115 protein-coding genes and 4 pseudogenes (2 of these 119 running past the window's edge) are annotated in these 115343 nt (G+C 40.0%); 31 read left to right on the forward strand and 88 right to left on the reverse strand.

Annotated features, from left to right (window positions below; translation table 11 throughout):
• Nucleotides 1-553, reverse strand: partial view of a trimeric intracellular cation channel family protein gene (locus tag I6N90_RS08030; protein ID WP_197935015.1) — the 5' portion only. It extends 116 nt beyond the left edge of the window; 553 of the gene's 669 nt are visible here — the first part of the coding sequence; it begins with the start codon at nt 551-553; the stop codon falls past the left edge of the window.
• Nucleotides 554-751: 198 nt separating this feature from the next.
• On the opposite strand from I6N90_RS08030, the gene I6N90_RS08035 reads away from it, so the two are divergent.
• On the forward strand, nt 752-1390 hold the full coding sequence (locus I6N90_RS08035; RefSeq protein WP_197935016.1) for a thiamine diphosphokinase: 639 nt from the start codon (nt 752-754) through the stop codon (nt 1388-1390).
• On the opposite strand, the gene I6N90_RS08040 is transcribed toward I6N90_RS08035, so the two are convergent.
• The 16 genes from I6N90_RS08040 to metH all read right to left on the reverse strand — a co-directional run bounded on the left by I6N90_RS08040 (nt 1387) and on the right by metH (nt 23040).
• A complete protein-coding gene (locus tag I6N90_RS08040) occupies nt 1387-3399 on the reverse strand; it encodes an endonuclease MutS2 (protein ID WP_197935017.1) in 2013 nt (670 codons plus the stop codon). The two genes, I6N90_RS08035 and I6N90_RS08040, sit on opposite strands and share 4 nt — an antisense overlap.
• 419 nt (nt 3400-3818) lie before the next feature.
• Nucleotides 3819-5351: a glycine betaine uptake BCCT transporter gene (locus I6N90_RS08045; protein ID WP_197935018.1), complete on the reverse strand. Its 1533-nt coding sequence runs from the start codon at nt 5349-5351 to the stop codon at nt 3819-3821.
• Between the two features lie 132 nt (nt 5352-5483).
• Nucleotides 5484-6158: a GNAT family N-acetyltransferase gene (locus I6N90_RS08050; protein ID WP_197935019.1), complete on the reverse strand. Its 675-nt coding sequence runs from the start codon at nt 6156-6158 to the stop codon at nt 5484-5486.
• 28 nt (nt 6159-6186) lie between these two features.
• Entirely contained in the window at nt 6187-6846 is a 660-nt protein-coding gene (locus I6N90_RS08055; RefSeq protein ID WP_197935020.1) for a GNAT family N-acetyltransferase, read from the reverse strand.
• Nucleotides 6839-7708: a carbon-nitrogen hydrolase family protein gene (locus tag I6N90_RS08060; protein WP_197935021.1), complete on the reverse strand. Its 870-nt coding sequence runs from the start codon at nt 7706-7708 to the stop codon at nt 6839-6841. Before I6N90_RS08060 ends, I6N90_RS08055 begins: the two co-directional genes overlap by 8 nt.
• 48 nt (nt 7709-7756) lie before the next feature.
• Complete coding sequence (locus I6N90_RS08065) at nt 7757-9112, reverse strand: sensor histidine kinase (protein ID WP_197935022.1); 1356 nt, start codon at nt 9110-9112, stop codon at nt 7757-7759.
• Complete coding sequence (locus I6N90_RS08070; RefSeq protein WP_197935023.1) at nt 9109-9807, reverse strand: response regulator transcription factor; 699 nt, start codon at nt 9805-9807, stop codon at nt 9109-9111. The genes I6N90_RS08065 and I6N90_RS08070 overlap by 4 nt, the downstream gene beginning before the upstream one ends.
• Before the next feature lie 141 nt (nt 9808-9948).
• Entirely contained in the window at nt 9949-11565 is a 1617-nt protein-coding gene (locus tag I6N90_RS08075) for a serine/threonine protein kinase (protein WP_197935024.1), read from the reverse strand.
• Between the two features lie 176 nt (nt 11566-11741).
• Nucleotides 11742-12761 (reverse strand): SAM-dependent methyltransferase, encoded by a 1020-nt coding sequence (locus I6N90_RS08080; protein WP_197935025.1) that lies wholly within the window; start codon nt 12759-12761, stop codon nt 11742-11744.
• A gap of 57 nt (nt 12762-12818) precedes the next feature.
• Nucleotides 12819-13151: a cyclic-phosphate processing receiver domain-containing protein gene (locus tag I6N90_RS08085; protein ID WP_197935026.1), complete on the reverse strand. Its 333-nt coding sequence runs from the start codon at nt 13149-13151 to the stop codon at nt 12819-12821.
• A gap of 36 nt (nt 13152-13187) precedes the next feature.
• Complete coding sequence (locus tag I6N90_RS08090) at nt 13188-14009, reverse strand: Fpg/Nei family DNA glycosylase (protein ID WP_232242911.1); 822 nt, start codon at nt 14007-14009, stop codon at nt 13188-13190.
• Between the two features lie 44 nt (nt 14010-14053).
• The gene (locus I6N90_RS08095) at nt 14054-14854 is read right to left on the reverse strand and encodes a TIGR01457 family HAD-type hydrolase (protein WP_197935788.1); all 801 of its coding nucleotides are present in this window, start codon (nt 14852-14854) and stop codon (nt 14054-14056) included.
• A gap of 18 nt (nt 14855-14872) precedes the next feature.
• Nucleotides 14873-16192, reverse strand: coding sequence for a ribonuclease H-like domain-containing protein (locus tag I6N90_RS08100; protein WP_197935028.1), 1320 nt, complete (start codon nt 16190-16192; stop codon nt 14873-14875).
• Nucleotides 16189-18474: a DEAD/DEAH box helicase gene (locus tag I6N90_RS08105; protein ID WP_197935029.1), complete on the reverse strand. Its 2286-nt coding sequence runs from the start codon at nt 18472-18474 to the stop codon at nt 16189-16191. Before I6N90_RS08105 ends, I6N90_RS08100 begins: the two co-directional genes overlap by 4 nt.
• A gap of 142 nt (nt 18475-18616) precedes the next feature.
• Nucleotides 18617-19543, reverse strand: coding sequence for a ribonuclease Z (rnz, locus tag I6N90_RS08110; RefSeq protein WP_197935030.1), 927 nt, complete (start codon nt 19541-19543; stop codon nt 18617-18619).
• A gap of 116 nt (nt 19544-19659) precedes the next feature.
• Nucleotides 19660-23040 (reverse strand): methionine synthase, encoded by a 3381-nt coding sequence (metH, locus tag I6N90_RS08115; protein WP_442950956.1) that lies wholly within the window; start codon nt 23038-23040, stop codon nt 19660-19662.
• A gap of 202 nt (nt 23041-23242) precedes the next feature.
• Here metH and I6N90_RS08120 point away from each other — a divergent pair, with 202 nt between their 5' ends.
• The gene (locus I6N90_RS08120) at nt 23243-23785 is read left to right on the forward strand and encodes a 1,2-dihydroxy-3-keto-5-methylthiopentene dioxygenase (protein ID WP_197935032.1); all 543 of its coding nucleotides are present in this window, start codon (nt 23243-23245) and stop codon (nt 23783-23785) included.
• A gap of 78 nt (nt 23786-23863) precedes the next feature.
• Here the strand turns inward: I6N90_RS08120 and I6N90_RS08125 are convergent, their stop codons facing one another.
• The 4 genes from I6N90_RS08125 to I6N90_RS08140 form a co-directional block, all read right to left on the reverse strand.
• The gene (locus I6N90_RS08125) at nt 23864-24652 is read right to left on the reverse strand and encodes an HAD-IA family hydrolase (protein ID WP_197935033.1); all 789 of its coding nucleotides are present in this window, start codon (nt 24650-24652) and stop codon (nt 23864-23866) included.
• A 24-nt stretch (nt 24653-24676) separates the two neighbouring features.
• On the reverse strand, nt 24677-25183 hold the full coding sequence (locus I6N90_RS08130) for a hypothetical protein (protein ID WP_197935034.1): 507 nt from the start codon (nt 25181-25183) through the stop codon (nt 24677-24679).
• 11 nt (nt 25184-25194) lie between these two features.
• Nucleotides 25195-25422 carry a DUF896 domain-containing protein gene (locus tag I6N90_RS08135; RefSeq protein ID WP_442950948.1) on the reverse strand — a complete coding sequence of 76 codons (228 nt, stop codon included), beginning with the start codon at nt 25420-25422 and terminating at the stop codon, nt 25195-25197.
• Between the two features lie 180 nt (nt 25423-25602).
• A complete protein-coding gene (locus I6N90_RS08140) occupies nt 25603-25980 on the reverse strand; it encodes a LysM peptidoglycan-binding domain-containing protein (RefSeq protein WP_197935035.1) in 378 nt (125 codons plus the stop codon).
• A gap of 191 nt (nt 25981-26171) precedes the next feature.
• Here I6N90_RS08140 and lexA point away from each other — a divergent pair, with 191 nt between their 5' ends.
• Nucleotides 26172-26792 carry a transcriptional repressor LexA gene (lexA, locus tag I6N90_RS08145; protein WP_197935036.1) on the forward strand — a complete coding sequence of 207 codons (621 nt, stop codon included), beginning with the start codon at nt 26172-26174 and terminating at the stop codon, nt 26790-26792.
• 143 nt (nt 26793-26935) lie between these two features.
• Here lexA and I6N90_RS08150 read toward each other — a convergent pair whose 3' ends face one another.
• Nucleotides 26936-27328, reverse strand: coding sequence for a DUF4259 domain-containing protein (locus tag I6N90_RS08150; protein ID WP_197935037.1), 393 nt, complete (start codon nt 27326-27328; stop codon nt 26936-26938).
• A 126-nt stretch (nt 27329-27454) separates the two neighbouring features.
• On the reverse strand, nt 27455-27739 hold the full coding sequence (locus tag I6N90_RS08155) for a hypothetical protein (protein ID WP_197935038.1): 285 nt from the start codon (nt 27737-27739) through the stop codon (nt 27455-27457).
• Nucleotides 27740-27865: 126 nt separating this feature from the next.
• On the opposite strand from I6N90_RS08155, the gene I6N90_RS08160 reads away from it, so the two are divergent.
• Together I6N90_RS08160 and I6N90_RS25050 are read left to right on the forward strand one after the other, a co-directional pair.
• Entirely contained in the window at nt 27866-29044 is a 1179-nt protein-coding gene (locus I6N90_RS08160; protein WP_197935039.1) for an FAD-dependent monooxygenase, read from the forward strand.
• Between the two features lie 235 nt (nt 29045-29279).
• On the forward strand, nt 29280-29414 hold the full coding sequence (locus I6N90_RS25050) for a hypothetical protein (RefSeq protein ID WP_269669465.1): 135 nt from the start codon (nt 29280-29282) through the stop codon (nt 29412-29414).
• 1324 nt (nt 29415-30738) lie between these two features.
• Here the strand turns inward: I6N90_RS25050 and I6N90_RS08165 are convergent.
• Nucleotides 30739-31500, reverse strand: coding sequence for a restriction endonuclease (locus I6N90_RS08165; protein ID WP_197935040.1), 762 nt, complete (start codon nt 31498-31500; stop codon nt 30739-30741).
• A gap of 285 nt (nt 31501-31785) precedes the next feature.
• Here I6N90_RS08165 and I6N90_RS24695 point away from each other — a divergent pair.
• Both I6N90_RS24695 and I6N90_RS24700 read left to right on the forward strand, forming a co-directional pair.
• A pseudogene (locus I6N90_RS24695) lies at nt 31786-32100 on the forward strand (NucA/NucB deoxyribonuclease domain-containing protein); the annotation flags it as partial.
• Between the two features lie 204 nt (nt 32101-32304).
• Nucleotides 32305-32373 carry an excalibur calcium-binding domain-containing protein gene (locus I6N90_RS24700; RefSeq protein WP_332262446.1) on the forward strand — a complete coding sequence of 23 codons (69 nt, stop codon included), beginning with the start codon at nt 32305-32307 and terminating at the stop codon, nt 32371-32373.
• Between the two features lie 80 nt (nt 32374-32453).
• Here the strand turns inward: I6N90_RS24700 and I6N90_RS08175 are convergent, their stop codons facing one another.
• Entirely contained in the window at nt 32454-33005 is a 552-nt protein-coding gene (locus I6N90_RS08175) for a hypothetical protein (protein WP_197935041.1), read from the reverse strand.
• A gap of 17 nt (nt 33006-33022) precedes the next feature.
• Nucleotides 33023-33664: a matrixin family metalloprotease gene (locus tag I6N90_RS08180; RefSeq protein ID WP_197935042.1), complete on the reverse strand. Its 642-nt coding sequence runs from the start codon at nt 33662-33664 to the stop codon at nt 33023-33025.
• Between the two features lie 185 nt (nt 33665-33849).
• Between I6N90_RS08180 and I6N90_RS25055 the strand changes: the two genes are divergently transcribed.
• The 4 genes from I6N90_RS25055 (at nt 33850) to I6N90_RS08200 (ending at nt 35291) form a co-directional block, all read left to right on the forward strand.
• Nucleotides 33850-33984 (forward strand): hypothetical protein, encoded by a 135-nt coding sequence (locus I6N90_RS25055; protein WP_269669466.1) that lies wholly within the window; start codon nt 33850-33852, stop codon nt 33982-33984.
• Between the two features lie 257 nt (nt 33985-34241).
• Complete coding sequence (locus I6N90_RS08190) at nt 34242-34751, forward strand: ATP-dependent DNA ligase (protein ID WP_197935044.1); 510 nt, start codon at nt 34242-34244, stop codon at nt 34749-34751.
• A gap of 160 nt (nt 34752-34911) precedes the next feature.
• Nucleotides 34912-35079, forward strand: coding sequence for a hypothetical protein (locus tag I6N90_RS08195; RefSeq protein ID WP_197935045.1), 168 nt, complete (start codon nt 34912-34914; stop codon nt 35077-35079).
• Between the two features lie 2 nt (nt 35080-35081).
• On the forward strand, nt 35082-35291 hold the full coding sequence (locus tag I6N90_RS08200; RefSeq protein ID WP_197935046.1) for a hypothetical protein: 210 nt from the start codon (nt 35082-35084) through the stop codon (nt 35289-35291).
• 393 nt (nt 35292-35684) lie between these two features.
• On the opposite strand, the gene I6N90_RS08205 is transcribed toward I6N90_RS08200, so the two are convergent.
• Complete coding sequence (locus tag I6N90_RS08205) at nt 35685-36134, reverse strand: hypothetical protein (protein WP_197935047.1); 450 nt, start codon at nt 36132-36134, stop codon at nt 35685-35687.
• 1021 nt (nt 36135-37155) lie between these two features.
• Between I6N90_RS08205 and I6N90_RS08210 the strand changes: the two genes are divergently transcribed.
• Nucleotides 37156-37638: a PLAT/LH2 domain-containing protein gene (locus tag I6N90_RS08210; protein WP_197935048.1), complete on the forward strand. Its 483-nt coding sequence runs from the start codon at nt 37156-37158 to the stop codon at nt 37636-37638.
• Nucleotides 37639-38469: 831 nt separating this feature from the next.
• Nucleotides 38470-38955: a hypothetical protein gene (locus I6N90_RS08215; RefSeq protein WP_197935049.1), complete on the forward strand. Its 486-nt coding sequence runs from the start codon at nt 38470-38472 to the stop codon at nt 38953-38955.
• Between the two features lie 741 nt (nt 38956-39696).
• On the opposite strand, the gene I6N90_RS25430 is transcribed toward I6N90_RS08215, so the two are convergent.
• Nucleotides 39697-39825 (reverse strand): stalk domain-containing protein, encoded by a 129-nt coding sequence (locus tag I6N90_RS25430; RefSeq protein ID WP_442950949.1) that lies wholly within the window; start codon nt 39823-39825, stop codon nt 39697-39699.
• 15 nt (nt 39826-39840) lie between these two features.
• On the opposite strand from I6N90_RS25430, the pseudogene I6N90_RS08225 reads away from it, so the two are divergent.
• Nucleotides 39841-40134, forward strand: a pseudogene (locus I6N90_RS08225) (tyrosine-type recombinase/integrase); the annotation flags it as partial.
• Nucleotides 40135-40207: 73 nt separating this feature from the next.
• Here the strand turns inward: I6N90_RS08225 and glnA are convergent.
• The 22 genes from glnA to I6N90_RS08335 form a co-directional block, all read right to left on the reverse strand.
• Nucleotides 40208-41536 carry a type I glutamate--ammonia ligase gene (glnA, locus tag I6N90_RS08230; RefSeq protein ID WP_197935051.1) on the reverse strand — a complete coding sequence of 443 codons (1329 nt, stop codon included), beginning with the start codon at nt 41534-41536 and terminating at the stop codon, nt 40208-40210.
• 32 nt (nt 41537-41568) lie between these two features.
• The gene (locus tag I6N90_RS08235) at nt 41569-41979 is read right to left on the reverse strand and encodes a MerR family transcriptional regulator (protein ID WP_197935052.1); all 411 of its coding nucleotides are present in this window, start codon (nt 41977-41979) and stop codon (nt 41569-41571) included.
• Nucleotides 41980-42041: 62 nt separating this feature from the next.
• Nucleotides 42042-43337 carry a methionine gamma-lyase family protein gene (locus I6N90_RS08240; RefSeq protein WP_197935053.1) on the reverse strand — a complete coding sequence of 432 codons (1296 nt, stop codon included), beginning with the start codon at nt 43335-43337 and terminating at the stop codon, nt 42042-42044.
• 246 nt (nt 43338-43583) lie between these two features.
• Nucleotides 43584-44558, reverse strand: coding sequence for an AAA family ATPase (locus tag I6N90_RS08245; RefSeq protein WP_197935054.1), 975 nt, complete (start codon nt 44556-44558; stop codon nt 43584-43586).
• A 97-nt stretch (nt 44559-44655) separates the two neighbouring features.
• On the reverse strand, nt 44656-45324 hold the full coding sequence (locus I6N90_RS08250; RefSeq protein ID WP_197935055.1) for a YdcF family protein: 669 nt from the start codon (nt 45322-45324) through the stop codon (nt 44656-44658).
• Nucleotides 45321-45878, reverse strand: a complete 558-nt coding sequence (locus tag I6N90_RS08255; RefSeq protein ID WP_197935056.1) for a DUF402 domain-containing protein — start codon at nt 45876-45878, stop codon at nt 45321-45323. Before I6N90_RS08255 ends, I6N90_RS08250 begins: the two co-directional genes overlap by 4 nt.
• A gap of 212 nt (nt 45879-46090) precedes the next feature.
• Nucleotides 46091-46738 carry a peptidylprolyl isomerase gene (locus tag I6N90_RS08260; RefSeq protein WP_232242782.1) on the reverse strand — a complete coding sequence of 216 codons (648 nt, stop codon included), beginning with the start codon at nt 46736-46738 and terminating at the stop codon, nt 46091-46093.
• Nucleotides 46739-46770: 32 nt separating this feature from the next.
• Nucleotides 46771-49221, reverse strand: coding sequence for a PBP1A family penicillin-binding protein (locus I6N90_RS08265; protein ID WP_197935057.1), 2451 nt, complete (start codon nt 49219-49221; stop codon nt 46771-46773).
• Nucleotides 49222-49369: 148 nt separating this feature from the next.
• Nucleotides 49370-49615 carry an RNA chaperone Hfq gene (gene hfq, locus I6N90_RS08270; RefSeq protein WP_197935058.1) on the reverse strand — a complete coding sequence of 82 codons (246 nt, stop codon included), beginning with the start codon at nt 49613-49615 and terminating at the stop codon, nt 49370-49372.
• 17 nt (nt 49616-49632) lie between these two features.
• A complete protein-coding gene (gene miaA / locus I6N90_RS08275; protein WP_197935059.1) occupies nt 49633-50649 on the reverse strand; it encodes a tRNA (adenosine(37)-N6)-dimethylallyltransferase MiaA in 1017 nt (338 codons plus the stop codon).
• Entirely contained in the window at nt 50639-51493 is an 855-nt protein-coding gene (locus I6N90_RS08280; RefSeq protein ID WP_332262427.1) for a class I SAM-dependent methyltransferase, read from the reverse strand. The genes miaA and I6N90_RS08280 overlap by 11 nt, the downstream gene beginning before the upstream one ends.
• Nucleotides 51415-53484: a DNA mismatch repair endonuclease MutL gene (gene mutL, locus I6N90_RS08285; protein ID WP_197935061.1), complete on the reverse strand. Its 2070-nt coding sequence runs from the start codon at nt 53482-53484 to the stop codon at nt 51415-51417. Before mutL ends, I6N90_RS08280 begins: the two co-directional genes overlap by 79 nt.
• 30 nt (nt 53485-53514) lie before the next feature.
• Nucleotides 53515-56229, reverse strand: a complete 2715-nt coding sequence (gene mutS / locus I6N90_RS08290) for a DNA mismatch repair protein MutS (protein WP_197935062.1) — start codon at nt 56227-56229, stop codon at nt 53515-53517.
• 135 nt (nt 56230-56364) lie between these two features.
• The gene (locus I6N90_RS08295) at nt 56365-57831 is read right to left on the reverse strand and encodes a putative amidoligase domain-containing protein (RefSeq protein ID WP_197935063.1); all 1467 of its coding nucleotides are present in this window, start codon (nt 57829-57831) and stop codon (nt 56365-56367) included.
• A 138-nt stretch (nt 57832-57969) separates the two neighbouring features.
• Complete coding sequence (locus tag I6N90_RS08300) at nt 57970-58539, reverse strand: outer spore coat protein CotE (RefSeq protein WP_197935064.1); 570 nt, start codon at nt 58537-58539, stop codon at nt 57970-57972.
• Nucleotides 58540-58752: 213 nt separating this feature from the next.
• Entirely contained in the window at nt 58753-59721 is a 969-nt protein-coding gene (locus tag I6N90_RS08305; protein WP_197935065.1) for an aromatic acid exporter family protein, read from the reverse strand.
• 40 nt (nt 59722-59761) lie between these two features.
• Entirely contained in the window at nt 59762-60619 is an 858-nt protein-coding gene (locus tag I6N90_RS08310) for an ABC transporter permease (RefSeq protein WP_197935066.1), read from the reverse strand.
• The gene (locus tag I6N90_RS08315) at nt 60612-61406 is read right to left on the reverse strand and encodes an ABC transporter ATP-binding protein (protein ID WP_197935067.1); all 795 of its coding nucleotides are present in this window, start codon (nt 61404-61406) and stop codon (nt 60612-60614) included. The genes I6N90_RS08310 and I6N90_RS08315 overlap by 8 nt, the downstream gene beginning before the upstream one ends.
• Before the next feature lie 27 nt (nt 61407-61433).
• A complete protein-coding gene (locus I6N90_RS08320; RefSeq protein WP_197935068.1) occupies nt 61434-62447 on the reverse strand; it encodes an ABC transporter substrate-binding protein in 1014 nt (337 codons plus the stop codon).
• Between the two features lie 150 nt (nt 62448-62597).
• Nucleotides 62598-62930, reverse strand: coding sequence for a hypothetical protein (locus I6N90_RS08325; protein WP_197935069.1), 333 nt, complete (start codon nt 62928-62930; stop codon nt 62598-62600).
• 118 nt (nt 62931-63048) lie between these two features.
• Nucleotides 63049-63222, reverse strand: coding sequence for a hypothetical protein (locus I6N90_RS08330; protein WP_197935070.1), 174 nt, complete (start codon nt 63220-63222; stop codon nt 63049-63051).
• 211 nt (nt 63223-63433) lie between these two features.
• Nucleotides 63434-64948, reverse strand: a complete 1515-nt coding sequence (locus I6N90_RS08335; protein WP_197935071.1) for a carboxypeptidase M32 — start codon at nt 64946-64948, stop codon at nt 63434-63436.
• 123 nt (nt 64949-65071) lie between these two features.
• Between I6N90_RS08335 and I6N90_RS08340 the strand changes: the two genes are divergently transcribed.
• Together I6N90_RS08340 and I6N90_RS08345 are read left to right on the forward strand one after the other, a co-directional pair.
• Nucleotides 65072-65395: an iron-sulfur cluster biosynthesis family protein gene (locus tag I6N90_RS08340; RefSeq protein ID WP_232242784.1), complete on the forward strand. Its 324-nt coding sequence runs from the start codon at nt 65072-65074 to the stop codon at nt 65393-65395.
• 27 nt (nt 65396-65422) lie between these two features.
• Nucleotides 65423-65977: a beta-class carbonic anhydrase gene (locus I6N90_RS08345; protein ID WP_197935073.1), complete on the forward strand. Its 555-nt coding sequence runs from the start codon at nt 65423-65425 to the stop codon at nt 65975-65977.
• Between the two features lie 18 nt (nt 65978-65995).
• On the opposite strand, the gene I6N90_RS08350 is transcribed toward I6N90_RS08345, so the two are convergent.
• A complete protein-coding gene (locus tag I6N90_RS08350) occupies nt 65996-66526 on the reverse strand; it encodes a DUF309 domain-containing protein (protein ID WP_197935074.1) in 531 nt (176 codons plus the stop codon).
• A gap of 128 nt (nt 66527-66654) precedes the next feature.
• Here I6N90_RS08350 and I6N90_RS08355 point away from each other — a divergent pair, with 128 nt between their 5' ends.
• The 3 genes from I6N90_RS08355 to I6N90_RS08365 all read left to right on the forward strand — a co-directional run bounded on the left by I6N90_RS08355 (nt 66655) and on the right by I6N90_RS08365 (nt 69457).
• On the forward strand, nt 66655-67065 hold the full coding sequence (locus I6N90_RS08355) for a hypothetical protein (protein ID WP_197935075.1): 411 nt from the start codon (nt 66655-66657) through the stop codon (nt 67063-67065).
• Nucleotides 67065-67355, forward strand: a complete 291-nt coding sequence (locus I6N90_RS08360; protein ID WP_442950957.1) for a YxcD family protein — start codon at nt 67065-67067, stop codon at nt 67353-67355. The genes I6N90_RS08355 and I6N90_RS08360 overlap by 1 nt, the downstream gene beginning before the upstream one ends.
• A gap of 167 nt (nt 67356-67522) precedes the next feature.
• Nucleotides 67523-69457: a glycosyl hydrolase family 18 protein gene (locus I6N90_RS08365; protein ID WP_332262428.1), complete on the forward strand. Its 1935-nt coding sequence runs from the start codon at nt 67523-67525 to the stop codon at nt 69455-69457.
• Between the two features lie 373 nt (nt 69458-69830).
• On the opposite strand, the gene I6N90_RS08370 is transcribed toward I6N90_RS08365, so the two are convergent.
• The gene (locus I6N90_RS08370) at nt 69831-70151 is read right to left on the reverse strand and encodes a hypothetical protein (protein ID WP_197935078.1); all 321 of its coding nucleotides are present in this window, start codon (nt 70149-70151) and stop codon (nt 69831-69833) included.
• Between the two features lie 417 nt (nt 70152-70568).
• Between I6N90_RS08370 and I6N90_RS08375 the strand changes: the two genes are divergently transcribed.
• Nucleotides 70569-71120, forward strand: a complete 552-nt coding sequence (locus tag I6N90_RS08375; RefSeq protein ID WP_197935079.1) for an RNA 2'-phosphotransferase — start codon at nt 70569-70571, stop codon at nt 71118-71120.
• Between the two features lie 112 nt (nt 71121-71232).
• On the opposite strand, the gene I6N90_RS08380 is transcribed toward I6N90_RS08375, so the two are convergent.
• The 4 genes from I6N90_RS08380 to I6N90_RS08395 form a co-directional block, all read right to left on the reverse strand.
• Nucleotides 71233-73257, reverse strand: coding sequence for a serine hydrolase domain-containing protein (locus tag I6N90_RS08380; protein ID WP_232242917.1), 2025 nt, complete (start codon nt 73255-73257; stop codon nt 71233-71235).
• 254 nt (nt 73258-73511) lie between these two features.
• Nucleotides 73512-74459 carry an alpha/beta hydrolase gene (locus I6N90_RS08385; protein WP_197935081.1) on the reverse strand — a complete coding sequence of 316 codons (948 nt, stop codon included), beginning with the start codon at nt 74457-74459 and terminating at the stop codon, nt 73512-73514.
• Nucleotides 74460-74763: 304 nt separating this feature from the next.
• Nucleotides 74764-76128, reverse strand: coding sequence for a sensor histidine kinase (locus I6N90_RS08390; protein WP_197935082.1), 1365 nt, complete (start codon nt 76126-76128; stop codon nt 74764-74766).
• The gene (locus I6N90_RS08395; RefSeq protein ID WP_197935083.1) at nt 76125-76799 is read right to left on the reverse strand and encodes a response regulator transcription factor; all 675 of its coding nucleotides are present in this window, start codon (nt 76797-76799) and stop codon (nt 76125-76127) included. Before I6N90_RS08395 ends, I6N90_RS08390 begins: the two co-directional genes overlap by 4 nt.
• 190 nt (nt 76800-76989) lie before the next feature.
• Here I6N90_RS08395 and I6N90_RS08400 point away from each other — a divergent pair, with 190 nt between their 5' ends.
• Nucleotides 76990-77709 (forward strand): 3-ketoacyl-ACP reductase, encoded by a 720-nt coding sequence (locus I6N90_RS08400; RefSeq protein ID WP_197935084.1) that lies wholly within the window; start codon nt 76990-76992, stop codon nt 77707-77709.
• 84 nt (nt 77710-77793) lie between these two features.
• Here I6N90_RS08400 and I6N90_RS08405 read toward each other — a convergent pair whose 3' ends face one another.
• Nucleotides 77794-78228: an Lrp/AsnC family transcriptional regulator gene (locus tag I6N90_RS08405; protein WP_197935085.1), complete on the reverse strand. Its 435-nt coding sequence runs from the start codon at nt 78226-78228 to the stop codon at nt 77794-77796.
• A 147-nt stretch (nt 78229-78375) separates the two neighbouring features.
• Here I6N90_RS08405 and I6N90_RS08410 point away from each other — a divergent pair, with 147 nt between their 5' ends.
• Together I6N90_RS08410 and I6N90_RS08415 are read left to right on the forward strand one after the other, a co-directional pair.
• A complete protein-coding gene (locus I6N90_RS08410; protein ID WP_197935086.1) occupies nt 78376-79353 on the forward strand; it encodes an oxidoreductase in 978 nt (325 codons plus the stop codon).
• Between the two features lie 460 nt (nt 79354-79813).
• Nucleotides 79814-80203, forward strand: coding sequence for a hypothetical protein (locus I6N90_RS08415; RefSeq protein WP_197935087.1), 390 nt, complete (start codon nt 79814-79816; stop codon nt 80201-80203).
• Here the strand turns inward: I6N90_RS08415 and I6N90_RS08420 are convergent.
• From I6N90_RS08420 to I6N90_RS08435, 4 genes and pseudogenes are all read right to left on the reverse strand, one after another.
• The gene (locus tag I6N90_RS08420) at nt 80189-81574 is read right to left on the reverse strand and encodes a sensor histidine kinase (protein ID WP_197935088.1); all 1386 of its coding nucleotides are present in this window, start codon (nt 81572-81574) and stop codon (nt 80189-80191) included. The genes I6N90_RS08415 and I6N90_RS08420 overlap by 15 nt on opposite strands.
• A complete protein-coding gene (locus I6N90_RS08425; protein ID WP_197935089.1) occupies nt 81567-82214 on the reverse strand; it encodes a response regulator transcription factor in 648 nt (215 codons plus the stop codon). Before I6N90_RS08425 ends, I6N90_RS08420 begins: the two co-directional genes overlap by 8 nt.
• 27 nt (nt 82215-82241) lie before the next feature.
• A complete protein-coding gene (locus tag I6N90_RS08430) occupies nt 82242-84566 on the reverse strand; it encodes a glycoside hydrolase (RefSeq protein WP_197935795.1) in 2325 nt (774 codons plus the stop codon).
• A gap of 146 nt (nt 84567-84712) precedes the next feature.
• A pseudogene (locus I6N90_RS08435) lies at nt 84713-84898 on the reverse strand (hypothetical protein); the annotation flags it as partial.
• Between the two features lie 193 nt (nt 84899-85091).
• On the opposite strand from I6N90_RS08435, the gene pdxR reads away from it, so the two are divergent.
• Entirely contained in the window at nt 85092-86531 is a 1440-nt protein-coding gene (gene pdxR, locus I6N90_RS08440; protein WP_197935090.1) for a MocR-like pyridoxine biosynthesis transcription factor PdxR, read from the forward strand.
• Between the two features lie 166 nt (nt 86532-86697).
• Entirely contained in the window at nt 86698-88653 is a 1956-nt protein-coding gene (locus I6N90_RS08445) for a hypothetical protein (protein WP_197935091.1), read from the forward strand.
• A 95-nt stretch (nt 88654-88748) separates the two neighbouring features.
• Here I6N90_RS08445 and I6N90_RS08450 read toward each other — a convergent pair whose 3' ends face one another.
• Genes I6N90_RS08450 through cyoA form a run of 6 tightly spaced genes read right to left on the reverse strand, consistent with a single transcriptional unit; the run spans nt 88749 to nt 93605 of the window.
• Nucleotides 88749-89327, reverse strand: a complete 579-nt coding sequence (locus I6N90_RS08450; RefSeq protein ID WP_442950958.1) for an SCO family protein — start codon at nt 89325-89327, stop codon at nt 88749-88751.
• A gap of 17 nt (nt 89328-89344) precedes the next feature.
• On the reverse strand, nt 89345-89680 hold the full coding sequence (locus I6N90_RS08455; protein WP_197935092.1) for a c-type cytochrome: 336 nt from the start codon (nt 89678-89680) through the stop codon (nt 89345-89347).
• 33 nt (nt 89681-89713) lie between these two features.
• Nucleotides 89714-90040 carry a cytochrome o ubiquinol oxidase subunit IV gene (gene cyoD, locus I6N90_RS08460; RefSeq protein ID WP_197935093.1) on the reverse strand — a complete coding sequence of 109 codons (327 nt, stop codon included), beginning with the start codon at nt 90038-90040 and terminating at the stop codon, nt 89714-89716.
• Entirely contained in the window at nt 90041-90667 is a 627-nt protein-coding gene (gene cyoC / locus I6N90_RS08465) for a cytochrome o ubiquinol oxidase subunit III (protein ID WP_197935094.1), read from the reverse strand.
• Entirely contained in the window at nt 90667-92664 is a 1998-nt protein-coding gene (locus tag I6N90_RS08470) for a cbb3-type cytochrome c oxidase subunit I (RefSeq protein ID WP_197935095.1), read from the reverse strand. Before I6N90_RS08470 ends, cyoC begins: the two co-directional genes overlap by 1 nt.
• 14 nt (nt 92665-92678) lie before the next feature.
• A complete protein-coding gene (gene cyoA, locus I6N90_RS08475) occupies nt 92679-93605 on the reverse strand; it encodes a ubiquinol oxidase subunit II (protein ID WP_442950950.1) in 927 nt (308 codons plus the stop codon).
• Between the two features lie 166 nt (nt 93606-93771).
• Here cyoA and I6N90_RS25060 point away from each other — a divergent pair, with 166 nt between their 5' ends.
• On the forward strand, nt 93772-93903 hold the full coding sequence (locus I6N90_RS25060; protein ID WP_269669467.1) for a hypothetical protein: 132 nt from the start codon (nt 93772-93774) through the stop codon (nt 93901-93903).
• Nucleotides 93904-93956: 53 nt separating this feature from the next.
• The gene (locus tag I6N90_RS08480; RefSeq protein WP_232242792.1) at nt 93957-94787 is read left to right on the forward strand and encodes a dihydrodipicolinate synthase family protein; all 831 of its coding nucleotides are present in this window, start codon (nt 93957-93959) and stop codon (nt 94785-94787) included.
• Between the two features lie 14 nt (nt 94788-94801).
• Here the strand turns inward: I6N90_RS08480 and I6N90_RS08485 are convergent, their stop codons facing one another.
• From I6N90_RS08485 to I6N90_RS08495, 3 genes are all read right to left on the reverse strand, one after another.
• Nucleotides 94802-96781: an ABC transporter substrate-binding protein gene (locus I6N90_RS08485; RefSeq protein WP_197935097.1), complete on the reverse strand. Its 1980-nt coding sequence runs from the start codon at nt 96779-96781 to the stop codon at nt 94802-94804.
• 241 nt (nt 96782-97022) lie between these two features.
• Nucleotides 97023-97466: a cyanase gene (gene cynS, locus I6N90_RS08490; RefSeq protein ID WP_197935098.1), complete on the reverse strand. Its 444-nt coding sequence runs from the start codon at nt 97464-97466 to the stop codon at nt 97023-97025.
• A gap of 40 nt (nt 97467-97506) precedes the next feature.
• Nucleotides 97507-98088 (reverse strand): beta-class carbonic anhydrase, encoded by a 582-nt coding sequence (locus tag I6N90_RS08495; RefSeq protein WP_197935099.1) that lies wholly within the window; start codon nt 98086-98088, stop codon nt 97507-97509.
• A 149-nt stretch (nt 98089-98237) separates the two neighbouring features.
• Here I6N90_RS08495 and I6N90_RS08500 point away from each other — a divergent pair, with 149 nt between their 5' ends.
• Nucleotides 98238-98672, forward strand: a complete 435-nt coding sequence (locus I6N90_RS08500; RefSeq protein WP_197935100.1) for an Lrp/AsnC family transcriptional regulator — start codon at nt 98238-98240, stop codon at nt 98670-98672.
• A gap of 69 nt (nt 98673-98741) precedes the next feature.
• On the opposite strand, the gene I6N90_RS08505 is transcribed toward I6N90_RS08500, so the two are convergent.
• The 9 genes from I6N90_RS08505 to I6N90_RS08545 all read right to left on the reverse strand — a co-directional run bounded on the left by I6N90_RS08505 (nt 98742) and on the right by I6N90_RS08545 (nt 108370).
• Entirely contained in the window at nt 98742-99734 is a 993-nt protein-coding gene (locus tag I6N90_RS08505) for an ABC transporter substrate-binding protein (protein WP_197935101.1), read from the reverse strand.
• Nucleotides 99735-99760: 26 nt separating this feature from the next.
• Nucleotides 99761-100375, reverse strand: coding sequence for a DJ-1/PfpI family protein (locus I6N90_RS08510; RefSeq protein ID WP_197935102.1), 615 nt, complete (start codon nt 100373-100375; stop codon nt 99761-99763).
• A gap of 55 nt (nt 100376-100430) precedes the next feature.
• Nucleotides 100431-101048 carry a DJ-1/PfpI family protein gene (locus tag I6N90_RS08515; RefSeq protein ID WP_197935103.1) on the reverse strand — a complete coding sequence of 206 codons (618 nt, stop codon included), beginning with the start codon at nt 101046-101048 and terminating at the stop codon, nt 100431-100433.
• A gap of 12 nt (nt 101049-101060) precedes the next feature.
• A complete protein-coding gene (locus I6N90_RS08520; protein WP_197935104.1) occupies nt 101061-101843 on the reverse strand; it encodes an ABC transporter ATP-binding protein in 783 nt (260 codons plus the stop codon).
• Nucleotides 101840-102838 carry a FecCD family ABC transporter permease gene (locus tag I6N90_RS08525; protein ID WP_197935105.1) on the reverse strand — a complete coding sequence of 333 codons (999 nt, stop codon included), beginning with the start codon at nt 102836-102838 and terminating at the stop codon, nt 101840-101842. The genes I6N90_RS08520 and I6N90_RS08525 overlap by 4 nt, the downstream gene beginning before the upstream one ends.
• Nucleotides 102839-103054: 216 nt before the next feature.
• Nucleotides 103055-104137 carry a hypothetical protein gene (locus tag I6N90_RS08530; RefSeq protein ID WP_197935106.1) on the reverse strand — a complete coding sequence of 361 codons (1083 nt, stop codon included), beginning with the start codon at nt 104135-104137 and terminating at the stop codon, nt 103055-103057.
• A gap of 174 nt (nt 104138-104311) precedes the next feature.
• Entirely contained in the window at nt 104312-105670 is a 1359-nt protein-coding gene (locus I6N90_RS08535) for a HAMP domain-containing sensor histidine kinase (RefSeq protein WP_197935107.1), read from the reverse strand.
• Nucleotides 105667-106341: a response regulator transcription factor gene (locus I6N90_RS08540; protein ID WP_197935108.1), complete on the reverse strand. Its 675-nt coding sequence runs from the start codon at nt 106339-106341 to the stop codon at nt 105667-105669. Before I6N90_RS08540 ends, I6N90_RS08535 begins: the two co-directional genes overlap by 4 nt.
• Nucleotides 106342-106399: 58 nt before the next feature.
• On the reverse strand, nt 106400-108370 hold the full coding sequence (locus tag I6N90_RS08545) for a serine hydrolase domain-containing protein (RefSeq protein WP_197935109.1): 1971 nt from the start codon (nt 108368-108370) through the stop codon (nt 106400-106402).
• Nucleotides 108371-108574: 204 nt separating this feature from the next.
• On the opposite strand from I6N90_RS08545, the gene I6N90_RS08550 reads away from it, so the two are divergent.
• Nucleotides 108575-108919 (forward strand): nuclear transport factor 2 family protein, encoded by a 345-nt coding sequence (locus I6N90_RS08550; RefSeq protein ID WP_332262429.1) that lies wholly within the window; start codon nt 108575-108577, stop codon nt 108917-108919.
• 9 nt (nt 108920-108928) lie between these two features.
• On the opposite strand, the gene I6N90_RS08555 is transcribed toward I6N90_RS08550, so the two are convergent.
• From I6N90_RS08555 to I6N90_RS08585, 7 genes and pseudogenes are all read right to left on the reverse strand, one after another.
• The gene (locus I6N90_RS08555) at nt 108929-109369 is read right to left on the reverse strand and encodes a GNAT family N-acetyltransferase (protein ID WP_197935110.1); all 441 of its coding nucleotides are present in this window, start codon (nt 109367-109369) and stop codon (nt 108929-108931) included.
• Between the two features lie 73 nt (nt 109370-109442).
• A complete protein-coding gene (locus tag I6N90_RS08560) occupies nt 109443-109883 on the reverse strand; it encodes a GNAT family N-acetyltransferase (RefSeq protein WP_197935800.1) in 441 nt (146 codons plus the stop codon).
• A complete protein-coding gene (locus I6N90_RS08565; protein WP_197935111.1) occupies nt 109884-110147 on the reverse strand; it encodes a glutaredoxin in 264 nt (87 codons plus the stop codon).
• A 4-nt stretch (nt 110148-110151) separates the two neighbouring features.
• Nucleotides 110152-110568 (reverse strand): MerR family transcriptional regulator, encoded by a 417-nt coding sequence (locus tag I6N90_RS08570; RefSeq protein ID WP_197935112.1) that lies wholly within the window; start codon nt 110566-110568, stop codon nt 110152-110154.
• A gap of 135 nt (nt 110569-110703) precedes the next feature.
• Nucleotides 110704-110913, reverse strand: a pseudogene (locus I6N90_RS08575) (NUDIX hydrolase); the annotation flags it as partial.
• Between the two features lie 46 nt (nt 110914-110959).
• Nucleotides 110960-111700 (reverse strand): hypothetical protein, encoded by a 741-nt coding sequence (locus I6N90_RS08580; RefSeq protein WP_232242793.1) that lies wholly within the window; start codon nt 111698-111700, stop codon nt 110960-110962.
• 51 nt (nt 111701-111751) lie between these two features.
• Nucleotides 111752-111949, reverse strand: a complete 198-nt coding sequence (locus I6N90_RS08585; RefSeq protein WP_332262448.1) for a DUF3977 family protein — start codon at nt 111947-111949, stop codon at nt 111752-111754.
• Between the two features lie 281 nt (nt 111950-112230).
• Here I6N90_RS08585 and I6N90_RS08590 point away from each other — a divergent pair, with 281 nt between their 5' ends.
• Together I6N90_RS08590 and I6N90_RS08595 are read left to right on the forward strand one after the other, a co-directional pair.
• On the forward strand, nt 112231-112602 hold the full coding sequence (locus I6N90_RS08590) for a DUF3992 domain-containing protein (protein ID WP_197935113.1): 372 nt from the start codon (nt 112231-112233) through the stop codon (nt 112600-112602).
• A gap of 36 nt (nt 112603-112638) precedes the next feature.
• Nucleotides 112639-112974 (forward strand): DUF3992 domain-containing protein, encoded by a 336-nt coding sequence (locus I6N90_RS08595; RefSeq protein WP_197935114.1) that lies wholly within the window; start codon nt 112639-112641, stop codon nt 112972-112974.
• 54 nt (nt 112975-113028) lie between these two features.
• Here I6N90_RS08595 and I6N90_RS25240 read toward each other — a convergent pair whose 3' ends face one another.
• Both I6N90_RS25240 and I6N90_RS25245 read right to left on the reverse strand, forming a co-directional pair.
• Complete coding sequence (locus I6N90_RS25240) at nt 113029-113634, reverse strand: S-Ena type endospore appendage (RefSeq protein ID WP_332262430.1); 606 nt, start codon at nt 113632-113634, stop codon at nt 113029-113031.
• Nucleotides 113635-113728: 94 nt separating this feature from the next.
• Nucleotides 113729-115343 carry the 3' portion of a beta strand repeat-containing protein gene (locus tag I6N90_RS25245; RefSeq protein WP_197935116.1) on the reverse strand. It continues 335 nt past the right edge of the window, so 1615 of the gene's 1950 nt are visible here — the last part of the coding sequence; its start codon lies beyond the right edge, outside the window; it ends in the stop codon at nt 113729-113731.

The following is a 115343-nucleotide window of genomic DNA, read 5'->3' on the forward strand; positions in this document are numbered from 1 at the left end:
TACGGAACGTAATTATAATAACAAACAGAATAAGCAACTCAGTAGTTGTAACAAACCAGCCGAGACCAATAGCTAGTCCTGCTAGCATTGCCCATACTGCGTAAATTTCATCCTTCAACACAAGCGGTTTACGTCCAGCCAGTACATCACGGATAATACCTCCGCCTATTCCAGTCATCATCGCTGCTACTAGAACGGCACTTATAGGATGTCCCATCTTCGTTGCATAGAGTGCGCCCTGAATTGCGAATGCAGATAATCCTATTGCGTCAAAAAAAGCTTCACTGCGACGCCAACGCAATATCCATCTGACAGGCAATAAAAAGGCAATTGTCATAGCGATGAGTGCAATTTTTAATAAATAACCTTGATTCCAGATCGAAGTTACAGGTAAGCCAATAAGCAAATTTCGAACGACTCCCCCACCGAATGCGGTCACAAGTCCAAGAACGTACACGCCTAAGATGTCATATTCTTCTTCCATCGCCACAACCGCGCCGCTTACTGCGAAGGCTATCGTTCCGATGATGCTGAATATGTTGAAAATATCCATACCCACAGCTTATGTCCCCGCTTCCCGATCTATATACAAAATGAAGTGGTCGTACCATCCCTTACCATTTTAGCGCCGCTCTAACTACTTGGCAACGACTAATTTCGACTAATTGTCGGATGATCATTTAAACGATATACTGAAACTCATGTACATTTTTGCACAATATCGAAGGCTTGAAAGGATGACCACATAAGTATGAAACAACGGATCGTTATTTGCACCGGAGGCAGTCTTGGCCCATGGGCACTTAATCATATTAATGAAGAAGATATTTTAATAGGTGCTGACAGCGGTGCCCGCTTCCTAATCGAACAAGGATATTGGCCAGAAATCGCAATTGGTGACTTTGATTCTGTCTCTCCAGAAGAAATGGAGCAAATTAGAGATCGAAGCCACCGTACAATCGAATGTGATCCCATAGACAAAAATTATACAGATACTGAAATGGCCTTTAGACTAGCATTAGATATGAAACCTGCTTGCATTTTACTTCTTGGAGCATTAGGCAGTCGCTTTGACCATTCACTTAGTAACATCCATTTACTCAATCTCGCACTTGAGAGCGGCATTGAAGCTATGGTCATCGACAGCAACAATTGTATTCGCCTCATCAATGACACTACAACAATTACACCTAGCCAATACAAGCAAGTATCGCTCCTTCCGCTTTCATTAGAAGTATCAGGAATCACGCTTACAGGATTTCAATACCCGTTGCGTAATGCTACGATCAAGATTGGTGAATCAATTGGCATAAGCAACGTTCTTTTAGAAGAACAAGGAACTATTGAACTTAAGCAAGGCCATCTGCTTGTTATCCAAAGCAGTGACTAACGCTGCTGATCTTGCGATATCGTTATTTCCAGACCTTCCACATGCTTTCGGCTCATCGAATGACGAATCTTTCTATTTTCTTTCGACTCGAATACGATATCCAGATCATATGTTTCATCAGGGTACAGCTTTTCTTTAGGAATATATATTTTTAACCTCTTATGATTGAAGCTTAGTTTCTCTTCTTTCACTTGAACGATAACGACACCTTTAACATCTGCGGGCTGGTATACAACACCAGCTCTTTTTAGCGGGTAAATCCACACAACATCGCCTTTTTCGAACTTCTTTTTTATCGGCGCATTATTGTCACTTTGAGATCGGCCTCCATTTGCAGAATCCTTAGCATTAAATTCGTTACTCACATCTAATTTCAGTTTGTTTTTATCAACGTTATGTTTGTTCCTTTTGGTACTCTCGCTCACTATTACTGATTCACTTTCATATCTAGTTGCTTCTGGTATTTCAATACGTGCAGCATTGTTTCTACCTAATAGTAACTTCTCTGCTCGGATCACAACTGTTTCGGGCAAACCATACCTCCTCGCTATCGCAAATGCTTGGCTATCTCCAGCTTCTCCGATCTCTAGACGGTAAAGAGGTTGTAACGTTTCTGGGTCAAAAGCCATTCTTCCGTTCTGACAACCTTTCGTTTTGGCCGCAAACGTTTTTATTTCATTAAAATGTGTAGTTGCTACCACTAATGCATCCCGTTCCAGAAACTGTTCTAATACTGCTATCGATAATGCTATCCCTTCCGTCGGATCAGTACCAGCTGCAAGTTCATCTAACAATAGTAATGATCTTGGGCCAGCATGTTTCAACATTTCACCTAACACGGTAATGTGGGAGGAAAACGTACTTAAGTTTTGTTCCAAGCTTTGACCGTCACCAACATCTGCGACAATGTGCTTAAATAGTCCTAGCTTACTACCCTGTTCAGCTGGTATGAGCAGACCTGATTGATTCATAATCGTGAACAATCCGATCGTCTTGAGTGTTACCGTTTTACCGCCCGTATTAGGTCCGGTAATCATTAACTGTTTCCAGCCTATCCCTAGTTCAACATCAAGTGGAATACTAGCTTGAGGTAAAAAGGGATGTTTCGCGCCAACTAACTTAATGATAGGCTCATCACAAATCTCGATCCGTTTGCCTCCGCAGCTTCTAGCGAACTTAGCTCTAGCCATTAAATAGTCTAACGAGGCCATCGCTTGCACATTCGTTTTTAACTCTGAACTGTAGTCATCAGCCAACTGTGACAATTTGGATAAGATAACCGTTCTCTCACGATCTTCTGATGTTTTCCACTGCTGTAACTCTCTTTGAAGTTCAGTTACTTCAGTAGGTTCAATGAACACAGTCTGCCCGCTTGATGATTCATCAAGTACAGATCCCGGAACATGTTTACGAAGCTCGCGTTTAACTGAAAGAACAAATCTTTCGCTTCGTTTACTTATAACGTTTTCTTGTAAGAAACTTCGATATTTACCCATTGCTTGTTCCATTCTGCGATGGATCTTATCTTCTGCAGAATAGATTTGTCTACGAATATAGGCTAGATCAGCACTTGCTTCATCCCGTAAAATGCCATAGCGAAGACATCGTTCTAGCTCTTCTCGAAGTAGAGGGCAATCATGCATGGAATCTGCGTAACCTGATATCGTCGGAGCAATATGGCGCTTACTATTCATATATCTTTTCATTTGCGCAACCGAAGTTAACCAAACGACAAGTTGTTCGAGCTCTTGTTCTGTATAGATTCGACCCTTCCCTAAAAGTGATAAAAATGGTTCAATCCCATCCATTGCTGACAATGGAATACTTGCTCCGCTTGCGAGTAACTCAGCTCCTTCGAATGTTTCTTGCTGCCAAGCAAGTACCCTCCCATAATCAGAGCTTGGTTTCATTCCTTCTGCAAGCTTCTTTCCAGCAGGTGATACAGCCATACTTACAACGATCTCTTTTACTTTTGAAAATTCTAATTTGACCAGTGTTGCTTCGTTCATTGCTAATTCCTCCTTTTTTTGGGCAAAAAAATAGACAGGAACAGAACGCGGGCGCGCTCCATTCCTGTCCTTAAACGATGATATACCTGAACGACTTAAATGTTATAAGCATAATTGCTCACAAAAAATAAGCATAAAAAAACCGCGCTGCTAGAGCACGGTGATCAGGCCATCATCCCGTAGGCGTCAGGCGGAAATCCACATGTTCTCAACTCTTGGCATCAGATCACGAAATTAAGCCTCTGAAAACACACAACTCATAATGAGCGTATGTCCAGTGCCATATCAATGGTCTGACTTTATCCAATTTATGAGTTAAGAACACCTGCAAACATTAAAATTTCCCCTTTCGCCATTCAAAAACTACTTTTATATTACTAAATCCAATTTGTCCAAGTCAAGTCACAATTATTAATTAATTACACATCATGCTGATCAATGAGCTCATCAAGTTTCCTTCTCCGTTTACGTTCACGAACTCGATGTAATTTATCCTCTTCCTTCAAACAACGAAGAAGAGCGAAACACATCCCAACAATAATTAAAGCAAATGGCAAAGATGTAATAATGGATGCAGTCTGAAGTCCCTTTAATCCACCGCTAAGAAGTAATACGACTGCAATCGTAGATTGAAGTACGCCCCACGTTAGCTTTATTGAAGCACTTGGATTCGGATTTCCGTTCTGTGACAACATGCCTAACACAAAAGTAGCCGAGTCTGCTGAGGTGACAAAAAAGATAATGATAAGAAGCGTTGCAAGTCCTGAAGCAATCATACCAAAGGGTAAGTGGCCTAACGTCACAAACAATGCAGAAGTCACATCCTTTTGAGCAAGCTCAGCAACTGGAATATGCTTCATTAACTCCATATGAAGTCCCGTTCCGCCAAATACCGAAAACCATACAAATCCGAGCAAACTAGGAACGATCAGAACACCTGAGACATATTCTTTAATCGTCCGACCTCTAGATACTCTTGCAATAAATGTACCTACAAACGGCGCCCATGCAATCCACCATGCCCAATAAAATAATGTCCAGTTGCCAATCCAGTTACTTTCCGAAAAAGGCATCAGACGTAAACTCATCTGTACAATGTTCTGAACATACGAACCGATCGTATTTGTTAACGTATCCATCAAAAAAGCAGTTGGACCGACTAGGAATACAAAAATCATGAGCAGAAACGCCATAAATAAATTAGTAGTACTTAATATTTTAATTCCTCGATCCAGTCCAGATAGCGTTGAAACCATAAATAAAACAGTTACGCAGGCAATAATCCACATTTGATTAAATGCTGAATTATCAAGTCCAAATATCGCATTCAAGCCGCCATTAATTTGCAAAGCACCTAATCCAAGCGATGTAGCAACCCCAAAAGCAGTCGCAATAATAGCAAGGATATCAATTCCTTTACCTAAAGGGCCGTTTACTCCTTTTTCACCAATCAATGGGTAAAAGGTCGAGCTGATGAGTCCCTTACGCCCTTTACGAAATTGATGATAGGCAAGTGCAAGACCTACAATCGTATAAATCGCCCAAGGATGCAATCCCCAATGAAAAAAGGAATAGCGCATCGCTACTCGCGCAGCTTCTGGTGTGCCGCCAGGTATCCCTTCAGGTGGAGTAAGATAATGGGAAAGCGGCTCTGCAACTCCCCAAAATACTAACCCAATTCCCATTCCTGTACTAAATAACATAGAAAACCACGCAGTTAATGAATATTCCGGCTCATCATCATCTGTCCCAAGCTTTATCCCGCCATACTTACCAAAGGCCAATATAAATGCAAAGATCAGAAAGAAAAACATCGCCATTAAATAAAACCATCCGAATTTTTCAATCGTATAGTCATAGACGATTGTCGATAAATCTGACATTCGCCCAGGCATTAGAGCTCCCCATGCAACAAATAACAAAATAAAGATCAAGGAAATCCAGAAGACCATTGCAGCCCCTCCTTTTTTCCCTTAGCATCTCCATTTTTAACAATAATATCATCGGTCACATTTTTGAATTATTTTTAAAAAAAGAACTGTCCCACATGTAGATATCTCTACAAATGTGACAGTCCTACTCGTTTATAATGGCAGAAGCTCGATTTGATCCTTTGTTTTCAATCTTTCAATCATTGCTAACCACTCTACTGGCTTGTTTGGCAGGGCAGAATAATACCCTTCTAGAAAAGTGACGATTAAAGCTGCATCGATGTGTGTAAGTTCCTCGTCTTGTGGTAAGAAACCTAGATCTAGCTCTGACACGGCTTGTCCTTCATGATCCCATGATGGATGAACATACTGTAAATCTACTTTTTTGTAACCAATATGAGACAATACTTCTCTTCTAACAAAAGGGTTCATAGGAGATACTCCTCCAAACTCATGCTCTGCAGTACGATATGGATCATAGATCTCGGCGAACATACCAATTGGAGTTGTACCTGACTCAATTGCTAACCGTTGCAAATCCTTCTCACGATTTCTCATTAGGAATCGACCTACTCCTAATGACGGTTTACCAATTATCGTAAAATCAGTCATCGCTACTTTTAGCTCAGGGTAATAACGATATTCGGTAGAACCAACTACTTCATCTCCAAGTATTGCAACATAAACATGAATACTAGCATCTAGAAGCGGCTCTCTCCACAACTCGTAAGCCAATACTTCTTCCGGTGGAAAAATAGTCCCAAGCAGTTCATGTAAAGGTTTAAAGTATGTATCTTCAATCGAAGTTATTCGATGGTACGTTAACATGATGTGCAACACTCCACTCCATTAAAGTTTAAACAAAAGGATTTCGCCATTCCATTGCGACTGCATAATTTAGCGATTGTTCGTCATCAAGGTAATCAGGTACGATAGCAACAGGTACACGTCCACAGCGTAGCATGAACGAAATTACCGGATCATTCCATTCCCCCGCCATTACTTTCTCCAAATACTTCTCAGGAGTTGCCTCAACTGCTTTCGCACTGTAGCCAGGCATTCGACCTCCACCTAAAAGACGTTGCAATCTTAAATGAACAACTGTCTCATACATCGATTGCATGAGCCATTTGCCTACTCCAGTTTTACGATAGTTGGGAGCGACACAGAGATCCACAACATAAAGGGTGTCTCCATTTATATTATGATTGCGAATATATCCTTCATCCGAAATAGCACTCCATTGATGCGAATAAACATAATCTTCCATCTTCACTATTAATCCAGTCATAGAGCCGACGACGGTACCATCAACCACAGCACAAAGCGCACCATCAGGAAATCTTGTAATATGCTCGTTAAGTTGTTCCCTATTCCAATGCAATTCTACTGGATAGGGTGGTGGAAAACTAACCCTCTGTACCTCAATTAATGCGTCTATATCATGAATCGAATAATTGCGAATAGTGGTATGAACTGGCACACCATCTTTTAACAAATATAGTTGTTTATTCACTTTCCACCCAGCTCGGATATAGATCAGTACGGCGATCTCGCCAAGTCATTACTGAACCATTCCGCCTTACTTCTTCTAATAAGCTAATATCCAAGTCTCCTACAACAAGCATATCGTCATTAATGACGCCTTCTGCAATGATTCCAGCTGGGGGAAATGGGATATCGTTTGGTGCAAGGATCGCTGCCTGTCCAAAGTTCGCTCTCATGAAATCTACTTTACGTAGTGCTCCAACAGTACCGGTAACGACTACGTATATTTGATTTTCAATCGTTCTTGCATGACAACAATAACGAACACGATAGAAGCCGTGCCTATCATCCGTACAGGATGGGCAGAAAATAACATCTGCCCCCTTCGCCCTTGCTATTCGTACGATTTCTGGAAACTCAATATCATAACAAGTAAGCATAGCGACTTTCCCATATTCAGTATCGAATACTTCGACACCATTTCCTGCAGACATATTCCACTCTGTAACTTCAGTTGGGGTAAGATGAATTTTATGCTGAACGTCAACATGTCCGTTTGGGTGGAACAAATGAGCCGCATTTCTTCTTTTCCCATCTTCCATTTCTACAACATGTGTACCACCCACGATATACATGTTATATGCTTTCGCTAGTGTGATGAATAGTTCTATATATGCCTCTGTAAAACTCGGTAATTTATCAATTGTAAGTGCTTCGCCGTTCTCATCGCCAATAGAAAGCAGCTGAGTGGTTAAGAACTCTGGAAACAATACGAATTGAACACCGTACTCTGAAGCGTTACGAACATAATGAGTTACTTGTGCTTCAAATTGTTGAAAGGACTCAATATCGGCCAGTTTGTACTGAACCGCAGCTGCACGAAATTTCATAAGAAGACATTCCCCCATGTCAAAATAAACATTCCATCGTATTGATCTTTATTTGCGTTGCTTGAATTGTAATGTAATCGTTGTTCCAAGATCAGGAAGACTAAATACATCAATTTTACCTTCATGCAAATCAACGATTCGTTTGGCGATAGAAAGACCAAGACCAACTCCACCAGTCGAACGGCTTCTGGCTCCATCTACACGATAGAAACGTTCGAACAGATGTGGAATCTCTTTTTCTGGGATACCCATACCTTTATCTTTAACTTCTATTTTAACAATGTTCTTCATCAGTGTAATTGATATATCAATTGGTTCTTTAGAATATTTGATCGCATTATCAAGTAAAATGACTAGCAACTGACGAACTTTGTCTTTGTCACCCATCATTCGAACAACTTTGGTAAGAGCTTTTACACGAATTGGGCGTTGGAAAGTTGTCTGCAACATCATAGCTAGTTCATCAACAACTTGTACAACATCAAACATCTCCAGTTTCAACCAATCTTCTTGCTCGGCCTCTGCTAGCATAAGCATCGATTTGGTTAAGTTCTGTAGTCGAATTGATTCCTTAGCAATTGCTTCTATCGCTTCGTCCCGCACACTTTCATCGTCTCTACCCCAACGTTTTAGCATCCCTGCATAACTGCTTATTACCGTTAACGGTGTTTTTAATTCATGTGATGCGTCTGCGACGAATTGCTTTTGCTTGGCAAATGTTCGATCTAGTCTCTCAATCATCTGGTTAAAAGCGCGCAGGAGTTGTTGCAATTCTGCCGACTCTTCACGATTAGTCATTTCGATCTGGCGCAGTTTACCACTCCGATCGATTTCTCTCATCGTATTAACCATCTGTTGAATTGGAGCCGTTAACCTCGAAGTGAACCAATAGGTTCCGAAAATCGCAAATAAGATCGCACCGCCGCTAGTTACACTAAGGGCAGCAACAAGCACCTGCAAATAATTGTCAAGTTCATCCAAAATCCGATGAATCTCAAGCATTGCAACCACTTTGCCATCTTCATAAAGTGGCACGCGCATAAATAAGATGCGCTCGCCACCTTTTGTAATCATATCGGTTTGGTGATAAGGTTCAAATTGTGCTGGTATTTCAAGCAGCACAGGATTAGATCCTGTTATAATCCAAACACGATTATTAGGCCCAATGATACGTATCATTTCATTTACATTCGAATATTCCGTCAACAATTCAGGATCATTAAGTCCTCTACCACTTTGTATTCGCGGATTTTCGAGCATGAGATTGACTTTGGTCGTAATAACCTCTTCTTCAGTCTCAGTCGTAATTTTGATGACATAGAAATAAACAAATATATTAAAAAAGATCAATATTAATATAAGCCAAAAAATAGTGAAAAGCGTAAATCGTTTACGCAGCGTCATGCATCTGGCTCCTTTATCATGTAGCCTACGCCGCGAACCGTATGAATCAATTTATGGCGATAGCCTTTGTCCAGCTTCTGGCGAAGATATCGAATATACACATCGACTAAATTTGTTTCGCCGATAAAGTCGTAACCCCATACTTCCGACAATATATCTTCACGTGACTTCTCTTCATTACGACTTTCAACTAAATAAACTAACAACTCAAATTCACGAGGAGTCAGCTCTATCAATACATCTTTTCGGTACACTTTACGTGAGCGAAGCTCAATCGTCAGGTCACCGAGCTTAATCATATCAGACCCTTCAGACTCTTTAGGATACTGTTGGAAAATGCGTAGTATATTCCGTACTCTTGCGAGTAATTCCTCCATTGCAAATGGCTTCGTAATATAATCATTAGCACCATGCTCAAAGCCGCTTACTTTATCAGGAACGGTGTCTCTCGCCGTCAACAGTATAATAGGAACTGGATTCCCTGCTTGTCTAATTAATCGAAGTACCTCAATACCACTCATCTCTGGAAGCATGACATCTAGTAATACTAACTGCCATTCTCCTGTTGATGCCATCTCATAGCCTTTGCGACCATCTGTAGCTATTCCTACAACATAGCCTTCATGCTCTAATTCGAGCTGCAAAATGCGGGCGATTCCCGCTTCATCCTCTACGACAAGAACTCGTTCGTTCATGACTTCGGTCACCTTCCTTCTTAGCCCAATAATACATTCATCATAATGAAGGTAGGGTCGAAATGCAAGCAAGCCGTCTCTCGAAAAGAGTGAAGTGGGCTATTTTAAACACTCATTTTTCTCATAGTAGCGAATTTTTTCTTATTGGTTTGAACAGATATTATGTGTAATCAATTCGAAAACGGGCAGCAATGCTCGACTTAATCGATAATCCAAAACGGTATTATCAGTTACCCACTTGCTACTCCATAATGCATTAAGCATTGCATCTTGAGGAAGTAGAGGTACGGCCGCAATTGGTCTATCTGGGAAAAGCGATAGCCACTCTCTTCGACCACTGAATCGTACATCTTTATTAGCGATCCAGTGAAGTTCTCCTCCACTAATTCTCAGCTCTTCTTGTAATTTTTTTAATTGCTGAAGCTGGCTTACTTGCCACCTAGAAATAAATGGATCGGCGATTACGACAACATGTTTTGATTCTTTCAGCCATTGCATTGCATTTGTATCCATCCATTGACTGGAAAAATCGATAATATTAATAGCGCTTCCATGTTGCTGTAACTTTTGCTCAAATAACTGTTTATCTTGTTGTCTATCTGACAAGCTATGTGAATTAATTGTTAACCAATTAATACAATTTCTTGCTTCTTTACGTCGAATAAATCGTTCTGTAAAACTTGTAATCCCTTCTTCCTCGGATGCCTCACGTTTCGATTTTGAAGGCAAAATCTCTAGCCATTCAGGTGGAACATTATAATATTCCGCTGCAGTAACGCTAAACCCTTTGCGTCCAAGCATTAACGCTAAAGTAATGGACAACATCGTTGCACCTGCGCCAGGAGATAACGATATTACACTTACAAGCGGCGATTTAGTTTGGCTCGTGTACGTATTCCAGCTTCTAGGTTCCTCCGTTAGAGGAGCTTGTGTAGAAAACGCTCGTAGTTCTAGTTCGACTTCCCTCATACTTTGATAACGATGCTCTGGCAGTTGCTGTACCATTCGATCAAGAACAGCACGAAACGAAGCAGGAATTTGGTGCGGCAATTGATTTATAGCGGGTGATTTCCCTATCAAAGTCTGATGTTGTGGAACGACAGTGCCATTTGATGCTATGTAATAGAGCAATGCTCCTAGTCCATAAATGTCCGTTCTAACATCACTTTGTTTGCCTTGCTGTTGTTCTGGTGCCGCAAATCCTTTTGTTCCTAACTTCATAGTATCGTTAAGTTGTCCTTCTTTATAACGACGAGATATTCCAAAATCGATAAGCTTAACGTGACCTTTGCGGTCAATCATTACGTTCGAAGGCTTTAAATCTCTATGAATAATGGCCGATGGCAGTGAATGCAAATAATTTAATGCTGAGCATAGCCCTAAACCAATATGAATCAATTCTGGAAACGTAAATCCACCAAAAGTTCGAGACATCATTGCTGCAATCGTATCTCCTTCGATATAATCCATCACTAACATCTCTATGCCAGTTTCAGAATCAGGAGGAAAATAATCTGTAATTAATGGTAAATACGGGTTCCTTAATCTCATCAACGTATTTGCTTCCTCAGAAAAAACTCCTTTACCTTCTTTCGTTACGGTTACTTTCATTGCTCGGAGCATACCATCTAATCTCAAATCCTCCACAGCATAAACAATACCCATACCGCCTTGACCTAAAATACGTAATATACGATATCGTCCTCCGACGAGTTTACCCTTCTCTAAATATGGCAACTTTACACCGATTCCATCCACTTCTATATTCCTCCAATCGAAAAAAAAAGCACCCCGACAACGCCTGTGTTTAACAGACGTAAATCGGGATGCTTTCCCTACGAAATATGGTTATCTAAAGGCTATTGTAGCATATGCCTTTGACTTCGTTCAATTATTATAAAGACGACTAAAAACCCATTCTCTCATAACCTAGACTATTGTTTCTTTTGTAAAAACAATGTGATTTCCTCGCGGTTATGAAATAACTGCTTTGCTTTGAGTATTGTAAAAGCAGTCCCTAGACGCTCTTGTACTTCTCGAATCGTTTGCAAAGGCTTGCGGTGCATAAGCTTGATCGTAATGATTGCTGTTGCATATGGTTTTAGCGCTCCTTGCAAGTCCAATATAAGTCTACTCATTAGCATAGGACTCCAACTCATATCGCAAACGAGTAGATCATAAGTATTAGCAACCAATTTCACATCGGCAGCATTTCTCTTATGATGTGTTAGTGCATGATGATGCAAAAGTGAAGGATGCATGTCAGCAGGATCGATAGCCGTTACTCGAAGCCCACGATCAAGAAGCAGTGAAGTCCAACCACCAGGTGCAGCTCCAACGTCTAATGCTTGCTTAAAGTCTGCATAGTTCAATCCAAATGCCCGTTCAGCTTCCAAAAGCTTGAACTTAGCTCTAGAGACTTGTCCATCTTCACGCTGGAAACGAACCGCCCCACCAGGCCAATCTGACAACATATCCCCAGGGCTTGCAAAACCGACATACAATTGTGTCTCCGCAGCATAAATCGAAATAATGATTTCTGGTTGTTGTACAACTGGTTCTGCATCAAGTTCCTCAAGAACTGCATCCAGTAGTGCCTTAGTATCCGATGCGGAATAATGGAAAGTTGTTTTTGAGCTTCTACGAATATGAACGGCTGTACGCTTGTCCACAAAAGTTAGCCTTGCGTGACGTATCATCTCCGACAATCCTTCGAGATCAATTGCACTTCCGCTAATTTCGATTACTCTGTCAACAGGTTGGATGTGCCGTAGAAATATCGGCTCTTTGCTATGAATAGCTTCAAGCGTCTCGGCTCTTTCCTGCTCACAACTCATAAGGAATACTTCACCTGCTGCTAGCTGAACAAAACTTGCTCCAGGCAAAAGTCTACGCAACTCCTCAATTGCATATGGTGCATAACTCTGATTTGCTGTTCCGATCCATTGACTCACGATAAGTTATGCCTCTTTCATTATGAAGTAGAATAATCCTTTTTGTATCCTAATTAATTACTTATTAGCAATTTCATCTACTATACTTTGAGGCATTGGCCCACCATGCAATTTTACATCATCTGGTACATTTCGCGAAAGATGATGATACATTTGTAATTTGCCAGATGTACTTGAAGTATGTAAATAAATTTGTTTCGGATATTTTCCGATATCAACCAAATGACGAACGACTTCAAAACCTGTTGGCTGCCCCCATCCAAGATCAAAGTCCAGTGAGAGTATATCAATGTCTTCGTTACTTATTAGCAGCTTACATTCCTCAGCGTTTTTGGCTAATACGAAGCCAGCCGGACAATGACGATAATCGTCCAAATAGACATGTATCATTTGTCATCTCCCTAATATTATCCGAGTTACTCTCAATTATTGCGGTTTACTTTGACAATTTGGGCAAATAAAAGCTTTTCGGGCGCCAATAGAAATCTTTTCAATTGTTCCACCACAACGTATACAATCCGTACCTTCACGTTCGATCACTTTGAATCGTTCCGAGTAGCCACCAGTGAAAATATCATTTGCAAACAATGGTTTTTGTCCAGCACCACCATGTGAAATCGATTCCCTTAATATTGATCCCATTGCTACAAATAGTTTCTCCCAGCTTTCAGCATCCATCTCGGATAACTTTAAATCAGGTCTTATTCCAGCTTCATAAGCAATCTCATCTGCATAAACGGGTCCGATCCCAGCAATACAACTTTGATCCATCAAAGCTGTCTTAAGCGAACTTCTCTTCTTTGCAAATTTCTCAATAAATTTATTTAACGAAAGGCGCTTGTTGAGTGGGTCTGGACCAAAGTTTTTCATATACTCCTCTACACCTTTAACGGTCAGAAGTTGAATATCTCCCCTTTGAAGCCCATGGAAGCTCAAATGACGATTTCCAAATTGCATCGTTACCGATGCTTTTGATGAATCGTAATTTTCGTCTTTTAAATAGCTATACAAATACGCCTGATTGGAAATGTGTAACACTAATCTTCTTCCATTATCTAGATGGAATATAAGATGTTGAGCTCGCCGCTCTACGAACCAAACCGTCTTATCGATGATTTCTACATTTAATTGATCTTCGGATAAATCAGTTATTTTATGATTATGCACCTGAAATCCAGTAATCTGTGCACCTGCATATCTTTCCGCAAGCATCACTCGATATATTTCTAACTCTGGCAACTCCTGCATCAAAAATAATTCCTCCCTGCGCCTCAATATTCGAATGATTTGTTTTAACGATGATTGGAAACGGTTTGAATTAAAGCTTCTAAGCTCTCACAAATCAAATCCGGTTTACAACGCGCAGCTTCTGAATAACTACTATAATTAGCTGCAGTAGTTAGTCCTGTTAACACGAGCAAGGTACCACAATCAGCTGCAATTCCAGCAGCAATATCAGTAGCTATATTATCTCCAACTACCCAAGTATCTTGATTTGGTACACCAAGTTGCGTCAATGAATAATCCATTAGTATAGATGATGGTTTCCCTATTAATACAGGCTCTTTGCCACTAGCAGCCTTTAGCATTGCGCCAATTGAACCAGCACCGGGTATAAGTCCATTTGTAGAGGGTAACAACAAGTCTGGATTAGTTAAAATATAAGTTGCACCTTCACGAATATAACGAACAGCTTGAGCGATACGTTCATAAGAAAGATTTCGATCAATCCCTTGTACAACAAAATCAGGAAATTGGTCTGTTATTCGTAACCCAGCATCTTGAATAGCTTCATGTAGTCCTGATTCTCCAATGACGTACACGGATGCTTTAGGTTGTAATCCAGCAACATATTGTGCAGTTGCTTGTGCAGAAGTACATACATCCTCACTTGTTGCAGGTATTCCCATAGCTTCTAGTCGATTAGCTACTTCCTCAGGTGAAGAAGCAGAGTTATTTGTGACAAATCGATAAGGAATACTTTCATTACGTAAATAATGTATTAATCGATCTGCACCATCTATCATTGTAGTACCATGATAAAGTGTGCCATCAAGATCGATTAGCAATCCCTTCATGGCACGTTCATTCATTGTCATAAGTTCATTCCTCTATATCGTTGATACTTTCGCTTCAAGTTTTCGGCGCAATCTAGCAATTCGATTTTGAATGGCATCGAGCTCCGCTCGGTACTTTTTGTCTCTTCGCTCATATTTAAATAATTGCTCTCTACGATCTAATGCTTGAATCGCATAAACTAATGCAACTTCAACCTGTTTTACCCGATGTTCGTAGTACATTGCAAGTTCGATATATGCTTCTTGTACATCTTCAATATCCTTAAGTCCTTTATACTTTACGGCTTTCTGCCACAATAACACAGCACGGCCCCAATTTCCAGCCTTCTTATCTCTTGTAGCTAGCAAAGTAAGTGCAGATGGAAGCGTGGATTCCGACTGGAGAGCACGTTCGAACAATGTGTCCGCTAAATGGTAATGTCCCATTTTCTCAAGCCATAGTCCTGTTCTCACTAACTCTTCTGCTTCCTCTGGATAAGGTATTCGATTAAAAATTTGTTCTTGAAGCAAAAAACCAAATCGAATCGATAAACATGCTAAAGAAAGAAGATCACTTTCGTTATGGATGAATACACCTTCGAGTGGAGCCGGATCACCTGTCGCCAAATACTGGAAATATAGCTGTGGTGCTAATGAGCCTGGTACATCTTCCGTACGAGATATGCCGAGACGTTCCTCTTCTATATGACTGAGCTTACATGATGCTAGAGTATTTCTCCATAACGAACGTGACGGATGAAGGAAATCCAGATGTAGTGGCGTCCATGCTTCCCCTCTAATACCATTCATAATGATTCGATTCTGAACAAGCGGCCAATCAAATGTCTTCCCATTATATGTCGCTAGGTAAGTATAATTGCGAAGCTTTCTTTTCAAATTATTCAACATCGCATATTCTTCAGCAGGATGCCGAATGATCGTTTGCTCGACAATAAAAGTGTCTGCCTGTTGATAAGCAATCCCAATCATAAAAGGAACATTTCCCGCTCCTACTCCGAGTCCAGTCGTTTCCAAATCCAAATAAAGGATTTGTTCTGGATTCATTTCACCTGCTACAGGGTGGAAAGCTTTAAGACCTGAAGCAGCTTCTACCAACTCTCCAAGTTGATGTGTACCATGGAAATGCCCTAAATGAAATGTACTTTTGCGTATTAAAAATGATCCTTCATCCGTTGTTTGTAGCTCTACTCCGAAAGTTGACCAAGCAGGATGTAGAACTTCCGCTGCTTCCTGCGATTCAATTTTCTCCTCTTCAACTTTAACTGCAAGTGAATTAGCTATTGCATCCGGGTCAGTTACTACGTCCTTTGACACACCTCGTAGCCTATTCATCCGATCACGTAATCCACTCATGACATTCTCTCCGCTTCTAAGATCAGTTCCAGCGCTTGCTGCTTGCCAAGTAATCCTACTTCTTCAATTGGCCCTACACAAGCCGGACAACCACTTAGACATGTACAAGTCGTAATCATAGATTTAGCTTGTTTTAACAACTCATCATGTACTTCGAATAAGCGCTCACTTAAACCGATACCTCCAGGATAGCGATCATAAAAATAAATCGTTGGCCTCTGTGAATGAATCGCTTTAACTTGAGGTACAACTCGAATATCAAATGGATCACACATCAAATAAAGTGGTGCAATATGAACAAGTACATTTGCAAGTCCTAGTAATGCAAATTGCATCTCATTTTTACTCTTACGGGAAGCAGCCTCTTCACTAAATGAAAACCAGTAACTGCTCGTATGAAGCTCTTCTTCTGGCAAATGTATTGGCCCAGATCCGATATTTTCATGTGTACGAAGACGAATTTTTTTGAAAATGGTTGCCTTCGCATTAAGAGTGACTTCACCGTATTGTCTGAGCAACTCTCCAGATTGTTTCTCTTTATCAACATGAAGTACTTTTAGCTCAACTGCTACATTGGCGTCAGTATAATAATCAACATCAACCTCACGAACATAAGCTTTTTTCTCGGGATAGTCCAGTTTTTCAACTTGATATTGTACCCCTTCATGAATATAAATAGCTTCTTCATGGATGAGCGTTGGCGCACTAAAACGATCCACCTCTCCAAGTACACGATTAGCGTTCGTCATATCAATAATTATAAAATTTTCTTGTGCTGCTGATCGTAAAGAGATGCCATGCGCCGGGAACGATTGTTCCATCCAAAACCATCTGCCTCCTGCACTGTGAAGTACCTTCTCATCTACTAAAAACTCCATCATATCTTCTAAAGACTCTGAGCCAAATGTGTCTCCTTGTCGGAATGGCAGTTCATAAGCAGCACATTTCACATGATCGATAAGAACCAGCAAATTGTCAGGATGAATAAGTGCTCTCTCGGGCGGGCGTTCGAAGAAAAAGTCTGGATTCTGAATCATATATTGATCCAGCGGATTGCTGCTCGCAACCATAAAAGTTACCGAACTTTCCTGTCGTCTGCCTGCACGACCTGATTGCTGCCAAGTACTTGCAATCGTGCCGGGATAACCATTCAAAACGCATGCTTGAAGTTGTCCAATATCGATGCCTAACTCCAGCGCATTCGTACTAACAACTCCACGAATTTCTCCGTTTCTAAGTCCTTTTTCAATCTCGCGTCTAAGTTTAGGCAAGTAGCCTCCACGATAACCTCGAATTGTTTTCGTATCAAGCTTATCCCGAATCAACTCTTGCAAGTAAGTTAAAAGTAACTCTACCCTTACTCTGCTTCTAGCAAAAACAATCGTTTGTACACCTTGTTTCAACAACAATCCAGCAAGTTTCTGAGTTTCTAGTACACTACTTCTTCGTATACCAAGTTGTTTATTAACAACTGGAGGATTGTAGAAAACGATATGTTTTTCTCCCATAGGGGCACCATTATTATCGATCAAAGTTACTTTCTCACCGATCAGCTTCTCTGCATGTTCGAGTGGATTGTCAATCGTTGCAGATGCGCAAATAAACTGCGGATTCGATCCATAAAAACGGCATATCCGTTTTAAACGGCGGATGACATTCGCAACGTGGCTTCCGAAAACACCACGGTAAGCATGCACTTCATCGATTACAATGAATTTAATATTTTCAAATAGTTTTACCCATTTTGTATGATGAGGTAGAATGGCGGAATGCAACATATCTGGATTTGTTACGACAATATGACCTGCATTACGAATCGCCGTTCTAACTGTCGGTGGAGTGTCGCCGTCATATGTATGTGTTTTTATACCTGAGTCCATAAGATCAGCTAAAGTTTGTAACTCTGTAACCTGATCTTGTGACAATGCTTTTGTTGGGAATAAATACAGTGCTCTGCCCTCTTCGTTTTCCAGAAGACTCTGCATAACGGGTAAGTTGTAACAGAACGTTTTTCCTGATGCCGTCGGGGTTACAGCAACAACATGATCGCCTCTTCTCGCAGCCTCGTATGCTTCCGCTTGGTGAACATATAATTCATTAATGCCTCGTGATTGTAGCGCTTCACGCCATGCGGGATGTAAATCATCCGGTAGTGGGGCGTTACGGGCATCGCGTGGTGGAAGTGTACGCCAATGGGTTACGTTCGCCATTATTTGTTCATTCGATTTTATATGCTCTAGCCACTCCCCAAGGTTTTCAGCTCTGCCCGTCCAGCGATTCATTACCTTCACTCCTCATTCAACCTGACTATATCAACGTAAGTAGTCTCTTTTATTTGCATTATCGCTTTTATATTACAGAATACACGTTCGCTTCGCAATGTTATATTTAGGTGCAAAAGATATCTATTATACTCTTCTCATCTTATCGATTAACTTCAATCATTCCCAAATCTATTGCAGCCACACTGTCTGTGAACACAGCAGAAGCTTCTTCTTCAAGTTGTTGCAACTCTTCATTACTATATCGTCCACTGAAATGAGTCAAAACTAGCTTACGTGCTCCCGCTAATTTTGCAGTAGTTGCAGCATCAACAGTTGTACAATGTCCAAATTCATGCGCTTTTTCCTCCATACCAGCAGCAAAGGTCGCTTCATGGACTAACACATCTGCATTTTGTGCAAGTAGCATTGCGGATTCACAAGGACTCGTATCTCCTAGAATAGTAACAATTCTACCGCGATTGATACCATCTATAACGTCCTCTGGCTGTATGACCGTACCACAAGATAACGTTACCGATTCGCCTTTTTTCAATTTGCCATAAAGAGGCCCAGCCTCAATACCTAACTCCCGTAGTCGATCAACCTTCAATTTCCCTGGTGTATCATATTCCGTAATCCGATAACCAAAACATGAAATTCGATGTTCAAGCGTTCTTACTTCAACTTGGAACTTATCACTTTCATAGATTGTCGCTGACTCTTCTGCCAGTTCATGGATGATTAGCTCGTAATCTAACATCGTACCCGTCAAATCAAATATCGTTTCAATATATTTTCGTAATCCGACTGGTCCAAACATTGTGACTGGAGTAATTCCACCATCAAACGAACGACTGCTTAACAAACCAGGAAGCCCATATAGATGATCCCCATGTAGATGAGATACAAAGATCATCTCTAGTTTATTCAACTTTAATGGTGTTTTCATAATTTGATGTTGCGTAGCTTCACCTGCGTCGAACAACCACCAACTAGAGAGAGGTTCAGGCAATTGCAGTGCCAGCGCAGTTACGTTACGATGCTTGCTTGGCCTGCCTGCTCCCGTACCCAAAAACCATAGTTTCATCCTTCAAACGCCTCTTTTCAATTAGATTTCCCTCTACAAGCTAGTGATGAGAAAGGAGCCTCCCGTTATTGATCCTAAGATCAAATTCCGGAAGGCTCAATCAAGTTGTATACAAACTATACTTTCTCTACATTAAAGTACTGCGCTTCTGGGTGTGCGAATACCATTGCAGATACGGACGCTTCAGGTTCCATCATAAATCCTTCTGTTAGTTCTACTCCGATATCCTCTGGTTTCATTAGATCAAATAATGGCTCTTGATCTTCCAAGTTTGGACATGCTGGATAACCAAATGATACACGAATACCTTGATAACGTGCTCCAAGACGTTGCTTCATTGTCATCTCAGCTGGATCTGGATAACCACAAATGTCACGCATCATGTGGTGAACTCGTTCTGCCATTCCTTCAGCCACTTCGAGAGCAACAGAATTTAGCGCATGTGAACGTAAATAATCACCTTTGTCTTTCCACTCATTTGCTAGATCACGAATACCCTTACCTGCTGTAACGACGAGGAAACCAACATAATCCATCGTGCCGCTCTCTACTGATTTTAAGAAGTCTGACAAACATAAGAAAGGTTCCACCTGTTGGCGTGGGAAAGTAAATCGTTTAATCTCCATAGTTGGATCATTAGGATCATAGATGATAACATCGTTACCAGACGATTGTGCAGGGAAGAAACGATACATGCCATGTGCTTGAATAAATCCTTCCGTATGACCTTCCCGCAATATTTCATCAACGGTAGCCTTCAATTGCACCGCTTTCTCATTGTCTTCAGCAAGCAATTTTTCAACTGTCCCTTTAAGTCCAAGATGATGACCAAGCAGCATTTGCATATTCACATAAGGAATAACATGTGGAATAGGAACATCTCGAAGGACATGCCGCTCCAAATCAGGAGGCGCGAATACTGGTGCATCTGGATTTATTTTGGAACGGACTGCACGCGTTAAAGTTGGCAACTGCTTAGTTTCAACTTCGTCAGTCGCTGCTGCTGCTTTGTAAGCAGCTAATTCTTCCTCAAGATGTTCACGATGCGCCGGGTCCATTAGTTTATTTGCAATATCTAATCCGTCCATTGCATCTTTAGCATATAGGACAAGTCCATCATATTCAGGACCAATTCTCGTTTTTGTAAACTTACGAGTAAGTGCAGCACCGCCAACTAGAATTGGTGCATCTATGCCCGCATTACGCAAATCTTGAGCTGTTATTACCATTTGCTGAGCTGATTTTACAAGCAAACCAGACAAACCAATCGCATCGACTTTCTCTTTACGATAAGCTTCGATCAATGCTTCAGGCGGCACTTTAATGCCAAGGTTAATTATTTTGTATCCGTTGTTTGACAAAATGATTTCCACTAAGTTTTTGCCGATATCATGTACATCGCCTTTAACTGTCGCTAGAATAATTTTCCCTTTAACGGAAGATTCATTCTTCTCCATAAATTGTTCCAAGTACGTAACGGACGCCTTCATAACTTCCGCACTTTGCAATACTTCAGCAACGATCAGCTCATTGTTGTTAAACAATTTGCCGACTTCCTCCATACCGCGCATTAGTGGTCCGTTAATAACTTCAAGAGCAGTGTACTTTTTCAAAGCGATATCAAGATCAGGGATAAGTCCTTCTTTTGTTCCTTCTATAACATAAGAAGCAAGTCGTTCCTCCAGAGTTAGATTCGAAATCTTCTCCTTCTTCTCAACTTTCTTATGGCGGAAAGCTGCTACAAACGCAGCAAGTGATTCATCCGTCGTATTGTAGATTAGTTCTTCAGCCAGTTTACGCTCTTCGTCAGGAATAGATGCATAACGCTCAAGTTTCTCTGTATTAACGATAGCATAATCTAGACCAGCTTTAGTCGCATGATACAAATAAACAGAGTTCAACACTTCGCGCCCAGCATCTGGTAAGCCGAATGATATGTTGCTTAGTCCTAGAATTGTTTTCGTTCTAGGGAACTTCTCTTTAATCATTCGAATACCTTCCAATGTTTCCACCGCAGAACCGATATATTGCGGGTCACCAGAACCAACTGGGAACATGTTAGGGTCAAATATAATATCTTCAGGGTTAACGCCATATTTATCAACTAATAGATTATAAGAACGCTCTGCAACTTCAATCTTCGCCTGACGTGAAACCGCCTGTCCACGTTCGTCTATAAGGATCATGACAACAGCTGCACCATAACGGTGTATTAACGGAATAATTTGTTCAAACTTCGATTCACCATCCTCCAAATTGATGGAGTTAATGATCGCTTTACCTTGTGAATATTTGAGACCTAGTTCAATAATATGATCATATGTGGAATCAAGCATTAATGGTGCTTTAATCTTTTTCACAACTTGTGGCAAAAAGTTATGAACAGCATACGCTTCATCAATGTCCGTATCTTGTAAGTTAATATCAATAACATGTGCGCCGCCCTTCACTTGAGCGCGGGCAATTTCTGATGCTTCATCAAACTTTTCTTCTTTAATTAAACGTTTAAATTTACGTGAACCAGAGATGTTCGTTCGTTCACCGATCATAATTGGGCGATTGTCTGCTTCTATAAATACAGTATCAATGCCTGAAACAGCATCAGCGTGTTCGCCAAGCTTCGTTCTTGGAGGGAATTTCGCCATTGTTTCTGCCATTACTCGAATATGTTCCGGTGTAGTACCACAACAACCGCCAGCAATGTTCAGCCAGCCTTGTTCAGCGAATGCTGCCATTTTTTTGGCAAGTGACTCTGGTGATTCATGATAATGACCATTTTCATCTGGTAGACCTGCATTGGGATAACAACTAACTGCTGCTCTAGCAATATCACTTAGAGTACGCACGTGATCACGCATAAACTCTGGACCCGTTGCACAGTTTAGACCGATCGATATCGGTTTCAAGTGTTCCAATGAAATGTAAAAAGATTCAATCGATTGACCTGCAAGTGTTGTACCCATCGGCTCGATCGTTCCTGAAATCATAATTGGAAGCTCTCTACCCAATACCTCAAACGCTTTCTTAATTCCGATACTTCCCGCTTTTACATTTAATGTATCTTGAGAAGTTTCTAGAAGTAATGTATCAACATCTGCTTCCATTAGTGCTAGCGCTTGTTCAAAATACGATTCTACTAATTCGTCAAATGTAACTCCGCCCGTAACAGATAAAGTCTTGGTCGTAGGACCTAACGCTCCCGCTACAAATCTCGGTCTATCAGGAGTACTATATTTGTCTGCCGCTGCACGAGCTAGTTTTGCTGCTACAAGATTAATCTCTCTAGCCTTTTCAGGAATATCATAATCTGCAAGCACAACGCTAGTTGCGCCGAACGTATTCGTTTCCAAAATATCAGCGCCTGCTTCTAAATACTCCTCATGAATGCGCTGAATAATATCAGGACGTGTTAGAACGAGTATTTCGTTACAGCCATCTAGTTCAGGCCCGCCGAAATCATCCTCCGTCAAATTCGCTTGCTGAATCATTGTGCCCATTGCGCCATCCAGAATAAGTATTCTCTCCTGGAGCAGTTGTTGTATGGTCGGTCTCGACAATTTGCTACACCCTTCCCAAAATCGTTACAAAATAGTTTATCAGAAACCTAACCATCAGAAAAGGATCATCCATCGACATTCGAGTTCTTTTGATTTATAATTATTATATCATTTAATTTCTATTGGAAAAGAGGGAATGAGCATGGCTGAGATAAGAATTCGCAATTCTGAGGAACGGATTCAAGGAGAAGAAAATGTCCGTGCATTTCTAGAAAGTCAAGAAGTCCTTTATGAACACTGGGATGCAACTAAACTTGCTAAAGACTTGCAAGATAAATTTGTATTGACTGATGAAGACAAAACTCAAATTCTTTCCACCTACGATGAAGAAATTCGTGAGCTGGCAGGGCGTCGTGGATATCAGACTTGGGATATCGTTGCATTGTCAGAGGCAACACCAAATATAGAAGAAATTTTGAAAAAATTCGAAAACGTTCATACTCATACAGAAGACGAAGTTCGTGCTATTACGGCTGGACGCGGTATCTTTATCATTAAAGGAACTGACGATGTAGGCTACTTTGATGTTGAGCTTGAAGCAGGCGATGTTATCTCTGTACCTGAACACAAGCCGCATTTCTTCACACTAATGGAAAATCGTCAAATCGTTGCTGTTCGTCTATTTATTGAAACGGAAGGTTGGATCGCTCATCCATTCGCGGATGAAACTTTCCAAGCAAAATAAGATTCTCTCACTATTATTTAAGCCCCTCCGCAGCGTCGAGCGCCGCTTGAGGGGCTTTTCATATTTTAATATATGTTTCTATTGCTCTAAAAGTTTCAATAGTTCTTCCAAGTTTGAAATCTCATAAGTAGGTACAATTTCATCGGTCCGTATTGCATCATGGCGATTGATCCATACAGATGTCATCCCTATAGTATTTGCTCCCAATATATCAGTAGTCAGCTTGTCCCCTACCATTATGCCATGTTCGGGTTCAATTCCAAGCTTCTCAAGTGCATGTTTGAAGATGGAAGGTGCAGGTTTGCCTTCACCAAAGCTACCTGAAACGATGATATGATCAAAATAAGGAATTAGTGTAGGAACACCATCAAGCTTCTCTTGTTGTAGATCTGGTGAACCATTCGTTAATAACAGTAGTTTGTACTTACCTTTCAAAGCATCAAGCACTTTAAACGTTTCATCATAGACGATCGGACGTGATCGACGTTCAGCAGGGAATTGTTCTGCTAGCTCAGCTCCCAGCTGGTCATTATGAACACCAAGCGCTTTAAGTGCTTGCGTCCACGCTGCTTTACGATAATCAGGTGCAAGCTTCTGAAGTTTACGGAACTCTTCCTGTTCACCAGCAGTGAAATTAGCCCAAAGTCCTTCAAACGGGTTAATACCAATCATTTTAGTAAAAGAGAACGTTTCATACGATTCATAAAGTGCTCTTGCTTCTTTTCGTACCGCTTCTTCTAGCTCGGTAGCATCTACGCCAGCAGCGGCAGCTCCCGCCTTACAAGTTGCTTCAAATGCTTCCTTTACGCTACGGTCATCCCACAATAACGTATCATCGAGATCAAATAAGACAGCTTGTTTCGCCATGATGGTTTCTACTCTCCTAATTCATTATTTTTCGTCAATTTCAAGTCCGTGTGTTGCGGCAAAAGCTTTTACTTTTACTGTCATGTCATCTGTAGGGAAACGGTTCAATAGGCGAGAAAAAGTCCATGGTCCACCCTTTTTCGGGAGAACAATCACATATCCATTTTGTAAACGGAAACCTTTAAGCGCATCCGTACCTAGACGTTTGTGTCCACCGAAGCGTCGGGAGACGACATAATCTTTGCCTATTGTGAGGTAAGGTTTGCGGAAATACAGTAAAGCAGCAAGTCCAATGTAAAGTCCAATTGTAACCCAGAACATCGTAGTAAACTTAAAGTTTGGGTTAAGTGGAGATACAATTGTAAATATAGTTACAAAAGCGAGAATCAGAATAGGAGCCATTATATTTCTACCTTTAAAAGTATCGGTTTTCTCAGCATTAAATACGATTTGACCTGTACCACTTTTTTTACGATCTTTATTGATTTTACTCATATTTTTACGAACTTTGCGCTCCCATGAACGTGACAAAACTTTTCCCCCTACTGTTTGATATTGTCTTCTTGCTCGTCTTCTACATACTTGATGGAATCCAACTGTTGCTTAAGGTTACCTTTGAAATTGATCAAATAAAGTTTTCGGAGATGATCTCTTTCAGTTGTTTCCTCTTCAGTTAGACCTTCCGATTTATTTTTACGAGAAAGCTCGTTAATGCGAGCAATTATTTTATCCATTTCCATCGTTTCTTTCCACCCCTCTCTAGCTGTCAACACTCTACTCCCTACTTTGACATTTCAAAGGTTCAATTGTCAAGGTTCTAGCGCTATTAGATACGCTTTAATGACATGTTTATAACGCAAAAAGAGCGTGTTGACCTCCTCAGGGGCCATTACGCTCTTAACTGAATTAATGATGTTATATGATGTACATCTTATTACTCTAACCAATAGCTAATTTAGATTAGGAATGATAAGCTTTTGACCAGGTTTAATAGTGACAGTCTCTAAGTTGTTCCTATGTTTTATCTTATAGACGATAAAGCCAATATCATCGCCACTGCTTGCATGACGTCTCGCAATTTCCCAAAGCGTATCTCCACTACTAACAGTAACCAAAATCTCCTCTGCCTGAAGCCTATCTGTACCTGATGCTGAAGTTCCCATAAGTAAAAAACTAGTAAAAACAAGCAAAGCAATCATGAGTACTACAATTATTTTAGCCCCATGTCGCTTAATTAAACGAAAAGTCGTTAATTTATGTGTAGGATCAACCGTTAGTATTGACTCCGTATGTATGGACCGATAAGTACCTTGATTTAATATTATCATATTGAGCGCCTCCCAAACATTTGTTCTGTTTTTAGATTAACACGAACAAATGTTTGTAGTCAACACTAAAATAGAACAAGTGTTTGTAAATATTTCAGAAACACGAACTTATGTGCTTGAGAACTTATGTTTGTACGAACTTCGGTTCTGTGTTATAATTTGACACAACATAACGAATGGAGTTGATGGAATTGTCGAAGATTTCCAAGCGGCAAAATTCGATACTTGAATTTATTAAGCAAGAAGTTCGAGACAAAGGGTACCCACCTTCTGTCCGAGAAATTGCAGAAGCTGTAGGCCTACTCTCCAGCTCGACGGTACACGGACATCTAGACCGTTTGGAGAAAAAGGGATTTATACGACGCGATCCAACTAAGCCAAGGGCTATTGAGATATTGAACCAAGAAGACGAAAACAATGTTATTCCGTTTCCAGTCTCCCAAGTTCCTATCGTCGGTAAAGTTACTGCAGGTGTCCCAATTACTGCAACTGAGAATATAGAAGATTACTTCCCTTTACCTTCACACTTTGTTGGAGATAATAACGTGTTTATCCTAACTGTAGTTGGTGAAAGTATGATCGAAGCTGGTATCCATAACGGTGATCTCGTTATTGTCCGTCAGCAACAGACAGCTAATAACGGCGACATCGTTGTAGCAATGACAGAAGATGACGAAGCTACTGTAAAGACGTTCTACAAAGAAAAAGATCATATTCGCTTACAACCTGAGAACTCCACTATGGAGCCAATTCGTCTACATAATGTGAGTATTCTTGGTAAAGTAGTTGGACTCTTCCGCGATATTCATTAATTCAAAAAGGGCAGCTCTTCCGACAATTTGTCGTGAGAGCTGCCCTTTTTATATGTACAATATGTTATTATTTGTATACATTTAGTTCGGTCAAATAACCATTCGTGAGCGACAAAGCACTCGACTAGTTGAACATCTTTACACTAGAGTAATCTTCCTTCTAATTCATTAATCGTCAATACCCATTCATCGAAACTATCGGTTTCTTCCCATAACTCTTTCAGTTCGGAATCTATTAATATCTTTCCTAGTGCTTTCTTAGCTGGTAATAATAGTTCAGTCCCTTGGCCTTTATGTTGACTGATCCACTCTTCTAGATCTTCTTCATATCCTTCTTGCCCCGGTTTATTGTGCATAGCAGCCAATATATCAATAGCTCCAAGAGCAATTGATGCGGTGTCTGCATCTATATATTTTCCATCATGCACCATTTCGATAGCTTCTGAGATTAATTCCAAATCCTGCGCTTCTAAGAGATCCACTACCCAATCCAGTACAGTATCATTTTCAAGATTACCATGACCCCATGCTCCCACGCACAAACACCCTCTCTTATTTTTGAAATAATAGATTTATTTAACATTTTGAAAATTTTATCCTGCTTACAGTACCACGAGGCGATTAAATGAAATCGTACACCTTATTTGTGTAATATTGATCAATCACATTACATCTAATCGACCAAATTCTACTTTACTAGGCAACTCGGTATCCTTTAATCGTTCAAACTCCTCATCAATTTTAGGTGCATATTCTTTTGTAAGAATCATACCATTTAAAACTTTTATTATAATGTCCATTTCATCGTCACTAAGTAAAGGCAGTTCTTCGTCAAAAAATTCCATCTTTTTCCCAAATATTCTCGGCAAATTTGTTCTGACTAATTGATTTTCTTCCTCAGTCAGCTTTTTTAACAGGGACATAATTGTAGTTAATCTTTCATTCATAAATGAAGCTCCTCTCCAGTAATCTATTATTTCAATTATTTCTATCATTTTACACTAACACAAATATAAAGTTGTTAGGTGTATAATTAATCAACAATAGATTAGCAATAATAAAGGAGAGTAATTATGAATGCAATTGTAATCGGTGGTGGTATTGGCGGGTTAAGTTGTGCAATTGCACTTCGAAAGGTAGGCTGGGATGTTACTGTATTTGAACAAAATGAAACACTGATAGAGAACGGGGCCGGTATAGTGCTCGCTGCAAATGCTATGAGGGCATTAAAGAGTCTTGACATAGCTAAACATATACAGGAAGAAGGAACACCCATCGGAGTAGCCGAGCTTCGTTCGTGGGACGGAAATCTTTTAGCAAGCTTACCAGTTGATAAACAGGCGATACGTTATGGAACACCGAGTTATCTCATTCATCGTGGTAAATTGCAATCCATTTTACATTCACATTGTTTACATATTGGCGTTAGTGTCCATTTGGGGAAAAGTTTCGCTGAAGTGGATGAGAATAACGATGGAGTTGAGGTTCGCTTTCCCGATGGAACGAGTACATACAGCGATCTTTTAATTGCTGCTGATGGTTACCGTTCTAAAATCCGTGACCAACTTTTTGGTCACAGCTCACTTCGTTATTCAGGCTATAGAGCGATACGAGGCATAGGTAGCTTCGAGGACCCGCGTTATCCACTCGCGGCCGGTGGAGGATTTGAGGCGCTTGGCAAAGGCGCTCGTTTTGGATTTTCTCACCTTGGTAATGGACGTATCTTTTGGTTTGCTGCAATAAATGAACCAGAAGGACAGCGTGCTCACTTTACACCAGAAGAACATAAGAAACTCCTTCTTCAAAAGTTTCAGAACTGGTATTCACCAGTTCCCTCAGTTGTAGAAGCAACCTCAACCTCGGATATTTTGTCTCATTCTATCTACGATCTAGCACCGCTAAGTAATTGGAGTAAAGGTCGAATAACTCTACTAGGGGATGCAGCACATCCCATGTTGCCTAACTTAGGGCAAGGTGGAGCACAAGCGATGGAGGATGCTGTCGTACTTGCCGATCTGCTTAAAAACAAACCTATAGGAACAACTTTAGTTGAATCCTTAAAAGCATTTGAAAAATTACGCATTCAACGTGTCAGTAAGATCGTCCGTCAATCGCGCCTTATGGGGCGGCTTATGCAATTAGAGTCTCCACTCGCACTAACTATTAGGAATGCCGCATTTCGAGTAGCCGTAGATAAGTTTTTTATTGCTCGGTTACATCCAGTTGTTGGTTATGATCCGCCTATATTGTGATATAAAGTTATTTTTTTAAAAATATAATAACTCGTAGTTTATTAACTTTAAGTTACTCATAGAAAAATATTTGCCGTTTCAACCAAAGCAAACGTCTGTAAAAAATCTGAATATGCGAACGATATTAAAATCGTTCACACTCCCATTTGCCATCGCTTCATCTTACTGAAATAGCCCAATCAAATTCAATAGGTATTCGCATATAAATGTGAAAAAAACATCGGAGGTTAATGCGATGAAATTGGACGCTGACACTCTTCTTATAATTGCGGCTGTAGTTACAGCTGCTGGTTCAGCATTAGTTTTACAGTCACTCCTCAAAGCAAAATCAGAAGATGAAACCCCACCTCCAGTGGTGAGTCTGTTATAGTCCATAATTACGCTTTAGCTATTCTAAAAGTATAGACATTACTGTACACCAAAAAAGCTTCGGGGGCACATGGGGGTCAAAACTGATTAACAATCAGTTTTGACCCCCCAATGTACTACCCCCAAACCTTTATCGGTACTGCTGTGATTAATCTAATAAATAGTCGAATTTAGATCTCTTTCCCATTGGCCAACTTGTGAGCGGTTTGTATACCTATCTTTTATATCATTTCAAAGCATAGCATAATAGTTAAAAATCGATCTTTTAATCTAAAAATGTTATACGATTTCTTATCGTATATACATTGGAGGGCATCATTCTTTGGCAGTATCTACTAATTCATTTCGCATTCTATCTTATAATAGTAGAACAAATTAGTATAATACTCACTTGTGTTATTATTCATCTCTTTGTATAATTAATACACTGTTTTCCAGTGAAAGGTTTTCTATGAAAAAAAGTCCAAGTTACTGGTTTTGGTTTTAGTCATTCTTTGTCTTATACTAATGTTTATAGTTGTTGGCTTCATGACGCTGGACAATTTCTCTGAAAGATTATGGAAAAGTTACAGTGAGATGTAGAATCAAGATAACCCACAGTGTGTGGTTTTTTTTCTTTAAGATTATATTCGGTAGCAGACTCTTGATGAGTTTTGAAAATAGCCCCTACATCTCATTCCTCTGGTAAGTCTTTATATTCAATAAGTACTTTTTAACTTATCAAAAAGTACAGACCTTATTGCAAACAAAAAAGGCTCCGGGGGACACCTGGGTGGTAAAACTGATTACCAATCAGTTTTGCCTCCCAATGTACTCCCCCGAAACCATTTTCGGTACTGCTTTAATTATTCTAATAAAGAGTCAAATATTGATCTCTTTCCCATTGGTGAACTTGTGTACGATTTATATACCATGATTTTATATCAATTCAAAGCATTGCATAATGGCTAATAATCTACTTATTTAATCTACAAATGTCATACCATTTCATATCGTATTATAAATTGGGGGGCATTAGGGGGGCATTTTGGGGGGCATTATTATCTGAAGTTAAACGGAGTCAAAGATTTTAATTGACTTCGTTTATTTCTCGGTATTCGGATCAACAAAATTAATCCTTTCTCCTCCCTTACGTTTTGATTCTTCGATTATTTCAAAGATACTCATCATTAAATCAGGTGACACTTCATCTATTTTCGCCTCAGTAAATTGCAAGACATAGTCTCCATTTAAAGAACATTTGTTCTCATTATACTACAAACATACGTTCTTGTTAATGACTAAAAAATAACCCCTACATTTTATAGTAAGAGTTATTGATTTGACTAAGTATTCAAGTTCATTGTATGTCTACATTTAGGGAAGTTAGAGCAACCGTAGAACTCACCACGACTACTTTTACGTTTAACCAGTAAGTAACCACATTTCGGGCAATCAAGATCCTCAGGTTCTTCGATTACATCCTCTTCAGGTTCATAAACTGGAACAACCGGTTCTTCTAAAGCAACTGCAACTAATGTCTGAGGTTCGGAGTTAATAGCAAGAATCATCTCTATTAGTAGCTTACGATTGATAAGTTTGACTCCACTTGACTTAGCTAAGTTATATGCTTGTTCCGTATAGTCGCTATTCGTTACAACCCAAGCTTCAGCAGCTTTATAGTGAGCCAAGGCTGTATGAATTTCTTGAACTGCCTTTAGGCCGACATTTTTACTATAACGTTTGGCTTGGACAACTATCTTCTTTCCATTCTTAGAGATTACCAAGTCAGCCCCATAATCACCAGAAGACTGAGTTACTTCAGCTTTGTAGCCTTGCGCTTCGAACAAGTGACCTAAGTATAGTTCAAACCTACGTCCATCCATTTTATCGATGTCAGTAATACCTGATCTTCTTAGTCGTTCATTGTTCTTCCGGTTGAGTATAATTACACTTGTTAAATAAACACCTAGAATCGCTCCAGCAAAAATTGAAGAAATAAGCAATGATTTAAATAAGTAATATCCCCCTATAAAACTTCCAAACACCAATAATAAAATTAGACTTTGCAAAGGATCGAGTTCATCCTTTTTCCTTCTTCTAGCCATCACCTAAAAACTCCCAACATTATTTGTTATCGTCTATTATAACTGATTACAACTTAAAAGATAGGTCTTTAGCACCGTTTACTCCTTAAACTATTAATTCCACATATCGCCAATAATCTCAAATTGTTATAGATTATTAATTACATAAACTATTTTAAAGGGGTAATCGAATTTTGAAGAGATTCTATGGTTTATTATTAGCTGTAATGCTAGTCACATCTGCTTGCAGTGCACAAGCTAGTACCAGTTCTACAACTGCAGCTACTACTGTACAAAAAAGAGCACGACCACGAACTTATATTTCCAAGCGATAAGTACCCTGAGACTGCTAAGCACATTATTAAAGCAATTGAAAATGGAGAATCAAACATTTGTACCATAGATAGAAATGGCTCCGATGAGAACCGTGAGGAATCTTTAAAAGGAATTGAAACAAAGAAAGGATTTGATCGGGACGAGTGGCCTATGGCAATGTGTACCGAGGGCGGTAAAGGAGCAGATGTTGCATATGTAGAATCAAGCGACAACCGCGGATCAGGTAGTTGGGTCGGTAATCAACTAACTGACTATCCCGACGGAACTAAGATACTCTTTATTGTAGCTAAACCAGCTGTTACTGTTAAGTCGTCGCCTAAGCCAATTGCTAAGCCTACTATTAAACCAACGGTTCAGCCATCACCAAAACCGACTACAAAGCCAACTGCTAAACCTACAACAAAACCAAAGCCAACCCCTACTCCAAAGGTCGAGACGGAAGTATATTATAAAAACTGTACGGCTGTTAGGGATGCCGGAGCTGATCCAATTTACGAAGGAGATCCAGGTTACAGTAACAAGCTTGATCGTGACGGTGACGGAGTAGCTTGCGAATAGTATTTCTTATTAGACCGCCTTCGGTCGGTTTTATACTTGAAAAAACCCTAGGGGAGTCAAGTCCTCTAGGGTTTTTACTTTTATTTTAATTTAAGTTTACTTTTGAATGCATCTAGATCACTATTATTAATTCCTTTTTGGAATGGTGCGATGCCATTGTAGTTCACCGCATCGTATTTTAATTTATTATTCCCTTGCACTTCAAACTTACCTTGATAAACACCTGAGATTACGAATCCTGTCGAAGTAACAGGACCCTCATATGGAATTAAAAACAATAGAAATCTATCACTATTCTTCGTTAAATGAATATTGAATGCTGCAATCTCAAAAATCTTAATTGTCTGTCCTTCATACTTTTGTTCGCCCTTTACAACATCCAACACTTGCGCGCTAGAGAGTGTAAAGTTCGCCCCTTCATATTTGATTTTTTCAGATTCACCAGTCAATTTAACTTCGACAATTAATGGTGATTTTTGTTTCATCACATCCAGTGTTTTATATTCTTCTGCTAAATCTAACATTGCGTAATTAACTTGTGGGGCATCTACAACGTTTTTATCACTATCCACATTTGAACACCCTGCCAAAAGAAGAGCAACAACAATTAAACTACTAAACAAACGTCTCATCTGATCACCTCTGTACTTTAGTAAAGTGCATTTACGCCATTGATATCATCTGGTTGTAGTGTATACCATTTGTTTGCATGTCGTTGCGCCTCGTCTCTCATAACAGATGCCACTCCGACAGATGCATGATCTAATCCTAACGCATGTCCAATTTCGTGCATGTAAACCGCTTTACGTTGATCGTATGTCATTGGGGTGCCATCAGTCATATGATATGCATTCCCATAAACTACCGCATAGTACCAATCTTCGGTTATAGAACCTGCCCCTCCAGGACCAGGATTCATAGGATCTGTGCTAGTTTCTGCAGCATACAACTCTGCCCACCCGTTTACCAATGTGTTTCCGTAGTTGGTTCCATACGCTAAAATGTACGAGTTAAATGTGGGATTAACAGTCCAATCCGCATAATACGCTTCAGTAAGATTATTCCATGCATTCATTGCACCCTCAGCAGTTTGTTCCATATTTATTGTAACTCCATGTACTGTCACACTAGGTGATGCATTATTTCTGAACTGACCATCACTAATACCATTTTCCATCTTTCCGCCTAGAATGTAATTTGCGCCGTTTACTGTTGAAGAAAATGAGAATACAACAACTAAGGAGAAAAATAATAGAAATCGAAAACCGTAATTTTTCATGATACTCTTCATGAATTAGCTTCCCTCCTGAGACACTAAATAGGTTTTGTAATCGTCGACTTAAAGCTAGATTAAACAAATTCTGTAAGAACAACAAGAAGGCACTTTAAAGTTACCTGTATAGAAATTTTGGATAAAACAACAGATCATGCACAAATTGTAAAAAATACTAAAGGGATTGTATCTGCTTGGAGACAATGCATTTTCCCGATGAAATCCGATCCTTATCTCAAGTACCAAACCTGCCTACTGTTACTGCTACTATAAATGAAAAAGAACTACTTATGGCAAAAGCACTTGTGGAGCAGCTTAGTGAGCAGTTTGATCCATAAAAATTTACTGATGATTACCGGTTAGCTTTAACTAATCTGATCGAGCAAAAGATTGCTGGCGAAAGTATTGATATCGTCTCAGCCCCAACATCAGAAGGACGTTCAAATGTAATTGATTTAATGACTGCTTTACAAGCAAGCCTCGATGCTACTAAAGCACCAACAGTAACAGATGGATCTGCGCCTAAAAAGCAAAAGAGGAAAACTAAAAGCAAAGCGAAGGATAATGTATCATGATGCAGCTCCCTTCTGTGCCTATGGCCCCCAGGACCTCACCTGTTATACCGACTGGTCCAGAATGGGGTTACCAAATCAAATGGGATGGTGTAAGAACACTGGTTAGGCTAGACGGAAACGGCGGAGTTGAGATATTTTCAAAGCGTGTTGTACCGCGAAATGACCGCTTCCCCGAGATTGTTGAGCTACTGAGCCCTCTAAGGATTGGAGCTTGTGTCCTTGATGGTGAAATTGCTTATTTTGATGGCAAACGACCAAACTTCCAGCGAGTCTTAGTTGGCGTTAACCGTAAGAAGTTTGATGATAATCTCATTTTTGTGGCGTTTGACATGCTCTATGACGACGGTGAGGATATTCGCCAACTACCTTTCAAGGATCGGTTTGCTAAGCTTGCAGAAAGGTTGCCAGTCAAAACACCGCGGCTATTTGTAACTGACCTGATGCATGACGGTCCTGCTCTTTGGGAGTGGGTAAACACACGTGAATGGGAAGGTATTATTTCCAAGCGCTTAGATAGCCCTTACGTCTAGGCAAAGAAGCATAAATATGCCCCTTTCCCTCTCTATCTGCTGGGATGAAAAAGTCTGATATTGTTTGGCTTGGAGTTACTTTCCCGTGCCGTGTAACAGCACTTGAGTTTTCTGACGGCGGTATTTTACGTCAACCTAAATTGATTGGATTTGGTGCCGAATGAGAGAAGGCGACCCTGTACGCTTACGTGGTGACAAGAAAGTTGGACGAATACATAACATCAATGGTAGAAGTGTTGAAGTGGAATGGACGCTCGAAAAGATTATGAGCCGCGGTAAGTTTAAACACATAGCGGAATACGAAATAGATGATCTAGAAGGAGTTTAAGCATGTCAAAACATGATAAATCAACTGAGCAAGAGGCTTTGATTGATGAAATTGATAAGTCCTCAAAAGAATTAGAACTTGTTGTTGGAAATATAATGTACGGCAAGATGACCCCTGATGAAGCTACAGAGTGGCTTGAATACGAGTCTAGTGAGGTTGTCGATACCTTGGAGAAAGCAAGGGAATACATCGAGGAACACACGGATAAATAAAGATAGGAACTTCCCCCGCCACCTATTCTCGGTCAGCGGGTTTTTATTTGTAAAATAATTGCGTTTTCCACTACACTGCACCTATACAATTATGTATAGTGATGATATGATCGGAAAATACAAGTGATTTTAGATTGGATGTTGGTTGATATGTTATTGCTCTTGATCTTATCTGTTGTACCTATTACATTCTACATAATCTTTAAAATTATAAAAAGAGTATACGATAAATTAAGTATGCTCTCAAAACAATAAAAGCCCGCTAACCAAATTACGGTCGGCGGGCTTCCTCATGTCTATCTTATCTTTATAGTTTGCTTTATAAGTTGATGTGTCAATACAGTAACTCCACCGACTAAAATTAGAAGTATTCCCTCCTTAACATCACCTACCCTATTCCTCATTTATTAACCAAGGTTTTGGGACTAAATTATTTAGAAACTCAAGTGCTTCTGAAATGTTTTCGATAGGAACAATATCTATTTCAAGGCCTTCGGTTTCAGCAATCTTAATAGCTGTAGGAAATTGAACCTTTGGAACAAAGAAGTAATTAAACTTACGCTCTTCTTTTTTTTCGTGGAGTTTATCGGAAGCGATTAGTTTCATTTTTAATCCACCTATGCGACCGATATTACCATCAGTGTCTATTGTACCTGTTCCACATATTCTGTAACCTTTTAAGAGATCTTCTTCACCGAATTGTTGGATAAGTTCCAATGTGATCATCATACCAGCAGAGTATTCTTGAAACTTCTTATTAGCATTCTCAAGAACATCCTCTGGAAGTTTCTTGCCAAGAATTGATTCAGCTACCACTACAGCATTATGTTTTGATTCATTCAATACTTTTTTTCCGAATGCATTATTACTTTTTTGTAATTCAAGGGGATCAGACGTTGAAAAACGGCAAACTCTGAATTAGCATAAGTAACATCTATTTCATCTGTTATCTCTTCGCTTGTAAAAGGATTTTCATTTCTTTAAATGCGTTAATTGCATACTCCTTCTCATGATTTCGATACATCCCTTTTGAACTTTTAAAACCAGAACTATTATTGGTGTATAAAAAGTAAAAATGACCCGGTCGCTGCTTAGTATATATAGGATTAATCAATTCTGAGCTACTTTTAGTTCCTCCTGTTAAAAAGATTGTGTGATATTCATAAGACTGAGAACAGAATGAATTAAAGAAAATTAACGACAGAGTGAAAAATGTGGCAAAAAGATCAACTTTTTTCCTTCGCGATGCTTTGTACTTAGGATTTTTAATTCTAAAAAGAAAAATAAAACTTACAATACAAGTGATTAAGGAAATTACAACGTATACGGAGGGATACATGGTGTAATTATGGAGGCTATGATGAAGGGAATGACGAGAGCATTCCGTATAATTTTAGAATGGATCGACATTCGAAGGATGGATTGCGCTTAACGCAGGTTTTAGTCAGGATTTAAAAGTGTTCTATAAAGATCGATTGGTCACATAGATTTTCAATACAAAGGGAAGGGGTATAAGGCAATCATTGTTGATAGAGACATCGTCTTTAATAAGGGAAAGCTAGCTCACCTAGTCACCTATTTTGAGAAGCCAACATGTTTTCTAATGTGGGATAGTAATATTTGTTTTCAAATTGCATTGACTCCTTCTATACTAAAATAGGTATTGAAATTTCATTTAATTTATCACTAAATCCAAACATTCTACATAAAACCTTCGATTATGACAGAATCGGTATATCATTACGTAACTTTGTGACTACCATTTTTTCTCTTTTTAATACTTTTATACCATTTTGAATTAATTCCCATAATGATAAAATGAAATTGTTTCAAAAAAACTTAAAATCTGAAGGAGGGTTACATTATGAAGAAGATTTCTAAGATCATGACTGCATTCGGAATAGCTTTTGCGTTAACAGGTACAAGTGCATTTGCGGCAGAAAATGTTCAAAGCTCTGATCAAGTTTCACCTTTAAATAACAACGTCAATTATTATTACATTCTGGAAATTAAAACTGCTGATGTCTCCAAAGCAGGTACTGACTCAGGTATTGATATCGTGATAAGTGGAGCCAACGGATCAACTTTGATAACACCACTTGATTCACCCGGCCATAATGATTTTGAGAGAAATACTACCCACTTATATTCTGTCCAATCGCAAATCGACCTCGGAGCTATTAGCAGCATTACAATCTACCACGATGGGGCAGCCAGCATCTTTGAAGATGCAGCTTGGAGACTAGAATCTGTAAAAGTCGCTTTGGGAGGTACTCATAAAAAGACATTTAATATAAATACATGGATCGGTGGTAATGGTACTCCATCTTCAGCTACTTTTAACTAAATATACCTATCTTGCTACCTATTAAATTCGTTTAATGGGTAGCTTTTTTATTTCAGGATTGGACTATCCTATTTACTATAAGAATGACTGAGATGTACGCATCTCCTCCGAATTCATCTTTTATTGATCACCCTCCTTATATTTCGACAAATACAATTTATTCCCTTTATTATTCGAATTCAAAACTTTATAAGTTAGACTATTGTATTGAAGTTAATAGAAAAATTTAAAATTACAATGTTTACTTCACAAGATAACCATCTGCACCGTACATACTTATAAATAATGTTTTCTTTCTTTAACATCGCGGAGGTTTACCCACCAACCATAATTGTTCAGCGTGTATTTTCTATTACCCATCTATGGGTACTCTAGTCTTTCCTCCTCATTGAACCTTGGCATCAAAAATCTCAGCTACAGCCCGTATAGGCATGCTCTTAACGTTGTTATTCAAATTCCCTTTTTTCATTAATAACAAATGACACTAATATTTACGAGATTACTAATTAAACTTAAGGAAACTCTTGCTTCGAACTCAACCTAATCCAGCCTCGCCACCATAAGTTTCAGAGCATTCTTAAAACATTTCCTGTCAGATCAGATAATACGACTAATCAACGTTACAATCATTGAAAATGATCTACACAACTCTACCGATATACTTCTCCATTCAAACCACCTATATAAGAACACTTGTTCTTATTATATACAAGCATACGTTCTTGATACAAGATATTCACACAATTCAGCTGTTTACTAACAGCTACAATGATGATAAGATATTGTCGAATAATGGAATTTAATATTAACAATTATGGGGGCAAGCATTCAGTGAGCACAGAACTATTGTATGGTCTTATGTTTTTTCTTTTGGGTCTTCCTACATCATATTTAATAAATGTAAATACCCCCAGAATAAGAGATTGGTTCAGCCTAAGATCTATAAATAAATCGAACAAAAGAAAAAAAGTAATATTAAAAGAACTCGAATACATAGAAACTCTAGCCAGCGTACCAAATGGTCTTGTTGGAATTGCATTTATCAAAGTGTTTCACACAATTTCATTTTTAGCTGCTGGTATTTCTTTATATTTCTACTTTGAAACTATCTCTATTACTAGTAGTTCTATGAGTTTGTATTTCCCAATTATGAAGCTTACAATTGCATTAGCAATCTACGCAGCAGGGGTTTATGCAATGGATGCCGCTAAACAAGTTAGACAGATAATGTTTTTTGACATTCATAAAAAGAAAACGCTGAAAAGAATAGAAACAATAGAAAATAGCATTAAAAGTCTAACCCGCCAACCGGAGTAATTGGCGGGTCTTATAAATTTCTTTATCGATACATACGTTCGCGTTTTCTCATCCCACGTCACCTCAGCCCTAAACACTTCCGCAACTGATCTTAGGTGTATTCATCAATCCATAATTTATGATATACTGGCTTCACGTCGTCTTAAATGCGTATCGATCTGACCAACCAGAAAGGATACGTATGGAAATCATAATATTCGTACTCGTTTTGGCCTACCATTTGTTAAGATTAGTCTTTCTATTAATAGATCGATTTGATCGAACTTCTGGTCGTACGAAGAAAAAACACAAGCGCAATAATAGGTAACTTAAATTAGGGCTATGAAGTAGAATGAGCGTAGGGTGAAGACAAACCGACTAACAATCCCCAGTTACTCGGAACTACACCGGTATGTAGCACAGTAAGATTCGCAGTTTTTGTCCTTAGACGATTAGCGCAAATTACATACACATAGAAAAAAAAGGTCAGGAGGTAGCAACCCCTGACCTTTTCCCTATTCCCTTTAGTAAGGAAATACCCATTATCTGTGCGGAAACACAGATAATTTTGATTCTTTAGCCATTCAATGGCACCTAGATTTCCTAGATCTTGCAAAGTTCTTTAAAATTACATATAAAGAGTTTCGGTGAACCAATAATCTTCCCCAAGATCATTAGATCGGTTCCGCAGGAATCTTTTTTCTTACTCGATTGGCAATTACATTTTATCACTAATAGATCAATTTGTTAATAAAAAGATACTCATTTATTAATATGAACTGTTCGCGACTTGTTATCCCACGTCACCTCTACCCCTAACGTCTCTGCAACCGCCCGCACAGGTACACACGTAAAACCGTTCTTAAGAGTACCTTTCTGCACCAGACGCACACCGTTAACAACTATATCAACTTGGTCACTTACAGGTACATGCCTAAATCATCTTTATTTAATGCTTTTGAACGAATATTAATTCGTGCTGATCTTCCTATACACTCCCTGCGCCATACATATGCAGTACTAATGCTAGAAGCAGGAGTAGATATGAAATATATTCAGGAGCAGTTAGGTCATGGTAGCATTCAAATTACTTCAGATGTTTATTCTCATATCTCGCGTAAACTTGAGAAACGTAACACTGATAAGATTGAAGCTTATACTTCTAAAATATTGGGGGGCAATCGGGGGGCATTTTCTTAAAAACTCCAAAGTACCCCAAAATGCCCACCAACGATAAACCCTCTAATCTCTTGTTATATCTAGGTTCTTCCTCTTAGTAAAGAGTCAAATATTGATCTCTTTCCCATTGGTGAACTTGTGTACGATACATATCCCACTCGATCTCTTTCAGTTCGTAGAAATGAGCTAGTGCATGGTCGCCTAATGCCTCACAAACGATATCGCTTCTTAACATCTCGTCTAGTGCTTCCTTCAAATCAAGCGGCAAGCTTGGAATTCCAGCATCTACACGTTCCTCTTCAGACATAATGTAGATGTTGCGGTCAGTCGGAGCAGGCAATGGAAGTTTGTTTACGATACCGTCCAATCCTGCTTTTAGCATTACAGCTAGTGCTAAGTAAGGATTAGCTGCTGGGTCCGGATTACGAACTTCAACACGAGTTGATAGGCCACGAGACGCAGGAATACGAATCATTGGCGAACGATTGCTCGCTGACCATGCCACATAACATGGTGCTTCGTAACCAGGCACAAGTCGTTTGTATGAGTTTACAGTCGGATTCGTAATAGCTGCCATCGCACGTGCGTGCTTCAAAATACCAGCCATATAATGACGAGCCGTCGTACTCAGACCAAGCTTATCCTTCTCGTCGTAGAAAGCGTTAGTACTGCCTTGGAACAACGATTGATGACAGTGCATACCAGAACCATTCACACCGAATAGTGGTTTTGGCATAAAGGTTGCATGCAAACCGTGAACGCGAGCAATCGTTTTTACAACTAGTTTAAACGTCTGGATTTGATCCGCAGCACGAATGGCATCTGCATATTTGAAGTCAATCTCATGTTGACCTGGCGCTACTTCATGATGAGATGCTTCAATTTCAAAGCCCATCTCCTCTAGCGTCAACACGATTTCACGACGACAGTTTTCACCTAGATCCATAGGCGCAAGGTCAAAGTAACCACCTTGGTCATTTAGTTCCATTGTAGGTTCACCGCGGTCATCCGTTTTGAAAAGGAAAAACTCAGGTTCAGGACCAACATTCATTGCAGAATATCCTAGTTCTTGTGCTTCTTTCAATGCACGTTTCAAAATACCGCGCGGATCACCAGCAAATGGTGTGCCATCTGGCATATAAATATCACAGATTAATCTAGCAACTCGATCTTGTGCTACCCAAGGGAATACAACCCAAGTGTCTAGATCAGGATATAAATACATATCAGACTCTTCTATACGAACATATCCTTCAATGGAAGAACCATCAAACATCATTTTATTATCAAGCGCTTTATCCAATTGGCTAACTGGAATCTCAACGTTTTTGATTGTGCCGAGCAAATCGGTAAATTGCAAACGAATAAAACGTACATTCTGTTCTTGCGTTATACGTTTAATATCTTCTTTTGTGAAACTCATAGAATCATCTCCTCTTAGTTTCGGTCATCCATTTACCGTTTATTTAAGAAACGGGACAATTGCCCCTGAATCATTGAAGCTTGACCTGGTCTCTTCTCTATCAATTGTTGCTTAAGTAAACGATGTAGTTGTTGATCTGACATCTCACGACGCTTCACTTCGGAATGTTCATCTACAATAGTAGCATCATCCGACTCTTTTGAAACCGGATTCATAACTTGCTTTATTCCTGCGATGTTAACGCCCTTCTCGATCAAAGACTTAATTTCAAGCAAACGCTCTACGTCATTAAACGAGAACAACCGTTGATTGCCCGCGGTTCTGGCAGGCACAATCAACTCGTGCTGCTCGTAGTAACGGATTTGTCTGGCTGTTAAATCTGTCAGCTTCATAACGATGCCGATCGGAAATAAGGCCATATTTCTGCGTATTTCATCAGCCATGTCGCATCAACCTTCCAGTTGCTCATTTATAGCTACATTGTATCTTGCACGTTACAAATGTGTCAAGTTGTGTAAGGTTTGATAACAATTAATCCGCTCTCTACGAGCCTCTTTAATGCTGTAAGAACACCATACTTAGCATGTGCGTAAGTAAGTCCACCTTGCATGTAAGCTATATATGGTTCACGGATTGGAGCATCTGCAGAGAGCTCCAAGCTACCGCCTTGGATGAACGTTCCTGCCGCCATAATGACAGCATTCTCATAACCGGGCATATCCCACGGTTCAGGAACAACATGTGCGTCTACTGCAGCAGCTTGCTGAATGCCCTGTACAAAAGCAATTAGATGATCTGCTTGTCCAAAACGAACAGCCTGAATAAGATCAGTACGAGTTTCTTGCCATTTCGGTTTTGTTTCGAAACCAAGCTCTTCAAACAATGCAGCAGCAAGAATGCTACCTTTAACAGCTTGACTAACTAAATGCGGGGCAAGAAATAATCCTTGATAGATAGAGCGTGTAGTCCCTAACATTGCCCCTACTTCTCCACCAATACCTGGTGCCGTTAATCGATAAGAAGCAGCTTCAACAGCAACATGTGTGCCAGCGATGTATCCACCTGTTTCAGCGATTCCACCACCTGGATTTTTAATTAAGGAACCTGCCATTAGATCAACACCAACCTGCGTTGGTTCAATTAACTCTGTAAATTCACCATAACAATTGTCAACAAACACGATAACGTCAGCTTTTATCGATTTAACCCTTTTAACAATATCCGCTATTTCAGATACAGTGAAAGAAGCTCTCCAATCATAACCACGAGAACGTTGTACCCCTATCACCTTTGTGCTTTCATTAATTGCACCTTCAATACGATCCCAATCAAGACCGCCTTCTGGCAAAAGAGCAACTTCAGAATATTTGACTCCCCAATCTTGCAGAGAGCCCATCCCATCACCCAGCTTGCCTATCACTTTATGAAGCGTATCATACGGTTTGCCCGTTACATAAAGCAGTTCATCACCCGGACGAAGCACGCCAAACAACGCGCAACTAATTGTATGAGTACCTGATGCAAAATGTGGTCTAACAAGTGCTGCTTCAGCTCCAAATACATCCGCATACACGAGATCGAGCACTTCGCGTCCACGATCATTATATCCATAGCCAGTTGATCCAGCAAAATGATAATCACTTACTTGATGGCGCTTAAACGCCTCTATTACTTTCCACTGATTACGTTCAGCAATCCGCTCTACTTTGCGGAAAGCTTCGTTAGCTTTATCTTCTGCCCCTTCAGCTAAACGCTCTAACGTTTCCCATAGTTGGTTATTCACTTGATGTTCGTTATTCATGTTCATTGCTCCCTTTAATCCTGTTACGGTTGTTCAATTGATATCCAAAATGTAAGCCTACTTATTATATACCATTTTAACAAGCTTGTCCGACTCACCTAGGTAAGTCTATAGTACATCTTCAGCAGTTCCAGCAAGCCGCGCAAGCTCAGCAAGAGAATGCTCGGAGTATCCGCTCATCCACTTGCCGCTTTGCTTTGGACATACCATACAAACAACATTCATACTGCCACAAGAAAAGGATAGTTAAATCTTCAAATCTTCGGGTCGTATTGACATAAGTTCACTTTTAGCAGGTATGGAGCTAGAATAGTGATTAATAAGCCGTACAGCTTGATGTCGAATAGACTTTTCAATCGTATTGCGAACAAATCTTGCGTTGCTAAATGAAAACATGTCATTCAATTTTTCTTGCATCAAATATTGACGTAGTTTAAAGACTGTCTGCGGCATCAGCACATAATCGCGTTCTTTCACCATAAGCTCTCCAATTTGCAGTAATTGGTCTACCGAGTAATCTGGGAACTCTATCTGAATTGGAAATCTTGAAGGTAGCCCTGGATTTGTAAGTAAAAATTGATCGATTTCAAGCGGATATCCGGCAAGGATTAACACAAATTGGCTGCGGTGATCTTCCATTGATTTCACTAATGTGTCAATTGCTTCCTTACCAAAATCCTTTTCCCCACCACGTGCCAGACTATAAGCCTCATCAACAAATAATACGCCACCAAGCGCTTTTCTCACGAGATCCCTTGTTTTTTGAGCTGTATGGCCAATATATTCTCCTACAAGATCTGCTCGCTCAACCTCGATCAGATGTCCTTTTGATAAAACGCCCATTTTTTGAAAAAGCTTCGCAATTATTCTCGCAATCGTCGTTTTACCTGTGCCAGGATTTCCTTTAAAAATCATGTGGTACACTTGTGAACCACCATTCAAACCTGCTTCAGCTCGCATTCGACTTATATAAAGAAGTGCATATACCTCGTAAACGAGCGATTTCACATTTTCCATGCCGATCATTGGTTCAAGTTCCTTTTGAATATCAGCAAAGTGATCTACCGCTGGCAGCGGTTTTACATCGGGTAGAGGATCTGCTTCAAGTGCTTGAGCGGAAGCACCGCTCCCGAACACATTATGACTTCTGAGCACCACGTTAATTTGACGAGAAGGCCTTGTCGTTCCATTGCCTGATCCCGATATGACGTGTCCATTCATCTGACGCATCACCTTTCCTTTGTCCAGAAGCTGTGGCGGAATACCGCACTACAAGCTTATTCTATCTTGTAGACGTATATTAGCAGATTTACAGCATCTATTCAGGAGAGCGGAGACCTAACGTAAATGTGAGCCAGTCCAGCTTCCACTTGGTGAAAGCAAGCACTTCCCTTGTATCGTTGTAAAATTCATTTAGGACGCGAGATTGTACACCAGCAACACCTTTTGTCTCAAGCCCAGCGAATGTAGCAATTTCGTTAGCACGAGCAGCGTGATAGTCATGCGTTATAATTAAATAAGATTTAATACCTTTCGACTCTCCGATATTTCTACTGAAAACAATATTTTGATAAGTGCTGCTAGCCTTTTTTTCTAGTAACAGTTTGTCCTCTGCTACACCTTTTAATAGTAAGTAGTTGCGCATACCTTCTGCTTCTGACAATGTTGACGATCTACCACCAACACCACCAGTAAGAATTAACGACTTTACCGTTCCATTTTCGAGCAGGACAATAGCAAAATCTAACCGTTCCTTAAGAGCAGGACTTGGTGTATCACCCCAAAGAGCTGCACCTAGAACAATTCCTGCATCTGCTTTTGGATAGGTATCCTTAGCACTGTAGTTGTTCATTACCCAATATAAATAACCACACCAAAATATACCTGCAACTAATGACCACATGATGAAACGGAAAAAGAGCAGCCACGGTCGAAAAGCTCTCTTTCGTTTCCGTGGCTTGCTCCTCTTTTTCGGTACAGACTTCATGATTCGCTTAGCTCCCCCGTTCGTTCCCCTAAACTTTTCCGATGTCTGAGGCTAAGTGTAAAGTACCTGAAACGACCGTTACGGATGCTTGATAACAACCGACCAGCTGTCTTTCGTGCAAGTGCAGCGTCTTTGCCAGTAACATCGCCCTGTCTTAGTGCGTCTTCGAGCTCATCTTCATCCATTAAATAAACTTCACCGCTTGGCAGAACAACTACATCTAGATATAAGTCATCAAACCATGGTACCTGCTGTTCCGTTAAACCTTGTGTCTTACATATATCGATATACCACTGAACGACACGACCTTTATCATCAAACATCGTTGTTACTACAAAATGCTCGCCTTTAGGAAAATGTTGCATCCACAAATAACCTCGATCAGCTAAACATAATCTTCGACCGTTGTATTCTTTCCAAAGCGGTTCTCTAAGTTCATGAATCCGATAAAAAGTAACAAGCCCTTTGAATTCATCTCCATCAAGTGCTAAGCACGAATAGCTTCTTCGCAATATGCGACGCCAATTCGCTCGATCAGAAAATTTTCTCTTCATACGGAACGTACCCTTCCGTTCAATTAGACATGCAACTGCACCAGATTAAACACTCTATAGAAAAAGATTACCATATCTTAACGTCCATCTCCAGCGAACATGGAAAATAAACCTAGCCCCTTAGCTAAAATAACTTCGAAATGAAAAGAGACAGCCCCTTGTTAGGGCAAATGCCCTCACTTGAAACTGTCTCTGCATGTACTGCTTGTACATTATAGTTCTTCAATTTTAATCGATACAACGGTAACCTTTTCTGTTGGCATCCCGTTTTTGACTGGTGTCGATGATATTGAACGAACAATATCCATTCCATCTACAACTTTTCCGAAGATCGAATAATTAGGCTGTCTGTTCAAGTTTTCAGCATCAGGGCCTGTACAAATAAAAAATTGACTACTCCCCGAATTAGGTGATCCAGTGTTGAACATTGCTACTATGCCTTCTTCATAAACTCTTTCTGTCTCGAGCTCGTCCGGTATACGATAACCCGCATTACCTGTTCCGTTACCTTTTGGGTCACCGGTTTGAATCATAAAAGATTCAATAATGGAATGAAAAGTTATCCCTTCGTAAAAACCTTGTTTTGCTAGAAATACAAAGTTATTAACAGTAACTGGCGCTTCATCCGCATATAGCTCTATAACAAAGCTGCCTTTACTTGTCTCTACGTTGGCCTTATATGATTTGTTTAAATCAATAGACATCTCAGGTGTTTTATCCCAGCTCATCAACTTGATTTCATTTGACGACGGCCCACTTGAGCTTACTGGTAAGCTATCCTTCGACCCGCATGCAGCGAGTAGAAGGATAACAGTAATTACGAGCAAAATCGTACGATATCGTTTTACATCAAGCTTCAACTTCTTCAACCACCTATCTATTGCAGAGCTGATTAATTTCCATTTGTCGTTAACCCATTGCCAGCTTCTCCGCCTTCAGCAGTACTTTGAGGAACAATTGGATCAATCGTTTCTAGACTACCGTCACCAGTTGCAGGCTGTTCCGTTTCTTCTGGCGGCAAAGTTGGTTCTGGCGTTTCATTACCATTGTTACCACCTTCAGGATCCGTTGGTGGAATAGACGTCTCAGGTTCCGTCGGTGGTACTGGTGTCTCAATTGGAATTTCAGGAATAACAATTTGCGTTATACCTGATCGTTCACTTTTCGTTTCGGTAGCTGCATCATGAGCGATAACATAATATTCGTAGGTCATACCTGGGAAGACATTAAAGTCATCAACAGTTGTAGAAGCAGCCGTGTCGGCAAAATGAGTGAATTCAGTTTCGCCGCTTCCTTTACGGAATACTTCGTATGTCATATTTTGCTCAGGAACAGGGTCCCAGCTTAATTGTACTTTAGCTTCTTCTTGAATATAAGTTGCACTTATATTGCCAACTTTCGTTAACGGCTTATCTTCCTTAGCACCTTGAGGACGTTTGAAGCTTTCTCTCTCTACATTTTTCATCGCTGCTTTCATAACCTTAGCGAATAGTGCTGATGTTTGAGAGTTGCCTCCACGCTTAAGAATATGGTTAATATCTGTCTTGTCATAACCCATCCAAACAGCAGCAGTCCATTCAGGTGTATAACCAACGAACCATGCATCCCTAATTCCTGAACCTTTATAACCTTTTATACCGTGCTGCGTCGTACCCGTTTTACCAGCAAGAGGGCGTCCGAAGTTAGCTCTAGTTCCTGTTCCGCCCTTCTCAACAACTGCTTGCATCATTTCGGTTAAATACCAAGCCGTTTCAGATGACATCAATTGTTTGCTAGGTGGGGCTTTATACGTTTTATTGTACTTGTTTTTACCAGTGATGCTCGTAATGGTATGCGCATCAACTGATTTCCCTCCATTAGCTATAATGCTATATGCAGTAGCCATTTGCAATGGAGATGCACCACGTGTTGTTCCACCAAGTGCGAGTGCAAGGTTCTCATCCTCTTTTTCAAGCGTCAAACCCAGACTTTCCGCAAAAGCAACAGAATTCTTAATACCAGCTTCGTTAAGGAGCCATACTGCAGCTAAGTTACGTGAATCCTTCATTGCCTGCTTCATCGAAACAGGCGTTGGGCCCCAACGATCAGTAGGACAATAATTGGAATAACATTTTTTCTCATTCGCTAATGTCGTCCAAGGGAAAAACTTGCCTGTTTCTAGTGCCGGACCAAAGGATACGATAGGTTTAATTGCCGATCCAGGTTGGCGAGGCTGTTCTACACGATTCCAGCCCCTCATTTGATAATCACGACCGCCTGAGAGCGCCTTAATTTCACCAGTACGATGATCCATAATAATCATAGCACCTTGAACGATTTGCTCATCTTTACTTTTTTCAAAGTTGTCAGGATTGTTAAATTCTTTATCCATAGCATCCTGAGCTGTCGTATCCAGCGTTGTATAGATATGATATCCGCCTACACGAAGTTCTTCCTCGGTCTTCTGAGTTAACTCCATCGCTTCTTCGATAACGAAGTCAACAAACGCATGATAGTTGCCATTTTTGAAATCATCAACATTTGCTGGAGCTTCATACACAACTGCTTTAGCCTGCTCCATCTCTTCAGCCGTAATATACTTTTGATCATACATTAGTTGTAAAACAACTGCTCTTCGATTCAACGAATCTTCAGGTCGATTAATCGGATTGTAGCGGTTTGGTGCTTTAGGCATTGCTGCAAGAGTTGCAGCCTGCCACAATTCTAGCTCAGATAATTCCACCCCAAAGTAATAATCGGCAGCAGCCTTCACTCCGTGAATACCTTTACCAAAATAAATTCGATTTAGATACATCGTTAATATTTCATCTTTAGTTAACTTTTGCTCGAGAGCAACCGCTATAGATGCTTCTGTCGCTTTTCTGAAAAACGTTTTGTCAGCGCTCAAAAATACATTTTTAGCTAGCTGTTGGGTAATTGTACTACCGCCCTCTACAGCACTTCTAGCAATTACGTCCTTCACTACTGCACGACCAATAGCCCAAAAGTCGAGTCCAGAATGTGTTTCGAACCGTTGATCTTCAGTTGCTACAATCGCATTTCGCATTATTTCCGGAATTTCCGAAAACTCCGCTACTTCACGATGATCCAAAGCATCGTATAATCTAGAGATTTCCTTACCTTTCGCATCGTAAATGATAGATGCCTCGCCGAAATCTAACTTGTTGCCATGCTCTTCAAGAAGTCTTTCGCCGTTCAGTATGATTAGCAAATATCCAATAATACCACAGACAATTCCAATTACCGCTGTGAAAAACAATCCGTAAAACCAAGCTTTACCTGATATACGTCTTTTTTTCTTCACTTTAGGTTTTGGTGTCCTTTTTTTAGGTTGTTCAGTCATGATGACTCCCTCCTGTGATTCCCAGCATCGTTTATTCTAGCATTACCACGAAACGACAAGAGCAACCCGTCTTGAGCGGGTTGCTCTTGCATACCGCTATCTAGTTAAACGAACGACTATATAAGAAAGTTTCACAAGTGCTACTTAACTAGCCTTCAGACGAGTTATTTTCCGCTTGCATTAGCGATACATTTCGCTGTGGAACAAACGTCGAAATAGCATGCTTGTACACCATCTGTTGACGTCCTTCACTATCAATAATAATTGTGAAATTATCAAATGCTTTGATAACGCCTCGAATTTGAAACCCATTCATCAAAAAAACGGTCACCGGTATGTTATCCTTGCGCAACTGATTCAGGAACGTATCTTGAATATTGATTGATTTGTTCATTGGACGTAACCCCCGTCTTAAAAAGATTGATTAGAAGTATATTCAAGATGATCTTGAAACTTTCCTGCTATTATACCATGAATTTCAGTTAAATTGTTGTTAAAATTTTGTCCAGTATCGAACCAATGAATATCTTTCATATGGCGAAACCATGACAATTGTCGCTTTGCAAATCTTCTTGTATCCCTTTTTAATCTCTCTACAGCTGCCTCGTAGCTACATTCTCCACGTAAATAGTCTGCTATTTCTTTATAGCCTAGAGCTTGCATAGGTACAGAATTAGATGGTAGATTATGTTGCAGCACACGCTCCACTTCGGCAACTAATCCTTCTTCCAACATAAGATCAATCCGCTCTTCGATTCTGCGATATAGATCTGCACGATCCATCGTAAGTCCAATGATGCAAAGATTATAAGGTGATTCCTTTTTCTGACCAGCCTGCTGCTCTGTAAATGTCTGCCCTGTCATATGATAGACTTCTAGCGCACGAATCACTCTGCGTTGATCATTCGGGTGAAGTCGTTCTGCTGCTGGAGGATCAATGTTCGCTAACTTCTGATGAAGCGCTTCTACTCCATGTTCTATTGCAAATGTTTCCATCTCAGAACGGAACAGTTCATCCGAACCTTGGTCAGCAAATTGATAATTATAGCAGAGTGACTCGACATAAAGACCTGTACCACCAACAATAAACGGCAACTTTCCTTTAGCCGCAATTGATTGAATCGTATCCGAAGCTCCTGCTTGGAAATCTGCAGCCGAATAAGCTTCATCTAGTTCACATATATCAATGAGATGATGCGGGATGCCTTCCCGATCTTCTTCCTTTATTTTCGCAGTTCCAATATCCATTCCTTTATAGACTTGCATAGAATCTCCGGAGATGATTTCTGCATTCCACGTTTTTGCAAGATTGAGACTGAGGGCTGTCTTTCCAACTGCTGTTGGACCAATAAGGACAAGCAAAGGTTGTTTGCGGTCTTGTAATGCTTCCGCTTTTATTTCTGTACTTTCATCGTGCTCAGCCAACATGTATCACTCCATATGCAATCTTCGACGTGTTGACATGCGTGCGCTTAAAGCCCAGCCGTTCAAATTCGCCGCTTCTTTGATTTTCTTTAATTATAACTGTTTTTCTAGCGACCCGTTTGGCATGCTCTACAACTTCAGCGCTCAATGCATCCATATTTGCAATCGTCCTAAAAGCACTAATAGCTGATGACTCCAATATCGGTTGTCTAAACATCGGGTCGAAGTAGACGATATCCGCACTATTATCTGGTAAACCTTCCAAATAACCAGCATGATTACGACATAATAAATTTATCCGTCTCATAGCTGCATCTACATCGGGTATACTTGTTTGATAATTTGCGAGTCCTTCTCGTACTAATGCGGACAAGATCGGTTCACTTTCTAATGCATCTACTCGGCCACTTTCACCCACCGCATATGAAAAAATGAGGGAATCAGCAGCCATTCCTGCTGTGCAGTCAATAACATGATCCCCTTCACAACAGCCGGATAACTCGATTAAAGGATCAGTTTCCCCACGTCGTAGTCGTTTCACGCGAACATATGCCATACTTGGATGAAAATAAAGAGGTGGTTCATTCGCATTGTCGTAGAAACGAACCTCCTTCTCCGTAACTATAATAGTGCGATGATTATCGCTCATTTCTATTAACTTTTGGATGGATAAGTTTCTACGTGGTATAACTTTTGCTGATAATTCTGCTGCTAACTTCCGTGCTTGCTCATTTATTCGCTCCGATGGATTCGGAGCGGTCGTAATTATCAAGACATCACCCGCTTGAACATTTTTTCTAGTTGATAAGTCGAAAGGTGTACGATAATCGGTCTGCCATGAGGACATGTATAAGGCTGTTCGCACTGAGATAATCGAACTAGTAATGAGTCTCCTTCCTCACGTGACAAACGATCATTCGCTTTAATGGATGCTTTGCAAGCACACATAATGGCTGCTTTTTCTCTCAACTTCGTAATATTTATTGATTTACGTTCACTAATAAGCAACTCTGCCATCTCTTCAAGCAGCGATTGTTGTTCACCCTCTGGCATCCATTGTGGATATGAGCGAACAAGGAACGTTTGTGGGCCAAATGGCTCAATTTCGACACCCGCTTCGCCAAATAAATCCGTTAACTCTCTGAGCTGAGCAGCATCACCTGGGGTAAATTCAAGCGTCAAAGGAACGAGTAATTGTTGACTTGCAGCTACAGGATTCCCAAATTTATGAAGATAATATTCGTAATTAATGCGTTCATGTGCAGCATGTTGATCGATTAAATAGAGTCCATCTTCCGCTTGTGCAACGATGTACGTTCCATGGTGTTGGCCAATCCAATGAAGTTCTGGAAAGACAGGTACGGCAGTTGCTGAATTATTATTAAATGTTTCAACTTGTGCTGGTACATTATCATTCACTTTATTGCTTTCTCTCACAGCCCAGTCTTCGTTCTGATTTGAAGAACGACTTAATAAATTACCGCCTGTAGGGGGAGCATAAAGCTTCTCCGTTGCTTCTTTAGGCACATATTCACGGAAATTCGTTTGTGAACCGTAAGATGAAGTTGGATTGGATGAACGTCGATCATTGAATATTCCATTCGATGTCGAAGTACCATATTGAGTATTGCTTGGTGTACCTTGATCAGATTGTGCATGGTTAGTTGAACAATTTTCTGCTGATCCATAGGATGTCGATGCGTTAGCTGGTTTTTGGTCAGATCCGGTCGTACTTTCCTGCTCGTGTACGCCCTGCTCTCGATCAGCGACATGAAATGAAATCGCATCTTGAACATATAACGGCTTAGAACGTTCTTGCCTTCCACCTGAACTTGGTCCAGGAATGTGACGCTGTGTACTCAAAACCTCTTTTACTGCTCGCTCTATTAATGTACGGAGCTCTGCTTCTTTACTGAAGCGAACCTCCATCTTCGAAGGATGAACGTTAACATCTAACAGAGATGGATGCATACCGATCTCTAATACTGCAAGCGGATAGCGATTAATTGGAAGAAGTGTATGGAAAGCTTGCAACAATGATTGATTTACAGCATGAGATCGAATATATCGTCCGTTAACGACTACAGTAATTCCGTTCCTATTCGCTCTTGTAAGCTCTGGTTTCGAAATATATCCCATTAATTCATAATCGGAATCAGAAGCTGACACTGGAAGCATCACTTTCGCAGTACTCGTACCGTAAATCGCTGCGATTACTTGTAGCCGATCACCTGTTCCAAGAGTCCGAAGTAATGTATTTCCATTATGCTTTAACGTAAATGCAATGCCTGGATGAGCAAGAGCAAGTCGGTTAATAAAATCGGATATATGACCAAGCTCGGTTTGAATAGACTTCATATATTTAAGCCTTGCAGGTGTGTTATAAAATAAATCTCTAACACTCATATCCGTACCTTGTGGAGCGTTATAAGGTTCATCAGCTGTTATCGAACCACCTTCGATGAACAAACGTCGAGCTAATCCACTATTGGAATCGGCAGAAACGCACTGCAGACGCGATACGGCTGCAATACTCGGAAGTGCCTCGCCACGAAATCCAAGACTTGCGATTCGAAATAGATCGCTGCTCGCAGATATTTTACTCGTTGCATGCCTCTGGAACGCGGTCATAATGTCAGAAGCTTCAATGCCTCCTCCATTATCCACCACTCTAATTAACGTTAGACCACCTTCTTCTATCGTCACATCAATCGTCGTGCTCCCAGCATCGACCGCATTTTCGACGAGTTCTTTTACAACTGACGAAGGACGTTCAACTACTTCACCTGCTGCGATTTGGTTCGCAAGCTGTTCATCCAATACTTTGATCTTCGCCACTTTCGGATCGCCTCCCTTCTCTACCTATTATTAATCACGTAACTTGGTCTTCATTTCATTTAGCCATTGCATCGCCATCATTGGTGTGATGTTAAATAAATCTAACTTCTTTAGCTCATCTGCTAGTTGTTCTGCTTTAGGAGAGGCTTTTTTAAATTTCGCAACTTCCGAAGTTGCTGCTGGTTCTTCAAACATCGATAGTTGAACGATTGTTTCACTTACAATTGGAGTAGATTCAGCAACCACGTTAGACATTACACCTTCATTTTTTGAAGCTGTGTAGTGAGGGATTGTATGTTCAACTTTTCCAACTTCATTTCGAGAATCATTTCGTTCGACATTATTCACTAAATTGCCAACACTCTCTTCAGTGCTATCTAAAAGCTCGTAAGCTCGTCCAATAATAGATTGTGGAAGCCCCGCTAGCTGTGCACAGTATATACCATAGCTCGTACTCGCAGCACCAGCCACCAACTTGCGCAAAAATGTAACGTCATCGCCACTTTCTTCGACTGCCATTCTAGAGTTAGCTAAAGAAGATAACGATTGATCAAGATGTGCTAATTCATGGAAATGAGTAGAAACTAACGCCTTACAACCGATGTGGTGATGGACATATTCAATTACCGCTTGTGCAATAGCCATACCTTCGCCGGTCGAAGTGCCTCTACCTAATTCATCAATTATGACCAAACTATTAGCAGTTGCTTGCTCCGTCATAATCTGAATATCTTTCATTTCTACCATAAACGTACTCTGTCCACCAATCAAATCATCGGCCGCACCGATACGGGTAAAGATCCGATCAATTAATGGAATTACAGCATCTTTAGCAGGGACGAAGCAGCCAATTTGTGCCATGACACTAACTAGCGCAACTTGACGCATATACGTACTTTTACCCGCCATATTCGGCCCGGTAATTAGTAGAATACGATTACTTTCTTCCGTGAGCAAAGTATCATTCGCAATAAAAGGAGTCCCGTCGAGCATAGCCTCAACGACCGGATGTCTTCCATCAGATACTCGTAGATCAAAACCTTCTATCACTTGTGGTCTGCAATATCTACGTTCCGCACTAACAGTTGCGAGCGACTGATACACATCCAGTTCAGCAATAACTGCAGCGGCTTTCTGAAGTCGATGCAAATGAAGCGCAATATGGTCTCGTAGCTCAACAAATCGTGTATACTCCAAGTCAATCATTTTATCTTCTGCTTCAAGAATTAGACGTTCCTTTTCCTTCAGCTCAGGAGTCACATAACGTTCAGCGTTCGCTAACGTTTGTTTACGTTCGTATCTCCCCTCTGGAAGCATAGAAATATTCGCTTTGGAAACTTCCAAATAATATCCGAACACTTTGTTAAAACCGATCTTAAGTGACTTAATGCCCGTTGCCTCGCGCTCTTGACGTTCTAGCTCAGCAAGCCACTTCTTCCCATTCGTGCTCGCCTCTCTTAACTGATCCAAATATTCATCGTATCCGTTTTGTATAAGTCCACCTTCGCGAATCGAAATTGGTGGTTCTTCTACAACTACCGTTTCAATCATGTCCGCAATATCAGAGCAATCGTCGATTCCATTAACTAGTTCGTGCAACACAGCGGAATTAGATTTCGTGCAAAGCAAACTTAATGCCGGAATACGGCGAAGTGATAGTTTGAGCGCATTAAGATCGCGTCCATTCGCATTGCCGTATGCTACTCTTCCAACAAGGCGTTCTAAATCGTAAATCGGCTGTAGTTCTGAGCGAATATCTTCGCGCAAAATTAAATCACGATAGAGTGACTCTACCGCGTCAAGACGTTTCCCTATTGCACCGCTACTTAATAGAGGCTTATCAATCCAACGACGTAACAGCCTTGCTCCCATCGAAGTGCCTGTCCGATCTAACAACCACAGCAAAGATCCTTTTTTGCTACGATCCCGTACTGTTTCTGTTAGCTCCAAATTACGTCTCGTATAATGATCCAAAATCATAAACTGATTTGGCTCATAAGCACGAATTGTGCGTACATGAGATAATGAACGTTTTTGTGTTTCTTCCAAATAACCAGTCAAAATGCTAACGGCTTGCAGCCTTGCATCTGTTAAACGATCAAGCTCTGCAGCATCAAACTGCGCAAGTAATTTCTCACGAGAAATAGTTTCTCGAGCGGTAAGAGGCACTTGTTTGCTCCAAATAGATGAACCGCTTATCTTTTCAAGTAGCACACTATCTCCTACAACTTCGGAAGGCGAATAGACATTAAGTTCATCAATAAGCGCTTCGAGCTTCTCAGGGAAAGAGGTGACATATAATTCACCAGTAGATAAGTCGCAAGCCGCAATACCGAGCATTCCACCTACATGCGTCGTCGCCGCAATAAAGTTGTTTGAATGACTCTCAAGCGACTTCGATTCCATTACAGTCCCAGGCGTAATAATACGTACAATTTCACGGCGAACTACGCCTTTCGCAGCTGCAGGATCTTCTACTTGTTCACAGATAGCAACCTTATAACCTTTATCAATTAATCTGCTAATGTAGTTTTCAGAAGAATGATGCGGAATACCACACATTGGTATTTTACCCTCTCCGCCACCTTCTCTTCCTGTTAGCGTAATCTCAAGTTCACGGGAAGCATTAATTGCATCATCAAAAAACATTTCGTAAAAATCACCGAGACGGAAAAATAAAAAAGCGTCCTTCGCTTCTTCTTTGATCGATAAATATTGTTGAATCATCGGAGTGTAACCGGCCATCGACGTTCCTCCTGCAAAATATAGATTAATGAGTAAGTCATTATAAGCAACACTCATAATTAGCAAACATCAGATCTCCATTATAACAAGCAGAACAGATGTGTGCTATAACCTATAGCAATAGAACCTGTCATTTTAAGAAATCGGCAGGCGCCACTTCGTTCGGATGTCTACACTTTCATCCCACGTTTTGCCACGCCGCGCGGCTTCGAAAAGCGGCTCGATGTACGCCGCTAATGCGGCGTAGCTCTCTGTTGCGGAGATTGCCGACGCGATCATATCAAGACAGCTGGCGAGCTCAGTGCGATCGCCGCTATAATACGCTTCTGCATACCGCTCCTCTTGAGCTGGTATGCGCCCTATTTGTAGCGCCTCGCGCGCGCATAACAAAGCAAGCGCGAAGGCTCCTTTGGCCGCTGCCGGAGACACGAGCCAGCTCGGCAGCGTTCGGTACTCGAACCCGCCATGCGGCTGCGGGCGAAAGTCCCCGAGAGCACCATACCTTGGACGTCGCCCCCGCCCGGCGGGGTCCTCTACAAGCGCGAGCGGATATGCCACGCAGCTATCAAGCATGCGGAGCAAGCGCCCAGTTAGCGGCGCCCCGCTTATATGAATGTGCCCGCCGAGCGCTAGCCCCGGCACGGGCATAGCTCCAGCGACCCAGCGCAGCGTGGGGTCGCTGATCTTGACGGCGGCGCGCGCGAGCAGCCGCCGCACGTTCGCGGCAAGCGCGGCCGGCGACTCGGCCGGCGCGGGCCGAAGCTCGGCGACGGGATAGAGCAGCCGTCGCCCTACAAGCATTGCATCGGCGCCTGCCGCACCCGATGCGCCTGCGCCAAAAAAGCGGGATGCCGGGGCAACTTTGCCACTCGGCATAAGCAGCACAAATTCAGGATCGGCGCCGATTAGAATTCGACTCCTATCCTCATATAATTCGCTCGCTGCTGCATACCATGCAGCAAATCGCTCAATCGCCTCCGCTCCTTGACTCGCGTCACGAAACATCGGCCACACAGCTCTGACTGTGACACGCCCATCGCCACCAAGGGCAATTATGGCCTCTCCAATGTCGATTCCAATCGTATACAGGGCTCTTACCGCCGTACGTGCAACACGGCGCAGAGCCGCATCAAGCGGCCAATTATTTATGCTAAAATTCACAATACTTCCCGAAGTTCGAGACAGTATATCCTCCTCAATTACTCTAAAACCACTGCTCTCCATTCGCGTGATCGAATACGGCTCAAGATTGACTACGCTTACGCAATACACTCTTTCACTTAGCAGAGCCCGCTCACTGTTACCAAGTCCAGCTCGTTTCCATAACCTTCTTTTATCTTCATCACTTAGCCTGATTGCTGACGCAGCACCTTTATTCAATAACCAGATATGTTCATACTTTTTTAGATCAATTTGAACGTTTAAATGATCGACAATGACTGCATCACTTATGGAGGGAATGAAACCCAAAGAGACATCATTATTTGAACGTGCCAAATGCGCAGGCTTAATTGTTTTAACAATTCCTGATGCTACCTCATTTTTAACATCCACACGTATGAGCTCTTCATCTCTTCCTCGCCAAAGCCACGTCGAAGCCATGTCCAACCGCCTCTTTCTGTTCTCCCCATATCACTTTCAACCACTCTTCGACTATTTCCAAAAAAAAGGAGGGCTTTCGCCCTCGAATTTGCCGCATGAACGGCATATACTACGTTAACCGCACCAGAAGCGGAGATGCTACAGATCTTCATCCAGTAAATCTGGGTCCAGATCTTCATAATCGCCATCGTCGTCGTCGAGGCTAAAGTCTAAATCTTTGTCGTCCAGGTCGCTGCAACCACCTGGAATTACAGCTACGCATACTTTCGTCTCGGCGATCATCTCTACCGCGAACTCGCGCTCCACCCGAACAATAACACTTGCACCATTCGAAGAAATATTAGCTTCAATGCAGTTTGGCTCTTGGAGCACCTCTGCAGAAACTTCTTCCGTCGCAGACCTATGTTTAGGATCTACATACGAGAGTGGTACATTTTCTACGAATTGTACGGATTCTTTGGCTACATCTGTTTGCGAGTTTTTGTTGTACGAATACCAAATGTTGATATCGTAAGTACCGATTACCTCAATACCGTCGCCCGAACGAACCGCTTCATACTGATGGTTGATGATCCATGCGCCCAGTATACTGGTCGGATGATGAGGCGGTGTAACGGTATGGGTTACAGTGGAAAACTTACGACCCTTTCCGCAGACAGCTTTCGTAATGATTTCTCTGCACTGGAGCTGTTTATCTGCAATAGTCATTGATTTAACCTCCTCCATACAATCATTCATTTAAAGTGTATGCAGATCATAGGCGTTTGTTGATTAAACGTGTCTAATCTCACAAATTTATTTTACATGCCTATTGATATCGTTTACTTCCCTGTATGTCTAGTGCACTCACCCTGTACTTTATCTATATTCAGCTCATCTATAAAATATGAAAACAGTTATTTTATGCACAAAAAAGGGGTCTTAAGCGACCCCCTTCTTAGGTAATACTGCTTTTTTCTTTAATCGTTTTGCAATAGCTAAATACCGATCAATCTCATGAAGAAGCGTAAGCAGCGCAGCTCTAAGTTCAAATTCATCTCTCGTCTTTGGAAGATCCATCGCCCTAAAATCAACCATGAGCTGGAACACCCCTTGCTCGGCAAGCCCTTGGTACACATCAGACTTAACGTCGTTTGAAAGTTGATCAAGCAGCTTAGCAATCAATTCAGCTTGCGGCAGTTTTTCATAAACGAGCGCAAGTTCAGCAATCATCTGCTGGATCGTATCCAGTTGTTGACGACGCATTTCGAAATACGTAGACCAATACGTCTCATAACCCCATGGTCGATTTTCTCTGTTTCTGATTGAACGAGCTGAGCCATCTTCAATGGCTTGATGAGCATCCAATAACTCACTGCCATTCCAAATATGTTTTGGATCTCTTAGTGTGTTAGCCATCTCCGTAAATATGGTAGCAAAATACTGCTCCGTTTCATTACGAATCGTTGATATCACTTTTTCATCCTTTGGCATGTATAAAAAATTTATAGCTGTAGCGCATCCAAGGCCTACAAGTAACAAAAAGATTTCATTACTTATGTTATGTACTGTAACTTCACCAAAAGTAAACAGATGAAAGACGATAACCGAACTTGTCACAATGCCATCCTTCAAGTTGAAGCGAGAAAGTACTGGGAAAGTAATCAGTATAAATATAGCTACAGACCAATATTCGAATCCAAATAACGTAAAGATGAATGAGGCGAAAAAAAGACCCAGCACAGAAGCAACAAAACGGATCAGAGCGCTTCTTAGCCCCTTCATCCGTGTAACTTCTACACCGAGTATTGCCAGCATTCCTGCTGATAGTGCTGGCTCTAATCCCAAATAAAGAGCCAAATAAATAGCTGCAATTGCGGCAACTGCCGTCTTTATTACTCGTATCCCCATGTTGATAGCCCTCGAATCGGATGTGATGTGTACTACCATCCTACCGTTCGCGCCAACCTTCCGTCAACCGCTGCTCTAGTATGGCAACAAGTTTGTACATAATGGTAGACACTATTCCAATGACAACAAGGGAGGAGAGTACAAGCGTAAAGTTAAAGACTTGAAAACCATAAATAATTTGATAACCAAGTCCTACCTTCGCCACTAGAAATTCGCCTACAATTACACCTACCCATGCAAGGCCAACATTCACTTTAAGTGTTGCTATAATAACAGGAAATGAACCTGGTAATATGACAAGTCTGAAAAGTTGCATACGAGAAGCTCCAAACAACCGGACTACTTTTATATAACCACTGTCAATTTCGCGAAATTGATTGTAAATATTAATCGTCGTAATAATAACGGTTACTGACAATGTGATAGCAACGATAGACATAAATCCGGGGCCAAGACCAACGATGAAAATTGGACCAAGCGCAACTTTGGGCATACTATTTAAGACGACCAAATAGGGGTCGAACACTCGTGAAAGAAACGGGAACCACCATAACGCTGCTGCGATTGCCGTTCCAATGATAGTCCCTAATGCAAATCCTACTATCGTTTCTGTCACTGTCGCACCTACATGCGGCCACAGAGATCCGTCACTCATCATTTCCCATAAGAGACGAAACATCTTACTTGGATAACTAAAAAGTAATGGATCAACCCATTTACTTCGCCCAGCCACTTCCCATAGACCTATGAATAACATCAACAATGTAAGTTGAGTAATGGAAACAGCGCCTGAGACTCTACGCATTTTACGCTTATGCCGAGTATACAATTGATTCATTAGTTCTTTTCTATCGTCTTGAACACCAGAGATGTTCGAAACAACTCTGTCATCATTCATTAGAGTCGCCTCCTTCATCTACAGCATCTAACTCTGCCCAAAGCTCCTCGAACACGGATTGAAAACGTGAAAGTTTACGCGCCGTCATCGGACTTACAGCTCTAATCTCTTCTGGCACTATAAATTCAGAGCGAATATGTCCGGGATTACGGCCGAGTACGATAACGCGATCGCTCATCGCAACCGCTTCTGCGAGATCATGCGTAACGAGTACAGCTGTTTTACCAAGTCGCTGAAGTGTTCGAACAACAAGATCTTCAAGCTGTAACTTAATATGAAGATCCAGTGCCGAGAATGGCTCGTCAAGCAGTAGAACTTCAGGTTCTGTTACAAGTGTTCTCGCTAACGCGACACGTTGTCGCATACCGCCGGACAATTCATGTGGATATTTTTCACTTGAACCTTCTAACCCAAGCTCCACAAGCCATTCTTCAACGGCCTTCATCGTAACTTTAGATCTAGTTCCGTTAATTTCTAATCCAACTGCAGCATTATCTCGAATTGTCCGCCATGGGAACAAATAATCTTGCTGAAGCATATAGCCTACTTTCTCTGAAGGTCCATTTACTTGGTTGCCATTTAACAACACCTTTCCGCTTGTAGGCGGGAACAATCCTGCAAGAAGACTAAGTATGGTCGTTTTTCCACATCCGCTTGGTCCAACCAAGCTTATAAACTCTCCTCTAGCAATAGCAAGATCGATTCCTTCTACAGCAAGCGAAGCTCCTTTATCATTCACATAGACATGTGAGAGCCGCTGCAGTTCCAGTACCGGTATCTGCGTCATTTCATTGCCCCCTCACATTTTGAGCTATTACTTTTTAACCTGAGTAATCGCTTTCTGGGCAAAAATTGTGTTAACAAGGACGTCATGCTCTGTTCTTTCCTTAAGTTCGCCCGCAGATGTAATAACATCAAGTAGGTTATTCCATTCCGATTCGTCTACAATCGGATCAGTTGCGAAAGAACCTTGCCCTTTGTAACGATCAATGGAGCTAGTTAAAATGTCTGGATCAACATTTTTGAAATATGGCAATACTACGTCTGCAATCGTTTTTGCATCGTTATCAGCTACCCACAGTTGTGCTTTGTGTATCGCATTCGTGAATGCTTGAACAGACTTTTCATTTTTGTCCATAAAACTTTTTTTCGTCATAAATACGGTATATGGCAAGTGGCCGCTTTCCGTTCCAAACGATGCAACAACGTGACCTCTGCCTTCTTTTTCAAAAATCGATGCTGTCGGTTCGAATAATTGAACGTAATCTCCAGTTCCTGATGAAAAGGCAGGAGCAATGTTTGCAAAATCTACATTTTGAATCAATTCCATATCCGCATGTGGATCTATTCCATGCTTCTTCAGAGCAAATTCACCAGCCATCTGTGGCATGCCGCCTTTTCTTTGGCCAAGAAAAGTTTTACCTTTTAGAGAGTTCCAATCGAATTGATCCACTTTCTCTCTAGCTACAAGGAAGGTACCATCTGTTTGTGTAAGTTGAGCAAAGTTAATAATTGGGTCATCTGCTCCCTGTTGGTATACATAGATCGATGTCTCAGATCCAACTAGAGCAACATCAATGACACCCGAAAGCAATGCAGTCATTGTTTTGTCGCCGCCCGGAGTTGTCGATACTTCAATCTTCAATCCTTCTTCTTCGAAGAACCCCTTTTCAATTGCTACATACTGTGGAGCATAAAATAAAGATCTCGTCACTTCTCCGATTCGAATGACCTTTTTGTCCGAACTGCCCTTACCACAGCCAGCAAGTGAAGCCGTTACTACTAGAAGAACAACTAGAAGCAACGTTCCAAACATTCGTTTGCTCATATTCGATACCTCCTGCCAATAGGCAAAAATAGATGTACATCAGCCTATGCAAAAGCTAGCTCGTCGGTGAAAAATCGATACTGTTTAATGGCATTAATAATAAAAGAAGACATAAAAAAGCCCGAAACAAATTTCTTTGTTTCGAGCAAATTAATAATGATCTAAAAAATAGTATGCGAGCGCCAAAACGACTGCAATTGTATATAAGAAAGTCAGCATCGTTGCAAATAACTGACTAAGCTTTGCTCCAAAATCATTCGGGTATTTTTTTGCAACGACTAAAGCTGGAATCCAAAATAAGATTGAAGCAAGTACAGGATAATGTATTCCTTCGTCACCCTTTGAATAAATATCCAATTGCAAAGCATGAAAGATAGAATAACTGACTATAAAATCATTTGAGAATTTATAGTTGAACATAAAGCCCAGCACTAGCAGTACTAATGATAGTGAACCATATCCAATCTGCTTCTTCTCAGTCAATTAACTCACTCCCTACAACCAAGCTCAATCATTATAACCATATTATAACAATATCTTCAACGAAAATGAAGAATGGATAGAATCCGATCGAGTTCCTTCGTTCCAAGCTAATGTTTAATTATCCAATCAGATACATAAGTACACCAATAATGGATGTGATTATAAATAAGAAAATTAATAATGAAATGATTATATTACTTGCCTTCGCCCCAAAGTCATTCGGGTATTTTTTTGCAAGACCTATTGCTGGAATCCAAAAGATGAATGCAACAATGATTACTTTATTGAACATAAAATCATTTGGGAATTTATAATAAAATATAAATCCAAGTACTAGAAGTACTAATGAAAGTGAACCTAACCCTATCGGTTTTTTTCAACCAATTCATTTACTCCTAACGTTCAAAAATAAAAATATGATTTAATATCGATAGCTTTAACGAAAAATAAGACTGGATTTACGCTCGTTTTTTCAACGAATGTTATCCAGTCCTATTTGTTATTTACAGTTTATAAATATCGGTATATTTTTTCGTCAAATAAGTAACTAAATGCTGAGGATCAAGCGGCTTACCTGTAACATTTTGAATTAACTCGGATGGCGTGCGCATTTTACCGTATTTATGGATGCGATCAGATAACCATTCCTTGATTGGTAGTAAGTTGCCTCCACCTACAAGTGACCACATGCCATCGATTTCGCGTTCCATTGTATCAGCGAGCTGTGCAGCATACATATATCCGAGTGAATAGGAAGGGAAATATCCAAACGCCCCGCCCGACCAGTGTACATCCTGTAAAATACCTTTAGCATCATTTGGTGGCGTTATTCCCAAATACTCTTTATATTTTTCGTTCCAGATAGCTGGTAGATCAGCTGCTTTTGCTCCGCCATTAAAGATAAGTTTCTCCATTTCATAACGGATAATAATATGCAGACTGTACGTTAATTCATCTGCTTCAATTCGAATTAACGATGGCTGTACAATGTTGTTGCCTCTATAGAATTGATCTACTGAAACATCAAGCTGCCCTGGGAATTTCTTTTGCAGTTCACCGTAGTAGGCATTCCAGAATGGACGGCTGCGACCAATAATGTTTTCCCAGAAAAGTGATTGCGACTCATGAATACCCATCGATGTACCCGTACAAAGCGTCGTACCGATGAGCGACTTCATAATATTTTGTTCGTAAAGAGCGTGACCACCCTCATGAATTGTTCCAAATAGTGCATTCGTTACATCTTCCTCCTGATAGCGCGTCGTTATACGAACGTCACCAGGATTCAGTCCCGTAGCAAATGGATGTGCGCTTTCATCGAGTCTACCTGATTCGAAATCGTAACCCATCTGATTCAGAATGTATAACCCAAACTCTTTCTGAGCAGACTTATCGAATTTTTGTTTAAGAAATGTTGTATCAGGCTGATGTGGCGAAGCAGCAATTGCTGCAGCTAATGGAACTAGCTGTGAACGAAGGCCACCAAAGATCCCATCAAGCTGTGCTACAGTCATGCCCGGTTCATACTGATCAATAAGCGTATCATATCTCGTTTCTTTAGCGCCCCACAAATCAATAAATTGATTCGTATAGTCAATGACTTTCTCTAAATATGGCTGGAAGCTCGCATAATCGTTTGCTTCCTTCGCTTCTTCCCATTTCGATTCCGATTGTGAAGAGAGCACTACATATTCTTGATATAACTTCGGCGGAATTTTTACGCTACGGTCATAGTCCTTACGCGTTTCCAATACTAGTCGCTGATCAATTTCAGAAAGCTCTGCATAAGTTTCTTTTTGTTCTAATTCTGATAGCCATTCGCCTAGTTCAGGTGAGGTTGAAAGCTTGAACATATCGCCAGATAAAGAACCTATAACTTCTGAACGATGATCCATACCCTTTTTAGGTGCACCTGTACGCAAATCCCAATATAAAACGCCTAACGCTTCATTATAACTCGTAATTTTATGTATCGTTTCTTTGAACTTATTTAAAACTTCTGTTTTTTGGCCTGCCATTAGTAGTTCCACCTTTCAAATATGACTCATTTTTCTTCGTATTTTTCTTGCTCTTAAGGAATGTACTCCTTATAATCATCTTAAACCTACGCGACCGGCTATCGCAACACAAGAAAGTGAGGCATGATGATGCATATTACCTTTTCCCCTGCAGCAGTTAGCAAATTAACACCTTACTTAACTGATGGCAGTAAACAACTTAAACTACTCCATGATATAGAGGGCTGTGGTTGCGTTGTGAGCGGAGTTCCCGTTCTAACTCTTATCCAAGAAACAACTGTGGATGATCAAGAATCAAATGGTGACCCCTTCTCATTTCTTTATGAACCGAGACACGAAGTTTTTTATGATCCTCATTTACGTATTGATTATGACCCAGCAAGAAGCAGTTTCATCTTAAAAAGTGATAATCAAATTTATACTAATAATCTTCGATTCATACCGTAATCCCAGTTGATAACAGGAGGAACGATTTTGAAAAATATCGACGTTATATTATCGTATAATAAGAACTTTGTAGAAACAAGAGAATACGAGCAATATGCTACTAGTAAGTTCCCTGATAAACGAATGGTCATTCTTACATGTATGGATACACGTCTTACTGAATTGTTACCTAAATCAATGAATTTAAAAAATGGTGACGCCAAAATTATTAAAACGGCTGGCGGCATCATTACACAACCGTTCGGCAACATTATGCGAAGTGTGCTAGTGGCGCTTTATGAACTGCAAGCTGATGAAGTATTCGTCATCGGGCATCATAATTGCGGGATGACTGGTCTTAATCCACAAGAGATTATCCAGCATATGAAAGAACGTGGCGTTCCTGATCAAACGATTGAAACACTTAAACATTCCGGTGTTAATCTAATGAGATGGCTTACTGGCTTTGACAGTGTTAGAGATAGCGTTGTAAACAGTGTTAGCATCATTCGTAATCATCCGCTTTTACCAAGAGATATTCTAATCCATGGATTAATTATCGATCCTGAAACAGGTGCGCTTGAGCTTATTGACGAAGCGTAATTACATACTGGAACGGTGTCATTCGACGCCGTTTTTTCTTTTTTTCCGCAATGATTCTTCTCTAGTTGCAATGACTTCTGATCGATCCCTTAATGTATGACGATGAATAATTGCTTCATTTTCTCGATCACTTGGAGTGCCCCACGCAACATTCCGTTCATCACACTGTTTCTCACATAGTTCGCGCAGCTCTTCATCTATCAGTATCATATTCACATCTACGTATTGATCAGTTAAATGATTAACATTTTTCCGTCTATTTTCAAGCTCACTTATTAAATGTTGTCCATTTATACCAAGTAATGATAGTTCAGCTTCATTCAATCGTGAAAATGATTGATCGTACATCTTCATCGCACCTCGCAGGTTACCACGCCGTTCATGATAAAGACCAACAGCAAGTTGGATTAGCCCAACCCAAATGTGTCCGAGTCCATCGTTAGGGTTTTCTTTCCAATACTCTTCAAGCAATTCGTGGCACTCGAAATAATCTCTGGTTGCATGAAATTCGACCAAATAGGTAACATAAGGATTAGGGTATTGGCTCATGTCTACCTCCGATAATAGCAGATTATTAGTAGAATAAATTATTTTGAAACCTCCATTTAGTTTATCCGTATTAGAGGACGATAGCAATTTTTCGCTTCAAAAGACAAAGCAGAAGGAGAAAGATTCAGATGAAAAAAGGATTACTCGTAATGATGGCGTTGACACTGTTCTTTGCACTTGGATTTGGACAAGTTGTAGACGCTAAACGCGGCGGTGGCGTTAAATCACCTAAGCAAAGCTTCACTCAAACACCTAAGAAATCCGATGGTGCTACTCAATCAAACCCAGGCACTAAAACAGGCACAACTGCTAAGAAACCTGGTTTGTACGGTGGTAGCAGCTTAATGAAAGGCCTTATGATTGGTGGTCTTGCTGGTTTGTTGTTCGGAAGCATGTTTGGTGCAGGAGCTTTTGGACAAATTATGGGATTGATGATTAACCTGCTTGCGATCTTTGCGATTATTATGCTAATTCGAGTTGCTTTCGTGTACTTGCGTAGCAAAAAGAAAAACACTCCAGATGAGCGGAGACCTTACTAATCGTGAGAATCTTTACAGATGAAATTATAAATGCGGTTTGTATTCACATCGCTGAGCGCCGTGGCGTCCAACCTACCGATGTTGAAGTACAGCTTTCATGGGACGAAGAATATGGTTATACTGCAGAATTGTGGGTATCAGGCCGTAGCCAGTACTTGATTGAATCCAATCTATTGGAAGCAATCGAACAATATATGTTCTCGTATTATAATCGCCGTGTATTCCGCTCCGACATTAGACTTGGTCTTAATGAAGATGAAGGCGAGTTTTGGGCAGAAATTTCCGGTTAACTTCAACGATATTGTTGGTATTGAGCATTCAGTTCAATTTCCCCCTAGGGTAAGTTGTTACTGAGTGCTTTTTTTTGCATTTATATCAATTACCACTATTTACATAACTATTTTGAGCAACTACCTCCCTCCTTATTACGTCTAATAGAGTAGTTTACTAGAGGAGAGTGATAGGAAATCGTATGGTTAAAAAAATTAGTTTAATAGTCGCGTTATTTATGCTAGTACAAACCCTAATAGCACCTGCTGCACAAGTGAGCAATGCTGCTTCTGGAGGTATGACAAAATACCGTGTCTACCAAAACGACAAAGCAATTAAAGAATTTGTAAAAGAAGCAGATGCCATCTATTATGCCAAACAATTTAGCTACAGCCATGTCGAACACATTTCTGATCGGAAGTGGCTTTGGGATAACTTCCCGAAATTTAAAGTTTATCAAAATGGAACATCAAACTCGAAATTAGATTTTCGTACATATGAAGAAGCTTTAAAAGTTGCTAAAACGCTAACAAATGTGCATATACGTGATTTGAATACGGTCGGTTGGAAGTATGCTTCATTCCCGAAGTTTCAACTATTTCAAGGTGATAAGACTCAAGCAAAGTGGTCTTTCCTAACACTCGACGATGCAAAAAAGGAAGCAAAAAAGTGGGGCAACGCCCACATCATTGATCTGAATACGAACAAATGGGTTTGGGATAACCTAACCGCTGCTCAAATTAAAGCCCAAAGTTCTGCAAAAGCAGTTTATCAATTAACAGTCAATGATCAGCCAGCACCGAACACGAAGCCGTATTCATTTCTAAAAAATGCGATCTCAGCTTCGGAAAAAATTGCAAACAGTAAAGTCGTCAACACAGCAAGCAACCAAGTCGTACATTCTAATGTCCCTTCGTTCGAAGTGAAACAAAATGGAAAACTTGTTAAGTCATTTGTCGGACTAGACAGCGCAGTTAAATTAGCGAAAACGTTGGCTAATACTGAAATCGTTAAAGATGGCGGAATATTATGGTCAAGCATGCCTTATCTTAACGTTTTTCAAGGTGACAAAAAGATCAAAACGTTCCATACATTAGCCCCTGCACTAACTTACGCTAAAAGTTTTGCAAACAGCTCGATTCAAACGATTGATGGTAGATCGCTTTGGAGCAATGTGAAAGTGTTACAAATTCTTGGTTGGAACGGCAGCAGCAATACATCAACGATTTTAAGTCATGTCTCGAACACACAAGGTTTGTCCATCGATTCTCCAAGTTGGTTTGAGTTAACAGCAGCAGATGGATCACTTAAAGACATGTCCGACCCATCCATTGTAAAGACGCTTAAGGATAAAGGGATATTAGTTACCCCGCTTCTTCACAACGGATTTAATCGTAAGATGACAACTGAATTTTTGAAAAATGAGCAAGCAAAAACGAAGTTCATCACCACACTTGTAAATCGCTTAGTCGAACTTGGTGTATATGGACTCAATATTGATTTTGAAGAGGTAGCTGGTGCAGATCGAGCTGCATATACCGACTTCGTTAAAAAATTGACAGCCGCTGCACATGTCAAAAAACTTAAAGTTTCGATAGATTTGCCACGCGGTAGTGTAAGCTGGAACCACCTTACTGCTTATGACCATAAGGCTATAGGTTCTATCGTAGACACGGTTATCATTATGGCATATGACGAACATTGGAAAGGCGGCGACAAAGCTGGTTCTGTCGCAGGCCTGAAGTGGGTTGAAGAAGGTATTAAGCAGTATTTAGATTATGGTATACCTAGAAACAAAATTATGTTAGGTATCCCCTTCTACGTCAGAGAATGGCGTATCGACACAAGTGGTAAGCTTGTAGATAATCGCGCACTTCTTATGAAAGATTTGCCTAAGCTAATTGCTGATACAAAAGCAGTAAGTACATTTGATGCAGAAGCAGGACAATATAAGTATTCCTATCAAAAAGACGGCTACACGCATGTATTTTGGGCAGAAACCCATGATACTGTATTAGCCCGAATTAAATTAGCTAAAAAATATGATTTAGCAGGAATTGCTGCTTGGCGCCTTGGATATGAGGATGCGGAGCTCTGGACGAAAATTCTTCAAGCTAAATAACGACCTCCCCCTTTCGTTACCTTCTGGTGATGGAAGGGGTTTTCTTTTTTAAAAAAATATATTGTAAATAAAAGAATACTGACTTCATATGTTACAAGTAAGATTTGTGAGAAATATGACTTAATTAAAACAAGAGAATATTCATTATTTATAATAACCAAATCAGGTGAATTGAGGTTCCATTGCGAATCAATTCTCCAGCACTTCCCGGTGACCCATTCTCTACTCCATAACCATACTACCTATATAGAGTTCACTACATCATGTTGATCACTTTAATTTATAAAAATGAAAAAACGAGTGCCAAAGAGCTAGATCCATGTTAAATGGTTCTTGGTCTCTTCCACACTCGTTGTAAAATAAATACTTATAATTAGTTTTGAATTTTATTAGTAAGATTGTCAATCTCTTGAAGAATAGGAGTTAGTTGTTGAAGTGACGCTTGGATTTGTTTTTGTGTATTGTCAACTTGACCTTGAAGCATGTTAAACTGCATTGCAACCATTGCAAGACCTGGATCTTGTGATTGTTGTAGCATTTGCGAAATTTGTGACATCTGAAGTTCGATATTGTCAAAGTTGTTAGCAGCCATAACCGCTTGGTTCAAAAGACCCCGTGCTGCAGTTACTTGTGCATCGATTTGATCACCTGTACGTGCTGCTTTTTGATTGCCAAATGGGTTTACTCCAAACATGAGAATTCCTCCTGGAAAATGAATTTTTTATAAGTACAGGGCATTGCCCGTATACAAAATATTGAAATATGAAATCGCTTAACTGCCTATTATATGTAAATTGACTCTCCTATAATTTATAATATTTTCGTATGAAAGTCAATTTTAACGTTAAATTATCTAGAGTGACAAATCTAACAAAACAAATTACTATTTTGACAGTATTCGCTCTATTTCATCACTACCCGCTACATGATTATAAAATAATGATCTTCAAATCTTCTCTAATTACGTACTTATGTATCGAAACGTTGTGTCACTACCCATATAGCGAATATAATTATATACATTTTTAACCAACATTAAATTCTATTAGGTGTTAAAATAAAACTAACTTTATTTTCAAAATATTCAATTACGTGAAGGGAAGAAAACAAGTTGTTATCAAAGAACCAAGAAATGTCGCTTAGTAAGTTCATGAGTAAAATATTGCGTCACTCTCCAAAAGAGTTTGGCATTATTTTAGATAGTGACGGTTACTGTAGTGTTGAATCTTTAGTAGCAGCAATTCAAAAAGAATCTAGATGGAGCAAAATTAGTATTAACGATATCGAAAATGTGGTGAATAATTGTGAGAAACAAAGATATGAACGCACGGGTGTTTATATCCGTGCAAATTATGGCCACAGTGCAGAAAAAATAAATTACAAAGAAGCTATGCCCCCATCTATTTTGTTTCATGGAACTAACACAAAAGTGTCTTCTATCATTTTATCTGAGGGCATTAAACCAATGGGTAGAAAATATGTACATCTTTCTGAATCAATTGATTTTGCAACACTTGCTGGTAAGAGGCGTGGTGAGTTAGTTATTCTAAATATCCATACACAATCTGCTTATACTCTAGGCGTTAAGTTTTTTTTAGCTAATAATGGTGTATGGCTTTCAGACTTTATTCCACCTGAATGTATTGCTGAGCACATTAGTTAAAAGTTACATTGATCCGTGTTTTTAAATCTTCCCTTAAGGATTAATTAAGTAAAAAAGGCTGCCCGAGGTGATCTTGCAATCACTTCTGAGACAGCCTTCGAAAAGGTAGTAATTATTTTATTAATACCTCAAACTTAGAGCCAGCATCACCTGCAAAAACTATTTTTCCGTTTTCAGGTAAAACAACTTCGTCTTTACCACTTACCACGGTATTATTTATGCAGATGCCAGCTTGATCATAGACAGAAAACCCACCATTCTCGGGCAATTTAACAGAAATTACTTTTCCTTTGATTGCAGCAGGTACAGAATACCACTTCGCATAACCATCTGCTGCTATCGTAGTCTTTGAACGTTTACCCGTATGGAGCGGTTTTACTGCGCCTTCACTCGCATAAATGTGGCCTAATGCTTTAACATACTCAACACCGTTTTCCGAATAGAAATCGTATTCAATCGTATCACGTCCTGCCATATTCGGGATCTGCAATTGATTAATTGCTTTATTCGCTCCTACTATTTTCTGATTGATCCAATAACCCGGAGCTTCCTTCTCTAGTTTAATTGATTGTATTGGAGCACTTATAAAGTAAGACATCGAAGTATATTTCTCATTCAACAAATAATAGTTTTTGCCATCACGTTTCTCCCAAGCTGCTGCTACATCTTTTGATAGCTCATTTTTATCTAGCTTTTCAAAGTTATATTCTGACATTGCTACTGTTCCCAGTCCCGGAATCGGAATATAAACCCGCGTCCACATGTAGGTGCGCCCATTTTTCTCTACAACAAACTTTACCTTTGAAGTACCCTCCGTATTAACAAAAGTACCGTCTTCCGTATAAGTAAGCTTCTCGACAGGATAATTTGGTGCACCGATTAAAGATAATGATAATTCACCCGAATTACTTATTTCTGCCTTTGCAATCGAGCCTGCTCCACCATAAATACCGCCAAATTGTGTTACTTCTTCAGGCATAGTTGCAGCAACAGGCAAACCAAATGACTTCTCTGGTTTACGCTCTTTAATAACACCTTTCTCTTGCAATACACCAAGCAACAGTTCATTTGCTAACAATTGATCTGTTGCACTAGATCCACCTGAAGAGAGCACTGCTGCAGCCATGTTGTGTTCCGGAAGAACCACTAACGATGAATGATACGACATGGTGTCTCCACCTTTTGTTACTGCCTTAATACCGTAATCGTTAAACGGGAACAAATTCACACTATCCCAGCCTAATCCGTACGAAAAAGTTGTATCCGCCTCAGGAGACCACATTCCCTTTTTGTACTCTGCTTGTTCCATAGCCGTTACCGACTTGTTTGAAATAATATCATCAACTTCTCCCGTAAAAATTTGCGAGAACTTTACAACATCTTCAGCTGTAGAATAAATGCCCCCTGAAGCGATAATATTATACACTTCGCTTGGTAGTTGATCATTATAAGCAGGGTGATAAACGGCAGCCAGTTTTGATGAATCAATGTCATCCATAGGGGTATTTGTATTGTTCATTTCTAAAGGTTCGATGAAGAATTTCGTTATAAATGCTGTAAAACTTATACCACTAACACGTTCCACCAAAATCTCAGCTAACGTATAACCATCGTTGCAATAAACCGAATAGGCGCCTGGGTCCGCTTTTAGGTTTTGAGTAGCAAGTTGTTCTAACAAAGTATCGTGTGTATAGGTATCGTTGTCATCGAATAAAGCTGCATTGCGTGGTGAAATTCCAAGTAAACCTGAAGAATGATTGAGCAGCATTCGTGGAGTAATTTTTTTGTAACGCTCATCTTTCATTTTAAATTCGGAAATATAGTTCACTAAAGGCTTATCTAAATCGATTTTACCCTCATCAACTAGCTTCATTACAGCCGCAGTAAGTACTACTTTACTCGTTGAACCAATCCCGTAGACTGTTTCAGAAGAAAGAGGAATCTTATTTTTTAAATCGTTTCTGCCAGCATGCCCTGAGATTACAATTTCTCCATTATCGATTAGAGCATATTGCACACTTGTGTTTCCGTACGTTTCTGTTAGTAGCTTAGCTTTCTCCGCAGCTGATTTCTTAGTCACTTCGTAGGAACTACTATTACTGTTCCCAGCTGCCATTGCAGTTGTTGGTACAAGCATCGTTAGCGCTAGCGTACAGGCTAATATTGAAAACCGCTTTTTTCCTTTTCGCTTAACTTCACTTCGTTCCACTCGCATCGTCTCCTGTCTTCATCTTTTTATTAACTGGATTTAACCAGTCACTAAGGAAATCTTACATGAAGAAGATGTACTCCTCATGACGTGAATATGAACTGAATATGAACCTGAAAAAAAAAGAATCGATCGATTCACGTTATGGCGTGAACTGATCGACTCTTATATATTTTCATCTTTTATATTGATTTCATTTTTTCCATATATACCTTTAAGCCTTCTGCGATTTCTTTAGAATGCGTATGATGTAAATAATGACCACCATCTAATTTCACCACTTCCCCGTGGATAGAATCTTTAGCTTGTTCTTCATGGAGAGGAATCCAATTTTCTTGGCCTTCATTAACCCCACCTTGTATAAATAAGAGTAGTGGCATGTTATTTGGGAATTTTAATCTTTGAGCTGATTTAAAGTTTTGCGAAAAATGTTCCATCTCATTCAAAGTAGTTGGTTCATACATATTTCTGAGAGTAATCAACCTTAATTGTTTCTTCGTTTTATCATCAAATGGCAGTCCTTCAAATGGATCAGGACCAAACTTTAGCATCAATCTGCCAAATCCAGAACTTTTAAGTAGCTTAAATGTTCCAATCGGAAATTCAGTATCCATACCGTCTTGCGTTGGAACACTAGTGTCTATTCCGATAAATGCACTTACTTCGTTCTCAAATTTATTTATATATTCTAAACCATAAATGCCTGTTATGGAGTGTCCCATCAAAATATATCGATCAATGTTTAGACTCTGCAAAGCTTCATGGATTTCATTTGTTATATTTTCTGATGTACGTTCCTTATCCGTTCCATCACTTAATCCATACCCAAATGGCTCAACAACAACTACCTTATAAAATGGAGTTAACTCTTTCAAAAGCGGTGTAAAATCAAGAGCCGGAGAAGCTGTTCCATATCCAGGTAATAAAACGATTGTTTCTTCTCCTTCACCTTCAATTAATACATTCATATTTTTCCCGTCTACAGGTACTAATTGACCATATGTGTCAATCTTTTTTAGATCCGACTTATTGCTGATCTTATTAGCGATAAATACGATCGCTATAAATAGTACGATTAATAGAACAATAACTATTACTGTTTTCAATAAAATTCTAAGTATTTTTTTCATCAGTTATTCACCTGGGTTATTGTGACTTTTGCAACTCGTACTCTACTTTTCCTTATACCTATCCACGACTTCATTACTTCTAGTTGTTTCACTCGCATCTTCTCCTGTCGTCATCTCTATGTTGGGCTGTCTTAATGCGCCACTAAAGAAAGCTTAAACGAAGAACATGTACTACCTATGACGTGAATATGAACTGAATATGAACAAGCAAAAAAACTATCGATTCAAATGCATGAAAAGTTGCATTTGAATCGATAGCTGTTAGAAAAGAAACGATTTCTGCTTAACATCTCTCAGATATTGATTAAACAATTGGTGGTAGAAGTGGCAAAGTGACTATAAAGGTCGTTCCACGACCAGCTTCGCTTTTAACCTTTATGATACCGTTATGAAGAGAAACGATCTGCTTAACGATAGCAAGTCCCATGCCGCTCCCATCATATTTCCGACTATGTGATCGATCCGCTTTGAAAAAACGCTCGAATATTCGTTTCTGGTCCTCAGGCGAAATCCCAATTCCAGAATCGGAAATCGTTACTGTCGCATTTTTAAAGTCATGCTCAACACTAACGGAAATGGTACCACCATCCTCCGAAAACTTTATACTATTCCCAATTAAATTAGTCCACACCTGATTTAACTGGATGTGATCAGCTGTTAAATGAACGGCTGGTAAATCCAGTTCAAATCGAATATTGCGTGCTAGCCACTGCGGCTGACTAGCGACTATTACTCGTCTTATCTGCTCATCAAGTTTGAGTGTAGTTAGTTGCATCCGATGTGCCTGTGAATCTAGCATACTAAGCTTTAATAAACTATCGCTCATTTTGGATATACGTTCCGATTCTGCGATTATAATATCGAGATAACGGCTCCGCTCGGCGTTCGTAATATCGACTTGCTTAATCGCTTTTGCATAGCCTGAAATCGAAGTCAAAGGTGATTGTACCTCGTGTGATACGTTAGCAACAAAATCCCGTCTCATATGTTCAAGTTGTTGTAGATCATGTGTCATTTCTTCAAAACTGCGGGCGAGTGTACCAAGCTCACCCTTTTGTTTAATATTCAGCTTTACATTAAAATCTCCAGATGCAATTCGCCTAGTCGCGACCGTTAATTTTTTTATAGGACTTACTAGATACTTAGCAGCTACTAACATCAACAGGCTCCCCATAGCTAGCGAAGCGATTAAAAAACCTACTACCCATTTTATTAAAAAATGTAACGAAGGAGTAATCGGTGTGACAAACATCGCTTTTATTCCTTTATCTGTTCGAAGTGGCAATCCCATCATTTGATTATTTATAACATTAGCTTTTTCATAAACAACTTCGCCTTCTAGCACTTTTTTTATTTGTTCAGTAGAAATATGAGTTATTATTTCTCCAGTAGGAACTCCGTAAGTTCCAATCTGCCCAGTCTCATCAAAAATCCGAATATAATGAGCATCGAGTTGCTTCATTTCTCGAACATAAGATTCTGCTTTATCATACGGCAATATCTCATAAATTCGGGTGATATCATGACCGAAATGCATTAAGTCCGTCCTTAATACCTCATCGAATTTTTCTTCAGATAACCAATATATTGAAATAAACGCTAAAATAGTACCTCCAATAACGGAGACTAAAAATGTCAATACAACACGGAAATATAAAGATTTAATCATTCATTAACCTCAATCCGATACCCAAGCCCTCGCACCGTTTCGATGTGAAAATCTGGTGTAGAAGCAAATCTTTCACGTAGTCGTTTAATATGTACATCTACTGTCCGTTCATCTCCTGCATAATCAATTCCCCATATTTGGTCGATTAATTGCTCGCGGGTAAATATTTGTCCGGGTGTTGCAGCAAGCTTATAAAGTAGCTCAAACTCTTTAAGAGGTAATGTGTAAGACTTCGTGCCATCGGTAACTTTATATGTTTGTCGGTCAAGTACAATATTGCCGAATTTAATACTCTGAGTTGAACCTATTCGATATCGTTTGAGCAACGCTCTAACCCGAACGGTTAACTCAAGTGGATCAAACGGCTTCGTTAAGTAATCGTCCGTCCCAAGCTGAAAGCCTTTTACTTTCTCCCACGTTTCTCCCCTAGCAGTTAACATTAGCAGCGGAAGATCAGGGCTAGCTCTACGAAGTTCCTTACATAAGGTCCAACCATCCATAACTGGCATCATAATATCAAGAATAACCAGATCAACAGGTGCCTTAGCATAGACTGCCAAAGCTTCTTTGCCGTTAGTGGCTTCAACTGTTTCAAATCCATCATTACGTAGAAATAAACAGACTAGCTCACGGATGTTCGCATCGTCGTCAGCAACTAAAATTGTAGGCATCCGATCTCTCCTTCTCTCTATCTCAAAGCTATCAATCTTCTACTATCATACTACTATAATGTATGTCCAAAATCTGCTCAATAATCAATCAGCTTGGTGAAATTTGTGTTCACCTCTTATTTCAAATATAATTGTAAAGTACATTTCTAAATAAAAAATGAACTAGAACCAGATAAGGGGAGAAATGATTATGACACTACACAACAAGACCGCTCTAATAACTGGTGCAGGAAAAGGTATCGGTAAAGCTGCTGCTATCGCGCTTGCCAAAGAAGGAGTACATTTGGGTCTACTTGCTAGAAGCTCCGCAGATCTTGAAGCTCTTCAGCAAGAGTTGACCTCTACATATGGTATTCGAGTATACTACGCTACAGCGGATGTTTCGAAACAAGATGAAGTTAATGCTTCTGTTGCCACATTGATTGAACAACTAGGCTCAGTAGATATCCTAATCAACAATGCGGGTACTGGCCAATTCGGCACCTTTATGGATATGGACCCAAGTGATTGGGAAAGAATTATTCAAGTAAATCTAATGGGTACATATTATGTAACCCGAGCTGTTTTACCTACTATGATTGAGCAAAATGAAGGAAGCATCCTAAATGTAGCTTCTACTGCTGGAGAACGCGGCTTTGCAACAGGTTCAGCGTATTGTGCTTCCAAATTTGCCGTATTGGGTTTAACAGAATCCCTTTTACAAGAAGTACGCAAATTCAACATACGTGTGACTGGTCTTACACCAAGTACAGTTAACACTGAACTAGCAGTTAATGCAGGTCTAAAAATTGGTGACGAAGATCGCATGATGCAGCCAGAAGATGTTGCTGAGCTAATTACGGCGACTTTGAAGCTTCCACAACGTGTATTTATAAAAACGGCTGGGATTTGGACAACGAATCCACAGTAAGAGGTTTTTTTGCAATAAATACTTCTAAAAGCCTTTCGGAAACGATTCCGAAAGGCTTTTTCATTTGAAAGTGATTATGCTGAATCATCCTCGCAGCCCAACCACACTTTTATCTTCGAAAGCAGTCGAGAGAACAATTAACGTCGTTGAAAATCCGTATGGACTACATTTATCAAGAAAATCCGCCATTGATTCAGTCGTTTGGGATAACACTTTCATCAAAAAGTTATACTCTCCGCTTATTCTGTAAAGATCAACAATTTCAGGAGAAGATTCACTAAATGCAACAAAATCGTTGCACATATTTGTTTTAAACAATACAAAAGCTGTTGTATAAATACCTAGTTTGTGAGGATTGAGCTTCGCACGATAGCCAGCAATAACTCCTTGATCTTCTAGCTTTCTTATTCTTTCTGTCACAGCTGGTTGCGACATCGCAATCATTCTGCTCATTTCAGATACAGGTAATCGAGCATTTTCGTACATCAAAGATAAAATTTTGGAATCAATTTGATCCATTCGTACAATCACCTCATTTATAAAGGTTAGAAACTTAAAAGAACTAATTAATTTAGTTTATATACACGATCTTCCTTAATATTACTATGTAAATGATAGGTTTTCTACAATAAAATGTAACTACACATTTGAAAAGGAGAATGCCCGATGTCAGTTACAATAAATAATCCCTTGTCTCTCGGTAACTTCCGATTAAAAAATCGACTAATTATGGCACCCATGCAACAATACATGGGTACACCAGAAGCTTTTGCTAATAATCATCACGTTGAACATTACGCTAGACGGGCAAAACATGTCGGGCTCGTTATTTTGGAATCCACTGCAATTTCTTCAAATGGGAGACTGTGGGCAAATGATATCGGCATTTATACGGATCGTCATGTGGAGCCTTTGAGAAAAATTACGGACGCGATCCATATATATCAAACACCCGTCTTTATTCAGTTATCGCATGGTGGGAGAAAATCTTCACCTGAAGTTACGGAAACTTTAGTTGCACCAAGTGCGATTGCATACAACGATCATTACGGCACTCCAGAGTCTTTATCTGCTGAGGGGATCGCAAAAGTTATTGAGGAATACCGTCTTGCAGCCAAACGAAGTATAAAAGCAGGGTTTGATGGGATTGAAATTCATGCGGCTCATGGGTTTTTAATTCATCAATTTTTATCACCACTTACGAATACGAGGTTAGATAGGTATGGGGGTACTTCCGAAAACAGAGCACGGTTTCTGAAAGAGGTTCTTTTTGCAATTAGAGGAGAAGTTGGGAGAAACTATCCGGTAATTATTCGAATTTCTGCAACCGACTATTCCGAAGGTGGGTTAACTCCGGCGGATTGGGTTAGGTTGTTACAACCACTTGAATCTGAATTAGATGCGATTCATGTCTCTACAGGTGGGAATGTACCCGTTAAACCAAGTGACGTATACGAAGCGTATCAGTTACCACATGCAGCTGCGATCAAACAGCATTTCAACATTCCCATTATTGCAGTTGGCAAGATTTATACCCGCAGCCTTGCAAACCATGTTCTCGCAGATCAATTAGCTGATGCAATTGCTATTGGCCGCCCTCTTTTAGATGATCCAGACTATGCTGAACATTTACTGATTCCTTAGAAAAATTATAGTTATGTACAATTACATTAACCTAAAATAACGAAGGTATCTAATTGAAAGGTACCTTCGCTTATTGTTAATCTTCTATATAAACATTCGACTTCATAACACTTACACCTATACACTCACATCCCTCGAATCGACTTCAAACCTTATAGTTTCAAGTATTTCACCTAAAACCGTCATCCTAATAGCACTAAGTGCAATCTTCTTGTAAGCACCAGTATCTATATTCCACGAATGGGATGTCTCGTCACTCCGTTTCGGGATTCCAATGACGCACTAGTAAGTTTTTAAACGTATGAAAGCAGCCATGTACATCTCCAACTACAAATAAATTCATGAGGTTCTTTAGTCTCCTTTAGCCGAGTTAACTTATTCATTTATGAGCTGAAAATGCCGATATTTCAATAATAAGTTCATTTACTATATCTAAACAACTATCAAAGGACGTGAGATCTTGCGTATTAATAACTATAATCCTATTTTTATTCAAAAGGGCAAAGGCAACAATCTATCAACTAATAAAGAGTTGTTCCAATCAACACTTTTCGAACAAACAATTGGAAAAAAGAAAGACGAAGAAACTAACGATAAATCAGTAGAAAAGAAAGGCAAACTAATCACTGCAAAAGAAGGAGCGTATGTTAGACAATATCTTATTAACTCTGACGGGTCAAAAGTTCTATTGAACGAAACGAAACAAGCCGCAGACGAGGGTATAAGCACTGAAAACTATTCACGTTCCCTTTCTAAGCAAACAATTACTCAGAATGACACAGATGGTATGAACGAAAATACGAAAGAAACTATACAACTGTTAAAACATTTTTTATCATCGTCGCAATAAAGCTAATGAAAAATAAAATTCAACCATCCCCTCCTGTACCTGTAAACCATAAGTAGCTTGATGATTTTCCAATATAGTTCTAGTAATAGATAGTCCGAGACCGGTGCCGCTAAACTTTTTACTACGGGAACTCTCCATAACAAAAAATGGTTCCCACACCCGCTCCCACTTATCCTTATCTTCAGTATCCGCACCGTTGGAAATTCGGAAATCAACCGTTTCCTCTTTTGTTACCAGTAGTAATCTGACGCGATTATCGGTCGTATATTTCATCGCATTCGTCAGAAAGTTGTGCAGAACCGATTGAAGCTTCACATAATCCGCCATAACCCATGATTTCGTAGGTTTATCATATTCCACTTCAAGTTCGATCCCCTGTTGCCTAAACGCTGTTTGGTAAGATTCAAGCGTCTCTTCTAACAATAGTGCAAAATTAATTGGTACAAAAGTATACGATTCGGCCTGTAATCTAGACAGCTCCAACAATCGATTAATCATATTTGCCATCGCTTCGCTCTGTTGCTTAATCACATCTGGATAGGTACCGTCGTCTAAGCCATCTTTTATCCCAGAAGCGTACACTTGAATTAAGGACAACGGTGTTTTTAATTCATGTGAAATATCAGCAATAAACGTTTTCAAATTTTCATTTTTTTGTTCCAGATTATGATGGGCATCCTTCAATTTATCACTCATTTTGTTGATGCTCTGAGCTAAGGACTCAATTTCATCTCCAGTACGAATGTCAACTTTAGTAAACGATAGTTTAGAAATACCCTCTGCCGTTTCATTCAGTTTTGCAATTGGCTTAACAATTCTAGTTACAAACGAAGCCGATAATAGAATAAGCAGCAATAATGCCCCAATCCAAATGTACGCATTAAATTGATTGACGATCCTAATCGTATCCGATGAGTGGGAAATAGATTCCCCAATAGCAAATACATAACCTTCAATCGGTAAAAAGTTTACTAAGTACCGCGACTTTAGCTTTGTTTGATCATATATTTTGTTTATTTTCCCACCCTCACGCAGCTTTGCGATACTTTCATCTGTAAGCCAGAACTTGCTGAGTGTGATATCTTTCCGATTCAACTGTTCCATTAAATGGCTATTTAATTCGTCGGTCGTATCCCTTAAAGAGGCTGATACAATCGTTACTTCATACTCTTCTTCCATAAGCTCGCTCTGCTTCAGCAATTGACTAAATTCTAATGTAGCGAGTTGTGAAGTTAAATCTTCAAGCTTATTCTTTTTCTGATAAAGAAAATATTTAGGAAGGAAAAACGAATTAATAACAATTGAAAGTACGATTACGATACCAAGTACAACCGTTATACGTAAAATCAACTTTTTACTCAGTTTACTCATCGGAATTTTCAAGGCAATATCCCATTCCCCTGTGCGTTTTAATATAATGCTCACCAATCTTTTCCCGAAGTCTGCGGATATGCGTATCGACCGTACGTTCCTCACCGAAATAATCGAATCCCCATACATGATCGAGTAACATTTTCCGAGTGACGATTAACCCTTTGTTTTCTATAAAATATTTCATGAGTTGAAATTCCTTATTGGTAGCAAATACGTCTTCTCCATGTCTATAAACTTTCTGGCCCTCCAGATCAATCATCAAATCACCTATCGTTACTTTGGATGCCATTTTTAACAGTTTTTTCGTACGAAGGAGTAATATTCGCGGATCAAAGGGCTTACGAACATAATCGTCCGCCCCCGATTGTAACGCGAAAAATTCATCCTCCTGCTCACCTTTAGCGGTCAATAGTAATACCTTCGTTTGACTTTGTTTCTTGATTAGTTGACACACCTCAACGCCGGTCAGCTTTGGCATCATCCAATCAAGAATTGCTAAATCCACTTTATTGTTATAAAACAGATCCAGCGCCTCTTCTCCATCCTGTGCTAGAAAAGTTGTAAACCCTTCTTTTGAGAAATAAGACTTTAATATGTTTAGCATAAGTGGCTCATCATCTGCGAGTAATAAGTTCATTTGTGCAGCCCTCCTGACCATCTTTCATTAAATAGCTGCTAAATCGAGTGCTTTTTTGATACGGCCTTCGTATATAACTATAGATTGCGGCTTAATCGTAGTTCCCTGATCGTCTTTGTAGTCAGAATCTGAGAAGTTAGCAATGACCTTCATATCGCTCCCAAAGTTCGTTTTTTGTACAAGACGATCTGGCGTAAGTGTGTGAAACCCCGTCATCGGTCGAGTAACCGCCTTTTGATGGAACGGAGTCCAATCCTTTAAATACGCGGCAATTCGTTTTTTATCCTTTTCCCATTCCTGCCCATCTAAGTGATACAACGGCGGGACATTATAAAGAAACTCCATCATCATCCGTTCGACAACGGCATCCTTAATTTTGTAGCTTCCCCATTCCCAGTGATGTGTTGTAATGACAGAATTATTATAGACCAGCTTGTAAAGCGGCAGAGAATAAGTAGGATCAATATAGATTTTTTTGTATAGATCCTTTATCGGAACTTGTTTACGGTATCTTTCAGGAATTCCACCTGTCGGAGAATAATAGCCCCCTACATAATATTGGCTTGTCTTATTCTTTCTCATATCAGGGTCACTCCACTTAATGACTGGTGTTTCAAGACCATGAGCGTAAGCAATCGTTCCGCTTGCAAAATCGTTTCCAGTTTCAGAGCCGACAACCATCCCTTTTTCGTTAGCGATATACGCCATTCTTTCTAATCTTGCTTTCATATCTTGTTCTTGAATAGTGGGATGTTCCCTTGAATAATCGTCGTAGACCTCACCTGTTGCATCGGCATCGACAAACCATGAGTTATACGTAATTCCGTCTTGCAAAATAATTTGCAACCGATCTTTAACAATGGGAAGCGACAACGTCGGGTTGAGCTTCCTACCTCTACCAAGAAATCCTTTTACATATTCACCTTTTTTATTTAAAATAGTCGCTTGCTCATATAGGTTGTTATCGCCGAAATAAGCCGTGTTCCAATCTTTATTTTCCTTTTTGTGAATCGAATGATACGAGTCATATGGAGCAATAAGATATCCTGCTTGTTCCGCTTGTTCCACAAACGTTGGATTCATTAATCCATTACTCCAATTCGGTAAACCAATCCAAGCATTATTAATGTTTAGCTGCTTCATCTCGTCTATAATTTCAGACGAATTCTCTTTACCCCATTGATCTATAGGTCTAATTGCATCTTTCAGAATGCTTTTGATCAACATTTTATTAAGCTCGTACAACTTTTGTTCACTTAAATTTGAAATCCCTTTGCTAATTAACTTTTGAGTAGCTTCATCTATCGGCTTAAAAATATTTGAATCGTAAAGTTGTTCCAACTTCAAAGCTTGATTAAATGCACGTACAATAACGGACTTCTGGTACTTATCCAAATAACTTTGTTTCGTAACTTCATTAAGTACTTGGTTAAATTCGCTCGCACCATCTTCGGTATGTTGCTCCAATAGTTGTGAAAGCCTTGGATAGAAAGGGCTCTCCAAAGTCTTCATCCATTTATCCCAGTCCATGTCCAAAGAAGTGATTAGATCGTTATTCCACAAATAAATATGTGGCGCTCCGTAAAGCTTTTTAATTTCTGGATTGGACTCTGCTTTCTCATCAAGCGTAACAATGCCCGACTTCGCTTCCACTTCCTGCTTATAAAGCCCCGCTATTTGAGTAGCATCGTTGTCCGTGACATACAAACGAAAGCCATACGTTTTGTCCAAATTAACAGAAGGAAACTCATGCGAAAATTGCAGTTGAATATCCTTTTCTGTATCAAATGTGACGTCATTATTAAAGGCATTTTTCAAAATGTATACTAATGAATAACTTGCCTTGTTTAATGCAAAGAAATTCATGGAAAAGGTCTCACTCCAACTTATTTCCTCTTCTTTCAGGAACATCTTCCAGTTTGAATCATTACTCGGAATAAATTTACCTTCCCACATTGGTAGCATGTAGCTAACAGCGTTCACTTTAGGCCATTGAAAATGATCTGCTCCCGTTGATTGGATCGTGATGTCTAGGTAAGTTGGTTTCTTTTCAATGTTGACCTTCACTTTATGTTCGGAGTAGCTCCATTGCACTTTTTGAGCATCTTTTTTATAATCCGTTACTTTTGACGCAGGTATTGGAATTGCTGCTTGCTCCTTTATACCGTCTTTATTAATCGTAATTTCAAATGTTTCTGGCTTTACAGAAAATGAAAAGTTTTTCGTAACCACTTTTTCTGTTGGATTTACTTTTACTTCGACTTGATTTTCAGTGATTTTCCCTTCCCCACAACCTGACAATACACCAAATAAAATGATAACCACCAAACTTAAAATAATCGTTCGTTCCATGTAGTCTACTCCTTCAATTATCTTCTTTACTTCCGCCTCCTCAATATAAAGATTGAATGTTACATCAGTATGACGAATACATCGTAATCCAAAAACGATAAGCACAAAAAAAGGCCGCATTTTGCGACCTCATTTTCCACATTAAATTAATGTCTGACACCCGTTCCATAAATCGTCTCTTTCACCTTTTCATCTTTAATCCCTTTTTTCTTCCGCACAATCTCCTGCTTATCATCATTAACAATCAACTGAAAAACATCAGGACGGCTATAATGCCCGACAACGTCAAAATCAAATCGGCTTTGTGCAACCTCACTAAGATCGAGTGTTGCCCCTCCAATTATGAACCATTTTTATCCATCAAATGTTGAAAACCATCCAATTATTTTTGTTCAACCCATCCATGTTCATTATTCTGATAAACTTTTGTCAACGTTAAGATACATAATAAGTCTGCATAATTGAGAAATAATGATAAGATAACAATCACAACTATGTTTATACGAATTGATGGAGGTAACACTCATGTGGAAACCAGAACGTGGCAGCAAAAAAACGCTATATGAGCAAATTGCCGACCATTTGGAACAAAAAATTTCATATGGTGAATATCCGCCGGGAAGTTTACTTCCATCCGAACGGAAATTAGCAGAGCAACTAGGTGTCAATCGGAGTACAGTTATTTTAGCTTTTTCGGAACTTCGTGCTCTTGGAATCATTGAAAGTCGGACAGGCAGCGGAACACGCGTTAGCCGAACGAAATGGGGAGCTACCCCCAAACATACGCCTAACTGGAGTCGTTATGCTGAAGGCGGCAGTTTTTTGCCAAACTTGCCTTTTATGCGGAAAATTCGAGAAGCGTTAACCCAAAATCCCTCTCTTATTGATTTCGCAAGCGGTGAACTATCGGCGGACCTAGCTCCAATCAATGAAATCACCTCATTAATGAAAGAAAATAACTATACGTCCTATTTGGGCTATGATAACCCGCAAGGCTATATTCCGCTGAGACAAGCACTTGTTTCCTATTTGGATCAATATCGTCATATCAAAACGACTGAATCGTCCATATTGATCACATCAGGTTCTCAGCAGTCCCTTTATTTAATTACGCAATGTCTTCTGTCACCTGGAGATGCCGTTGCAATAGAAGATCCATCCTATTGTTATTCGTTACCGATGTTTCAATCGGCCGGGCTCAGACTGTTCAGACTGCCCGTTGACGAACATGGCGTAAACCCAGAAGATATTCGATCCTTATACAAAAAACATCGTATCAAGATGGTATTTGTCAATCCGAACTATCAAAATCCTACAGGTACAGTGTTTAGCGTTGAACGGCGCAAACAATTGCTCGATATATCAAGTGAGCTAGCGCTACCAATCGTAGAGGATGATCCTTTTGGTCTAATTGCTTATGAGGGTGAACCTCCTTTGCCACTTAAATCTATGGATACAGTCGGTTCCACAATCTATATAGGTTCATTATCCAAAAAAGCCGCTTCTGGACTTCGGATCGGTTGGATGGTTGCTCCTAATTCCATTGTGGAGAGGCTTGCAGATGCTAGACAACAAATGGATTTTGGACTAAGCATCATTCCGCAACAAGTAGCATCTCAATTTTTAAAGTCAACCTATTTCGAACCTCATCTGGAACGTTTACGGATACAGTTGCATTATAAACGCGACTTGCTAATTGAAGCGTTGCAAAAGGAACTGCCTGATTTGATCTCATTTACTGTTCCGCAAGGAGGATTACATTTGTGGTGCAAACTTGTACCAGAGGTGCATGATAGCAAGTTATTAGAGGAATCCATACGAAGAGGTGTCGTTTTTGTACCGGGAAGCGTTTATGGTTCTGATTCAGGTTATGTCCGATTTACTTATGCAAGAGCCAAAGCTGATCAAATCGGCCCGGGTATTAAAAAATTTGCGGAAGCTTTGCGAGAGTTAATTCGCGAATAGCCATTGCGAAAAATATAATTAACAGCCGAGCACTTCTCTGCGATCAACCTGTTGATATTTATCAACAGGTTTTCTTAATGTCTAGATCTAAAGAACTATATTTGATCTTCCGATATACTAAATAGCCCATACATAATCTTACATACAACAGGAAGGAAGTTTACTATTGAAAAAGGTATCGAACATTGTACTACTCATTTTATGTTTCACCCTATGTATTCCCTCTATAGCATTCTCAGCTACATCATCACAAAAGGCACAGAAAATTAGGCATCATGCTAATTTTTATTTTGACCTTGATAAAAACAAGCTTGAAGTACTCACAACAGTAATTAGTTTTAATACCGGTTTAGCGAAAGGAAATGAATTTTTATTCCATGATAAAAAAATGCTACCTAAAGCTTCAAATGGTGAAGTATATAATGACACTTCGAGCGGTCGAATTGAAGGAACCGTTGTAGATACACCGACTGGGCTAAAAGCATATGCTGTTGTAGAACAATTGGATGAAAAAGTAGAAACGTATGTACATTCTATCTTTGAGTTTGACTATACAACAGCGACTATTCGAAAAGTAATGGAATCGAAAAAATCCAAAACCATTATTGTTTCATGGCTTTTTGCTTCATTAGGATATTACGAAATTAGCTATGGCTCAGAGATAGGTAATAGATACTCCCTAATAGACAATAAACGTTTGTTTGCTGACGGATTTATTATTAATTCACGTGATGTGATAAGCACTGCCTTTTCGCTAAATCCGCATCCGAAATCACTAAATTATGGGGTATTCTGCTCCACTAAAAAACCAGAAGACTGCAACTTCATCACGTCTGGTGGAAAGCTTGGTGCAAAAGTAAAAGTAAAACGAAATGAAGAGGCTTACGTATACGATAAAAAAACCAAAATCGGCACAACAAGCCGATCATTTAATGCTGGTGCTACAAAGATTCAAACCGTAAAAACAAATAATAAATACTTTCATTGGGAAATTACGGGGACGAGAAACGGAAATTCAAAAGTAATTTTTAACAGCCCAATGGACGATATTGAGATGTCCGTATCACCAAGTAACAAATATTTAATTCTCATAGCAGAAGACACTGCTAAAGATATGTTTACTATACATTCTTCGGTCGTACATATCTTTGACTTGGAAACGTTAACGCTTGTTCGAAAATATAATTCTCATGCAAAAGCTCTTGCGCTTGATGTGTATTGGAAATCAGATGAACTATACATGATAGATTATCATACAGATTATTATCCATCAGCTTTTTATTACATACCGAGTGCTCTACACATGCCTGCTCCCGGTTATGATGTATTAGCTCAGGAAACACACTTCGATACATTCTCGTACGAAGGATTATTTCATATCATACAACCTCGTGCTATAAAATGGGCAACTATGCATATTGAGTTTGAATCTCAACCTGCATTTACGATGAATGGACGAAACTTTGTTCCATTAAAAGAGTTTGCCAAAGCTTTTGGGATTAAATATGCAAAGGCGAAAGACAACATTACTTTTACTAGAGATAAATTAAAAGCTTCGCTTCCTTTAAAAAACAGTGGGATACTCCAAACAAAAGATAACGATTTTGTTCCACTAGGGAAATGGAATGAAGCACTTGGCTTATATTTATCTACAAACGATTTATTGGATTATGGCGAGCTGATTTTCTACGGTTCAAAAAGTGCAGCAGTAGCTGGCTACCAGCCAATACCGACTAGTGAAGACTACTATTCTCAACTATTAAAACGTGACGAATCAGGTTATGTTGAAGAGCAGCGTTGGCTCGCTGTAGGTAAGAACTTTGAACAAGATACAGTGCGAGGTGCAAGTATTACACTTCATCGTAACAACACAATGAGACTAAATGGTATCGACAATCCTTTTGTAGGAAAAACAATAACTATAGAAATTTATACACCTGACTTACAAACCTTAATAACGAAAGTACCTGTAACGCTTGGAAAGGATTATATGTATGATATTACAGTTCCAATTACACCTCTCAAACATGCAAGAGTAACCGTAATTGTTCCGGCTGTAGACAATGAATATTATGGCTATACACTTCAAGTACCGCCAGCTTTTAACAAGAACGTATTTTAATTAACTAACATACAAAAAAGATCGCTAACCACCTTAAAGTAGATGGACTAGCGATCTTTTTTAGAACATAATCAAACTTTGATACGGTATTTCAACTAGGATTTCTGCAACGCTTTAACATCATTTATGATCTTTTCGAATGGTGTATCTTCCATTCCATCATATTTGGCGACAACCGTCCCGTTCTGGTCGACTAGATAGAAATAAGTGCCATGAATAATTTGATCCGATGCACCATCCTTTGCGATGGGCACTTTAAATGATTGCAACACAAACGATTTTATTTCTTCATACGAGTAGCCAGTTAAAGCATTCCAATTCGTAAAATCGGCACCAAACTTCCCTAAATAACTCTTTAACGCCGCTGGTGTATCCCGCTCTGGATCAACGGAAAAAGAGATAATCTCCGCATCGACTTCGGCAGCCTTCAATTGTTTCTGAAGTTCGGCCATATTCATCGTCATCGTCGGACAAACGGTTTCGCAATACGTAAAGATCAAATCAGTAATCCATACCTTCCCTTTCAAATCCTCTAAAGAAACCGTTTGTTCATCCTGATTGGTAAATTCGAATTCACTCACTGGAAGGTTCAGCTGATTTGGCTTACTATTGCCGCATGCAGAAGTTACGATCATAATGACACTTATTATGATGGTGAGTACTGCTTTTTTCACCATAGTCGCCCCCTCTATTACTCCATTTTGGATAGCCACTGTACCAAACCATCTATTTCTTTATCGCTCAGCCGTTTATGATAGGAAGGCATTCCTTTTCCACCTTCTCTAATAACCAACTCTAACTCTTCATCTGTTAATCTAACACCCGCTGTAAGTAGCTCAGGACCAACCCTTCCGCTTAGATCGACAGCATGGCAAGATATACACTGCTTTTTATAAAGTGCAACTGCTTCTTCATCAGCTGGTGTCGTTATCGTTGCCTCAAGCACAGTGTAATCTACCTTTTGTCCGCATCCACTTAATACAAGCAATATGATTAAAGCTAATCCGAATCCATATATACGCTTCATCACGTATCTCTCCTTTCGGCTAGATCGCTAATTTTATACGGCAACCATGTTGTACATCATGATCCACATAGAGCCAGCAACAATGACGAGCAATATAACTAGGCCAAAAAGCAATGACATTAAATTGTAACGTGGTTTCTTCTCTTCACGAAGATGCATAAAGAACAGCAATTGAACGCCGAGTTGAAGAACAGCGGCAACCATTAATACAATCGTACTTGCTTTTCCCTCTAACCAACCATTTAGAACTACTGCAATGGGTATTACGGTAAACACAATGGACAATATAAATCCAATCGTATAGGATTTGAACGAACCATGTGTCTCTTCACTCGAATGAGCCGCATCAAGCTTTGCCATCTAACTCACCCCCATTAAATAAACGACAGTAAATACGAAGATCCAAACAACATCAAGGAAATGCCAGAACAAGCTGACGACATTTACCTTTCTTTTTGTGACAGGAGTAATGCCCTTTTTTGAAATCTGAATCATAATACCAATCATCCACACGATCCCGATAATGACATGTATGCCATGTGTTCCTACTAATGTATAGAAAGCAGATAGGAACGCACTGGTACCCATAGTCGCACCTAAACTTACCAAATGTGTGAATTCATTTATTTCGAAAATGATAAAAACGATACCTAACAATACGGTTATACCAAGCCAACCAAGCAAAGCATTACGTTTCCCTTTATTCATAGCGAGTAACGCTAGACCACATGTATAGCTACTTGCAAGTAAAATAAAAGTACTAATGATGATACCATTTATTTCAAAAAGGTCGGCGGGACCTGGCCCGCCGTTTGTATTATTTCGCAATACGATATAAGTCGCAAAGAAAGTACCGAACAAGATGACATCCGTCATCAAATAGATCCAGAACCCTAAACTGCGCATCTCTTCCTGATTCGGATGGTCATGATGCTCCGCATGCGTATCACTTTGATTCGCTTGCCCGGGTGCGTGAGAATGAGCCATTAGTCTAACACCTTGCCTTTCATCGCTTCCGTTCGCTCTATTTCATCGACTGAAACGTAATAATCTGTATCGTAGTTGAAGGAATGTGCGATCATGCAAATCGCAACACCTGCTAATCCTGCTATAACAAATGTCTCCCATCGGAACACAAACCCAAAGCCCGCAATAAACCAACACATCGACATAATGAACGGATTTCCCGAACTTTTTGGCATATGAATTGGTTCGTACTTAATTGGTGCAGGCTTAGCTTCGATCCCCTTGCCTTTTCCTTCCTTAGCACGCAGCTTTCTCTCCCACCAATCATCTTGTTCAGTTACATGTGGAAGAACTGCAAAGTTATAATGCGGCGCTGGAGATTGAATGGACCATTCGAGAGTTCTACCGCTGTTCCAAGGATCTCCTGTAGTATCTAGGTTCGCATTACGATGTTTTACTCCATGTGCGATCTGCCATACTTGGAAAATAAATGCGATCCCCATAAGAACTGCTCCGACTGTGGAAATTACGTTCAAATCCATCCAGCCTTTGTCCCAACCATATGTGGAAATACGACGCGTCATACCCATTAGTCCAAGGACATATTGAGGCATGAAGCACAGATAGAATCCGATGTTCCAGAACCAGAACGCCCACTTCCCAATACGTTCGTTTAACTTGAAGCCGAACAACTTAGGCCACCAGTAATAAAGCCCCGCAAAGTAACCGAAGACGACACCACCGATAATAACATGATGGAAATGTGCTACTAGGAAATAACTGTTATGGAACTGGAAATCTGCAGGTGCAACGGATAGCAGCACACCTGTAAGTCCGCCAGTTACGAAACATGGGATAAATGCAATTGTCCATAACATAGGCGTTTCAAACGTAATTTTCCCTCGGAACATCGTAAACAGCCAGTTGAATACTTTGACGCCCGTAGGTATAGCTATGAGCATCGTCGTTAAGGCAAAGAAGGCGTTTACGTCGGCCCCCGTCCCCATCGTAAAGAAGTGATGGGCCCATACAAGAAACGATAGTCCACTTATAATCATCATGGCAAATACCATAGATTTGTATCCGAATAACTTTTTCTTCGAGAAAGTCGCTACAATTTCTGAGAATATACCAAAGGCAGGCAGCACGATAATATATACTTCTGGGTGACCCCACATCCAAATGAGATTGATGTACATCATCGGGTTTCCGCCGCCATCTAGCGTGAAGAAATGAGCGCCAGCGTATCGGTCTAAAAACAGAAGACCAAGTGTAGCCGTCAAAATTGGGAACGAGAAGATGATTGCAATACAGCTCGACAATACCGACCATGGGAACATCGGCATCTTCATCAATTTCATTCCTGGCGTACGCATCTTTAGTATCGTGACTATAAAGTTAATTCCGGTCATCAAACTACCGATACCAGAAATTTGTATCCCCCATATATAGAAATCTTGTCCGACTCCCGGGTTATACATGAGTTCCGAATATGGCGGATAAGCGAGCCACCCAGCATCAGGTGAACCTCCAATAATAAACGATAAGTTGAACAACATCGCTCCAGCAAAGAACAACCAGAAGCTAAGTGCGTTCAAGAATGGGAATGCGACATCCCTCGCTCCGATCTGGAGCGGGACCATGACATTAAACAAACCGAACATAAACGGCATCGCCATAAACAGAATCATAATGACGCCATGCGTCGTAAAAATTTGGTTATAATGATCCGGCGTCAAAAAGCTCATCTCTGGCGCAATCAATTGCGCTCTCATGAGTAGCGCATCCACTCCGCCGCGGAACAACATCAAAAAGGCTGCTAGAATGTACATGATACCGATTTTTTTATGGTCAACCGTAGTTAACCATTCCGTCCATAACCATTTCCACTTCTTAAAATAGGTCAGAACGGATACGATTGCGATAATCGTCAGTGCAATACTGACATCCGCCCCATATATCATTGGATCTCCCGTTACGAAAAACTCGGAAGCGAATTCCTTCACTTTCTCCCACATGAGTAACTCTCTCCTTACTTGTTTTGACCTGCGGCTGTTTCTTTAAGCTCAAACTTTTGTGCTTCTTCCCATGACAGTCCATGATTATGTGACGCTCCGTATTTGGTCACAGTCATTTCAAACAGTCCTTCGGGGAATGTCGAGAAGCTCTTTTTCTCAGATGTCGCAGGTTCAGCCAATTTCTTGTATCCATCAAGCGTTAATGTTGGTGATTTTTCTTTAATCCCATTCACCCAATCATCAAACTCTTCTCTAGAAGTGGCTTCAACATCAAAATACATGTCACCAAAATGGGTTCCTGTAAAGTTTGCGCCCGAACCCCAATATTTACCTTGCTCGTCCGCTTGCAAGTACAAAGTCATCGCCATACCGGACATCGCATAAATTTGGCCGCCTAATTGCGGAATCCAGAACGAGTTCATCGGAGAATCTGCAGTAACTTCAAAACGGATTGGCACATCTTCGGGAATCTTAAGTTCATTCACAGTTGCAATACCCTGTTCTGGATATTGGAACAGCCACTTCCAATTAAGTGAAGTTACTTGAACAGTAATTGGCTTCTGCTCAGACACCAAAGGTTTGGAAGGCTCAAGCGCATATGTGCTTTTTACTGTAATAACAGCCAGTATCGTAATAACGATAATCGGTACTCCCCACCAGATGAGTTCAAGCTTAGTGCTGTGCTCCCAACGCGGAGTGTACGCCGCTTTTCTCCCTTCCCTGTCGCGATATCGCCAGACAATTACAGCAGTCAATATAAGTACTGGAATAATGACGATAAAACATAACAATGTCGAGATAATCATCAAGTCCTTCTGCTGCGCTGCAATTGGCCCTTTTGGATCAAGCACGACCATGTTTTCCGTGCAACCAGTGACTAGCAGCAGCATGCCCAGCATAAGAATTGCTGCAAGCCGTTTGTAGGCTTTCGGTAATTTCAAACTTCTCAGCTCCTATCTACTTCCATTCGTTCTTGAATCTATCTCACTTTATAAGAGAACGAATATAGTGTCACCAACCGCTTGACGGCAACATAGAACCAACCATGTTCAATATTTCGCAACAATATAAAAATAAAAAAGAATAACAAAAAAACTCTTCCGCTTAATGGAAGAGTTTAATTGCAGTCCAATTGATATCGATCAGCTACCAGTTGCTGTAATTGGTTTGCTCAATAATGAAGTGTCAAACAAGCGGTGTGCTCAAATACATAGTCAAGTGGCTGGTTACTTTTCATAAGAATCCTTATATATTAAAGCCAACATCATTTATATCACTATATCCCCGATAGATTGGAGTTGTTCGTAATGCTCACAAAAGAAACATTGCAAGGCGTATTCGTACCTATCGTTACACCATTTGACAGTCATGGCAATTTAGATACCCACTCGTTTAAAAAACATGTGAAGCGCCTAGTCGAAAAAGGGGTCCAAGGTATCGTCGTAAACGAGATGATCGGCGAATCTAAAGCAATCGCAACTTCTGAATTAGAGATCCTTATTACAGCTGCCCGCAAAATTCTTAACGATCTACCTCTAATCATTGGAACAGGACTAAGCAATACATCAGATACAATAAAAAAGACAACGTGGTTCAAATCACTTGGTGCCGACGCTGCTCTCGTTGCGGCTCCTTTTAACAATCGTTCTTCCCAAAAAGGTATAATCCAGCATTACCAAGCTCTAGTGGAAGCCGAACTACCTATTATTCTTAATGATAATCCTAGCCTCACAGGTTCATCCCTCGGAATGGAAACGATTAAAGTGATTATGGATATGAATCATGTCATAGGGATGAAAGAAGACACAGGCAATATTAAACGCTATTTCAAATTAGCCCGATCATTAACAAAACCCGTCCTCTGTGGCGAGGACGAGTTGTTTTTTTCTTCCCTTTGCACCGGAGTGAAAGGCGGCATATTGGCAAGCGCAAACTTGGATAGTGAGCAGTTTGTACAAGCATATAAGATGTTCCGTGCAGGTAAAATAGTTGAAGCAGGACAAATTTTTGATCGATTGCTCCCGCTTATTCAATTTCTGCTTTCAGAACCAAATCCCGCTCCGCTCAAATGGCTATTAGCTGAACGTGGTCATATTCGTTCGGATCATCTACGAGCAATTTAGCGCTCGAAAAATCATTATTTTTCAGATTCAACCAGTTTCACAATTTTATCTGCAATATCTTCCGCTTGTAATAGCGATGAGAATGAATCAGCAGCAAAATAATTTTCCATTTCAATTTCAATGATACGATTGTTTTTGACCGTATCTAAACTATTCCATGTCATTGGTAACTTAGGTGGCTCTTTGCCTTCTACACTAAGAACAATGATGTAATCTCCAACATAATCATTTACTGTTTCCCAAGAAACTTCAATACGATCTAACTTTTTGTCAATAATTTCACTTTTCACTTTAGGCGCAGGGGTAAGACCTAACAATTCGTAAGCTGCTCTGCCCCCACGTTCACCATTTTTGCCAATGACCATTAAAAATTTGTCTACTGTAATATAATCCACGATAGAGATCGTCGCATCTTTTGGAAGTGCGTTTTTCACTTTATTACGGGCAGCTTCCGTCCGTTTATCGAAGTCTTCAAGCCATTTTTTAGCTTCTTCCTCTCGATCCAAAATATGCCCCATTGCTGTTATTTCTTCATGAATCGTAGCATACTGGCTTGTATCAAATACGACCGTAGGCGCAATTTTAGAATATTTTTCATAAGCTTCTTTATTCCAAGTTATTATAACATCTGGAGTAAGAGACAATACTTTTTCAAAAGAAATACTACCTTCTGCTCCTATATCTTCAACTGTTTCTGGTAAAAAGGGTTTTAGAAAAGCTGCATAGTTCATTTGTGTATTGGAAGCACCGACAGGCGTAACGCCTACAGCTAACACTGGACCAAGATCCCAGTCAACGACAACACGTTCTGGATTAGAAGGAACACTTATATCCCCCATCACTGTTGATATTGTTCTGGTACCTGTATCTACTTTCGATTGATTAGAAGATGTAGGTTGTTGTGATTCTGTTACCTGATTTGTTTTGCCACTTGTTGAACTTTGATTATTAGTACCTGTACTTCCATTCCCGCAGGCTGCAAGTAACAATGTCAATACGAGCAACATCGTTAACCCTATTGTAGTTCTTGTTCTTTTCAACATCTGTTTGTCCCCTTTAGTGAATGATTGATAATGATTATCACAATCATTGTAACAAGCTGAGACATACTTGCCCATGGAGGATATGAACTCTTCCCATGGACGATCTGAACCAATCATTTTATCCTTCGCTAACTTTTTGTATTGTACAGGTGTCATCCCTACTTGTTTTTTAAATATACGTGTGAAATAAAAGAAATCACTATAACCAACATGCTCGGCTATTTCTTGTGCTGTTGCATCTGTTCGAATCATTAGATCCTTTGCTTTTGCCATTCTCGTCTGGATCACGTATTCAATAGGACTTGTTCCTGTACGACGTTTGAACTGTCTCGACAAATATTGAATACTATAATTCCATACTTCAGCCAATGAATCGAGAGTTATTGGCTCATTATAGCGTTCGTGGATGTACGTAATCACTTGTTCTACCATATCGATTTCTTTGGAAACCACGCCTTGTACCTGAAGTTGCCCAGCTAGTGTATGTACAAACTGATAAAAGCGTATTTTAACATGGAAACGCTCCAAAATATCTCGATGATTCCATTCCTCATACATAGAATCTACATGTCGATATAACATTGTTGGAGCTAGTGGTCGACAGCCATACTGGAGCTGAAAAGGGTTATTCAATTGATATAACTTAAAGGTCGCTTCAGTTGATTTAGTAGAAATGTTACCTCTATATAATATGTAATAGTACGTAACATCCTCTTGTCCCACTTCGATTCGTACTCTGCTTCCTTTACCTGCATGTAGCAAATAAAATCGTTCAAATGTATGTTTTTCACCATCTAACCAAATTGATCCTTGTCCTTGTACAACAAAAATATAGCCACTTGTAGGGAGAAGATGTTGCTGTTTCCCCCTACTACATATGGCAAGCTGACGGATATCCACCAGTTGAATGAACGCATTATCCCATACTTGGATATACTCTTCCCAGTTCACCCTTAATCCTCCACCGTTCTATGACATGCTGGGCCTATCCAGCAACATAACTTAGACATGTAATTATGATCATAGTAGATAACGATTATCATTGTCAATTATTATTAACAGCTCGGATCACCTTTCTAGAATAGATCACTTCTGACAGATTCTACGATATTGGTAAAGTAAGAAAACCGCATTTACACGGTTAATCCCGTTATGCGGCTTTCTTAATTGTGCTTAACTATGAGTAATCAAATTACCATTTTCTATAAGGCAAAAACTTGCCATTCATCGTAAGAATGATACGATCCCCTCTAGGGTCCTCTTGCTTTTCCAAATCAAATTGGAAATCAATTGCGCTCATGATGCCTTCGCCTACTTTTTCTAAAATAAGTTCTTTAATGGTTGGTCCGTATACGAGTAACATTTCATATAAGCGGTATAGACCAGGATCCGTTGGAGGCATTTGCATAACATCGCCTCTGTGTGGAATTTGCGTAAGGGCCTGTACAACTTCATCATCTAACTCGAGCAACTTACCCATCTTTTCTGCTTCTGAACGATCCATTGTTGCTTGACCAAGTAGTGCCGTTACGATCCAGCTTTCTGAATGATCCCCTGCTGCTGCAATTTCACCCCAAGTTAAACCTTTAGCCACTTTAGCATCCACTATTTTTTGAGTTGCATCTTTTCTGTTCATTTTTCATTTCTCCTTTTTTGTTTAAAATGTTGAGACTAGATTACTGTTTAATAGCTGTTAACTCTTTGTAACCATCAACGATGACATCTAATTTGCCTGTGTCTGGTGCAATAGCGAGACCGTGAATAGGAATTTCTTTTGGAATCAACGGATGATTGCGAACGAGATCAATATTGCCTTTAATTAAGTCAATGACATTGTTAAAGCCAAACAACCATTTGTGAAGATCGATGCCGGCATATTCAAGTGAAGCTAATATTTCTGGAGATGCTACTCCGCGATCTAATATTTTTTGCAATGTACCTTGTGGATTCGTTTCACTCATCCCACATCCGTGGTGTCCAATAATATAAATTTCTTCAGCGTTAAGTTCATAAACCGCTGTAACAATACTCCGCATTACATTGCCAAAAGCATGAGTAATTGTTCCTCCAGCTGTTTTAATAACTTTTGCATCACCATTGTGAATATCAAGCGCTTTTGGCAATAGTTCAATTAATCGAGCATCCATACAAGTGACGATAACCATGCGTTTGTTCGGGAACTTTGTGGTTTCATAAGGGACATACTCCATATCTTCCACAAACTGGTCATTGTACTTCAAAATATCATGTAATAACATTCTTGTTGCCTCCTTTGAAGTGTTTTATTGATTTCCCACCCTGATACATCGTCGATAAATTGTGTGAATCAGGATATAACTAAGTATAGATTTTTAAACGAAATAGCTGAATAAGCCCACGAAACGCTTTTGTTCCTTCTCGTTTCGCGGTGAAAGGATTGATAAACATCATTGATCAAACCGACTTAGATATATTAAAACTACTGAAAGAAAACGCGCGAGTTCAGTGGAAAGATATCGGTCAGAAGATACATATGACGGGGCAAGCAGTTGGAAACCGCATTAGACGATTAGAGGATTTGGGTATAATCGAGCAATATACAGTTGCTACTAATAAAGCAAAACTAGGTCAACCAGTAACAGCATTTATTACTGTGTTCGTGCAATCACCTAATCATGTTGCGTTTCATACGTTTTTTCAATCAACGGCTGCTATTTCTGAGGTACATCGAATAAGTGGAGACGGTTGTTTTTTATTAACTGGGCACTTTGCTTCTAATGAAGATTTGGAGTCATTTCTTGCTAAACTATTAGAACATGGCAATTATCGTATCAACTTATCTATTGGGAAGTTAAAATCTTAAATGATTAGAACTACTAATGAAGAAAGCCCATGTCAATTGGACATAGGCTTCACAATTTTAAAAGAGACATTATTTTTTTGGAAGATGTGAATACACATGATCAACCATCTTTTGAACCTCTTGATCCAGCGTTAAACTAGGAAAGTTTTCAAGAGCACTAGGTAAGAAATAGATTTTATCCTCCTTGAACGCTCTTAGCGATGACCATGCAGCGTTGCTATCCATATTTTCTTTTACCATCTTTCTTCCAAGCTCTTCTGTTCCATGAACAACAACCAACAAATATTCAGGGTCAATTTCAACCATACTCTCTAAGCTAAACGGAACTGCCCCCCTACTACTGTCACCTTCAATCTGATCTGCTATATTAATCATGTTCATCTTAGTTGCAATATCTGTTGTGAGCGATTGGCCTTTCTCTACAAGAAACCCCATCGGTCCTACTAATACTACCGCAAAGGTATGCTTGTGTTTAGGCAATTTGCTAGTAATGGAATCAATGCGCTCATTCAATTGTTTAAAGGATTCGGCAGTTTCAGATTCCTTCCCCAATACTTGCCCGTATATTTTCCCGATCTTTTCAAAATTTTCTAAGCTAGATGCACTTACTAATAGTAATGGAATGTCGCTAGCGGCCAATGGTTCCTTCAAATTCGCATTAAAGAATGACTGACCAATTACAAGATCGGGCTTTAAACTCGTCAACATTTCTAGGCTTACATTATGAACTTGCCCTACGTTAAGAGCATCCTTCGCACCCTCTGGTATTGGGATAACTGGCGTAGTAGAATATCCGACTACATCTCCACCAAGTTGATAAAATAGTTCAAGCGTTTCAGGTGATAATACAACTATTCGTTCTGGTTTTTTGTTTAAAACAACTTCTGCTCCTGATGTATCTACAATCTTCGCAAATGGTTCAGAGTCACTCGGTGTTACTTTTGCTTGTTCTAATTCGACTGGTGTTGTTGTCTTATTCGCATCTTTTACAGTGTCAGAACTACAGCTTGCTAAAGTTGCCATCGCAATGAATGCCAATAGAATTATTGAAATCGCTTTCATAAAAGTCACTTCCCTTCATGCATTCATTAGTTTTTATCATCAAAGTTTATTTCAAATTCAATGACCCGTGCTGTCATTGCCGCAGCACCTGTTCCAAGCAAACGTCGAACCATATGCAAGGCCATATGAATACCTGATGAAACACCCGCAGATGTAACGATGTCACCTTGATCGACGTACTTCACACCTTTAATAAAGTCCACTTCCGGAAAGTCGAGGCTTAATTGATCGATATGCCGTGCATGCGAAGTCGCTTGTTTGCCATTCAGAATGCCGCTTTTTGCTAATAGCCGTGTACCCGTACATACGGAAGTCATCCACTTCACTTCATCATTACGTGTTTTGATCCAGTCTATCAATACTTCATTTTCAAGTTCACGCCAAGTACCATTACCACCAGGAATAACTAATAAATCGAAATATGGGGCAGTTACTATACTATAATCGGGTATCACCTTTAAGCCACCAGTTGTTGTTATCGCGTCTCCCGTTACTGATATAGTCGATACCTCGAATGGCTTATAATAATCGGGTTTACCAAAATTCATCTTCGTAATTGAAAATACTTCGAACGGTCCAGCAAAGTCTAGCACCTCTACCTCATCGAACAAAAGAATACCAACATTCCAAGTTTGCATCATTAATCTCCTCCATTATTTTATTAGTTTTAATAGATTCACAATTCCTTTCTTCCATTCAGTAGGTCGCATCATCAAAGTCCATTTCAAACTCCATGATCTCTGCTGTCATTTCCGCAGCACTTTTTCCAAGTAAACGTCGAACCATATGCAACGCCATTTGAATACCCGACGAAACACCTGCTGATGTAACGATGTCACCTTGATCGACGTACTTCACACCATCTATAATGTCAACCTTAGGATGATCGATTCTAAATTGTTTGATAAAAAAGGAATGGTTTGTCGCTTGTTTACCGTCCAAAATACCCGTTTTGGCTACTATTTGAGCACCTGAACATACGGAAGTCATCCACTTCACTTCATCATTGCGTGTTTTGATCCAATCAATTAAGACGTCATTGTTTACTTCACGACTTACGTCCCCTCCGCCAGGTATAACTATTAAATCGAAATATGGGGCTCTCGCTATACTATAATCGGGTACTACCTTTAAACCACCCTCTGCAGTTATCGTGCCTCCTGTTTCTGATACCGTTGATACCTTGAAGGGCTTATAATAATCGGGTTTACCAAAATTCATCATCGTAATCGAAAATACTTCGAATGGTCCAGCAAAGTCTAGGACTTCTACATTTTCGAACAATAGAATGCCAACATTCCATGTTTGCATCATTAATCTCCTCCATTATTTTATTAGTTTTAACAGACTGATAAAGGGCTTTCCACTTTGTTGATCGAACCCAATTTCCGCCTCTACTTGAAATACGTCCTTTAACATTTGCGGCTGAATGACGTCTATTGGAGAACCATTTGCATATAGCGCACCTTTCGAAAGAACGACCAATTGATCTGAGATCATCGCTGCTTGATTCAAATCATGTAACACCATAATAATTGTCATCCCCTGCTCTGCATTCAACTTCTTAACTAATTCAATAATTTCTAACTGATGATGAATATCTAGAAATGTTGTCGGTTCATCAAGTAAAAGGACTTTAGGTTTTTGTGCTAATGCCATTGCGATCCAAGCTCGTTGCCGCTCTCCTCCCGATAAGTTCATAATGTCTTTTGTCGCTAGAGCGCTCAAACTCGTTAATTCTAAAGCCCAATCAATAATTTCTTGATCCGCTTTGTCAAGTCGTTGAAGCGGTTTCTTATGGGGGAATCGTCCATATGAAACTAAGTTTTGTACTGTTATATTTGGAGTTTGTTCATGCGACTGCATCAAAAAGGCGATCTTCTGGGCTAACTCCCTTCTCTTCCACTCTTTTATCTCTTTATTTTGAAGAATTACATTTCCTTGCTCCATATCCAATTGTTTTGCAATCACTTTTAGAAAAGTACTTTTCCCGCAACCATTAGGTCCCAATATGCTATGAATTTTTCCTTCCTCAAACGAAATACTAATGGACGAAACGACAGTTTTATCGCCATAACCTACCCCTACATTATTCGCTTGGATTCTCATAGGCTGTTCTTCCTTCGAAGCAAATATAAGAAGAATGGTGCTCCGACTGCTCCCATTACGATACCAACTGGAAGTTCTATAGGATCAACAACGACGCGAGCCAGTGTATCAGAAGCTGTCAGTACAGCAATGCCGAGCAGAGCCGAACAAGGTAACAAGATCCGATAGTCATTTCCGATTAATAGCCGAGCAGCATGTGGAACGATTAAACCAACAAATCCTAATAATCCAACGACACTTACTGCACTTGCAGCAAGCAGAGCACTTATAGCGACAAACCATAATCGATACCGTTCTGTATTTAATCCAAGTGACCTCGCTTCCGAATCGCCAAGTAATAACAGATTCATTGGCTTTGAACCGAGTAGTGCTAACATCACTCCGATAATGGAATATGGCAATAACATGTGAAAGTTAGCCCATCCTTTAGCAGACAATGTTCCGACCATAAATCCTAGCGCACCTTGCACACGATCACTATAAAAAGTAAATAACGCCGATACAAGCGAGTTTAGAAAAGCAGATACTGCTACCCCGGCCAAAATAATTCGCATTGGCGTAACTCCTTTGTTCCATGCAAGCACATAAACAAGTAGTGCAGCTGCCATCGCACCTACAAAGGCTGATGGGATGAGCAAATGTGTGTATGATGGGAATGCAAGCAGTATAAACATTCCAAACAATCCAGCACCCGATGAAACACCTATAATGTGTGGATCTGCCATCGGATTTCTCATTACACCTTGCAGCAATGTTCCAGCAACGGCCAAATTCATCCCGACGAGTGCAGCAACAAAAGTTCTAGGAAGTCGAATATTCCAAATGATTGTGTAAGCATCTGCCCCCTTATCACCTGTGACTATAGCAAGGATCGTGGACAAACTTACATCTACAGCACCAAATGCCAAGCTCATAAAGATACAGACAATCGCTAGCAACAGGAATGTTCCAATGACTAAAATTTTCCACCAGCTGTTTTCTTTGAACGTTAACATTACTCTACCCCCCTATCCTATATAAATGATGATGCAACACTTAGCGTTTCAGAAGTGAATACACTGTGTACTGTTATCTTACATAATTTAGTGACATTGCAAATGACTCATGAGAGCTATTCGAATCCTTTTTTACAAATATTTTTAGGTAACCTGCTTCCATTAAAAAAGACCCCCTTCTAAATAGGGAGTCTTACGTTGGTTACTGCTAATCAATTATTCATAAACTTGTGGAACCATCAATCCTGAGAACTCAGTTACATCCAAATTAGTGCCATCCAAGTAACTGCCTGCTAAAACTAACGATCCATCACTCTTTAATCCAAGTGTATAATAGTAACTGGCATCTATTGCTACAATATCCGTCCAATCTTCAATATTACGCTGTCCATACTTATTAGATCCCGTAGAAATAACAGTTCCGTCATTTCTTAAACCTACTGTATGATTTTCACCTGCCGCAATGGCGATAATATCCGTCCATTCTTCTACTTTGCATCTTGTAACAGCACATGGGCCAGCAGCAACTACCGTTCCATCTCTTTTTAACCCAAAAGCGCTATAAAATGTAGAGATTGCTACAATGTCCGTCCACTTCGTTACTTCATCTCGATAACGATAGTCCCCTTCAGCAACAACTGTGCCATCATTTTTTAGTCCCATTACAACTTCATTTCGGCCTTCAACTGCCTTAATATCTTTCCAAGTATAAACGTTCTCAAGCTCATCCTCACTCAAATATGTACCTAGAACTTTAACGGTACCATCTTCTAATAAAGCTACGACATTATTTGGATAATCCGATTGAAAGGTAGCTACACCTTTTAAATGTGGCAATTGTTCAATGACGGGAATCATAGCTTGTACAGAATTTAAAGAAGATTGTTCTAACTCTTCAATTTCTGTGTTAAATGTTGAAGTAATCTCTCCACTTGCATTCAGCGCTTCTAAGTGTTCTCCATTTATTGAAATTGCCTTAATATTCCGCCATTCCTCCTCACTTATTGTATCCTCATAACCACCTTTATAGATTACGGTTCCGTCACTTCTTATGGCAGCAACGATGGCGAGTCCGACTCCAATATAATCACCATTGACGATATATGTTAATTTCTCAACTAATCTATTAGAGTCTTTGAATTCGCTCAAATCTGTAAAAACACCAATCGCTTGTGGATATTTTTTTTCTTTTACAAATTGGCGACCTGATTGATACAATTTTTGTTCCTTACTGACGAATTGGCAACCAAGTAACAGTACAAAAAAGATAATGCAACTTAACATTAATAATCTTCTCATAACACCCCTCGCTTCAATTTGTACACATTTTTTCCCACTAATTAATCAGACGAAAACTTCGATTTAAAGTTTCAGACTCATAACAATTCCTTCGAAGATAGTAACCTAATTTTTTTAAAAAGAAGCTCCGCAACATCCTGTTGCAAGAGCTTCTTTTAATACACCAAATTTACATTATTGAATTGGTAATCTAACAACGACCGTCGTACCTTCGTTTAACTCACTCTTAATCTCAATATCACCGTGATGAAGTGCAACTATTCTTTTGACGATGGCAAGTCCTAACCCATTACCACTAATATTTCGATTTCGCGATGGGTCTGTTTTGTAAAATCGATCAAATACATATGCTATCTGCTCTTTAGAAATCCCAATACCGGAATCAACAATCGTAACGCAAATTCGATCCTCTAAATGATTAATTCCAATCTCAATATGACCGTCATCAGGTGTAAACTTGATGCTGTTTCCCAATAAATTAATCCATACTTGGTTAAGTTGGTCTATATCTGCCTTTATGTTGGCTTCATCTATCGAATCTAAAATAATTCGTATACCCTTTGCAGACCACTGTGGCTCACAAGTAACAATGACTTGCCTAATTTGCTCAACGAGATTGAAAGTACTAGTCTCAAAAGGATGATTATCTAAATCTAGAGAAGCAAGTTTAAGTAAATTATCGCTAAGTCTAGAAAGGCGTCTACTTTCTGAGATAATAATGTCGAGATAATAATTCCGTTTGTTTTCAGCAACTAGGTGACTATTTTTTAGAGCTATAGCAAAGCCAGAAATGGACGTAAGCGGGGTTTGGATTTCATGAGAAACATTCGTAACAAAATCCTGCCTCATCTGTTCCAACTGTTTAAGTTCAATTGCCATTTCATTAAACCCTTGAGTTAAAACTCCAATCTCATCCGCGCTTTTCATTTTTACTTTCACGTCGAAGTCGCCTTTTGCGAGCCGTTTAGTTGCAATTGTCAGTGCTTGCAATGGTTTGACCAAATAGGTTGCTGCACCGAGAATACAAAGGCTTCCGATTAACAAACCAAGCAGCAAAATAATTAGCATTAAACGATTAATAATTTGTTCATTCTCCGAAGAGAACTGCAAAAACATAGCATGCTGCTTCCCTTCCAATAGGAAAGGAAGCCCGATAAATGTTTGTTTCGCCCCTCCAGGAGATCGGTAATATTGACCAAGTAACACTTGCTGTACGGCATCGCGAGAGATATTTGCATACGTTGTATTGTCGTTATCTATACGATAGACCGTTACATTGCCAGAAGCATCATACATATGAATTGGATGTGCTGATATGTTCACTGCACTTTTTAAAAATGATTCGCGATCAACAGGTTTCGTTTGTTCGTATAGTTGAATAATATCCTCACCAACAGTAATCATATCGTTTTGTCCCACAGTATCTATTTCATTCTTAAATAATGTCATTCCGATTAAAAAAGCAGAAACCAAACTTACACTGATGATTATCAGAAACGTACAAATGATACGGACATATAACGTCTTAGTCATAGGATAACTAGCCTGTAACCAAGACTCCGCGCAGTTTCAATATGAAAGTGCTTCGAATCTTCTGCGAATCTTTCTCTTAAACGCTTTATATGAACATCGACAGTTCGGTCATCACCTTCGTAATTTAAACCCCAAATGTGTGTGATCAACTGTTCACGGGTAAAGATTTGTCCGGGATGATTAGCCAGCTTGAACAACAGTTCGAATTCTTTTAGCGGTAAACTAAACGATTTTTGACCACGTAAAACTTGATAGTTTCGGCGATTCAGTACAATCTCACCTAATTGTACCGTTTGTGAAGAAACGATCATGTACCGTTTCAATAATGCCTTAACTCTCATCACAAGCTCCAATGGATCAAACGGTTTTGTTAAATAATCGTCCGTTCCAAGCTGAAATCCTTTCACCTTTTGAGCTGATTCTCCTTTTACCGATACCATTAATAAAGGGATATTAACATCTATGCGCCTAATTTCTCTACATAACTGCCATCCATCTAGCTCAGGCATCATAATATCGAGAATTACGAGATCAATTCGAGTATTTTCCATAATGACTAACGCTTCTGCTCCATTACTCGCCTCGACAATTTCGTAACCTTCATTTTGCAAAAATAAGGTGATCAGTTCGCGAATATGTGGATCGTCATCAGCAATAAGTATTGTGGCCATGTTCGTGTGCGCCTCCGAATTCTATCATGCTCTTATTTTAATTAGGAGAATATTTACTTTAACCAAATTGCCAGCCTAATAGATTCCAATGATAATAAAATAAACTCATTACAATTGCTGAAACCGTTACTAGTGAGTAATGAACACGTTTCATCAATGTCCAATAGTTATTTTTCCAAACGACAATACTCGTAATTGACATTACAATTGTTAATCCAACAAGTATGAGTGGCATAAAGAGATATACATTTAACTGAGTAGTTATTTTACTTAATCGATCTAATAAATCCATATTCAACACAATAACAAATGTCGCGATTAATGTCGCAATTGCCCAGACAGCGGTGGCTACTGAAAGTCGAACTGCCCACTTGTGAGATTTGGGCATTATTTTTATTTCGCGTCTGTGATAAACATATCCCGTTAAAACAGTAATAAATAATACAGTAGATATTCCAAGTAATAGAAACCAAAAATTCGTTTGATTGAAGAGTGGTGTTCGTTCGAGCGGCATCGAGGGAATTATATCTAGAAGCATATGTGTTACTTTCCCCGAAGAGTTAGTACGGAAACCTATCTGACTCGTGCCCCCCACCTCTTGGAAAATATCATTACCTCTTGGGGCGTAAACTTGCTGCTCAGCACCGCTTCCGATTGTTAATCGATTATTAGTAACGCCAACGCTAAGCTGAGCCATAAAGCTAAAAAACTTATCGATGTCCGAATGATTACGACGTGAGAACTGGTAAGAACCAGCATATTTTTGCAAGTCGTTTTCTAATTCGGGTGTTGCTGAGAGCAATTTATCAGGTTCCACGGGATAGTAGCGGTCAAAAAATGCTTTTGACAACCCCGCTGCTGCCGTGCCGCCATCGCCGCCACTATAAGAAACAAAAATGCCGAGTTGTTGATCGGGTACTAAATAAAGTTCAGTATTAAACAGTGTATCGGCTCCGCCATGAGCAATAATGCGCTGACCATTTATATTCAATTCATAAAAGCCGAGCGCCATTCCTGGCAATTGTTTATTAAACTTGAACGCTGATTCATGCATGAATTGCGCCGTTTCCGGTTTGAGAATTTGCTTAGAACCATATCGTCCATTCTGAAGGTGAGCAATCATAAACTTTGTCATATCAAGTGCTGCTACGACTCCCGATCCTGCTGGACGGAAACCTCCCTCATACGTTGGCGGTTTCGCAACGAACCCACCGTTTTCCCTTGCATATCCTATAACCGCATTAGCTTCCAATGAAGAAGGTAGCGGCTCCTGAACGGTTGCATACTTCATCTCAAGTGGAACAAATATATTTTTCTGTATAAAATCATTATAAACGACCCCACTAACTTCTTCGACGATCAATCCAGCAAGTGATGCACCATAATTAGAATAAGACATCATTACACCAGGAGGGTTAACTCTAGCAAGCATATGCTTCTTTAACGTTTCAGCAATGGATACCGGCAGCTTTTTCGGATCAGTAGTAATTTGATAACCGACCCCGCCTTCTTCAAAACCTGCTGTATGCGTCATAAGATGTCGCATTGTAATCGGCTCAGCATAAGTGCTTGGTATTTTCACCGTTTTTAAATAGGTGTTGATGTCTGTATCGAGATCAATCTTGCCCTGCTCAACCAATTGCATCACAGCAGTCCAAGTAAACAGCTTTGTTGTTGAAGCGATTCTAAACATACTCGTTTCTGGATCAACAGGCGTTCCTTCTTCAATATTTGAGTGCCCATAACCTTTAGCCATCAAAAGATTGCCATCTTTTACGATTGTGATAACTGCTCCAGGTATTTTGAAGTTATCCATATGAACTTTCATAATTCCATCAATAAACGCACTTAACTTAGTGGTATCTTTCAAATCTGCCGCAGTTATCTCTGATCGAGCGTTTAATGACGGTGAAGTAGCCGATGATGACGAAGTTGCAGTTGCTGCTCCTAAAATACTTACCCAAACCAATGTGACAAGCGCTGTACATACTATCATTTTACGAGTAATCTTCTTCCTAGTTGATAACATAATAACCCTCCAGCATTCAGCATAGTTTTGAAAACGAAGTCTCGACTGTCTGCTGAAAGCATATCAAAAATATATGAACGGAGAGTGAACCGAACTTACATTTTGTGTCATAATAGTAGAAGTTTACGGCCTAATAAATAATTGAAAGCCATGAGAGGAGTGTAACTATGATTAGTTACGTGACGAAAGAAATTATTGATAATTATGTTGAGGCTACAACTTATTGATATACACGGAATTATAGAACTATTGCATAAGGACGTTACGTTCAGGAATTTCTCCAACGGTGAAATGAACGTGGAAACTAGAGGAATCGAACAGTTTAAAGCGCTGGCAGAAAAGTCTGCTCACATTTTTTCAAGTCGTCGTCAGACTATAACGGGCTACAGCGCTGTGGATGAAAACATAGAAGTGCAAATTAATTATGAAGCGATACTGGCATCTGATCTTCCAAACGGTTTGAAAATTGGCGATATGATTCAATTACAAGGAAAAACAGTGTTTCGAATTAATGAAGGAAAAATCTCTTTGATTGAAGATTACAGTTAAACTTTACTTTCACTTAATTTTTAATGTCATATACACATCTATCAAATCTTCACGATCTACTATAAAACCAAATCGTTCATAAAGTCGTCTAGCCGCGCTGCCTTGTAGTACATTTAGTGTGATGCATGTCCCCTCGATCACATGATGTTCGAGTAGATTTCTTATAACTTGACTTCCTATCCCCTTTCCTTGGTAATTAGGATGTATATAGAAATGTTCTAACAAATAACCATCTAACGTCGGTTTAAAAGCAAAACAACCAACAAAAGCTGAATCTATTTCAATGATCCAAGTATGAGCGGGCTCAAACGAATTACGGAAACGTTGACGAACCTTCTCTTCATCGAATCTTCTTAATCTCGTTAAATCATCACAAAGAACAACTGCTCGTAAGTTAGCAATTGTTTCACAATCTGAACTTTGAGATTGTCGAAAAGTGATCTGTTCCATTTTACATAAAGTCTCCTCTAATAATGTACGATATGTACAAAGTTATTGACTCGCTTGACGTTCAGCCACATCCTTATTCAAAAAATACACTTGGATATTCAACAACTCCAGAAACATGATTTAGTGCACCTTCGTGTAATTCCAACACCATAAATACGTCATCAGTCACTTCAAATGGAGCTTTAATTCCCCATAAAGAAGCGCTTTTGAAGCCATATTTCGGGTAATAGTGAGGATGACCCAAAACGATTACTGACGAATATCCAAGATCTTTAGCTCTCTCTAACGCTTCTCTCATAAGCAATTTTCCAATACCTTGATTATGATAAACTGGCGAAACAGAAACGGGTGCTAACGCGAGTGAATCTATTTTTTCTTTTTCATTACTTATTTTCACTTTTGATATTAAAATATGTCCTACAATCTCTTCATTAGTTGTGTTTATCGAGATGAACCTCCTACTACTAACTGAGAAAGAGACATCAGAATAATATCGATGTCCCGAATTTTCCAGCTAAAAATGTAACTTAACAGCTAATTTCATCTTATCCACTTTGTTCATCTTTTCAATATCAACTATTTTACCGTTAATCGCAACAGCCGGGTAGACGTTAAGTCCAAAAGCTCTAGCCTTGATTTCATATTCTTCTGCATTAGTTTGATCATTCAAGTTGTAAGTGATTAATTCACATTTGGAACATGCTAACTTCTTAACTTGTTGAATAAAGGTTTCACTATCAGGACCACCATCTATAAATATTTCAATTTTTGCACCCATTACATCAACCCTTTCCTTCAGAGCATCCCTTCATAACCGGGCATTGATCAATAGAAAATGGTAGCTTGGAGACATGACGATTGATTGCCGACTCCAACAAAGCTTTAAAACGATTTAATTGATTCACTTTTTCTTCAATTTCTTGAATTTTCTCAAGTGCAATCCGTTGCATATCTGCAGGTATAATCTCTACTTCATTTTTGTAGAGAGATAATAAGCTTCTAATCTCTTCAAGTGTGAACCCAATTTCTTGTGCTTTTTTAATAAATCGAATATCTTCGACAGCTTGCTGTGTAAACATCCGATAGCCGCTTTCACTTCTTGGCGGCTTCGAGATTAATCCCCGTCTTTCATAATACCGAACAGTTTCAATATTAACGTGAGACATACTCGCTACTTGGCTTATCGTTAAACCATTCATATTTACCTCCTCTAAAACAAGTGTAAACTCTTTACCATAGTACAGAGTCAATGGTGATTTATTGAGGATTAGCTATAAAGTCATAAATTTTCTCTTATTAACTTGAGGACACTTCCATAAAATGGTAACAGATGTGCCGGCTGCAGTAATATCAAGAAGATTCGGATAGTCTTTTTTCAAATCACTTCGTATTTGAAGATAAATATAATCTACATCATTTTCTTTACTAACAAACCAACAATGGAATGCTTCATGCCAATAACTTATTCTATGTACTTCTTCACGTGTAGCAACACCTACATGATTTCTGTCTTTGTCAAACGTTTTTAGTATCTCGTTTACCACCAAATATTTCTCCTTTGTAATTTGCTTAGTCAGCTAAACTATGATTTCATCCAGCCTGTCCGATAAAGTGAAAGATGAAAATACAAATTATCGATACTAACAAATAAAATACTACGTTTTTCAGTGAAGGTTTAGTCCCATTACGCAACACTTTAATACCTAATGGTACGAGAGCTATACATAGCCCAGCAGTTGCTATAACTGAAAAAAGAGTAGTTCCCTTTAAAACACCAAGAGGAAGTGAAGCCATTAACCCTAACGCCATAGAACTCATTAAATTAAGTACTTTTGATCGGTAAGCACCAATGGCAAGCACGATCCAACCAAGTAGTATGGCAAGATTAAACATTTTAAAAATATGATAAGCCCCGTAAGAATCACCTATTACTTTTGTTGCTACATCCAATGGCTGTAATCGAGCTAATTGATAGGCTAAGTGGTCAACTCCAGCATGGAAAGTTCGAGTAAATAACCCGAAAACAACTAGCATACCTCCCCATGTAGCCCAATTAGGTTTCATCTGCCTTATCAATCCGATTATTGTTAATATTGCTGGCAACAATAGAACATTACCCGCATTAAATGCACTAAATGACCAAAAAACTATGGACGGGTAATCCATGTATGCTTCAAGCTGCTTAGGATAAAAGAAATCAAATTGTATTCGAAGAAGAACCCCAACTAACATAAGGATTGGTCCAACTATGAGTGTGATTCCCCCTATCCACCGACCGGGAAATCCATTTACTTTTGACAAGTGAAACTGATTTTTTTCATTTGTTTCCAAACCTATTCTCCTTACCAATGATCTGCTTTAGCTTAGTCCGTGTATTACTTTTTAATAACTACTAATCCCTATTATCATTTTAATCTCATTTTGGTTCTTTTTCATTTTTTTAAAGCCTTCTTTCATATCTACGATGAATACTGCTTTCCTAATCCAAATCCTTATATAAATCAAATAGAACTTAATTGGCCGTAATATACCGCGCTCCTCATATTCTGTACCATCAGCAAGTTCGGTTTCAGTCCTTATTTACCATCTATTTCCTATACCTAATTCGATATACTTCAGAGAAACCACTCTTTCTTAGTCACTAGATATATTCCATATTATAGTACAACTAGCTTTAAAAATATCATATAAAAAAAGTAGTTTGAGTAAATAGAGCAGCTTGTTTTAATTCCGGGCGCATTTAGGATGTCCATTTCGTACCTATTTTGTATTTTTATTATTATTGGTCAGGCAATTGTCCACGCGCGAGGATACCTGCCTGCATTAAATAGTTTAGAAAATCAAATAGGAGGTATTAAGCTATGAGTTGTAGTACATCTAGTTCTGCTTTAACATGTTGCTCTGAAAAAGATTACGTTCAAGATAAAGTATGTGCACCTTGGAGCGGTACTGTTGTTGCGACTGATGTGTTAGTTGTTACGTTTACCAACAATATTACTCAAAATATTGTTGGTACTGGATATGTACAATATGACGTTGGACCAGCAGATATTGAGCTAGACTTTCTGGACGCTGCTGGGAATCCAATAAATGCAGCTCCTTTTGTCATTTCCCCTGGAACAAGCTTAGCGTTTACCTACCGTCGGTTTAGCGCAGTTCAATTAACTTTACCTGCTGCAACAGCTGGCACTTACCAAGGTGAATTCTGTATAACAACAAGGTATCCAGTGTAAAAAACAATTAAGAGCACAGAGGAGGATTCATTATTAATGTGTAGTACACCACTTAGTTGTTGCTCAGATAAGATTACCGTTCAAGATAAAGTTTGTACGAATTGGGCATTAGCTGCTGCTGGAACGCAAACTGTATATGCAGATAATATCGCCCAAATTATAAATGGTACTGGTTATGTTAAATACGAAACTGGAACGGGCAACTTGACCGTGAACTTTTTCAGAACCGGTGTAGTAGCTGCCATTGAAACGGTTGTAATTGCTCCAGGGGGTAGTGCTTCTTTTACAGTTTCTCGTTTCAATACGATAACATTAACATCAACCGCTGCAGCACAAGGCGAATTCTGTATTACGGTACGATATAACCTTTAAAATAGTTATTCATATATAAAGGTGGTTCTTCGAAATATGGAAGAACCACCTTTATTATTGATCTGTTATAGCATTAGTTTGTAGCTGAAGGGTAGTTGAAATGACATATTTCCCTTCAATATACGTTTGTTCATTCCCTTGATTTGGTATTTTTATAGATCTTATACCTTGCCCAATATAGTTCGTCGTACTGCCTGGAGGTACATATAATCGTTTCTTTTCTTCACCTTTTATTAAAACTTCTAGAGCTTCTGTACTGTTAGAGTTTAAGTAAAAGCTGACCTGCGCAACAGTAATGTTGGAATCAACATCGATTTCCCAGATCGTAAAAGCTGGTTGATTACTTTGGAGCACGATAGAACCGCAGCAATCTTTTTCAACTACGAAATTAAATGGCGGATCTGGTGGTTTCGGTGGACATGGACCATGTCCGCAATGTGAAGGATGGCTTCGACATGGTACATGAATCGGTCTCGGTCTGAGATAATCATGTTGTAGAAATGGAACGCATCTTTTTTTCCTTCTACGATTTGAACATCTTTTTTTTGTTTGATAGTTGACAGTTTGTTTTATCATTTGACTATTCTTATATTTAAACGTGGGAACTTTCATTAATGCTAATAAGGCTTTCTTACTTACTTGAATACTCCTATTCAGCATTCTCCCCCTCTTTCAAGACCGACGATTCCGTTACTTATAGTTAATGAATCTTATCCACATATGGTTATACATTTTCAACATTTATTTTTAATAATTATGCCATTTGATGAACGGACCAAACGACCCCATTTGTTGCCCCCGTACCAATATTAAGTGAGATCGCCAAACCATTAGCATTATAAAATAGTCCAATAACATCACCAGCTGATAAAATAACTTCTGCTGCCAGTGTCACCGCACCATTACCTAAGATGGCTCTTAATGTCAGTAACAATAAAATATTAACGTTAAGAATTGGGAGTAGACCACTCACCAAAATGGTTGCTGTCGGGGTCGTTCTTTGGATTGCAAAATAGGGAAAAATAGCTGCTCCAAGTCCTGCTGAAAGTGCAACTGTTGTAGCAAAGTTGATAGTTGCTGAGATCGAATATCTTCCTGTAACTGGTACTGTAAAATTACCTGTCGTCGCATTAAAGTTTGCACTACCGTAATACGGGTTTGCAACAGACCAGTTTGTAAGCTGTGAACTCGCGGCAACTGTAACGGTTGTTATAAACGCCGAAAAACCATTAGTAGCAAAGTCAGGGCCTGTTGCTCCCGTAACTCCCGTCGCTCCAGTCGATCCCGTCACTCCCGTCAATCCCGTCGCACCCGTCGCTCCAGTCACTCCCGTCGCTCCAGTCGCTCCCGTCACTCCCGTCACTCCCGTCGCACCCGTAACCCCAGTCGCTCCAGTCGCACCCGTCACTCCCGTTGCTCCCGTAACTCCCGTCGCACCCGTCACTCCCGTCGCACCCGTCACTCCCGTCGCACCAGTCGCACCCGTAACTCCCGTCGCTCCAGTCGATCCCGTAACTCCCGTCGCTCCCGTCACACCCGTCGCACCAGTCGCACCAGTCACTCCCGTCGCTCCAGTCGCACCCGTCACTCCCGTTGCACCCGTCGCACCCGTAACCCCAGTCGCTCCAGTCGAACCCGTAACTCCCGTCGCTCCAGTCGCACCAGTAGCTCCCGTCACACCCGTCGCTCCCGTCACACCCGTCGCTCCAGTAGCTCCCGTAACTCCCGTCGCTCCAGTCGCTCCAGTCGGCCCCGTTGCTCCCGTCACACCCGTCGCACCAGTCGCACCCGTCACTCCCGTCGCTCCAGTCGCACCCGTAACTCCCGTCGCTCCAGTCGCTCCAGTCGCACCCGTCGACCCCGTCGCTCCAGTCACACCCGTCGCTCCAGTCGCACCAGTAGCTCCCGTCACACCCGTCGCACCCGTTGCTCCAGTCGCACCCGTCGCTCCCGTCGCTCCCGTCACACCCGTCGCTCCAGTCGCACTCGTAACTCCCGTTGCTCCCGTCACTCCCGTCGCTCCAGTAGCTCCCGTCACACCCGTCGCACCCGTTGCTCCAGTCGCACCCGTCGACCCCGTTGCTCCCGTAACTCCCGTCGCACCAGTCGCACCCGTAACTCCCGTCGCTCCCGTCGCTCCCGTCGCTCCAGTCGCTCCCGTCACACCCGTCGCACCCGTAACTCCCGTCGCTCCCGTCACACCCGTCGCTCCAGTCGCTCCCGTCACACCCGTCACTCCCGTCGCTCCCGTCGCTCCAGTCGCTCCAGTAGCTCCCGTCACACCCGTCGCACCCGTAACTCCCGTCGCTCCAGTCGGCCCCGTCGGCCCCGTCGCACCCGTCACTCCAGTCGCTCCCGTAACTCCCGTC

This window comes from Paenibacillus sp. GSMTC-2017, assembly GCF_016019935.1.
Lineage (GTDB): Bacteria > Bacillota > Bacilli > Paenibacillales > Paenibacillaceae > Pristimantibacillus.

Coding starts and splice junctions, on each gene's coding strand:
- I6N90_RS08035 (WP_197935016.1), top strand. CDS start 752: ATGAAACAACGGATCGTTATTTGCACCGGAGGCAGTCTTGGCCCATGG.
- I6N90_RS08040 (WP_197935017.1), bottom strand. CDS start 3,399: ATGAACGAAGCAACACTGGTCAAATTAGAATTTTCAAAAGTAAAAGAG.
- I6N90_RS08045 (WP_197935018.1), bottom strand. CDS start 5,351: ATGGTCTTCTGGATTTCCTTGATCTTTATTTTGTTATTTGTTGCATGG.
- I6N90_RS08050 (WP_197935019.1), bottom strand. CDS start 6,158: ATGTTAACGTACCATCGAATAACTTCGATTGAAGATACATACTTTAAA.
- I6N90_RS08060 (WP_197935021.1), bottom strand. CDS start 7,708: ATGAAATTTCGTGCAGCTGCGGTTCAGTACAAACTGGCCGATATTGAG.
- I6N90_RS08065 (WP_197935022.1), bottom strand. CDS start 9,112: ATGACGCTGCGTAAACGATTTACGCTTTTCACTATTTTTTGGCTTATA.
- I6N90_RS08070 (WP_197935023.1), bottom strand. CDS start 9,807: ATGAACGAACGAGTTCTTGTCGTAGAGGATGAAGCGGGAATCGCCCGC.
- I6N90_RS08085 (WP_197935026.1), bottom strand. CDS start 13,151: ATGATACATGTCTATTTGGACGATTATCGTCATTGTCCGGCTGGCTTC.
- I6N90_RS08090 (WP_232242911.1), bottom strand. CDS start 14,009: ATGCAGGAGTTGCCAGAGTTAGAAATATATCGAGTGATGCTTGCGGAA.
- I6N90_RS08095 (WP_197935788.1), bottom strand. CDS start 14,854: ATGAATGAACGTGCCATGAAGGGATTGCTAATCGATCTTGATGGCACA.
- I6N90_RS08100 (WP_197935028.1), bottom strand. CDS start 16,192: ATGAGTGGATTACGTGATCGGATGAATAGGCTACGAGGTGTGTCAAAG.
- I6N90_RS08105 (WP_197935029.1), bottom strand. CDS start 18,474: ATGAATCGCTGGACGGGCAGAGCTGAAAACCTTGGGGAGTGGCTAGAG.
- rnz (WP_197935030.1), bottom strand. CDS start 19,543: ATGAAACTATGGTTTTTGGGTACGGGAGCAGGCAGGCCAAGCAAGCAT.
- metH (WP_442950956.1), bottom strand. CDS start 23,040: ATGGGCACAATGATTCAGCAAGCGAATTTGACGGAGGATGATTTCGGC.
- I6N90_RS08120 (WP_197935032.1), top strand. CDS start 23,243: ATGGCTGAGATAAGAATTCGCAATTCTGAGGAACGGATTCAAGGAGAA.
- I6N90_RS08125 (WP_197935033.1), bottom strand. CDS start 24,652: ATGGCGAAACAAGCTGTCTTATTTGATCTCGATGATACGTTATTGTGG.
- I6N90_RS08140 (WP_197935035.1), bottom strand. CDS start 25,980: ATGATAATATTAAATCAAGGTACTTATCGGTCCATACATACGGAGTCA.
- I6N90_RS08155 (WP_197935038.1), bottom strand. CDS start 27,739: ATGAATGAAAGATTAACTACAATTATGTCCCTGTTAAAAAAGCTGACT.
- I6N90_RS08160 (WP_197935039.1), top strand. CDS start 27,866: ATGAATGCAATTGTAATCGGTGGTGGTATTGGCGGGTTAAGTTGTGCA.
- I6N90_RS25050 (WP_269669465.1), top strand. CDS start 29,280: ATGAAATTGGACGCTGACACTCTTCTTATAATTGCGGCTGTAGTTACA.
- I6N90_RS08165 (WP_197935040.1), bottom strand. CDS start 31,500: ATGGCTAGAAGAAGGAAAAAGGATGAACTCGATCCTTTGCAAAGTCTA.
- I6N90_RS08175 (WP_197935041.1), bottom strand. CDS start 33,005: ATGAGACGTTTGTTTAGTAGTTTAATTGTTGTTGCTCTTCTTTTGGCA.
- I6N90_RS08180 (WP_197935042.1), bottom strand. CDS start 33,664: ATGAAGAGTATCATGAAAAATTACGGTTTTCGATTTCTATTATTTTTC.
- I6N90_RS25055 (WP_269669466.1), top strand. CDS start 33,850: ATGCATTTTCCCGATGAAATCCGATCCTTATCTCAAGTACCAAACCTG.
- I6N90_RS08190 (WP_197935044.1), top strand. CDS start 34,242: ATGGCCCCCAGGACCTCACCTGTTATACCGACTGGTCCAGAATGGGGT.
- I6N90_RS08195 (WP_197935045.1), top strand. CDS start 34,912: ATGAGAGAAGGCGACCCTGTACGCTTACGTGGTGACAAGAAAGTTGGA.
- I6N90_RS08200 (WP_197935046.1), top strand. CDS start 35,082: ATGTCAAAACATGATAAATCAACTGAGCAAGAGGCTTTGATTGATGAA.
- I6N90_RS08210 (WP_197935048.1), top strand. CDS start 37,156: ATGAAGAAGATTTCTAAGATCATGACTGCATTCGGAATAGCTTTTGCG.
- glnA (WP_197935051.1), bottom strand. CDS start 41,536: ATGAGTTTCACAAAAGAAGATATTAAACGTATAACGCAAGAACAGAAT.
- I6N90_RS08235 (WP_197935052.1), bottom strand. CDS start 41,979: ATGGCTGATGAAATACGCAGAAATATGGCCTTATTTCCGATCGGCATC.
- I6N90_RS08240 (WP_197935053.1), bottom strand. CDS start 43,337: ATGAATAACGAACATCAAGTGAATAACCAACTATGGGAAACGTTAGAG.
- I6N90_RS08245 (WP_197935054.1), bottom strand. CDS start 44,558: ATGAATGGACACGTCATATCGGGATCAGGCAATGGAACGACAAGGCCT.
- I6N90_RS08250 (WP_197935055.1), bottom strand. CDS start 45,324: ATGAAGTCTGTACCGAAAAAGAGGAGCAAGCCACGGAAACGAAAGAGA.
- I6N90_RS08255 (WP_197935056.1), bottom strand. CDS start 45,878: ATGAAGAGAAAATTTTCTGATCGAGCGAATTGGCGTCGCATATTGCGA.
- I6N90_RS08265 (WP_197935057.1), bottom strand. CDS start 49,221: ATGACTGAACAACCTAAAAAAAGGACACCAAAACCTAAAGTGAAGAAA.
- hfq (WP_197935058.1), bottom strand. CDS start 49,615: ATGAACAAATCAATCAATATTCAAGATACGTTCCTGAATCAGTTGCGC.
- miaA (WP_197935059.1), bottom strand. CDS start 50,649: ATGTTGGCTGAGCACGATGAAAGTACAGAAATAAAAGCGGAAGCATTA.
- I6N90_RS08280 (WP_332262427.1), bottom strand. CDS start 51,493: ATGTCCTCATGGCAGACCGATTATCGTACACCTTTCGACTTATCAACT.
- mutS (WP_197935062.1), bottom strand. CDS start 56,229: ATGGCCGGTTACACTCCGATGATTCAACAATATTTATCGATCAAAGAA.
- I6N90_RS08295 (WP_197935063.1), bottom strand. CDS start 57,831: ATGGCTTCGACGTGGCTTTGGCGAGGAAGAGATGAAGAGCTCATACGT.
- I6N90_RS08300 (WP_197935064.1), bottom strand. CDS start 58,539: ATGACTATTGCAGATAAACAGCTCCAGTGCAGAGAAATCATTACGAAA.
- I6N90_RS08305 (WP_197935065.1), bottom strand. CDS start 59,721: ATGGGGATACGAGTAATAAAGACGGCAGTTGCCGCAATTGCAGCTATT.
- I6N90_RS08310 (WP_197935066.1), bottom strand. CDS start 60,619: ATGAATGATGACAGAGTTGTTTCGAACATCTCTGGTGTTCAAGACGAT.
- I6N90_RS08315 (WP_197935067.1), bottom strand. CDS start 61,406: ATGACGCAGATACCGGTACTGGAACTGCAGCGGCTCTCACATGTCTAT.
- I6N90_RS08320 (WP_197935068.1), bottom strand. CDS start 62,447: ATGAGCAAACGAATGTTTGGAACGTTGCTTCTAGTTGTTCTTCTAGTA.
- I6N90_RS08330 (WP_197935070.1), bottom strand. CDS start 63,222: ATGTTCAATAAAGTAATCATTGTTGCATTCATCTTTTGGATTCCAGCA.
- I6N90_RS08335 (WP_197935071.1), bottom strand. CDS start 64,948: ATGGCAGGCCAAAAAACAGAAGTTTTAAATAAGTTCAAAGAAACGATA.
- I6N90_RS08340 (WP_232242784.1), top strand. CDS start 65,072: ATGATGATGCATATTACCTTTTCCCCTGCAGCAGTTAGCAAATTAACA.
- I6N90_RS08350 (WP_197935074.1), bottom strand. CDS start 66,526: ATGAGCCAATACCCTAATCCTTATGTTACCTATTTGGTCGAATTTCAT.
- I6N90_RS08355 (WP_197935075.1), top strand. CDS start 66,655: ATGAAAAAAGGATTACTCGTAATGATGGCGTTGACACTGTTCTTTGCA.
- I6N90_RS08370 (WP_197935078.1), bottom strand. CDS start 70,151: ATGTTTGGAGTAAACCCATTTGGCAATCAAAAAGCAGCACGTACAGGT.
- I6N90_RS08380 (WP_232242917.1), bottom strand. CDS start 73,257: ATGCTTGTACCAACAACTGCAATGGCAGCTGGGAACAGTAATAGTAGT.
- I6N90_RS08385 (WP_197935081.1), bottom strand. CDS start 74,459: ATGAAAAAAATACTTAGAATTTTATTGAAAACAGTAATAGTTATTGTT.
- I6N90_RS08390 (WP_197935082.1), bottom strand. CDS start 76,128: ATGATTAAATCTTTATATTTCCGTGTTGTATTGACATTTTTAGTCTCC.
- I6N90_RS08395 (WP_197935083.1), bottom strand. CDS start 76,799: ATGCCTACAATTTTAGTTGCTGACGACGATGCGAACATCCGTGAGCTA.
- I6N90_RS08400 (WP_197935084.1), top strand. CDS start 76,990: ATGACACTACACAACAAGACCGCTCTAATAACTGGTGCAGGAAAAGGT.
- I6N90_RS08405 (WP_197935085.1), bottom strand. CDS start 78,228: ATGGATCAAATTGATTCCAAAATTTTATCTTTGATGTACGAAAATGCT.
- I6N90_RS08410 (WP_197935086.1), top strand. CDS start 78,376: ATGTCAGTTACAATAAATAATCCCTTGTCTCTCGGTAACTTCCGATTA.
- I6N90_RS08420 (WP_197935088.1), bottom strand. CDS start 81,574: ATGAGTAAACTGAGTAAAAAGTTGATTTTACGTATAACGGTTGTACTT.
- I6N90_RS08425 (WP_197935089.1), bottom strand. CDS start 82,214: ATGAACTTATTACTCGCAGATGATGAGCCACTTATGCTAAACATATTA.
- I6N90_RS08430 (WP_197935795.1), bottom strand. CDS start 84,566: ATGGAACGAACGATTATTTTAAGTTTGGTGGTTATCATTTTATTTGGT.
- pdxR (WP_197935090.1), top strand. CDS start 85,092: ATGTGGAAACCAGAACGTGGCAGCAAAAAAACGCTATATGAGCAAATT.
- I6N90_RS08455 (WP_197935092.1), bottom strand. CDS start 89,680: ATGAAGCGTATATATGGATTCGGATTAGCTTTAATCATATTGCTTGTA.
- cyoD (WP_197935093.1), bottom strand. CDS start 90,040: ATGGCAAAGCTTGATGCGGCTCATTCGAGTGAAGAGACACATGGTTCG.
- cyoC (WP_197935094.1), bottom strand. CDS start 90,667: ATGGCTCATTCTCACGCACCCGGGCAAGCGAATCAAAGTGATACGCAT.
- I6N90_RS08470 (WP_197935095.1), bottom strand. CDS start 92,664: ATGTGGGAGAAAGTGAAGGAATTCGCTTCCGAGTTTTTCGTAACGGGA.
- I6N90_RS25060 (WP_269669467.1), top strand. CDS start 93,772: ATGGAAGAGTTTAATTGCAGTCCAATTGATATCGATCAGCTACCAGTT.
- cynS (WP_197935098.1), bottom strand. CDS start 97,466: ATGAACAGAAAAGATGCAACTCAAAAAATAGTGGATGCTAAAGTGGCT.
- I6N90_RS08495 (WP_197935099.1), bottom strand. CDS start 98,088: ATGTTATTACATGATATTTTGAAGTACAATGACCAGTTTGTGGAAGAT.
- I6N90_RS08505 (WP_197935101.1), bottom strand. CDS start 99,734: ATGAAAGCGATTTCAATAATTCTATTGGCATTCATTGCGATGGCAACT.
- I6N90_RS08510 (WP_197935102.1), bottom strand. CDS start 100,375: ATGATGCAAACTTGGAATGTTGGTATTCTTTTGTTCGATGAGGTAGAG.
- I6N90_RS08515 (WP_197935103.1), bottom strand. CDS start 101,048: ATGATGCAAACATGGAATGTTGGCATTCTATTGTTCGAAAATGTAGAA.
- I6N90_RS08520 (WP_197935104.1), bottom strand. CDS start 101,843: ATGAGAATCCAAGCGAATAATGTAGGGGTAGGTTATGGCGATAAAACT.
- I6N90_RS08525 (WP_197935105.1), bottom strand. CDS start 102,838: ATGTTAACGTTCAAAGAAAACAGCTGGTGGAAAATTTTAGTCATTGGA.
- I6N90_RS08530 (WP_197935106.1), bottom strand. CDS start 104,137: ATGAGAAGATTATTAATGTTAAGTTGCATTATCTTTTTTGTACTGTTA.
- I6N90_RS08535 (WP_197935107.1), bottom strand. CDS start 105,670: ATGACTAAGACGTTATATGTCCGTATCATTTGTACGTTTCTGATAATC.
- I6N90_RS08540 (WP_197935108.1), bottom strand. CDS start 106,341: ATGGCCACAATACTTATTGCTGATGACGATCCACATATTCGCGAACTG.
- I6N90_RS08545 (WP_197935109.1), bottom strand. CDS start 108,370: ATGTTATCAACTAGGAAGAAGATTACTCGTAAAATGATAGTATGTACA.
- I6N90_RS08550 (WP_332262429.1), top strand. CDS start 108,575: ATGTTGAGGCTACAACTTATTGATATACACGGAATTATAGAACTATTG.
- I6N90_RS08555 (WP_197935110.1), bottom strand. CDS start 109,369: ATGGAACAGATCACTTTTCGACAATCTCAAAGTTCAGATTGTGAAACA.
- I6N90_RS08565 (WP_197935111.1), bottom strand. CDS start 110,147: ATGGGTGCAAAAATTGAAATATTTATAGATGGTGGTCCTGATAGTGAA.
- I6N90_RS08570 (WP_197935112.1), bottom strand. CDS start 110,568: ATGAATGGTTTAACGATAAGCCAAGTAGCGAGTATGTCTCACGTTAAT.
- I6N90_RS08590 (WP_197935113.1), top strand. CDS start 112,231: ATGAGTTGTAGTACATCTAGTTCTGCTTTAACATGTTGCTCTGAAAAA.
- I6N90_RS08595 (WP_197935114.1), top strand. CDS start 112,639: ATGTGTAGTACACCACTTAGTTGTTGCTCAGATAAGATTACCGTTCAA.
- I6N90_RS25240 (WP_332262430.1), bottom strand. CDS start 113,634: ATGCTGAATAGGAGTATTCAAGTAAGTAAGAAAGCCTTATTAGCATTA.